Genomic DNA, 112015 nt, shown 5'->3' with positions numbered 1-112015 from the left:
CCACCTGGCACAAGGGCGCCGAGAAGTTCGGCGAACTGATCTCCGAGGCGACCGGCGGCGACATCTCGGTGCGGGTCTTCCCCAATGCCCAGCTTTCGGGCGGCGACCAGATGAAGCAGGCCGAGATGATCGGCCGCGGCGCGCTGGACCTGGTGCTGACCTCGGCGATCAACGTCACGCCGCTGGTGCCCGAAATGGCGGTGTTCTCGCTGCCCTATCTCTATTCCTCCTATGACGAGGTCGACGCGACCACGCAGGGCGCGCCCGGCCAGATGATGGCGGACATCCTTCTGGAAAAGGGCATCGTCGTGCTGGCCTGGGGCGAGAACGGCTTTCGCGAGATCACCAACAACACCCGCCCGATCACCAGCCCCGACGACATGAAGGGGCTGAACATGCGCGTCGCGGGGCCGATGTATATCGACGTGATGAACGCGCTGGGCGCCAATCCGCAGCAGATGCAGTGGTCGGAAACTCTGACCGCGCTGCAACAGGGCGTGGTCGACGGGCAGGAAAACCCGATCGGCGCGGTCATCATCCCGCAGCAGGTCTACGAGATGCAGAAATACCTGACGACCTGGCATTATTCCTATGACCCGATCTTCCTTGGCATCTCGAAGGCCAAGTGGGACAGCTATGATGCCGGGATGCAGGACAAGCTGCGGACCGCCGCCATCGAGGCGATGGAATATCAGCGCCAGATCACCCGCGACGGCACCGCCAGCGGCATCGACTTCCTGCGCGAAAAGGGGATGGAGGTCACCGAACTGACCCCCGAGCAGCTGGATGCCTTCCGCACGGCGACGCAACCTGCGTTTGACGCCTGGGCTGCCAAGGTCGGCCCCGAGATCGTCGAGGCGTTCCGCTCTGCCATCGCGGAAGCGCAGTAGGTTTCAACCCCCGGCAGGTCCGCCCGACGCGGGCCTGCCCTTCGTTCGCCATAGCGGGAAAGCCCGATGCGTTTCCTTCTCGACGAGGCGGAAAAGATCGTCTGCGCGGTCCTGTTCCTGGGCATGACCGCAATCGGCTTTGCCAATGTGGTGGTGCGCTACGGCACCAATTACTCGCTGGCCGCCACCGAGGAATTGCTGACCAACGGCTTCCTGCTGCTGACCGTGTTCGGCGCCGCCATCGCCGCGCGGCGGGGCGAGCATCTGTCGGTGACGCTGGTCCATGACCTGCTGCCGCGCGCCTTGCGCAAGCCGCTTTTCGTGCTGGCCGCCGCGCTGTCCGTGCTGCTGCTGGCGCTGTCGGCCTGGTTCTCGTGGCAGACCCTGACCAACCAGTTGTCCAGCGGCATCCGGTCCTACGCGCTGGGCCTGCCCGCGTGGTATTACCAGGCGGCGGTTCCGTTCGGCTTTGCGCTGATCCTGATCCGCTATCTGCAACACGCGCGGGATGTGCTGCGCGGCACGGGCGACGGGGGATCCGATGCCTGATCTGTTCCCCGGCCTCGGCGCGGGCACCGGGATGGTGATCCTGTTCTTCCTGCTGATGGCGCTGCGCGTGCCGGTGGCCTTTGCGCTGGGCCTGTCGGCGATCCATGCGATGTGGCAGATCGGATTCGGGCTGGAGCTTGCGGGCGACCTGATCGCGGCGGGCGTCACCAAGTTCTCGCTTCTGGCGATCCCGTTCTTCATCCTTGCGGGCACGCTGATGGGCACGACGGGGATTGCGGAACGCATGATCCGCTTCTTCCGCGTGCTGATCGGGTCCACCCCCGGCGGCATGGGGGTTGTGGGGACGGTGGTCTGCCTGTTCTGGGGCGCGGTCAGCGGATCCGGTCCGGCCTCGGTCGCGGCCATCGGGCCGATGATCGTCAAGGGGATGGAGGAGGACGGCTATTCCCGCGCCTATGCGGCGGGGCTGGTCTGCACCGGGGCGGCGCTGTCCATCGTGATCCCGCCCTCGATCGGGCTGGTGATCTATGGCGTGATCGCGGAAACCTCGATCTCGCAGCTGTTCATCGCGGCGATCATCCCCGGCCTGTTCATGGGGCTGATGATGCTGGCCACCCTGCCCTTCGCCCGGCGCGAAGGGCCTGCCGCAAGCCCCGCGCTGGACGCGCTGAGCCCGATGCCGCATGCCGCGCTGCCCTATGGCCGGCGGCTGTGGCTGTCCTTCCGCGAGGCGTTCTGGGGCCTTCTGACGCCGCTGGTGATCCTGGGCGGGATCTATTCGGGCATCTTCACCCCCACCGAGGCGGCGCTGGTCGCGACCGTCTATGCGCTGGGCGTCGGCGCGCTGGCCTATCGCACGCTGACCTTGCGCGGGCTTTACGAGGCGCTGGCCAATGCGGCCGCATCCTCTGCGGTGGTGATGCTGGTGGTGGCCTATGCGGGGCTGTTCGGCTGGGTGGTCAATGTCGAGGATCTGATCGGCAGCTATTCCGGCGCGCTGCTGGGTCTGAGCGGCAATGAATGGGTGATCCTGCTGGTCATCATGGTCGTGCTGCTGGTCGCGGGGATGTTCATGGACCCGGTGACGGTGATGTTCATCTCGCTGCCGATCTTCCTGCCGGTGATGCGGGAAATGGGCTGGGATCCGGTCTGGTTCGGGGTGGTGGTGATGGTGAACCTGGCCATCGGGCTGTTCACGCCGCCGGTGGGCATCAACCTTTACGTCGCGGCGAATGTCACGCGCCTGTCGATCGAGCGGATCGCGCGGGGCGCCCTGCCCTTCCTGATCGCAAGCCTTCTGGGGCTGGCGGCGATCGCCGCCCTGCCCGCATTGTCGCTGACGCTGGTGGGGATGCTGCGCTGATCACTCCTTGCGCGTCATCGCCGCCCTGAGCGCATCGCCCAGCGCGCCCCGGCCGGACCCTTCGGGCGCGCGCGCCGCGCGCGGCTTGCCCGTGCCCCTGGGGCGCGCGGGGCTGGCGGGGCGCGGGTCGGCGGCGGCTTCCTTGCGCATCGACAGGCCGATGCGCTTGCGGGGAATGTCGATCTCGACCACGCGCACCTTGACCACATCGCCCGCCTTGACGACCTCGTGCGGGTCACGCACGAAGCGGTCGGCCAGCTGGCTGACATGCACCAGCCCGTCCTGATGCACGCCGATATCGACGAAGGCGCCGAAGGCGGCCACGTTGGTCACGGTGCCTTCCAGCATCATGCCGGGTTTCAGATCCTTGATGTCCTCGACCCCGTCGGCAAAGGCGGCGGTGCGGAATTCGGGGCGCGGGTCGCGGCCGGGTTTTTCCAGCTCGGCGAGGATGTCGCGCACCGTGGGCAGGCCGAAACGGTCATCGACGAATTGCTCGGGTTTCAGCCCCTTCAGCGCCGCGCCGTTGCCCATGATCTCGCGCAGGTCGCGGCCGCAGGCGGCGACGATCCGGCGGGCCACACCATAGGCCTCGGGGTGGACGGAGGAGGCATCCAGCGGCTCGGCGCCGCCCTGGATGCGCAGGAAGCCCGCCGCCTGTTCGAACGCCTTCGGCCCCAGCCCGCCGACCTTGAGCAACGCCTTGCGCGAGGGGAAGGCGCCATTCGCATCGCGATGGGCGACGATGGCCTGCGCCAGCGACGGACCCAGCCCCGCGACATGGGCCAGCAGCGGCGCCGACGCGGTGTTCAGATCCACCCCCACGGCGTTCACCGCGTCCTCGACCACCGCCTCCAGCGTCTGGGCCAGGCGGCGCTGGTCCACGTCATGCTGATACTGGCCGACGCCGATGGATTTCGGCTCGATCTTGACCAGTTCGGCCAGTGGATCCTGGAGCCGCCGCGCGATGGACACGGCGCCGCGCAAGGAAACGTCCAGATCGGGGAATTCGCGCGCCGCCAGTTCCGAGGCGGAATAGACGGACGCGCCCGCCTCGGACACCACCACCTTGACCGGGCGCGGCCCGGCGTCGGGCAGAAGGCGCAGCGCCTCGGCCACGAAACGCTCGGTCTCGCGGCTGGCGGTGCCGTTGCCGATGGCGATCAGTTCGACGCCATGGCGGCGCACCAGTTCCAGCACCGTCGCCATCGCCCCGCGCAGGTCGTTCCTGGGCTGAAAGGGATAAAGCGTCGCCGTCTCGACCAGCTTGCCGGTGGCGTCCACCACCGCGGCCTTGACGCCGGTGCGGATGCCCGGGTCCAGCCCCAGCGTCGGGCGCGCACCCGCAGGCGCGGCCAGCAGCAGGTCGCGCAGGTTGCGGGAAAAGACCGCGATGGCCTCTTCATGGGCGCGGCGGCGCAGCTCGGCCAGAAGGTCCATATACATCGTCAGGCCCAGCTTGACCCGCCAGGTCCAGCCCGCCGCCTCACGCAGCCAGGCATCGCCCGGGCCGTCGCCCGCGATCCCGATCTCGGCGGCGACCATGCCGATGGCACGCGGGGCGCCGGTCTCGGGGTCGGGGGCGATCTCGATGGTCACGACCTCTTCCTTGGAGGCGCGCAGGATCGCCAGCGCCCGGTGCGCGGGGATCGTGGCCCATTTCTCGCGATGGTCGAAATAATCCGAGAACTTGGCGCCCGCGACCTCCTTGCCGGGCACGACGCGGGCGGCGATGAACGCCTCGTGCTGCATGAAGGCGCGCAGTCGGCCCAGAAGATCCGCATTCTCGGCCAGTTGCTCGGCCAGGATGTCGCGTGCGCCCGCCAGCGCGGCCTTGGTGTCGGGCACGGCGTCCGACAGATAGCCCGCGGCCAGCGTCTCGGGCGCCGCGCCGCGGTCGTCGATGATCGCGCGCAGCAGCGGCTCCAGCCCGTTCTCGCGGGCGATCATCGCCTTGGTGCGGCGCTTGGGCTTGAAGGGCAGGTAGATGTCTTCGAGCGTGGCCTTGGTCTCGGCCCCGGCGATGGCGCGGGCCAGCGCGTCGGTCAGCTTGCCCTGCTCGCGGATCGAGTTCAGGATCGTTTCGCGCCGCGCCTCCATCTCGCGCAGATAGGCCAGCCGGTCGGCCAGCAGGCGCAACTGGGTATCGTCCAGCCCGCCGGTCACCTCCTTGCGGTAGCGCGCCACGAAGGGCACGGTCGCGCCCCCGTCCAGCAACTGGACCGCGGCCTGAACCTGCGCGGGCGCGGCGGCGATCTCGGTGGCGATGGTACGGGTGATGCGGTCCTGGGCGGTCGTCACGGCAAGATCCTTGTCTGCGGTTGGACGGCCTTCCTAGCGGAGGGCGCGGGCCGCGCCAAGCGGCAGCCCGCGCTCTGCCCGCTCAGTCCGCGCCGCGGGCGATGTCGCGGGCGGAGACCTGCCGACGCTGAAGCAGCCAGACGATCAGCGCCGCGCCAAGCCCGATGCCATCGGTCAGCCAGCCGCCGTCGATCATCGCAAGCGCCGCGGCGCCAACGAACAGGCGCAATGCCGGGTTCAGCGTGCCCATGAACCAGCCTTGCACCGCCGCCGACAGCAGGAACACCCCGAAGGCGGCCGAGGCGGTGACATGCACGACCTCGGTCCAGTGCCCCTGCATCAAGAGCGCGGGCGAAGCGAAGATCATGAACGGCACGACAAAGGCCGCCAGCCCGAACTTGAACGCCTCGACGCTGGTCTTCATCGGATCGGATTGCGCGATTGCCGCCCCCGCATAGGCGGCCAGCGCCACGGGCGGCGTGATCGCCGACATCACCGCGAAGTAGAAGATGAAGAAATGCGCCAGAAGCGGCTGGATGCCCATCTGCACCAGCCCCGGCGCGATGACCGAGGCCGCCACCGCATAGGCCGCCGTTGTCGGCATCCCCATGCCGAGGATGATCGCCACGATCATCGCGAAGAACAGCGCGACAAGCTGGCTTTGCCCGGCCAGCCCCAGCAACAGCCCCGAGAACCGCGTGCCGATGCCGGTCAGCGCGATCACCCCCACGATGATGCCCGCCGCGGCGCAGACCGCGATCAGTTGCAGGCTCATCTTGGCGGCCAGCTCGAACGCGCGCAGGATCGCGACCGGCCCCATGCGATAGGGCGTCAGCCAGCTGACCACCGTGGCCGCCGCCATCGCCCAGACGCCCGCCCGGATGACCGAATAGCCCGCGAACAGCGTGGCGATCAGGATGATGATCGGCAGGAACAGGAACGCCTTGCGCGCCAGCACGTCGAAGCGCGGCAATTCCTCGCGCGGCAGGCCCTTCATGCCGTATTTGCGCGCGGCCAGATCGACATTGAACAGCACGCAGGCAAAGTAGAGCAGCGCGGGGATGATCGCCGCGATCACGATCTCGGTATAGGCGATGCCCGTGATCTCGGACATGATGAAGGCGCCCGCCCCCATGATCGGCGGCAGGATCTGCCCGCCCGAGGAGGCCGCGGCCTCGATCGCGCCGGCGGTCTGGGGCTTGTAGCCCACCTTCTTCATCAGCGGGATGGTCAACGACCCGGTGGCCACCACGTTGCCCGCCGAGGTGCCGTTGATCATGCCCATCAGGCCCGAGCCGAACACCGCCACCTTGGCGGGTCCGCCGCGCAGATGCCCGGCCGCGGCAAAGGCGAAATTGACGAAATACTCGCCCACGCGGCTGGCCTGAAGGAAGGCGGCAAAGGTCACGAACAGGATGATGTAGGTCGAGGAAATCGCCGTGGTCGGGCCGAGGATGCCCTGGTCGGTATAGACATAGGTGAAGAAGCGCGTCGCCGAATAGCCGCGATGTTCCAGGATGCCGGGCAGCCATGGCCCGACAAAGGCATAGATCACGAAGATCCCCGCGATCACCACCAGCGCCAGCCCGGCCAGCCGCCGCGTCAGTTCGAGGATCAGCAGAACGCCCGCCGCGGCGGCGAACATGTCCGCCTGCTTGGCCAGCGCGGTGCCCGCGCGCAGCCGCAGGAAGGGCGCGTGGTGGATGATGTAGAGCGCGACCGTGATCGCGGCGACGGCCAGGAAGACATCCGCAAGGTCCAGCCGCTCGCGGCTGCGGTCGGGCATGAACCAGCCCAGCCCCACCAGCCAGATCGAGCCCAGCAGCAGCGGCCAGCCGAAGGACAGCACCATCGCATCGCGCGCCGCCGCCTGATCGACCCCGCCGATGCCGAACTGAAAGCCCACCGCCTGAAGGAAGGCCGCCGTGATGGCCGCGGCCCCGGGCGCGATCAGCGCAAGGCGCAGCCGGTTCAGCCCGCGCGGCCCGGGCTCCTCGCCGAAGGTGGCGGTCGAGAACAGCAGGAAGCCGATGGCCAGCCCGCCGCCGACATGGATCAGCCGGTAAACCCAGGGCTCCAGCGGGTAAAGGTAGAGCACGCCGACATGGAAGATCGTGTAGCCCGCGCAGATCAGCGCCAGCAATCGACCGAGCAGGTATCCGGGGCGCCGCTGGTTCGACGCATAGGTTTCGGCGTCGACGCCCCTTGCGATATCGGGCCCCGCCTCGTCCGCCGCGGCGGCCGTCGGATTGGATTGCATGGCCTTCCCCCCTCGGTCGGCTGGAGCGGTTGCCGACCCGACCGGGTCAGGTGGTCCGCGCCTCTGGTGTTCTTTGCACGAGACGTCCGGCCCGCATCGCGCGCGGACCGGATCGCGGCTCCCAGGCCCGCGCCCGCCCTTGCAAGGCGGGCCCGGGACCGGGTCAGCTTACTTCAGATCGTCGGGAATCTCGATGCCCGCTTCCTCGTAGAAGCGCACGGCGCCGGGATGGAACGGCATGAAGGTGTTCTTGTCCCAGTTCTCGATCAGCGTCTCGCTGGCCGCGGCATGGATCTGCAGCATGCGGTCATGGTTTTCCATCGCCAGCTTGGTGATCTCGTAGGCCAGGCTATCGGGCATGTCCGAATGCGCGACGGCGAAGTTCCACAGCGCGACGGTGGGCTGGTCGTAGTCATGGCCCGCATAGGTGCCCGCCGGGATCGTCAGGGGCGCCATCGCCGGGAACGCCTCGAGGACCTTCGGCATCTCTTCCTCGTTGAAGCCGAACATCACCACGTCCTGGCTGGCCGCGAGTTCCGCGAAGGCCGAGATCGGCACGCCCGCGGCAAAGGCGAAGGCGTCGATCAGACCGTCCTGAAGCTGGCCCGCGGCATCCGCGGCACCGGCATTCGAGACGCGGGCATTCACGCCGAGCGCCTCCATGAACAGCGGCCAGTAGGTGCCGGGCGTGCCGCCCGCCGGGCCGACCGAAACGCGCTTGCCGTCCAGATCGGACACCGAGGTGATGCCCGACGAGCGCAGCGCGACGACCTGGAACGGCGTCTGGTACATCGGGAACAGCGCGCGGATCGAGCGGTGTTCCAGCCCCGGCGCCAGTTCCGACTTGCCCATCCAGGCGTCATAGGCCGGGCCCATGGTCACAAGGCCCATGAGGTGGTCGCCGGTTTCCACCAGCGTCACGTTCTGCACCGGGCCGCCGGTCACCTCGCCCGTGGCGTTCACGCCGAGTTGCTCGGAGATGAAGCTGGCAAAGCCGTTGCCATAGACGAAATAGGTGCCGCCCTGGCTGGCGGTGCCGATGGTCAGGCTGTTGGGCCAGTCCGCACGATCCTCGGCGGCGGCGGGCAGGGCAAGCGTGGCGGCGACCGCAAGGGCCGCGATACGGGTCATCAACATTGGGGTCCTCCCATGAACCTGGTTGGCGATTCCGGCGCGGCAGGCAGCCGCCCCGCCGGAGCACGCGGCATATCAGGGGGCGACGGGCGCCGCTGTGCAACCTTGCAGATGCGATCGGGGGAAGAAAACCGCCGCATGCTGCGCGAAATGTGTGGATTTCGTAACATCGGCCGCCGGGGCATGGGGGGAATTCCCCCCATCCGTTTACTCGTCGTCGTCCGCGGCGCCGAAGGCGGTCTTGTCGATGCCGTGCTTCTGCATCTTCTCCCACAGCGTCTTGCGCGACAGGCCCAGCGCCTCGTAGACCGGCCGGATCGCGCCCTTGTGGGCCGCCAGCGCGGCCTCGATCTCGCGCTTCTCGAAGGCCGCGACGCGGGCGGCCAGGCGCGAGGGCGACTCGGTCTCGCCCGGCATCTCGGCGATGCCCAGCCCCAGCGCATAGCGGTCGGCGGCGTTCCTGAGTTCGCGGACATTGCCCGGCCAGTCGCGCGCCGCCACCGCCGCGACCAGCGCGGGCGGCGGGGCGGGCGGCTCGACCCGGTGGCGTTGCGCGGCCTCGGCCACCAGCCGCAGGAACAGCGGCGCCACATCCTCGGGCCGCGCGGCCAGCGGCGGCACGGTCAGCGTGACCACGTTCAGCCGGTAAAGCAGATCGGCCCGGAACCGGCCCGCCGCCACCTCCTCCTCCAGCGGCATCCGGCTGGTCGCCATGAAGCGCAGATCGAGCGGCACCGCCTCGTTCGAGCCGAGCCGTGTGATCTCGCGCCGCTCGATCACATGCAACAGCGTCCCCTGCGTCTCTATCGGCATAGAGGCGATGTCGTCCAGCAGCACCGTGCCGCCGCGGGCATGTTCCAGCTTGCCCACCCGCGGCCGCAACGCCCCGGCAAAGGCGCCCGCCTCATGGCCGAACAGTTCGCTTTCGATCAGGGCGGGCGGCAGCGCGGCGCAGTCGATGGCGACAAAGGGGCGTTGCGCGCGCGGCGACAGATCGTGCAGCGCACGGGCGACCAGGTCCTTGCCGGTGCCGGTCTCGCCGATGACGAGCACATCCGCCTCGGACGGGCCGATGGTCCGGATCCGCCGCCGCAGGTCGATCATCGCGGTCGAGCGGCCGACCAGCCGGGCCTCGAGGTCGTCGGCCTGACCGGCCGCGGCGCGCAGCACGCGGTTCTCGACCACCAGCCGCCGGTAATCGGCGGCGCGGGCCACGATCTCGGCCAGTTGCGAGGCGGAAAAGGGCTTTTCCACGAAATCGTAGGCGCCGTCGCGCATGGCCCGGACGGCAAGCTGCACATCGCCATGGCCGGTCACGAGGATCACGGGAATGTCGCGGTCGATCTCGTGGATGCGGTTCATCAGCGTCAGCCCGTCCATGCCGGGCATGCGGATGTCGGTCACGACGACGCCGGGAAAGCCGAAGCTGACCAGATCCAGCACCCGGCCCGCCTCGGCCAGTTCCTGCACGGCAAAGCCTTCGAGATCCAGCGCCTGCGCGGTCGAGGTGCGCAGGTCGGGCTCGTCATCGACCAGAAGAACGCGCGCCCCGCTCACGCCGCCTGTATCCCTTCGTCCGCGGCGCGCCGCAGGTCGATCCGGAACTCGGCGCCGCCGCCCTCGGGATCGACCAGCGTCAGTTCGCCGCCGAAATCCTGGACGATGTTGTAGGAAATCGACAAGCCCAGCCCCAGCCCGCGACCGACGCCCTTGGTAGTGAAGAACGGATCGAAGATGCGTTCGCGCAGCGCGTCCGGCACGCCGGGGCCGAAATCGCGGACCCGGATGCGGGCGCCCGTTGCCGTCGGTTCGGCGGTCAGCAGGATGCGGCGGTCGGCCCGCCCGTCGACCGCATCCGCGGCATTGGTGATGACATTGACCAGCACCTGTTCCAGCCGGAGCGGGCCGCCGGCCACCGCGGGCAGGTCGGGGGCAAGCGTCACGGCCAGATCCGCGCCCGCCGCGCGCAGGCGCGGGCCCGCGATCTCGGAGGCCGCGCGGATCACCTCGGGCAGCGAGGCCCGGCCCACGCCGCGTTCGGGCGTGCGGGCGAAGTTGCGCAGGTCGCGGCCCAGCGCCGCCATCCGGTCGACCAGGGCGAGGATGCGCCCGGCATTGCGCCGCGCCTCGTCGGTGCGGCCGCGCTCCACCAGCGTCGGCAGGGTCTCGGCATAGTTGCGCACGGCGGCCAGCGGCTGGTTGAACTCGTGGCTGAGCGCCGCCGACATCTGGCCCAGCGCCGCCAGCTTGGCCGCCTGGATCAGGTCGGCCTGGGCCTGGCGCAGGTTGGCCTCGGCGGCGGCGCGTTCGGCCACCTCGGCGCCCAGCCGGGCGTTCAGGGCGGCCAGTTCGGCGGTGCGCGCGGCCACGCGGCGCTCGAGCTCGGCCCGGGCGGCGGCCTGCATGGCGAGGCGGTCGCGCAGCCGCGCCCGCCGCTGCCAGAGCGCGGCGGCAAGCGCCATCAGAAGCCCCAGCGCCAGCATGACCGCCAGCGTGAAGACGATGGCCTGGCGCCTGGCCAGAGCGGTGTCCAGAAGGACGGTCACCTTCCAGCCCGCCGTCTCCATCCGTTCGGACAGCGCCAGCATCGCGCCGCCCGTCCCGGGCCGGGCCAGCCCGTCCGGGCCCGGCAGGCCGGTGAGCAGCGGCGCGCCCGTGATCGCGAGGTCGGCATAGCGCCGGGTCGCCCGGGTGCGGGCCGCCGCATCGGCATCCGGCCGGACATAGGGGCGGAACAGCCAGTCGGGCCGCGAGGACAGGAAGATGATGTTCTCGGGATCGGTGACCAACACCTCGTCATCGCCGCCGCGCCAGGTGTCCTCGATCGCGTCGAGGTCGATCTTGACGACCATCACCCCCGCGATCCGGTCATCCACCCGCACCGGTGCGCCGAAATAATAGCCGCGCTTGCCCGAGGTCGTGCCCAGCGCGAAGAACCGCCCCTCGCCGCCCGCCAGCGCCTGCGTGAAATAGGGGCGGAAGGCGAAATTGCCGCCGATGAAGGAGGTCGGCTGGTCGAAATTCGACGCCGCGCGGGTGATCCCGCCCGGGTCCATGAAATAGATGTCCGACGCGCCCAGCGTCACCGCGATATGGCGCAGCGTCAGGTTCGCGGCGGCGATGCGGGCGGGATCATGGGGATGGGCGGCCAGCGCCCGGATCACCGGCTGTTCGGCGACCAGCCGGGGCAGCCGCTGGAACCGGTCGAGCTGCGCGGTGAGCGTCGAGACCGCCAGCCGCAGCGTGGTGTCGCCCCGCCGCGCGGTATCGTCCAGAAAGACGCGCTGGGCCTGGGCATGCACGAAGACCCCGGCCAGCAGCACGACCAGCAGCCCGAAAAGCGCAAGCGCCCCCTGCGCGGCGTGCCTGCCGCGGGCCGTCGCTGCGGCGATCCGTTCGGGCATGTCGGTCCCGGTCCCTTTCTCGCTGTCCAAGACCGCGCGACGCTAGCATGCCGGACTGACGCGGGCAAACCCGCCCGCCGGGGCGGCGGTCGGGCTTTGCCGGGGCGGGGCGGATCGCTTATGCAGGTCACGGGCCGGCAAGGGAGGAACCGATGAGGATCACGCGACGCAGTCTGACGGCATGGCTTGGGATCTCGGCGCTGGCGGCCTGTTCGGGCGGGGTCGGCAGCCCGCCGCCCGCCAGCCGCGCGACGGCGCGGCCGGTGGCGAATCCGGCCTATGACGCCTGGCTGGCCGGGTTCCGCCAGCGCGCCGCGATGCAGGGCATTGCGCCCGCCACGCTGGACCGCGCGCTGAGGACCGCGGGGTTCCTGCCCGATGTGGTCGAGCGCGACCGCAGCCAGACCGAGTTCACCCGCACGCTGGAGGACTACCTGGCGATCGCCGCCTCGGACGAGCGGATCGCCAAGGGCCGGGCCCAGCTTGCGCGGCGGCAGGCGGTGCTGCGGGCCATCGAGGCGCGCCATGGCGTGCCGCCCGAAGTGGTGACCGCGATCTGGGGGCTGGAAAGCATGTATGGCGAGAGGCGGGGGGATATCCCGGTCGTCGCCTCGACCTCGACGCTGGCCTTCGACGGGCGGCGCGGGGCGTTCTTCGAGCAGCAACTGATCGCGGCGCTGCGGATCCTTCAACGCGGCGACGTGACCCCGGAACGGATGACCGGAAGCTGGGCGGGCGCGATGGGGCATACCCAGTTCATCCCGACCTCGTATCTGGCCTATGCGGTGGATTTCGACGGCGACGGGCGGGCCGATATCTGGTCGGACGATCCCGCCGACGCGCTGGCCTCGGCGGCGGCCTATCTGGGCCGGTCGGGCTGGCAGGCGGGGCGGCCCTGGGGGATGGAGGTGCAACTGCCGCCCGGTTTCGACGCCGCGCGCGCGGGGCGGGGCAACCGGCGCGAGGCGGGCGCCTGGTCGGCGATGGGGGTGCGGGACATGAACGGCCGCCCCCTGCCCGATCATGGGCCGACGGCGATTCTGGTGCCCGCGGGGCCGGGCGGCCCGGCCTTTGCGCTGTTCCGCAACTTCGACGTGATCCTGCGCTACAACAACGCCCAGAACTACGCGATCGGGGTGGGCCACCTGTCCGACCGGCTGCTGGGGCGGCCGCCGATCCGGGGACGCTTTCCGCCGGATGCCACTGGCCTGACGCTGGACGACCGCAAGGAGTTGCAGCGCCGCCTGACCGCGGCGGGTCTTGACACCGGCGGCGCCGACGGGGTGATCGGCGCCCGCACCGAAGCCGCGATCCGCGGCTATCAGCAACGGGCGGGCCTGCCGGTCACCGGACAGCCCTCGGCAGAGTTGTTGCGGCGGCTGCGCTGATCGCGGGTTGCCAACCCTAGCGGCTTGGATAGGTTGCTCTCTGCAATACGGCTGCTATAGATCTGGGCCACTTGCCGAATTTCCCGCATCCGCGGGAACAATTAACGCCCCTGAAGGGGCTTGGGAGGAAAGACATGTCCGAACAGAAATCGCTCGACCGCCGCTCGTTCCTGAAGAAATCGGCGCTGATGGGCGGGGCCGCCGCCGGAACCGCGCTGGCAGCACCCGCCGTGCTGGCCCAGTCGCCACTGGTGGTCAAGATGCAGACATCCTGGCCCGCCTCGGACATCTGGATGGATTTCGCCAGGCAATACGTCACCCGGGTCGAGGAAATGTCGGGCGGCCGCCTGCGGGTCGACCTGCTGCCCGCGGGTGCGGTCGTCGGCGCGTTCCAGGTGATGGATGCGGTGCATGACGGCGTGATCGACGCCACGCATACGGTGCCCGTCTACTGGTATGGCAAGCACAAGGCGGCGTCGTTCTTCGGCACCGGCCCGGTCTTTGGCGGCAATGCCAACACGATGCTGGGCTGGTTCTACCAGGGTGGCGGCGCGGAACTTTACCGCGAACTGACGCAGGACGTGCTGCGGCTGAACGTCTATGGCTTCATGGGCTTCCCGATGCCCGCCCAGCCCTTTGGCTGGTTCAAGGGCGAGGTGAACGCCCCGGCCGACCTTCAGGGCTTCAAGTATCGCACCGTGGGGCTGGCGGCCGACCTGCTGCAGGCCATGGGGATGAGCGTTGCGCAGCTTCCGGGCGGCGAGATCGTCCCGGCGATGGAACGCGGCGTGATCGACGCCTTCGAGTTCAACAACCCGTCCTCGGACTTGCGCTTCGGCGCGCCGGACGTGGCCAAGAACTACTACCTGTCGTCCTATCACCAGGCGTCCGAATCCTTCGAGTTCGTGTTCAACAAGGATTTCTTCGACGATCTGGACGAGGATCTGCAGGCGATCCTGAAATACGGGGTCGAGGCGGCCTCCACCTCGAACACCGCGCTGTCGCTGCGCGAATATTCCAACGACCTGGAGCGCATCCGCGAGGAGTTCGGCGTCACCGTGCACCGCACCTCGAAGGAAATCCTGGCGGCCCAGCTGGAAGCCTGGGACCAGATCATCGCCGATCTGGAAAAGGACGACCTGAACAAGCGGATCATGGACAGCCAGCGCGCATGGGTGGAAAAGGTCGCCTATTTCGAACTGATGGCTTCCCCGGACCTGACGCTCGCCTACGAGCATTTCTTCCCGGGCCGCCTGAACCTCTGACCCATCGGCAAGAGCTGAAAGACCCCGGCGGCCGCAGCCGCCGGGGTTCGTCGCGCGACAAGGGGGAATGGTCGTGGTCGGATTCATCCGTTTCGCCGACAACCTGTCGGCCTGGTTCGGCAGGGCATTCGCCTGGCTGATCATCCTGATGGCCGTGGGCACGGGCTACGAGGTCTTCGTGCGCTACGTCATGAACAACCCGACGCCCTGGGCACTGGACGTGTCCTTCATCATGTATGGCACGCTGTTCATGATGGGCGGCGCCTACACGCTGTCGCGGGGCGGGCATGTGCGGGGCGACTTCCTGTATCGGCTGTGGCAGCCCAGAACCCAGGCCAAGGTCGATCTGGTGCTGTATATCCTGTTCTTCTTCCCCGGCATCCTGGCGCTGATCTTCGCGGGCTGGAAATATGCCTCGCGCTCCTGGAGCTATACCGAGGTTTCGATCAACAGCCCGGCGGGCATTCCGATCTACCAGTTCAAATCGGTGCTGGTGGCGGCGGGGCTGTTGCTGTTCGTGCAGGGCATCGCGCAGGTCTGCCGCTGCATCCTGGCGATCCGCACCAATGAATGGCTTCTGGCCGAAGAGGACGTGTTCGAGACCGAGGACATCCTGATACGAGAGGCCGACAAGGCCGAGAGGGATCATCACATATGACGGACCCCCAAATCGCCCTGATGATGCTGGGGCTGTTCATCGTCTTCGTCTTCCTGGGCTTTCCGATCGCCTTCACGCTGATGGCGATGGGCATCGGCTTTGGCTATTACGCCTATTTCGACGCGGGCCGGATGTGGCGAAGCTTCAACCGCCTCGGCGAGGACGCCGACATGTGGGAGCGGTGGACCACCTGGATCGAGGGGGTGTTCAACAACCGCATCTTCGACCTGTTCGTGAACCAGACCTATACGGTGATGTCGAACGAGGTGCTGACCGCGGTGCCGCTGTTCCTGTTCATGGGCTATATCGTCGAGCGCGCGAATATCGTGGACCGGCTGTTCGGCACGCTGAACATCGCCGCGCGCAACGTGCCCGGCTCGATGGGGGTTGCGGCGCTGATCACCTGCGCGCTGTTCGCCACGGCGACCGGCATCGTCGGCGCGGTGGTGACGCTGATGGGCCTGCTGGCGCTGCCCGCCATGCTCAAGGCGCGCTACAGCCCGTCCTTTGCCAGCGGCATCATCTGCGCGGGCGGCACGCTGGGCATCCTGATCCCGCCCTCGATCATGCTGATCGTCTATGCCGCGGCCTCGGGCGTGTCCATCGTCCGGCTTTATGCCGCGGCGCTGTTGCCGGGACTGACGCTGGTCGGGCTTTACCTGATCTACGTCATGGGCCGGGCGATCCTGCAACCGTCGGTCGCGCCGCGGCCCACCGAGGAGGAGGTGCCGAGGGTGCCCTTCGGCAAGCTGGCGGTGATGATCGTCACCTCGTTCCTGCCGCTGGCCTTCCTGATCGCGTCGGTTCTGGGCTCGATCCTGTTCGGTCTGGCCACCCCGACCGAGGCGGCCGCGATCGGCGCGCTGGGGGGCATGCTGCTGGCGGTGATCTACCGGGCGATGAGCTTCAAGCGGCTGCGCGAAAGCGTCTATCTGACGGTGCGCACGACGGCGATGGTGTGCTGGCTGTTCGTCGGGTCCTACACCTTCTCGGCGGTGTTCTCCTATCTGGGGGGCGAGCATCTGATCTCGGAATTCGTGCAGGGCATGAACCTGACGCCGCTGCAATTCCTGATCCTTGCGCAGCTCATCATCTTCCTGCTGGGCTGGCCGCTGGAATGGTCCGAGATCATCATCATCTTCGTGCCGATCTTCCTGCCGCTGTTGAAGTTCTTCGAGATCGACCCGCTGTTCTTCGGCGTGCTGGTGGCGCTGAACCTTCAGACCAGCTTCCTGACACCACCGATGGCGATGTCGGCCTATTACCTGAAGGGCATCGCGCCGCCATCGGTGCAGCTGACGGCGATCTTCCGCGGGGTGATGCCGTTCCTGTTCTGCGTGATCCTGGCGATGGCGCTGATGTATATCTATCCCGATATCGTCTACTACCTGCCGAGGCTGTTCTATGGATAAGGCGAACCCGCGCGCACGGTCGGCCGCGGCGGCCCTGTCGCTGGGCGCGGTCGCGATCCGCGACAGGCTGGCCGCGGGCGAGTTCCGCGCCGCCGATCTGGTCGAGGCCAGCCTTGCCCGCATCGCCGCGGCCGAACCCGAGGTGCAGGCCTGGGCCTGGCTCGACGGCGATCACGCGATGGCGCAGGCCGAGGCGCTGGACCGCCACCGCGAAACCGGCCGCGCCATCGGGCCGCTGCACGGGCTGCCGGTGGGGCTGAAGGATGTCATCGACACCGCCAAGATCCCCACCGAGAACGGCGCCGCGCTGGACCGGGGCCGGGTGCCGCAGCGCGATGCCTTTCTGGTGGAACGGCTGCGCGCGGCGGGTGCCATCGTGATGGGCAAGACGGTGACGACCGAACTGGCCTTCCTGCATCCGGGCAAGACGCGCAATCCGCACAACCCGGGGCACACGCCCGGCGGGTCCTCCTCGGGCTCGGCCGCGGCGGTGGCGGCGGGCATGGTGCCGCTGGCGGTGGGCACGCAGACCGGCGGCTCGGTGATCCGGCCCGCGTCCTTCTGCGGGGTGACGGGGTTCAAGCCCAGCTTCGGCGCGATCCCGCGGCGCGGCGTGCTGATGCAATCGCCCAGCCTGGATACGCTGGGCGTCTTTGCCGACGACCCGCTGGGCGCCGCGCTGCTGGCCGAGGCGCTGTTCGGCCATGACGCCGCCGACCCGGCCACCGCGCCCGCCCCCCATCCCCGCCTGTTCGAGGTCGCGCGCGCCGCCCCGCCGGTCAGGCCGGTCTTCGCCTTCGTCCGCCCGCCCGGCTGGGACGACGCCCATCCCGAGATGCAGGCGGGTCTTGCCGAACTGGTCGAGGCGCTTGGCGATCAGGTCTTCGAGGTCGATCTGCCGCCCGCCTTTGCGGGTGCCGAGCCCGAGCGGCGGCGCATCAATTTCGCCGAGATGGCGCGCTACTATCATCGCTACGGCCGCGACCCCGACCTGCTGGCCGAGGAAACCCGCGCCGCGCTGGACGAGGGCAACGCCATTTCCGCGCGCGACTACCTGGCCGCGCTCGACTGGAAACCGGTGCTGAATGCCGCGCTGGCCGAGATCTTCGAGCGCTGCGACGCGATCCTCTGCCCCGCCGCCCTTGGCCCCGCGCCCGAGGGGCTGGGCTCGACCGGCAGCGCGATCTTCAACGGGCTCTGGACGCTATGCGGCACGCCCGCGGTCACGGTGCCGCTGATGACCGCCGGAAACGGGTTGCCGATGGGCGTGCAGCTTGTCGGACAGATCGGCAATGACGCGCGGCTGTTACGGACCGCGCAATGGCTCTGCGACTGGGCCGATGCATAACTGACGACGGAAAGGACCGGCCATGATCGACCGCCTGCTTGCGATTTTCGCCTTCGCCGTCTTCGCGGGTTTCCTGGGGATCCTCGCGATGGGCGTGCCCCGGCTCGACCTGTGGCTGGTCATCGGCGTGACCGTGGCGCTGGTGGCCTGGGATTTCATCGCCTCGAGCGGCAAGCCGCGGGGCTGACGGGCACGGGCGACGCCTTGCGCGCGGGTCAGGCGTCGACCTCGCCGCGCAGGAAGACGGGGCGGTCCGGTTCGGACAGATCGGGGATGTGGCGATAGCCGCCCGTGTCGAACTCCAGCAGCGCCTCGGGATCGGTCAGCCGCCGCTCGACCACGAAGCGCGCCATCGCGCCGCGCGCCTTCTTGGCGAAGAAGCTGACGATCTTCGGCCCGCCCGGCCGGTCCTCGAGGAAGACGGGCGTGATGACCCGCAGGCGCAGCGCCCCGATGTCGACCGCGCCGAAATATTCCTGGCTGGCGCAGTTCACCAGAATGTCGGTGCCCGCCGCCTGCGCGGCCTCGTTCAAGGCGCGGGCCAGCCGGTCGCCCCAATAGGCATAGAGGGTTTCGCCCCTGTCGGTCCTGAGCCGGCTGCCCATTTCCAGCCGGTGCGGCCGGATCGCGTCAAGCGGGCGCAGAAGACCGTAAAGCCCCGACAGGATGCGCAGCCGGTCCTGGGCAACGCGCAGATCGTCCGCATCCAGCGAGGCGGCCTCGAACCCGGCATAGGTGTCGCCCGCGAACATCAGGATCGCGGGCTTGACCGCCTCGGGCTGCGGCGCGGCGGCGAAATCGCGGAAACGGTCGGCGTTCAGGCGCGCGAGCTTGTCGCTGATATGCATCAGTTTCGTCAGCTCCGCCGGGCTCAGCGCAGATGCAACAGCGGCCAGATGCACCGCGTCCTCCTGAAAGGCGGGCGCCGTGGGGTTGATGCCCCCGACCGGCGCAGGGTCCAGCCGTTTCGCGGGCGATATGACGACGAGCATGAGAAGCCTTTTCCGAAACCGGCAGCACAGATAGCAGACGGGCCCGTGCCGTCCAGCCTTACTCCCCGGCCAGCACCTGAAGGAAGGCGGGGCCGAAGCGGTCGGCCTTGGCCGGACCCATGCCGGGCAGGCGGGCCATGTCCTCGATGCTGGCGGGGCGGCGTTCGGCGATGTGGCGCAGCGTGGTGTGGGGGCAGGACAGGAATTTCCCGGTGCCGTCCGCGCCGCGGCTCAGATCGCGCTGCACCTCCATCAGCCGGTCGAAGATTTCGCCCGCTTCGCGCCCCGCCAGCCGCAGCCGTGCCGGATGGGGCCGTTCGGCCGCCCCGGCGATCACCTCGAGGAATGCCGCGCCGTAGCGGTCGAGCTTGGTCGCGCCCACGCCGCCGATCCGCGCCATCGCGTCCAGCGTTTCGGGGCGTTTCTCGGCCATCTCGATCAGGGTGCGGTCGGTGAAGATGATATAGGCGGGCACGCCTGCGGCCTCGGCCAGCGCGCGGCGTTTCGCCTTGAGCGCGGACAGAAGCGGCGCGTCCTCGTCGGAGACCAGCGCCTTGACCGCGGGACGCGATTTCTCGGCGGCGATGGTGTCGCGGCGCAGCTCGATCGCGGCCTCGCCCTTCAGGATCGGGCGGGCGGCGTCCATCATGCGCAGCGCGCCGTGGCGATCGGGATCGGGGCGGACCAGATCGCGGCCCATCATCTGGCGGAACACCGCCTGCCAGCCGCGGCGGTCGAATTCGCGCCCCACGCCGAAGGTGGGCAACCGGTCATGGCCGCGGGCGCGGATCTTGTCGGTTGCGGTCCCTGTCAGGATGTCGATCAGGTGCTGGGTGCCGAAGCTTTCGCCCGTGCGCAGCATCGCCGACAGCGCCTTGCGCACGGCCTCGGTGGCGTCGAACCGCTCGGGCGGGCTGTCGCAGAGGTCGCAATGGCCGCAGGGTTCCAGCGCGGCCTCGCCGAAATAGCGCAGCAGCGTCTGGCGGCGGCAGAACGGTGCCTCGGCCAGACCCAGAAGCGCGTTCAGCCGGGCGTGATCGGCGGCGCGGCGTTCGGGCGGCGCGGGGCTTTCGTCGATCTGGGTGCGGCGCAGGCGGATGTCGTCGGCGCCATACAGCGTCAGCGTCTCGGCCGGGGCACCGTCGCGGCCCGCGCGGCCGATTTCCTGGTAGTAGGATTCGATGGATTTCGGCAGGTCTGCATGGGCCACCCAGCGGATATCGGGCTTGTCGATACCCATGCCGAAGGCGACGGTGGCCACCACGATCAGCCCGTCCTCGGTCTGGAACCGCGCCTCGACATCCCGGCGCGGCCCGGCCTCCATCCCGCCGTGATAGGCGCAGGCGGCATGTCCCGCCTGCGCCAGCGCGGCGGCCAGGCTTTCGGTCTTGGCGCGGGTCGCGCAATAGACGATGCCCGACTGGCCGCGGCGGGCGGCGGCAAAGGCCAGGATCTGGCGGCGCGGCTGGTCCTTGGGGGCAAAGGCGAGGTGGATGTTCGGCCGGTCGAAGCCGCGCAGGAAGGTCTGCGGTGCAACCCCGTCGAACAGCCGCGCCACGATCTCGTCGCGGGTTTCGGCATCCGCCGTCGCGGTAAAGGCCGCCAGCGGCACGCCCAGCGCGCGGCGCAACTCGCCGATGCGCAGGTAGTCGGGGCGGAAATCATGGCCCCACTGGCTGACGCAATGCGCCTCGTCCACCGCGATCAGCCCCACGCCGATCCGCCGCAACAGGTTGACCGTGCCGGCCGAGGCCAGCCGTTCGGGCGCCATGTAGAGAAGTTTCAGCGCCCCGGCATCCAGCGCGGCAAAGACCTCGCGGGTTTCGTCCTCGGTATTGCCGGAGGTCAGCGCGCCCGCGGCCACGCCCGCCTCGGCCAGCCCGCGCACCTGGTCGCGCATCAGCGCGATCAGCGGCGAGATGACGACCGTCACGCCCTCGCGCAGCAGCGCGGGCAACTGGAAGCAGAGCGACTTGCCCCCGCCGGTCGGCATGATCGCCAGCGTGTTCCGCCCCGCCGCGACGGCGGCCACGATCTCTTGCTGGCCCGGCCGGAAGGCGTCGAATCCGAACACGGACGACAGAAGGTCGTGGGCTGAGGCCATTGTCCCCTTGGGATGCTCGGATTACCGCTCGTTTTGCCCGACCTTCCCATAGCGGGGCGGCCGGGACAAGCCCAAGGGCGCGGCGCGGCCTTAATAGAAGGCCGAGGCGAGCGTGGGCAGAAGGATGTCGCGCAGCGCGATCACGATCACGAAGACGACCAGCGGCGACAGGTCGAGCGCGCCGGTATTGGGCAGGATGCGCCGGATCGGGCCATAGACCGGTTCAAGCAGGCGCGACAGCCCGTCCCAGATCTGCATCACCACCGGCTGGCGCGTGTTGAGCACCTGAAACGAGATCAGCCAGCTGAGGATGATGTGGACGATCATGATGAAGAACACGACGTCCAGGATCAGTTTCAACAACGCAAAGATCGCCATCACCATGTCAGGGCCTTCCGGATCGGGTTTTCCGACAGGTAATCCGGGCGGGCGCCCGGCGCAACCGCCATGACGCCGCGTTTTCCCTTGACGCCCGGCGCCCGCCGCGCGAGGCAGCCCCCGCCCGACCGGAGCCTGCCGATGTATCCCTTTCTGCGTCTCGCCAAGCAATTCCACGTTCACCGCAACGCGGCGCCGCTGCCGCTGACGGGCACCCATGTCTCGCATCACATGTGCTGGCCCTGGGATCTGGACCCGTGGATGGAGCTGAACAACGGGCGCACGCTGACGCTGCTGGATCTGGGGCGGCTGCCGCTGGCGAAACGGGTGGGGTTGATCGGGGCGCTGCGCGAACAGGGCTGGGGGCTGACCATGGCGGGGGTGACGGTGCGCTACCGGCGGCGCGTCCGGATGTTCGACCGCTTCCAGATTCGCAGCCGCTGCGTCGGCTGGGATGCGCGGTTCATCTATATCGAACAGGGCATGTGGCGCGGCGAGGAATGCTGCAATCACGCGCTTTACCGCTCGGCCGTGACGGATGCGAAGGGCATCGTGGCGCCCGCGCGCGTGATGGAGGCGATGGGGCGGGTGACCGCTTCGCCGCCGCTGCCGGGCTGGGTGTCGGAGTGGATCGCCGCCGAGGCACATCGCCCCTGGCCGCCGATGGCTGACTGAGGCAACCCGCAGCAGAGTTGCGCACCCGTCATTTCCCCTGTCTTATGCGGAAAATCGCAGGACGGGGGCAGGCGTATGGATGGCGCGGCAAGGCGGCGGATCTGGGGCTGGTGGTTCTTCGACTGGGCCTCGCAGCCCTATGCGACGCTGCTGCTGACCTTCATATTCGCGCCCTATGTCAAGGAATTGCTGGGCGACGGCAGCGCGGCGCAGGCGGCCTGGGGCTATGGCGTCGGCGCGGCGGGCATCGTGATCGCGGTGCTGGCCCCGATCCTGGGCGCGATCGCCGACAAGAGCGGGCACCGGATGCCCTGGATCCTGCTGTTCTCGGCCTGTTATGTCCTGGGCGCGGGGGGGCTGTGGCTGGCCCATCCCGAGACCTTCAGCCTGCCGCTGATCCTGTTCCTGTTCGGGCTTGGCCTTGTGGGGATGGAGTTCGCGACGATCTTCACCAACGCGTTGCTGCCCGATCTGGGGCCGCGCAACCAGCTTGGCCGCATCTCGGGCACCGGCTGGGCGTTCGGCTATGTCGGCGGGCTGCTTGCGCTGGTCGCGATGCTGGCGCTGTTCGCCGAGAATGCCGAGGGCAGGACGCTGCTGGGGCAGGCGCCCATCCTGGGGCTCGATCCCGAGACGCGCGAGGGCACGCGCTTTGTCGGGCCGTTCGTGGCGCTGTGGTATGCCCTGTTCATGGTGCCGTTCTTCCTGTGGGTCCGGGTGCCGCGCACCCCGCCCGTGGCCACGCTGCGCGAATCGCTGGCCAGCTGCCTGCCCGAGTTGCGCAGGACGCTGATGCACCTGCCGCGCACGCCCAGCCTTCTGGCCTATCTGGGCTCGTCGATGTTCTACCGCGACGCGCTGAACGGCATCTATGTCTTTGGCGGCATCTATGCGGCGGGGGTGCTGGGCTGGTCGGTGGTCGATGTCGGGATATTCGGCATCCTGGCCGTGATCTCGGCAGCGGTGTTCTCATGGGTGGGGGGCGTTGCCGATCAACGCTTCGGGCCGAAACCCGTGATCGGTTTCAACGTGGTCCTGCTGACGCTGGTCGCGATCGGGGTGATCCTGATCTCGCGCGAGAGCGTTTTCGGCATTGCCGTGCCGCCCGGCTCGAACCTGCCCGACATCGCCTTCTATGTGCTGGGGGCGATCATCGGGGCGTCGGGCGGGGCCTTGCAGGCGGCCAGCCGCACGATGATGGTTCTGCAGGCGAACCCGGCGCGGATGACCGAGTCCTTCGGCCTTTACGCACTGGCGGGCAAGGCGACCGCCTTCGTTGCGCCGCTGGCCATCGGGATCACGACGGACCTGACCGGAAGCCAGCAGGCGGGCATTACACCCCTGGTTGTGCTTTTCCTGATCGGCCTCGGTCTGCTAGTCTTCGTGCGGGCAGATGGCGAACGGGAGGACAGATGGCACGCATCCTGACCGGGCTGATCCTGGGGCTGGCGCTGGCAGCCCCGGCCGCGGCCGAGCCCAATGCAAGCGCGCTGTTCGGCGCAAAGGCGCGCCCTTCGGCGCAGCAGCCCGCCGCAATCGGCAGCTATGCGCGGGGCTGTGCGGCCGGGCTGGTCGAACTGCCCGAGACGGGGCCGACATGGCAGGCGATGCGGCTGTCGCGCAACCGCAACTGGGGCCATCCCGAAACCATCGCCTTCATCCGCCGGTTCAGCGCCGAGGCCACGCGCTACGGCTGGCCGGGGCTTTACATCGGCGATATCAGCCAGCCGCGCGGCGGGCCGATGACATCGGGCCATTCCTCGCACCAGATCGGGCTGGATATCGACATCTGGATGCTGCCACCCCGGCGGCTGAACCTGAGCCGGGCCGAGCGTGAGAAGATATCCTCGATCTCGGTGCGCAGCCAGGATCAGCGCCGGGTGAACGGGAACTATACCCGCGCGCATGCGGCGATCCTGCGGGCCGCGGCGATGGATCCGGCGGTGGACCGCATCTTCGTGACGCCCCCCGTCAAGATCGAGCTGTGCAAGACCGCGACCCGGGCCGATACCCCCTGGCTTCAGAAGATCCGGCCGCTTTACGGGCATGACACCCATTTCCACGTCCGCCTGAAATGCCCCGCGGGGGATCGGCATTGCGAAACCCAGCGCCCCACGGTAGCTGACCTGTCCAGGGGCGGGAACGGCTGCGACGAGACGCTGACATGGTGGGTGACAGAATATCTCGACCCGCCCAAGGCGCGGCCCGGCACGAAACCACCCCCTGCCCCGAAAGAGCGCCACCCGCGCGAGTTCACCATGGCCGACCTGCCCGCCCAGTGCCGCAGCGTTCTGGCCGCGGACTGAGCCCGGCGCCGGGGCCATTGCTGCGCCTTGTGGGCTGGCAGGGGCGATTGTCGATGCGGGTGGCGGGCCGGTTTGCCGCTTCGTGCCGCCGCCGCGGATCGGGAGGCACGGAACTGCGGTGGACGCGCATGCGGGCAAAGGCCGGGTGCATTCCTTCAGCCTGATCGCGCGCGACCGGGTCAATCCCGTCGCGGCGGGCTTCGGACCGGGTGGCCGGTTCCACCTTCTCGAAAGGGGGGCCGCGGCACCGATCAGGTTTCGCAGCGAGGCGGTGCTGCCGGAGATATCGGCGGGTCGGCAAGAAAGCTCTTTCGGCCTGGGCGCGCGGGTGGTGCGGCCCGGCTGGCGCTGGTGGCCGACGCACCGGCCTTGCCCTTCGGCGCAACGAGATCTTCGAATACCGGATTGTCAGAGCGCCGGAAGAGGGCTAGGAAACCGCGTCCGCCGCAGACCGGCGGGCCAAGTCTCCGCGACCTTGCCAAAACGGAACACATGCCCATGACCCGCCTGCTTCCCGGCATCCTTGCCATGGCCGCCATCGTGGTGGCCTCGAACATCCTCGTGCAATTCCTGTTCGGCCAATGGCTGACCTGGGGTGCGTTCACCTACCCGCTGGCCTTCCTTGTCACCGACGTGATGAACCGCGTCTACGGGGTGGCGGCGGCGCGGCGCGTGGTGTTCACGGGGTTCGTCGTGGGGGTGGCCTGTTCGTTTGTCGGCACCCAGATCACCGGCGAGTTCGGCCCGCTGGTGACGCTGCGCATCGCGCTGGGCTCGGGCCTGGCCTTCCTGACCGCGCAGCTTCTGGACGTGGCGGTGTTCGACCGGCTGCGCGAGGGGCGCTGGTGGCGTGCGCCGCTGGCCTCGACGCTGATCGGCTCGACCGTGGACACGGCGCTGTTCTTCACCATCGCCTTCTCGGCCTGGCTGAGCGTGATCGAGCCCGCGAACGATGTCGGCTGGGCGAACGAGGCGCTGCCGCTGCTGGGGCTTGGGCCGGTCGTTCCGCTCTGGATGTCGCTTGCGGTGGCGGATTGGGCTGTCAAACTTGCCCTCGCCTTGATCGCATTGGTCCCGTTCCGCCTTATTGTTGGGCGGCTGACGGCACAGGTTGCGTGAATTAACTGGACATACACCAAATCTGTGGCAGGCTGGTCTCAACGGCAACAGCAGAAAGGAGGTGGTCCAGTGTCTAGAGTGAGATTGGAGAGAGGTGTTGGAACAGTCGGGAGGGCCGTGGCCTGAGGGCAGCCCCGAAGGCTGGACGCTTCCGATTGGGCCTGTCGCTCTAACCGGCCCATCTCCTTGGCTCTCGGGGCCGCCTGCAAGGGCGGCCCTTTCCAATTCCGGGGATCTGCCCCACTCTTGCCGCATGCTGCGCATCACCGACGACATCGCGATCGAGGATTGGGAACTGACCGAGGTCTTCTCGCGCGCGTCGGGGCCGGGCGGGCAGAACGTGAACAAGGTCTCGACCGCGGTCGATCTGCGCTTCGAGGCGGCGCGCTCGCCGAACCTGCCCGATCCGGTCAAGGCGCGGCTGAAACGGCTGGCCGGGCGGCGCTGGACGCTGGAGGGGGCTGTGCTGATCCGGGTGGAAGAGACCCGCAGCCAGGCGCGCAACCGCGAGATTGCCCGCGAACGGCTGGCCGAGCTGATCCGCACGGCACTGGACCCGCCGAAACGCCGGGTGCCGACGCGGCCCAGCCTGGGGTCGAAGCGCCGCCGCGTGAAGGCCAAGAAGGAGCGCGGCGAGGTCAAGACGCTGCGCGGGCGGGTATCGCCGGAGGATTAAGCGCGGGGTGCGGGAGGGGTTTCGCCCTGGCTGGCGCCAGGGCGACCCGGGGGGGGCGCTGCCCCCGGACCCCCGGGATATTTGACGCCAGAAGAAGGCAGGGGCGGCTTGGCTTGGCGCCTTTCCGGCCGGTCAGGCGGCGAAATCGTCCTTTGCATAGCCCTGGATATGGAGCAGCGCGGTCAGGTCGCCATGGTTGATGCGGATGTCGCATTGCGCGGCGACCGCGGGCTTGGCGTGCAGCGCCACGCCTGCCCCGGCGATCCCCAGCATGCCGAGATCGTTCGCGCCGTCGCCGACGGCCATCACCTGGTCGGGTCCGATCCCGAGCCGGGCGGAGATCCCGGTGAGCGCCGAGACCTTGGCCGCGCGGCCGAGGATCGGCTCGGCGACCTTGCCGGTGAGCTTTCCGTCCTCGACCAGAAGCGTGTTGGCCCGGTATTCGTCGAAGCCCAGATCGGCGGCGACGCGCGCGGCGAAGCTGGTGAAGCCGCCCGAGACCAGCACGCAATGCGCGCCATTCGCCTTCATCGTGGCGACAAGCTCGCGGCCGCCGGGCGTGTGGGTGATGCGGGTGGACAGAACCTTGTCGATCACATCGGAAGGCAGGCCCGCGAGCAGGGCCACGCGCTCGCGCAGCGCCCCTTCGAAATCGAGCTCGCCATTCATCGCGCGGGCGGTGATCTCGGCCACATGCGGGCCGACTCCCGCCTCGTCGGCGAGTTCGTCGATGCATTCCTGCCCGATCATGGTGGAATCCATGTCGGCGATCAGCATGCGTTTCCGGCGCCCCTCGGCGGGCTGGGCCACGAGATCGACGCCCAGCGCCTGGAACTCGGCCCAGATGTCGCGGAAATTGCCGGGGAGCGTCTCGACCGGGAATTCGGCGGCCACACCGGGCGCCAGCCAGAGCACCGCCCCCCCGCCCCAAACATTGCGCAGCGCCTCGAGTGCCGCAGGGTCGAGCGCCGGACGGGCGGGCGCGGTCAGCAGGGTGATGACATGCATGGGTGGGGTCCGTTCGGCTGCGCGCGTGTCGCGATTGGGCGTTGAAGCGGCGCAATAGCGCAGCTTTGCCCCTTGCGCCAGAGGGGGAAGGGGCGTAATGGCGGCGGTGGGACACCCCTCCCCAACGAGGGGCGCTTATCTGGAAGGATAGCATCGATGGTCATCGAGACTCCGGCTGCGCGGCCGGCAAACCCGCGTTTTTCCTCTGGCCCCTGCGCCAAACTCCCCGGTTTTTCCCTCGACATGCTGGCAGACGCGCCCCTGGGGCGCTCGCACCGTGCCGCCATCGGCAAGGCCAGGCTGAAGGCCGCGATCGAGGAGACCCGCGCGATCCTCGGGATCCCCGCCGAGTACCGCATCGGGATCGTGCCCGGCTCGGACACCGGCGCCGTTGAAATGGCGATGTGGTCGCTGCTGGGTGCGCGCGGTGTCGAGATGCTGGCCTGGGAAAGCTTCGGTGCGGGCTGGGTCACGGATGTCGTCAAGCAGCTGAAGCTGGATGCCGTGGTGCGCGAGGCGCCCTATGGCGAGATCGTGGATTTCGCGCAGGTCGATTTCGACAAGGACGTCGTCTTTACCTGGAACGGCACCACCTCGGGCGTGCGCGTGCCGAATGGCGACGCGATCCCGGCGGACCGTCAGGGCCTGACGATCTGCGACGCGACCAGCGCCGCCTTTGCGATGGACCTGCCCTGGGACAAGCTGGATGTGACGACCTTCAGCTGGCAGAAGGTGATGGGCGGCGAGGGTGCGCATGGCATGCTGATCCTGTCGCCGCGCGCGGTCGAGCGGCTGGAAAGCTACAAGCCCGCCTGGCCGCTGCCGAAGATCTTTCGCATGACCAAGGGCGGCAAGCTGATCGAGGGGATCTTCGAGGGCGAGACGATCAACACGCCCTCGATGCTGGCGGTCGAGGATTACCTTGTGGCGCTGGCCTGGGGCAAATCCATCGGCGGGCTGCCCGCGCTGATCGCGCGGTCGAACGCGAATTTCGCCGCCGTGCAGTCCTTTGTCGACAGCAAGCCCTGGATCGAGAACCTGGCGGTGGACCCGGCCACGCGCTCGAACACCAGCGTCTGCCTGAAATTCACCGACCCGCGCATCGCGGACGGCGCGGCCTTTGCCAAGGCCATCGCCAAGCGGCTGGAGAAGGAAGGCGTGGCGCTGGATATCGGGGCCTATCGGGATGCGCCTGCGGGCCTGCGGATCTGGTGCGGCGCCACCGTGGAAACGGCGGATGTCGCGGCCCTGATGCCCTGGATCGAATGGGCCTTCGAGGCCGAGATCGCCGCGCAGGCCGCCGCCGCCTGAGCCGGGACGGTGGGTTTCACCCACCCTACAGACCGCATTGAAGGGTGGGGGCACCCCCACCCTCTTTCCCCAGACATTCTGCAAAGGACCACGAAAATGGCTCCCAAGGTTCTCGTTTCCGACGCGCTGTCCGAAACCGCTGTCCAGATCTTCCGTGACCACGGGATCGAGGTCGATTTCCGCCCCGAACTGGGCAAGGACAAGGATGCGCTGATCGCGGCCATCGGCCAGTATGACGGGCTGGCCATCCGCTCGGCCACCAAGGTCACCGAAAAGGTGCTGGAGGCCGCCACCAACCTCAAGGTCATCGGGCGCGCCGGGATCGGGGTGGACAATGTGGACATCCACGCCGCGTCCAAGAAGGGCGTGATCGTGATGAACACGCCTTTCGGCAACTCGATCACCACAGCGGAACACGCGATTTCCATGATGATGGCGGTCGCCCGCCAGATCCCCGAGGCCAACGCCTCGACCCATGCGGGCAAGTGGGAAAAGTCCCGCTTCATGGGCGTCGAACTGACCGCCAAGACGCTGGGCCTGATCGGCTGCGGCAATATCGGCTCGATCGTGGCCGACCGGGCCATCGGGCTGAAGATGAAGGTGCTGGCCTATGACCCGTTCCTGTCCGAGGAACGCGCCGACAAGCTGGGCGTGCACAAGGTCGAGCTGGACGAGCTGCTGCACCGGGCGGATTTCATCACCCTGCACGTTCCGATGACCGAGAAGACGGCGAACATCCTGTCGCGCGAGAACCTGGCCAAGACCAGGAAGGGCGTGCGCATCGTCAACTGCGCCCGCGGCGGGCTGGTCGACGAGGCGGCGCTGGCCGAGATGCTGAAATCGGGCCATGTCGCGGGCGCGGCCTTCGACGTCTTCGCCGAGGAGCCGGCCAAGGAGAACGTGCTGTTCAACCTGCCCAACGTGGTCTGCACGCCGCATCTGGGCGCGTCCACCACCGAGGCGCAGGAAAACGTGGCGCTTCAGGTGGCCGAGCAGATGGCGGACTATCTGCTGACGGGTGCGGTGACCAACGCGATCAACATGCCGTCCATCACCGCCGAGGAAGCCAAGGTGATGGGGCCGTGGATCGCACTGGCGGGCCATCTGGGCAGCTTTGCCGGTCAGATGACCGACGAGCCGATCAAGGCGATCAACATCCTGCATGACGGTCTTGCCGCCGGGATGAACATCGAGGCCCTGAACTGCGCCGCCATCGCCGGTGTGCTGAAGGAGGCGAACCCGTCGATCAACATGGTCTCGGCCCCCATCGTCGCCAAGGAACGCGGCATCGCCGTGTCCACCACGACTCAGGGCAAGTCGGGCGTGTTCGACGGCTACATCAAGTTGACCGTGGTGACCGAGAAGCGCGAACGCTCGATCGCGGGCACCGTGTTCTCGGATGGCAAGCCGCGCTTCATCCAGATCAAGGGCATCAATATCGACGCCGAGATCGGCGAGCACATGCTTTACACCACCAACAAGGACGTGCCCGGCATCATCGGCGCGCTGGGCGCCACGATGGGCGCCCATGGCGTGAACATCGCGAACTTCACGCTGGGCCGCACCGGGCCGGGCGAGAACGCCATCGCGATCCTTTACCTCGACGACCCGATCCCGCAGGTGGTGGTGGACGAGTTGAAGGCCACGGGCCTGTTCCAGCAGGTCCGCCCGCTGGAATTCGAGGTCGGCTGAAAGCGGCCGGTTTGACAAAGGGGGCCCGTCGCGGGATATGCGACGGGCCCCTTTTCCCTTTCCGGAAGGCCCCGACATGCTGCGCAGCTATGCCATCGGCGACATTCACGGCCAGCTTGTCCGGCTTGAGGCGGCCCATGCGCTGATCGCGGCCGACCGGGCGCGGGTGGGCGACGATGCGGCACCGGTGGTGCATCTGGGCGATTATGTCGACCGCGGCCCCAATTGCCGCGGCGTGCTGGAGCATCTGGTGCAGGGGCTTGCGGCGGGCGAGCCGTGGATCCTGTTGCGCGGCAATCACGACCGCTTCATGCAGTATTTCCTGCGCCCTGGCTGTCCGCCCGAACCGGCGCGGCCCGATCTGGACTGGCTTTTGCCCAGCGTCGGCGGGCGCGAGACGCTGACCTCCTACGGGGTCGAGACGGGGATGCATCCCGACCGCGCCGCCCTGCACGCCGCGGCGGTGCGCGCGGTGCCCGACAGTCACAAGGCGTTGCTGGACTCGCTCTTGCCCTTCCATCGGCGGGGCGAGGTGTTCTTCTGCCATGCGGGCATCCGTCCCGGCGTGCCGCTTGAGGATCAGGTCGAGGACGATCTGATCTGGATCCGGGGCGAGTTCCTGGACGACCCGCGCGACCATGGCGTGCTGGTCGTGCATGGCCATACCCCCGTCGACCGCGTCACGCATTTCGGCAACCGCGTCGATCTGGATACCGGCGCGGGCTATGGCGGGCCGGTCTCGGCAGTGGTGATCGAGGGGCGCGAGGTCTTCCTGCTGACCCCCGAAGGCCGCCTGCCAGTCACGCCACGGGCCGGCCGGTGATAACCCGCACCCACCAGAAGGGCGATGCCGCGTCCGAGGCGGTCTATTCCCCCTGCGAAACCTATCGCTACCTCTTGACCCGCATCTGGGATCCGGCCGGGCCGAAGGCGCTGTTCGTGATGCTGAACCCCTCGACCGCGACCGAGCTGCAGAACGACCCGACCGTGGAACGCTGCGAGCGGCGCGCCCGCGCGCTGGGCTTCGGCGCGTTCCGGGTGACCAACATCTTTGCCTTCCGGGCCACCGACCCCAGGGTGATGCGCGCCGCCGCCGACCCCATCGGCCCGGCAAACGATGCCGCGATCCGCGACAGCGCGCCCTGGGCCGACCGGATCGTTTGCGCCTGGGGCAGCCATGGCGCGCATCTGGACCGCGGCCGGGCGGTCGAGCGGTTGTTGCGCGCGACCGGGCGGCCGCTGTTCCATCTGGGGCTGACAAGGGACGGCCAGCCGAAACACCCGCTTTACATCGGTTATGCGCAGCAACCGGAGTTGTGGACGTGACGGCGGCCCGGTCCTAGGCTGCGCCCGGGAGGGCGCGCCATGACATCGGACCTGCCGGGTTTCACATGCGAACGGATCGCCACCAACGGCATCACGCTGTCGGTGCATCGGGCGGGGCGGGGCGCGCCGCTGATCCTGCTGCATGGCTATCCGCAGAACCACATGTGCTGGCTGAACGTGGCGCCCGCGCTGGCCGAGCGGTTCCATGTGATCGTGCCCGACCTGCGCGGCTATGGCGACAGCGACGCGCCGCCTGATGACGTGGCCCACAATGTCTATTCCAAGCGCGAGATGGCGCGCGACATCACCGGGCTGATGGATGCGCTGGGGATCGGCCGGGCGCATCTGCTGGGCCATGACCGGGGCGCGCGGGTGGCCTATCGGCTGGCGCTGGACGCGCCGGAGCGGGTGGACCGGCTGGGGATCATCGAGATCGTGCCGACGGGCGATTTCTGGGCTGCGTGGAATGCCGATCTGGCGCTCAGGGCCTATCACTGGACCTTCCTTGCCCAGCCCGCGCCCTGGCCCGAGCGGATGATCGGCGCCGATCCCGTGGGCTATGTCGAGCACACGCTGGCAAGCTGGACGCTGGCGAAATCTCTGGACGTGTTCCCGCCCGCCGCACTGGCGGCCTATCGCAGGCAGGCCGCCGACCCCGCCCGGATCGCCGCGATGTGCGCCGATTACCGCGCGGGGGCCACGACCGACCGTCGCATCGACGAGGCCGACCGCGCGGCGGGCGCGCGCATCGCGGCGCCGGTGATGTTCCTATGGGCCGAGACGGGCTTTCCCGCGCGCACCGGGCGGCCCGCCGAGATCTGGCGCGCCTGGGCGGGCGATGTGCGCGACGCCGCATGCCGGTCGGGGCATTTCGCGATGGAAGAGAACCCCGGCGCGGTTCTGGACAGCTTTCTGCCCTTCTTCGAGGGGCGGGGCCGAGACGGGTGAGCCCAAGCAGCCGCATTAACCATGACACGCGAAAGTTGAACGCCTGAAAAACCCGCCGTTTCAGTGCCTTGCGCCCCCTGTCGGACGCGGCGATGCGCGGCGATGGCCGCATGGGGCGGGAAATGCCGCGGATCCGTTTACCAGTTAACCGCGCCGCCTTACTGCCGCCGCCTTGCCAGGAGTATGGTCGAAACGGGTGGCGTCCATGATGGGCGGCGAGTAGGAAATTGCGAAGGATCGGACGATGATTACTTTTGCAACTCTGCTGGGCCTGATGATGGTCAGTTCCACCGTCGATTTCGGCGGTGTCCTCGACTCGGAGGACGACGCGCCCGATGACGAAGCCGGTGAGCCTGACGGCGAGACGCCGGCCTTCGGCTTCGGGTTCGAGGATCTGCTGCGTCACGCGGTCTCGACGGATGAACTCGCGGAATCCGAGGCCGATCTTGCACATTATCTGGCGGATGAGGCCGCCTGCGACGCGGTGGCCGAAGGCGCGCATGACGCCGCCGCATCCGCCGGGTCGAGCCTTGACGACTGGCTGGCCATGACCAGCGGCGCGCCCACCCTGATCGACACCTATGACGAGGCGGAGGACGCGCTGTTCGTCGTCTACGACGCCGAGGCGCATCCCGATCCGGTGCTGTCGGTCGGCCCCTCGGATACCGGGGCGGAAGACGCGACGATCCTGCTGGACGGGATGCCGCTTGCCGTGGTCAGCGGCGGGGCCGGTCTGGACCTGTCGATGGTCAGCCTTGTGCCGGCGGCGCAATTCCCTGCCGCGCTGGCCGCCGGAGCCTGACGGCGCCGGGCTTGGCGCTGGCCGCCGCCTTGGCTAGGCTGACCCCACCCGCCGAAGCCGCCAGCGAGCCCCGATGCCTGACCCGACCCCAGCGCCCCGCCCGGATACCGACCTTGCCAGCGAGGTGGCCGCCCTGCGGCGCGAGGTGCAGGCCCTTAACGGCCAACGCTTCTTCGTGATCCACGGCTCGGTGCGCCGGATCCTGGCGGTGCAGTTCCTGCGCGGGCTTGCGATGGGCTTTGGCACGGTCGTCGGTGCGACCGCGCTGGTCTCGATCATCGCCTATTCGCTCAGCCAGATCGACTTCATCCCGGTCATCGGCGAATGGGCGGGCCAGGTCGCCCGGGAGATCCAGGAAAGCGCCGCCCCCTGACACCCGGCCCTTTACAAGGCGAGGGGGAATCCCCTATACGCCCGCATCCGTTCCGCCCGCCGGACGGATTTCTCCAAGGGCCCTGCTGGACGACATCCCGGCTTGTGCCGTCAATCCCTTGCATAGGAGGCCCCGATGTCGATCACCGCCGAAGAAAAGACCCGTCTGGTCAAGGAATTCGCCACCAAGGAAGGCGATACCGGTTCGCCCGAAGTGCAGGTCGCGATCCTGACCAGCCGCATTGCCACGCTCACCGAGCATTTCAAGACCCACAAGAAGGACAACCACTCGCGTCGTGGCCTTCTGATGATGGTCGCCCAGCGCCGCAAGCTGCTGGACTATGTCAAGGGCAAGGACGAGGCCCGTTATCAGAACCTGATCCAGCGCCTCGGCATCCGCCGCTGATCCGGCCCGGACCGCATCGACCGAAACGCCCGCCCAATCGGCGGGCGTTTTTCGTTCCGACGGCGCGACTGCGGCAGGGCCATGCCACGGGCGGGACCAGGCGAGCGAATCGTTAAGCTTTGAAAGCTTTCCAACAGGGTCAAAAACCTGTATGGCCCGCGCTATCTGAGACGTTGCGCCCGGACCCCGGCGCTCGGGATGGTGGAAGGGGTCGGCGGCAATGGGGCCGCCATTTCAACGGGAGACCCGGGATACGCCCGGGAGCGCTCCCACACAGGATACGATGATGTTCAACGTAACGACGAAAAGCATGCAGTGGGGGCAAGAGACCCTCACCCTCGAAACGGGCAAGGTTGCCCGTCAGGCCGACGGCTCGGTCATTGCCACGCTGGGCGAGACGAGCGTCATGGCCAACGTGACCTTCGCCAAGGTGGCGAAGCCCGGTCAGGATTTCTTTCCGCTGACCGTCCATTACCAGGAAAAATACTATGCGGCGGGCAAGGTGCCCGGCGGCTTCTTCAAGCGCGAGGCGCGTCCTTCGGAAAAGGAAACGCTGACCGCGCGGCTGATCGACCGGCCGATCCGGCCGCTGTTCGCGCCGGGCTTCAAGAACGAAGTGCTGGTGATGTGCACGGTGCTGTCTCACGATCTGGTCAACGATCCCGACATCGTGGCGATGATCGCGACCTCGGCCGCGCTGACGATTTCGGGTGTGCCCTTCATGGGGCCGATCGCGGGCTGCCGGGTGGGTTTCGTGGATGGCGAATACATCCTGAACCCCGAAGTCGAGGACATGCAGGATCTGCGCAACAATCCCGACCAGCGGCTGGACCTCGTGGTGGCCGGCACCCGCGACGCGGTGATGATGGTCGAATCCGAAGCCTACGAACTGACCGAGGCCGAAATGCTGGGCGCGGTGACCTTCGCGCATGAGCAGATCAAGCCGGTGATCGACCTGATCGTGAGCCTTGCCGAGGATGCCGCGAAGGAGCCCTTCGACTTCCAGCCGCCGGATTACTCGGCGCTTTACGAGATCGTGAAGGGTCTGGGCGAAGACAAGATGCGTGCCGCCTATGCGATCACCGACAAGCAGGAGCGTGTCACCGCCCTTGCCGCCGCCAAGGCGGATATCAAGGCAGGCCTGAGCGAAGAGCAGCTTGAGGATCCCAATCTCGACGCGGCGATCAAGAAGCTGGAATCGGCGGTGCTGCGCGGCGACGTGGTGAAACACGGCCGCCGGATCGACGGCCGCGCGCTGGACAAGGTGCGCCCGATCGAATGCGAGGTGGGCCTTCTGCCCCGGACCCATGGCTCGGCGCTGTTCACCCGCGGCGAGACGCAGGGCCTGGTCGTGACCACGCTGGGCACGGGCGACGATGAACAGATCATCGACGCGCTGCACGGCAATTCGCGCTCGAACTTCCTGCTGCATTACAACTTCCCGCCCTATTCGGTGGGCGAGGCCGGGCGCGTCGGTCCCCCCGGACGGCGCGAGATCGGCCATGGCAAGCTGGCCTGGCGCGCGCTGCAGGCGGTTCTGCCGGCGCCGACCGACTTTCCCTACACGATCCGCGTTGTCTCCGAGATCACGGAATCGAACGGCTCGTCCTCGATGGCGTCTGTCTGCGGCGGGTCGCTGTCGATGATGGATGCGGGCGTGCCGCTCAAGGCGCCGGTGGCGGGCGTCGCGATGGGCCTGGTGCTGGAGGAGGACGGATCCTTCGCGGTGCTGACCGATATCCTGGGCGACGAGGATCACCTGGGCGACATGGACTTCAAGGTCGCGGGCACCGAGAAGGGTATCACCTCGCTGCAGATGGACATCAAGGTCGCGGGCATCACGCCCGAGATCATGGAAAAGGCGCTGGCCCAGGCGAAAGAGGGCCGGTTGCACATCCTGGGCGAGATGTCCAAGGCGCTGACCTCGGCTGGCGAATTCTCGGTGCATGCGCCGCGGATCGAGACCATGCAGATCCCGACCGACAAGATCCGCGAAGTGATCGGCTCGGGCGGCAAGGTGATCCGCGAGATCGTCGAGATGTCGGGCGCCAAGGTCGACATCAACGACGACGGCACCATCAAGATCGCCTCGCCCAATGGTGAGGCGATCCAGAAGGCCTATGACATGATCTATTCGATCGTGGCCGAGCCGGAAGAGGGCAAGATCTACAAGGGCAAGGTCGTCAAGCTGGTCGATTTCGGCGCCTTCGTGAACTTCTTCGGCAAGCGCGACGGGCTGGTCCATGTCAGCCAGATCTGCGGCAAGCGGCTGAACCATCCGTCCGATGAGCTGAAGGAAGGCCAGGAGGTCTGGGTCAAGCTGCTGGGCTTTGACGACCGCGGCAAGGTGCGGCTGTCGATGAAGATGGTCGACCAGGAGACCGGCGAGGAACTCAAGCGCGAGAAGGAAGAAGTCGAGGAGTAATCGACCCTTTCCGCTGTCGAAACGGAAGGCCCCGGATGTCCGGGGCCTTTTTCGTGCGCCCATGGACAAAGGGGAAATGCCCTTGCCTTCCGGCGGATGGCCGGAGAAGGTCCGGAAGGAGGCGCCGGAGGGGAAGACATGATCGAACGCAGGAATTTCTATATCGACGGGGCCTGGGTGGCGCCGCGGGCGGGCCAGCCATGCGAGGTGATCGACCCCTCGACCGAGGAGCCGTTCGCGGTGATCTCGCTGGGCGGGCAGGCCGATACCGACGCCGCCGTGGCCGCCGCCCGCGCCGCGCAGCCGGGCTGGGCCGCAACGTCCAAGGCCGAGCGTTGCGATCTGCTGGCGCGCATCCTCAGGCTCTACAAGGCGCGCGCCGAGGATCTGGCGCAGGCGATGAGCCGCGAGATGGGCGCCCCCATCGACTTTGCCCGCACCAGCCAGGTCGGGGCGGGGGCCTGGCATATCAAGGGCTTCATCCACGCGCTGGACATGTTCGAGTTCGACCGCCCGCTGGGATCGCACGCGCCCGGCGACCGCATCCTGATGGATCCGGTGGGGGTCGTGGGCATGATCACGCCCTGGAACTGGCCGATGAACCAGATCACGCTCAAGGTGATCCCGGCGCTGGCCACGGGCTGCACGATGGTTCTGAAACCGTCGGAAATCGCGCCGCTCTCGGCGGTAATCTTTGCCGAGATCCTGAATGAGGCGGGCGTGCCGCCGGGTGTCTTCAACCTGGTGAACGGCGACGGGCCGGGGGTGGGCACGCAGCTGTCGGACCATCCCGATATCGACATGATCTCGTTCACCGGCTCGACCCGGGCGGGCATCGCGATCTCGAAGAACGCCGCCGACACGCTGAAGCGGGTGCATCTGGAACTGGGCGGCAAGGGCGCGAACCTGATCTTTGCCGATGCCGACGACACGGCGGTAAAGCGCGGCGTGCTGCATTGCTTCCAGAATACCGGGCAGTCCTGCAACGCGCCGACGCGGATGCTGGTCGAGCGGGCGGTCTATGACGCGGCCGTGGAAACCGCCCGCGCCGTCGCCGAAACGATGGAGGTCGGCCCGGCCGACCGCGAGGGCCGCCATATCGGCCCGCTGGTCAGCGCGGCGCAGTTCGACAAGGTGCAGGCGCTGATCCAGACCGGCATCGACGAGGGCGCGCGGCTGGTCGCGGGCGGGCCGGGACGGCCCGAGGGCGTCAACCGGGGGTATTTCGTGCGGCCCACGGTCTTTGCCGATGTGACCGACGCCATGACCATCGCGCGCGAGGAGATCTTCGGCCCCGTCCTGTCGATCATCCCCTTCGACACCGAGGAGGAGGCGGTCGCGATCGCCAATGACACCGAATACGGGCTGACCAACTATGTGCAGTCCCAGGACGGCGCGCGCTGCAACCGGCTGGCCCGGCACCTGCGCGCGGGCATGGTCGAGATGAACGGCGCCTCGCGCGGCGTGGGCAGTCCGTTCGGCGGCGTGAAACGGTCGGGCAACGGACGCGAGGGCGGCATCTGGGGGCTGGAGGAATTCTGCGAGGTCAAGGCCGTCAGCGGCTGGCACGAGGAAGCCGCTTGCCATACCCACGGGCATGGCGGCTGCGACTGCTGCTGAATCGAGCGCCTGCGGCGCACGCCTTTTTTGTTGGCGCCCTTGCGGGCGCGGTTCGGGTATTTGGACCAAGAAGAAGCCCATGGGTTTTCTTCCTGGCAGGAATACCCGCCCGCCGCAGGAGCACCGGCCCGCGGGGCCGGCCCGGTCAGAACGGGCAGTCGGCGCGGAACGCCATGCCCTGTCCGCCCTCGGGATGGCGCAGGCGCAGTTCCTCGGCATGCAGCATCATCCTTGGCGCCTCGCGCGCCGGACCGTCGGCATAGAAGGGATCGCCGAGGATCGGGTGGCCGATCTCGCGCATGTGGACGCGAAGCTGGTGGCTGCGCCCGGTCCTGGGGAACAGGCGCACGCGGGTCGTTCCGCCCTCGTGGCGCAGCACGCGCCAGTCGGTGATCGCCTGCTTGCCATTCGCGTGGTCGACCATCTGCAGCGGGCGGTTCGGCCAGTCGACGATCAGCGGCAGATCGACTGTTCCGGTCTTGGGTTCGAGCAGGCCCCAGAGCCGCGCGACATAGGTCTTCTTGGTCTGCCGCTTCTCGAATTGCAGGCCGAGATGGCGCTGGGCCTGGGGCGTCAGGGCAAAGATCACCACGCCCGAAGTGTCGCGGTCCAGCCGGTGGACCAGGAGCGCGTCGGGAAAGGCGGCCTGAACGCGCGAGAGCAGGCAATCGGCCAGATGCGCGCCCTTGCCCGGCACCGACAACAGGCCATGCGGCTTGTTCACGACAAGAAGCGCGTGATCGAGGTGGATCACCTCGAGCGGGGTATCGGGGGGGGCGTAATCTTCGCTCATATGCCCGGGCGGTAGCGGGTTCAGGCCCGCCGTGCAACCGGGCTTAGCGGGCGAAGGTCCGGGCCAGCAGCGCCGCAAGGCCCGTGGCGTCGTCCTGATCGAAGGCGGCGGGCCGGTTGCTGTCGATGTCGAGCACGCCCAGAAGATCGCCACGCGCGTTCCAGACGGGCAGCACGATTTCCGACCGCGTCGTCGCCGCGCAGGCGATATGGCCGGGAAAGGCGTCGACATCGGGCACCAGCTGCACCTGGCCGGTGCGGGCCGCGGCCCCGCAGACGCCGCGCGAGAAGGGGATCGTCAGGCAGCCATGGCCGCCCTGGTAGGGGCCGATCTTCAGCGTTTCGTTCCCGACATGGCGGTAGAAGCCGGTCCAGTCGAATCGGTCATCGGCATGGTGCAATTCGCAGGCCATGGTGGCCATCAGCGCCACGATATCGGTTTCGCCCTCGGTGAGTGCGGCAAGCCGAGCGGCCATTTCGGCGTAGTCGATCCGCATCCGCCCTGCCCCGTTTGTTAGCGTTCAGGCGGGCGCCGTCACGCCCCGGCCATCTGCGCGGCATCCGGGTTGCGCCGCCAGATCGAGAAATTCAGCGCGAAGGCGACGCTTGTCCAGACCAGATAGGGCGCGACCAGAAGCCCGGCGAAGAGGTCGATCCGCCAGAAGGCGACGACCATTGCCAGGACCGAGGCCCACATTCCGAAGAGCACGATCAGCGCCGGGAACAGGCGGTGCAAGCCGAAGAAGATCGGCGACCAGAGCGTGTTGAACACGATCTGCAGGCCCCAGATCGCCAGTGCGAAGGCCATTTCCGGATGGCCCGACAGCGCGATCCGCATCGCGGCATAGGCCATGGAGATGTAGAGGACGAACCAGGCCAGCGGGAACAGCCAGTTGGGCGGCGTCCAAGGGGGTTTGGACAGCGCCTCGTACCAGCGGCCCGGCGAAAAGAATGCGCCCGTCGATCCCGCCGCGAAGGCGGTTGCGAGGAACACGGCGAAGAGCGGCCAGTCGATCATCATGCGTGTCAGATAGCGCGCTTTCGGTCCTCGGCCAATGCGGCACGGTGCCTTGCTGCCTCGCGCGCCTTGAGTTGGGCGAGCACCGCGATGACCTCGCCCGCGCGGCCCTCGCCCCAAGGGTTGCCGGAGGGCAGGCGGTCGGCTGCGGCCTCGACGAGATAGGCGCATTCGGGAAGCGGCTTGCCATACAGAACCGCCGAGCGCGGCATGGCCGAGGCGGCCACCGCCTGCATCGAGGAGAGGATCAGCCAGCCGATCTTCTGCCCCTTGGAGGTAAAGGCGCGGCGGGTGATGCTGTCGTAATCCGCCCGCGCGATCTCGCGCCCGATGCCGCAATAGATGTGGCGCGCGGCATAGATGCCGGGCCGACAGGCGAAGGGCAATTCGGCCACGCCGGGTTCGGACCGGAAATAAAGCCGGGTGGCGTCGGACAGCAGGTGCTTGACCATGCGGCGGATCGGCTTGATGGGCTGCGGATCGGCGAGGAAGGCATCCAGATCGACGCCGAACTCGTCCATCCAGTCGGTCGGCAGGTAGAAGCGCCCCTCGCGCGCATCCTCGCCCACATCGCGCGAGATGTTCGACAACTGCATCGCGACGCCCAGATCGCAGGCGCGCGCCAGCGCATGCGGGCAGCGCACGCGCATCAGCACCGTCATCATCACGCCGACCGCCGCCGCCACCCGCGCGGAATAGGCATAGACATCCGACAGCGTGGCATAGCGCTTGCCCATCGCGTCCCAGGCCATGCCTTCCAGCAGCGCCTCGGGCAGGGTGCGCGGCATCTGGAATTCCTCGACCACGGCGGCAAAGGCGCGGTCGGCGGGCGCGTTGCGCGGCGTGCCGCGATAGATCAGCTCCAGCCGTTCGCCCAGGGTCAGCACCGCGGCGGCCTTGTCCTGCGTCAGGTCCACCGAATCGTCGGTCATCCGGCAAAAGGCATAGAGCGCGAGCGCAGGGTTGCGCACGCGGTCGGGCAAGAGCCGGGACGCGGCGTGGAAGGAATACGAACCCGTCCGGATCGAGGCTTCGCAATGCGCAAGATCCGCGGGGTCGATCATCTCAGCCTGCCGTCACGGGGGCGGCGTCCGGCACCAGCCCGGCCATCACCTCGGCCGAGGTGATCACGCTGGGCAGGCCCGCGCCGGGATGGGTGCCGGCACCGACCATGTAAAGGCCGTCGACCTCCTCCGAGATGTTGTGGGGGCGGAAATTCGCGCTCTGGAAGATGCGCGGCTCCAGCGAGAAGCCCGCGCCATAGGGCGAGAGGTAGCGGTCGCGGAAATCCTCGGGCGTGAAGAACAGGCTGGTGGAGACATGCTTGCCCAGTCCCGGCATCAGCTTGTCTTCCATGAAATCCTGCACCGCCTGGCGATAGCGTTCGCCATTGGCCTTCCAGTCGACGGGGCTGTCGGTATGCAGGTTGGGCACCGGCGAGAGCGCATAGAAGGTGTCGTCGCCCTCGGGCGCGGCGCTGGGGTCGGTGACGCTGGGCCGGTGGATGTAAAGGCTCATGTCATCGCACAGCTTTTCCTGGTGGAAGAAGATGTCCTTGACGAGGCCCTTGTAGCGCGGGCCGTTCAGAACCGTGTGATGGCCCACGTCCTTCCACATCCCCCGCGTTCCCTTCGTCCCGAAATACCAGACGAACAGGCCCATCGACCAGCGTTTCTTCGCCAGCGATTCGTCGGTCCAGCGCCAGCGGCGGTGGTTTCTGAGAAGCGTGTTGTAGGTGAACCCCGAATCGGCGTTCGAGACCACGATATCGGCCTTGACCACCTCGCCCGAGGCGAGGCGCACGCCCGTGACCTTGTGCGCGTAAGGCTGCCGTTCGACAAGGATCTCGTCCACCTCGGTGCCAAGGCGCATGAGTCCGCCCTGCCCCTCGATCACATCGGCCATGGCCTTGGCAATCGCGGCAACGCCACCCATCGCGTAATGCACCCCGAATTCCTTCTCGAGGTAGCTGACGAGGATATACATCGAGGTCACGTTGAACGGATCGCCGCCGATGAACAGCGGATGGAAGGACAGCGCCATGCGCAGGCGTTCGTCCTTTACCCGGCTGGCGGCATGGGCATAGACCGACTTGTCGGCGCGCAGCATCCCGAAGATATGCAACACCTTCACCAGGTCCATCCACTTGTGCATCGGTTTGCGGCCGAGATTCTCGAAGCCGAACCAGTAGCGTTTCTCGCTGTCCTTCAGGAACTGGTCATAGCCCGCCAGGTCCGAGGGCGACAGGCGGGCCACCTCGGCGCGCATGCCGTCGGTATCCTGCTGCGCGCGGAATCGTTCGCCGTCGGGGAAGACGATCTCGTAGAACGGATCCATCGGGACCAGCTTGACGTCCTTGTCGAAATCGCGCCCGCAAACCTCCCAGAGCGAGCGGAAGATCTGCGGGACCGTCACGATGGTCGGGCCAAGGTCGAAGCGATGGCCGTCCTGCCAGACCGCCGAGCCGCGCCCGCCGGGCACGTCGAGCTTGTCGATCACTGTGACGCGATAGCCCTTGGCGCCAAGGCGCATGGCCGCGGCGAGACCGCCAAGCCCCGCCCCGATCACGACCGCATGCGGACCAGCGGCCCGGACTGCTTCCTCCGCCAGGGCGGGATCAACTCGTGTCATCATGTCGCTAGGTTAAACCTGTCTAGTTTAGTTTACAATGCTTCTACCGGATGCGCGCCGGGTGCGTCATGTCCCTTTCGGTCGCACCTCGAACTGACATAGACGAACGACAGCTGCGAAGGAGAATCGCCAATGCAAGTCGTCACCATCAGCTTCTTCCGTTACAACAACTGGGCGTCCCGACTCGAGGCGCTCAGCCAGATGGCGCGCGGCCGCTTCGCGCTGAAGAATGTGCCGGGGCTGGAATTTTTCAAGATGCTCGGCACGGGTTCGGACGCGGGTTTCAACCCCAAGCCCAATGTCGACGTGAACGCGATCCTGTGCGTCTGGCCGGACATGGCGACCGCGAAGAAGGGGCTGAAGGAAAGCATCACCCATCGCATGCTGCGCAGCCATTCCTGCGAGACCTACACGATCTACCTGACGCCGATCTCGGCCAAGGGGTTGTGGTCCGGCGTCGAGCCGCTGCGGGTCACCGAAAAGCCCGACGCAAACGGCAAGATGGCGGTGCTGACGCGCGCCACCGTCAAGCTGCCCATCGCGCTGAAATTCTGGGCCGAGGTGCCGCAGATCCAGTCGCTGGTGGCCGAACACCCGAACTGCGCCTTCCATATCGGCATGGCCGAGGTGCCCTGGGTGCAGCAGGTGACCTTCTCGCTGTGGAACGACAAGCGCGAGATGACATCCTTTGCCCATGGCGATTGTCCGCATGGCCGCGCGGTGCAGCATGTCCGTGAAGGCAACTGGTTCAAGGAAGAGCTGTATGCGCGCTTCAACATCCTCGAAGAAGAGGGTAGTTGGGAAGGCGGGAGCCCGCTGAAGCGGCTGGATGCACCGAAGCCGGCGCCCGAGACCAAGGCCCAACCCAAGGCCGAGACATCGACGGACAAGGCGGCGCCGGGCAAGTCCAAGGCGCCCAGGAAATCGAAAGAGACTGCATGAGACAACCCTTTCCCTTCTCCGCCATCGTCGGGCAGGAGGAGATGAAGCAGGCGATGATCCTCACGGCAATCGACCCGGGGATCGGCGGCGTTCTTGTGTTCGGCGACCGCGGCACCGGCAAATCGACCGCCGTCCGCGCGCTGGCAGCCCTTCTGCCGCCGATCCAGGCGGTGGAAAGCTGTCCGGTGAATTCGCCCTCGCGCGATCAGTGCCCGGAATGGGCGCATCTGACCTCGGCCGCGATCGTGACGCGGCCCACGCCGGTGGTGGACCTGCCGCTGGGCGTGACCGAGGACCGGGTCGTGGGCGCGCTGGACATCGAGAAGGCGCTGTCCTCGGGCATCAAGGCGTTCGAGCCGGGCCTTCTGGCGCGGGCCAACAGGGGCTACCTCTATATCGACGAGGTGAACCTGCTGGAGGATCATATCGTCGACCTGCTTCTTGACGTCGCCCAGTCGGGCGAGAACGTGGTGGAACGGGAAGGGCTGTCGATCCGGCACCCGGCGCGCTTCGTGCTCGTCGGGTCCGGCAACCCCGAGGAGGGCGAGTTGCGCCCGCAATTGCTGGACCGCTTCGGCCTGTCGGTCGAGGTGGTCTCGCCCAAGGATGTCGACACGCGGATCGAGGTGATCCGTCGGCGCGACACCTACGAGACCGATTTCGAGACGTTCATGGAGAAATGGCGCCCGGCCGACGCGGAGCTGCGCGACCGGATCCTTGCCGCGCGGGCGCATCTGAAGACCATGGAAAGCTCGGACGACGTGCTGCGCGACTGTGCGGAACTCTGCCTTGCGCTGGGCTCGGACGGGCTGAGGGGCGAACTCACGCTGCTCAAGGCCGCGCGCGCGCTGGCTGCCTTCGAGGGGGCCGACAAGGTCAACCGCGAGCATGTGCGCAAGGTCGCGCCATCGGCGCTGCGCCACCGGTTGCGGCGCGATCCGCTGGACGAGGCGGGGTCCACCACGCGCGTTGCCCGGGTCGTCGACGAGGTGCTGGGTGAGCCTGCCTGACAATTCCGTCTGGACCCGGGTCGAGGTCGGCCTGAACGCGCTGGCCGTCGATCCGGTGGGGCTGGGGGGGCTGTGGCTGCGCGCGCGGTCCGGCCCCGTCCGCGACCGCGTGACCGAGGCGCTGGGGGGGCTTCCCCTGCCGCTGAAACGGCTTCATCCGTCCATCGGCGACGATCAGCTGTTCGGCAGCATCGACCTGACCGCGACGCTCTCTTCGGGCAAGCTGGTGGAACGGGCGGGCCTGCTGGCCCAGCCGGCCGTGCTGGTCCTGCCGATGGCCGAACGCACCCAGCCGGGCCTGGCCGCACGGCTGGCGGGCGCGCTGGACCAGGGGACCGGGCATTGCCTGATCGCGCTGGACGAGGGCGCCGAGCCCGGCGAGACGCTGCCCGAGGCGCTGACCGACCGGCTGGCGCTGCATGTCGATCTGGACGCCCTGCCCTGGGGCGAGACCGACCGGATCGTGCTGGACCAGGCGGCGCTGGCCGAGGCGCGCGCCCGGCTACCGCGGATCCGCGTGTCGGCGAGTGTGCTGGAGGATCTGACGCTGCTGGCCGTGCGGCTGGGTGTTCACAGCCTGCGCGCGCCCATGCTGGCGCTGCGCACCGCACGCGCCCTGGCCGCCATCGCGGGCAATGACGAGGTGGGCGTGGACGACCTGAAAGCGGCGGTGGAACTGGTGCTGGCGCCCCGCGCGACCCAGTTTCCCGAGGCCGAAGACGACCAGCCCCCCGAACAACCGCCCGACCAGCCCCCGCCCGAGCCGGAACCCGAAAAGGGCGAGCAGGACGAGGGCGAGGGCCAGTCGCTGGACGATCTGCCCTTGCAGGACATCCTGCTGGAGGCCGCCAAGGCCACCCTGCCCGCCGACCTTCTGGCGATGCTGGCGGCGAAACGGGCCAACCGGGGCGGCGGCGGCAATTCCGGCGCGGGTGCCAAGCGCAAGGGCAACCGGCGCGGACGGCCGATCCCCTCGCGGCGCGGGCGGCTGGAAACCGGCGCGCGGCTGGACGTGATCTCGACCCTGCGCGCGGCCGCACCGTGGCAGACGATCCGCAAGCAGGAAAGCCGGTTCGAGCGGTCGCTGCACATCCGGTCCGACGATTTCCGCATCAAGCGGTTCGAGGAGAAATCCGACCGGCTGCTGATCTTCGTGGTGGACGCCTCGGGCTCGGCCGCGATGACCCGGCTGGCCGAGGCCAAGGGCGCGGTCGAACTGCTACTGGCCGAAGCCTATGCGCGGCGCGACCATGTCGCGCTGGTGGCCTTTCGTAACGAAGGGGCGGAACTGCTGCTGCCGCCCACGCGGTCGCTGGTGCAGACTAAGCGGCGGCTGGCGGCCCTGCCCGGCGGCGGTGGCACGCCGCTGGCCGCGGGGCTGAAGGTGGCGCTGGAGGTCGCGATCCAGTCCAAGGGGCGCGGCATGACGCCCACCGTGGCGCTGCTGACCGACGGGCGGGCCAATATCGCGCTGGACGGGTCGGCCAACCGGACGCTGGCGGGCGAGGATGCCGAGCGCATGGCCACTGCGATCCGGTTGCAGGGCTTCCCCTCGATGGTGATCGACATGGGCCAGCGGCCCGAACGGTCGCTCAAGGCGCTGGCCGATACGCTGGGCGCCCCCTACATTCCGTTGCCAAGGGCCGATGCGAACCGGCTGTCCTCTGCCGTGTCGGCCGCCCTCGACGCCTAGAGGTGCCCTATGGACTGGACCCGGGACGGAAGCGACTGGCCGAACCGGGAGCATTCCCGCTTCGTCCGCCACCGCCCGCATTACTGGCATATCCAGGAGGCGGGCGTGGGGCCGGTCGTGCTGCTGCTGCATGGCACGGGCGGCGCCACCCATAGCTGGCGCGACGTCTTCCCGATCCTCGCGCGGCATTACCATGTCGTCGCGCTGGACCTGCCCGGGCAGGGCTTTACCCGGATGGGCGCACGGCAGCGCTGCGGGCTCGATTCCATGAGCCAGGACATCGCGGCGCTTCTGGATGGCGAGGGGCTGTTGCCCGACGCGATCGTGGGCCATTCGGCGGGGGCGGCGCTGGCGCTGCGGCTGGTGCGCGACCTGAAGCGCCCGCCCAAGGCCATCGTCGGGATCAATGCCGCGGTGGAGAATTTCAAGGGCATGGCCGGATGGCTGTTCCCGATGATGGCGCGGATGATGGCGCTCAACCCGTTCTCGGCCTCGGAGATCTCGCGCTGGCTGGGGAACGCCACGGGTGTCGAATACATGATCGCGGGGATCGGCAGCCGGATCTCGCCCGAGGGGCTGGCGCTTTACCGGCGGCTGGTGGCGGACCGGAACCACACCGACGCGACGCTGGCCATGGTGGCGCAGTGGACGCTGGACGGTCTTTGGCACGATCTGCCGGGGATCGAGGTTCCGACGCTGCTACTGGTTGGCGAGACCGACCGCGCCGTACCGCCCGCATCCTCGGCCCGGGCCGCCGCGCGGCTGCCGCGGGCCGAGATCGTCCGGATGCCGGGGCTGGGCCACCTCGCCCATGAGGAATCACCCGAAGACGTCACCGCGCTGATTTCGGCCTTTCTGACCGCGCATCTCGGATGAACGGGCGGGTGAAAAGGAAAGGGCCGCCCGGCTTGCCCTGGCGGCCCTTTCACCCTGCCCTGTGCTTCAGGCTCAGTCGTGCACGCCCAGGCTGACGAGATAGGCGTAGATATCCACCGCCTCGTCTTCCTTGCGGACCTTGTGAGTCATCGCACCGCGCGCGCTGCTGTCGCCAAGAAATTCGCGCAGGTAGCCGGTGGGGTCCAAGGTGTACTTGACGAATTCCTCTTCGGTCCAGACAAGGCCCTTCTCGCCGGCCGCTGTCATCGACGCGGAATACTTGAAGTCCTCGACCTCGCCGGCGTGACGGCCGGGCACCTTGTAGAGGTTGGGGCCAACCTTGGCGACGCGACCGGCAAGGGTTTCGCCTGCTTCGTTCACGACGACATGGCAGGTGATGCACTGGCGGAACGCCTTCTCGCCGGCCTCGGCATTACCGGAAGCCTCCTGGGCGAACACCGGCCCCGCGACGAGGGCTGCGGCCGCGGCAAGAGCGAACTGGTTCTTCATTAGTCTCTCCCTGACTCGAATGGTCGCTGCATACCATGGGGTGCGGTTTTTTCAAGGTCAAAGCAAATACCTGTCAACCCGCAATGATGTCCCGCAGCGGCGGAACAGGCCACCAAATCGCCGCGATGGGCGCAAGAAGGTCGCGGTTTGATCTTAGAGCGGTTCTAATGGTCGCGTCGCGGCGCCATTGCCGGTCCGGCGCGCCGCATTGACGCGGAATCTGCTGCCCCGGCGACATGTTGTCGCAGTCCGCCCTGCCGGATGATCCGAGGCGGACCGCCCTAAATCCCGCGCAGATCCTTTCGCCGAATCTCGGGCTTTTCGGGCGCGTCCTTGCGCGCAGGCAGCATCCAGCGCCAGAGCTTTTCGTCGGGCAGCGGCAGGACCATCAGCCAATGCTCCAGCAGCGCAAGCGCCGTGATCGCGGACAACAACGCGAAGCCCACGACCTCATGCGGGGCGGATACGGAGACCATCCGTTCGAGCCAGCAATAGACGGCGAAGGTCAGGAACGAGACGGAGAACGGGAACAGCCAGTTCAGGCGCGAGATGCGGAAATGGCTGGGCAGATGCGCAAGCGGTGTGGGCAGGAATTCGACATTGATCTTGGGCACGCCGAGAAACAGGTTCAGCTTGGCCGAGATGCGCGCGAAGAACAGCACGATGAAGGTCCACAGGCCCACCGTGTTCGGCGAATCGTATGTCGTCACGAGCATCACGAACAGGATCACCACCAGCAGCGTCTCGTGATACGCGATCGTGCCATAGGCCCGCATGAAGCGTTCCCAGCCGCGCGCCTCTTCGTGGCAATGGGTGGTGTTCGGGCCCGTGATCACCCCGGTCAGGAAGGCCAGCTCGACCCAGCCCCAGATCGCGAGGGCCGCGAGGAACGCCAGATAGGAGGCGCCCGCCGTTTCCATGTACCGGGTCAACTCGTAGAGCAGGACCCCGCCCCCAAGAAGGGGCAGGGCCACGATCGTGGCGCGCAGATGCGCCAGGCGCCCGCGATGCTCGGCCCGGCGCACGACCACGAGGATCGCTCCGGTGGAGAACCACCAGATGAAAAGCGCCGCGAGCGCCGCGAACCAGGCCGACTCGATCAATAGACGGGCTCCAGTCTGGTCTTCACGGGGACCTGATGTTTCTTCGCCGGGATCGTGAAGAGCATGGCAAAGGCCCATGCCGCCCGGGCGCTGCCGGCCCATTGCGAGAGCTTGCCGCCCACGCCGCCCGCCTTTTTCGCCCGGTCGACCTGGACCGAGGCCAACTGAAGGGCCTTGAGCCCCTTCATCCAGCGCGGGTGGTCGATGTCGAGGGTGATCGGGAAGACCTGTTTCGACAGTTCCGACGTCTTGCGGAACACCTCCTGCCCATACCAGTCGGTATCGACGTCCAGCGCCTTGTGAAAGGCCGGGCGTTGGTGGTCGCGGACATACATCGTGGCATAGACCGCGGTCAGGAAGAACTTGATCCACCAGACATTGATGCCCGAGGTCAGTTTCGGATCGGTCTTCATCAGCAGGGCGAAGGCCTCGCCATGGCGGAACTCGTCATTGCACCACTCGCGGAACCACTTGAAGATCGGGTGGAACCGCTTGTCGGGATGCGCCTCGAGATGGCGGTAGATCGTGATGTAGCGGGCGTAGCCGATCTTTTCGCTCAGGTAGGTGGCGTAGTAGATGAACTTGGGGCGGAAATGGGTGTATTTCTTCTTCTGCGTGAGAAAGCCCAGGTTCACCGCGATCCCCGCCTCGCGCAGCGCGTCGTTGATGAAGCCCGCATGCCGCGCCTCGTCGCGCGCCATCAGCTGGAACAGCTCGGTGATGTCCTGGTTCTTGCCGCGCCGCTTCATCTCCTTGTAAAGCACGCAGCCCGAGAACTCGGCCGTGCAGGAGGAGATCAGGAAGTCGATGAATTCCTTGCGTAATTCGGGGTCCATGCCGTCCCAGTCGACATGGTCCCAGTTCTCGTCCTTCTTGAAGTGGCCCTTGTTCGGGTCGGCCTTCATTTCCTCGATGAGCTGGTCCCAGTCCTTGCGGACGGGGGTGACGTCGATCGCGTCAAGCTCGTCGAAATCGGTGGTGTAGAAGCGCGGGGTCAGCAGGGTGTCCTGCATGGCGACCGCGGTTGCGCTTTCGCTGTCGAGGACGGCCTGGGCCTCCTGGATGGCAAGGCCCTCTTCGACGGTGGCGGCATCGGCGGTATGGACGTTCACAGCGTGGCCTCCTCGGAAAAGGAGAACTCGCAGAGCTCCATGACTTCCAGATCGCCGGTCAGCCGCGTCCACAGACGCTCGACGGCCGAGGCGCGAGTGATGGTGGCCACGCGATCCTCTGTCACGACCTCGCCATAGGGGGCCATGATCTCGGGGCCGTGCACGAGAACCTCGTCGCCCGGGTGGACGACGGCCCCGTTGTTGAACCGCACATGAGCGTGGAGGCTCTCGAACTTGTGGGAAACCTCAACCGTGCAGGGTGCGGTCTCCTTCTCTCGTGTAAAAAGTCCCATTTCCTGGTTCCCTGTTTTTTGTGGGAGGACCCATGTTCCCAATCCTCCCGGTCAATCCAGCAGCCGCGCGAAAGCTGCCGCGTTATCGGCACCGAAGCCGATCAGTTCCGCACGCCAACCGGTCAGGTCGTCGTACAGGGAGAGCCGCCCGCTTTCGTAGCGGACGAGCCTGACAGGCGCGTCGAGAGGCGCGTCGATCTTGCCGCGCTCATGCCGCAGCACCCGCCAGATGCCGGAGATGAACCCCCCTTCGAGGGGTCCGAATTCGCGAATGATGTTGCCATCGATATCGTAGACCGTGGCCCGGCCCGAATTGCTGCCCTCGATCACGATCTGACGTTCGATGGCAATCGGCGCGTTCTGGTCGGGAAGGGCCGACAGCGGCTTGTCCGTCAGACGCGCCCAGGTCACCATCACAAGCGCAAGCAGAACCATGCCGAACATGGCCTTGATCATGATCGGCGGGATCTTTTCCATCCCGTCGGTCTTCCGCGGGCGCTTCTGGGGGTCGGTGGCGGCCATTGGCTACTCCGCTGCCAGCGCGTCTTCGTCCGGGACGCGCGCGATCTTGGGTTCGGAAACCCGCGTTTCCGCGGCTTCGGCGATCAGCCTTGCGACCTTCGCCGCGTCAGGGATGCAGCGGAACGCGGGTTCCGTGCGGGCAATCCGCCAGGGACGGACATGAGGCCAGCACAGAAGGTAGGAAAACCGGGTCGTTCCCATCAGTTCGAAGGCGATCGTCCCGGTTCCGGATTTCCGGAGGTCGAGATTGGCGTTCCCGATCCAGGTATAGGGCAGATTCAGCGTCATCGTGAGCGCCGCGCCAATCCGCAGGGCGACCCTGCGATTGGTGACCGTGTAGACCGCCGCCTTTGCCTGGACGAGGGACGTGACCGCGAGCAAGGCGCAGACCACGGCCCCCAGGACCAGGAAGAACGAGGAAGCGACCGCCGCCTGGGGCAGAGACATCGTCTCGGTGGCGACGATCACACGCCAGAGGTAGAGCACGACGAAATAGCCGCCGACCCAGTAAAGCGCGAGGCTCTCGCGGGCCAGAACCCACCAGTCGGGCGAACCCTGCCAGAGGATGTGTTCCCCCTCCGGCAGATGCTCGGGCAGGCCCTTGATGGGCTCGACGTCGAAATCGTCGTGGGACATGCGTCCGTTCGCTCCTCGGGTTTAGAGTTGCGGTTCCTGCCGCGCCGGGTCGGCGTAAAGCGTGCCACCGGCATAGTAGGCGCAAATCTTCTCTTCCTCCAGCTTGGTCACCTTGTTGGCCGACTTGATGGTCGGCACGCCGGCGAAGTGCTTGCCATAGATCAGGCGCACACCCACCTGGGGCTTGAACCAGCTGATGACGGCGACCTGCATCGGGATCAGACGGCGTCCGCCACCATGGGCCTCGTCCAGTTCGACCTCGAGATAGCGCACCAGTTGCTCGGGCTCGTCGATCCACATGTCGACGATCTTGCCCACCGCCTCGCCGTCACCGGCGATCACGGTCATGCCGCGCGGGTCGCGCCCGGCCGACACCTTGAAGCCACCAAGCGCCGCCATCGGCTGGATCTTGGGATGGCCGCGGCCGTCCAGTTCCGGCTCGTCCTTGCGGGCGCACCACGAGGCCGGGCCGACGCCGTCCACCATCGGATCGCCGGTGGGCTCAAGCGGATAACCGTTGTTCTTGGTCATCTTCTTCAGCGGCAGATCCTTGTTGCGCGGATCGGTCAGCAGGTTGGGAACCGTCAGGTCGCCCTGGCCATGCGGCAGCTTGAAGGTCTTCTTCTCGGGGACCCAGAACAGGCCCTGGTTCGGGGCGGGCTTGCCCATCTCGTCTTCGAGCGGATAGCCCTCATGCATGTTCGCGCGCTGGAGGTAGAACACCAGCCCCGCGAAGAACAGCCAGAATGACCAGATGGACAGACTGGCAAGATCGAAGTTTCCGAAAAATGCGTTGACCATGGGTTCGGTCCTCCGGGTCAGGTTGGGAAGTCGGCCAGCCCGATCTTGGCCGAGGAATCCCTGTTGGGATGGTTGCCGTCCTGTGGCCGCACCAGCGGCCCCAGAACCATGAGTGTCACGAACAGCAGGACGATCTCAATGTGGTAGACCGCCGCGTATCCGGTGGCCGGGGTTTCGAGCCCCGCGCCAAACGCGCCCGAAAGCGCAAAGTGATTCACGACATCGCGCAGCGTGCCGCCCGCCGCCACGGCAAGCCCCGCGGCCGTGGCCTGCGCCGCGCCCCAGGCGCCCAGCGCAAGCCCGCGCCCCGCCTTGGCATCGGCCGGCAGAGACATCGCGGCCGTCAGCGTCGCCACCGCGAAAAGACCGCCGCCGAAACCGATCGCGCCCGCGCCCAGGAAGAACAGAGGCACCGAGCCGAGCGGCCCCGACAGGATCACCAGCGTGAAGGCGCCGATCCCCGACAGGATCCCGGTCGCGCCCATGCGATAGAGGTTCATGCCCTGGCTGAGCCAGCGCGCGGCCAGCCCGAAGCCCAGAAGCGCCCCCGCCGCCCAGGTGCCGGTCAGAAGCGTGGTCGTGCCGACCGGCAGGCCGAGAACCTGACCGCCATAGGGTTCAAGCAGCACGTCCTGCATGTTGAAGGCCAGCGTGCCCAAGGCCACCACCGCCAGCAACCGGCCGGCCCGTCCACCGCGCAGGAAATCCGCCCAGGCATCGCCGAAGCTGGGCGGGCGGGTGGACCGCTCTTCCTTGCTCATGGGGTTCATCGGCTCCTGTTTCCAGAGCGCGACGAGGTTCAGCACGACGGTTGCAACGGCGGCACCCTGCACGACCCGGATCAGGGTCAACTGGCTGAAATCCCGAAGCAACCAGCCGATCACCACGGCCGACACGCCCATGCCCACGAGGAACATGACGTAGAGCAGCGCCACCACCCGCGGGCGGGTCTCGTCGGTGGCCCGGTCGGACGCGAGCGCAAGGCCCACGGTCTGGGTCATGTGGATACCAAGCCCGGTCATCAGGAAGGCGATGCCGGCCAGAACCTCGCCCGCCCAGGCCGGTCCCAGCGTCTGGTCCCCCGACAGCACGATCAGCGCGAAGGGCATGATCGCCAGCCCGCCCATCTGCCAGAGCGTGCCGAACCACATGTAGGGAATGCGCTTCCAGCCGATGGCCGAGCGGTAATTGTCGGACTTGAAGCCCAGCAGCGCCCGGAACGGCGCCGTCATCACCGGCAGCGCGATCATGATCGCGACCATCGTGGCCGGGATCGACAGCTCGACGATCATCACCCGGTTCAGCGTGCCCAGCAGCATGACCGTGGCCATGCCGACCGAGACCTGGAACAGCGACAGCCGCAGGATCTGGCGCAGCGGGAAGTCGTCGGACACCGCGTCCGCGAAGGGCAGGTAGCGCAGGCTCAGTTGAGCCATTCTGCGGGCGCCGATGATCAAGGGTCCAGCTCCATCGCCTGGCTGATATAAAAGCCCCGCGCGACCCGATGCACCGGCCGCAGATGGCCCTTGACGCCCGCCTTGCGCAGCGCGCTCGCGATCCGGGCCTCGGAATGGGGAATGATCCGCGGCGAGCGGTCGGAGCGCGGGAACAGCTTGCCGGTCACATGCATGACCGACAGAAGCGGGGTCTTGGGCGCGACGGTGAAGACGATCTTGCCGCGGGTCCGGGGCGCAAGGCGGCCCAGCGCCGCCGCGATATCGGCCGCCTTGTAGTGGATCAGGCTGTCCATCGCCATGACGTAGTCGAAACTGCCCAGCCGGTCGGACAGCATGTCGCCGGCGACAAAGGTGATCTGCCGGTGGTATTTGTCCGGGATGCGGCTTTTCGCAACATCAAGAAGGCTTTGCGAGATGTCGCAGGCGACGACCTCGGCTCCCTTCTTGACCAGTTCCAGCGTCATCGGACCGGCGCCGCAACCGGCATCGAGCACGCGCCTGCCGCTCAGGTCATCGGGCAGGCGCGCGAGCATCGCCGCGCGCATCTGGTCGCGTCCCTCGCGCACCGTCTGGCGGATGCGTGAAACGGGCGCGTCCGAGGTCAGCCTTTCCCAGGTCTTCGACGCCGTGCGATCGAAGTAGTGTTCCAGCCGTTCTCGGGTCTTGGCGTAGCTGTCCATCTGCGGCCGTTCCTCAATCGAACCCGAGCAATTCGAAAATCTCGCGGTCCGGCAGCGGCGCGGGCGCAAGCGGTTCGGTGCCGTTCCACAGCGTCTCGGCCACCCGGATATACTCGGCGCGGCACATCACGATGTCCTCGTCATCGGGCATCTCGAACAGCGTCTTCTTCATCAGGCGCGAGCGCCGGATCGCGTCGACCAGCGGCATATGCGCGATCCGCTTGAAGCCGACGCGGCTGCAATACTTGTCGACCTGGTCGGTATCCTCGGACCGGTTCGCGATGCAGCCCGCGAGCCGCACGTTGTAATTCTTGGACTTGGCCTGAACGGCGGCGATGATGCGGTTCATCGCATAGATCGAGTCAAAATCGTTCGCCGTCACGATCACCGCGCGGTCGGCATGCTGCAACGGCGCCGCGAAGCCCCCGCAGACCACGTCTCCCAGCACGTCGAAGATCACTACGTCGGTATCTTCGAGCATGTGGTGCTGTTTGAGGAGTTTCACCGTCTGGCCCACGACATAGCCGCCGCAGCCGGTGCCAGCGGGCGGGCCGCCGGCCTCGACGCACATCACGCCGTTGAAGCCCACGGTCACGAAATCCTCGGGGCGCAGTTCCTCGGGGTGGAAATCGACCTCTTTCAGGACGTCGATCACCGTGGGTTGCAGGTGGCCCGTCAGGGTGAAGGTCGAATCATGCTTGGGGTCGCAGCCGATCTGAAGCACGCGCTTGCCCAGCATGGAAAAGGCCGCGGACAGGTTCGACGATGTCGTCGACTTGCCGATGCCGCCCTTGCCGTAGACCGAGAAGACCTTGGCCCCCTCGATCTTCATCGTCTCGTCCTGATGGACCTGGACGGAGCCTTCGCCGTCCTCGCCTCTCAGCAGCGGAATTTCGTCTCTGGGGCTCATTGGTTCCCTCCGTTCGCGGCTCTATTCGGCCGCCACTATGCCTTCGAGCCGGTCTTCCAGCTCGTCGGCGGCCGCCTGAAGCGCGGCCAGGGTTTCGGCGTCGGGTTGCCAGTAGTTGCGGTCATGCGCTTCCAGCAGCCGGTTCGCCAGCTTGGCCGAAGCCGCCGGGTTCAGGCTGGACAGCCGTTTGCGCATCTCTTCGTCCAGGACGAAGGTTTCCGACAGCCTTTGATACACCCAGGGCTCCACTTGGCCAGTCGTTGCCGACCATCCCAGGGTGTTGGTGACCTGCGCCTCGATCTGGCGCACGCCTTCGTGCCCGTGTTTCAGCATGCCCTCGAACCATTTCGGGTTCAGGCTGCGGGACCGGGTTTCCAGGGCGACCTGCTCCTTGAGCGTGCGCACCTTGCCTTCGCCGCGGGTCGTGTCGCCGATATAGACGGCGGCCTCTTCGCCCTTGGCCCGTTTCACCGCGCGGGAGATCCCGCCCAGCGTGTCGAAATAGTGGTCGACCGTGGTCACGCCCAGTTCCACGCTTTCGAGGTTCTGATAGGCGATGTCCACGTCCTTGAGCGTCTGCTGCAACAGCGCCGCATTGGCCCTGGACTTGCCGTCGCGGCCATAGGCAAAGCTCTTGCGCGCCTCGTAGGCGTCGGCCAGTTCGTCCTCTTCGCCCCAGGCGCCCGAGTCGATCAGGCCGTTGACGTTCGCGCCATAGGCGCCCTCGGCATTCGAGAAGACCCGCAAGCTGGCGGTGTCCATGTCGACGCCCATCTTCTGGGCGTGCGCCAGCGAATGGGCGCGGATGAAGTTCATCTCCAGCGGCTCGTCCTCGGCCATCGCGGCCTTCCAGGCGGCTTCGGCCAGCATCTTGGTCTGCAGGGGCAGCAGATCGCGGAAGATGCCGGACAGCGTCATCACCACGTCGATCCGCGGGCGTCCCAGTTCGGCAAGCGGCACCAGATCGGCCCCGCAGAGCCGGCCATAGCTGTCGAACCGCGGCTTCGCCCCCATCAGGGCCATGGCCTGCGCGATCGGGCCGCCGTCCGACTTGATGTTGTCCGACCCCCATAGGACCATCGCGACGGACCGGGGCAGGGTCGGGTGCGCTTCCAGCAGCTTCTGCGCCTGTTTCGCGCCTTCCTGCATGGCGAACATCGTCGGCATGCGGAACGGGTCGAAGGCGTGGATGTTGCGTCCCGTCGGCAGCACCTCGGCCGACCGGATCAGGTCGCCGCCGGGCACCGGCTGGATGTAGCGCCCGCCCAGCGCGCGCAGCAGAGCTGGGATTTCCACGTCCTGTTGCAGCCAGTGATCGACGCGCGCCCGGGTGTCGTCATCGACCTCGCACATCACGCGCAGGTGTTCGGCGCGCTCGGCATCGGTGACGGTTCGGCCCAGCACATGGAGCCCGTCGGGGATCAGCGCATCCTCGGTTTCCAGCAGCTTCAGCCACAGCTTTTCGGGCGGCGTGCCGCCCATGTCGACCGCTTCGGCCTGCATGCGGATCAGCTCTTCCAGATCGGCCTGCTCTGGCGAGCCGGGTTCCATCTGGCGCCAGCGGGTCAGGCTGTCCTTGAGTTCCTGCAACCCCTTGTAAAGCCCCGATGCCGCCAGCGGGGGCGTCAGGTGGGTGATCGTCACCGCGTTCGACCGCCGCTTGGCCAGCGTCGCCTCGGAAGGGTTGTTGGAGGCGTAGAGATAGACGTTCGGCATGTCGCCGATCAGACGGTCCGGCCAGTCGCGCGCGCCCATGCCGGCCTGCTTGCCCGGCATGAATTCCAGCGCGCCATGCATCCCGAAATGCAGCAGGACATCGGCGCGGAAGGCGTTCTTGAGCCAGAGGTAGAAGGCGCTGAAGGCATGCGTCGGGGCGAAGCCCTTTTCGAACAGCAACCGCATCGGGTCGCCCTCGTAGCCGAAGGTCGGCTGCACGCCCACGAATACATTGCCGAAATGGCGGCCCAGCACGAAGACTCCGCGCCCGTCCGAGCGGATCTTGCCCGGCGCAGGCCCCCAGACCGCCTCGATTTCGGAAAGCCAAGGCGTGCCCCGCACGATGTCGTCGGCGGGAACATGGGCGGCGACATTCGCCTCCTGCCCGTATTGCTTAGCATTGCCTTCAAGGATCGACAGGCGCAATTCGTCCACGCTGGCGGGCAGTTCGCCCAACTCGTAGCCCTCGGATTTCATCCGGTGCAGCGTGTTGAATAGGCTCTCGAAGACAGACAGATAGGCGGCGGTGCCCACCGCGCCCGCATTCGGCGGGAAGCCGAACAGGATCACGCCGACCTTGCGTTCGGCGACCTCGGACCGGCGCAGGCGTGCCAGTTTCTCGACGCGGGCGGCCAGGATCGCCACCCGTTCCGAACAGGCGGCCATTTCCTTGGTTTCGGCGATGCAGGCGCAGCCCTTGGGACAGCCCTGGCAACCCTCGGGGCCGTGGCGGCCGCCGAAGACGGTGGGCGAAATGGCCCCGTCAAGTTCGGGCAGCGCGATCAGCATGGTGGTTTCCACCGGGCCGAGACCGCCCGAGGATGCCCCCCACTGGCCCAGCGTCTGGAATTCCAGCGGGTGCGCGGCGACGTAAGGGACGTCGAGTTCGCTCAGCACCTCGACCGCGGCATCGCTGTCGTTATAGGCGGGGCCGCCGATCAGGCTGAACCCGGTCAGCGAAACCAGCGTGTCGACATGCACCCCATGCTCGCCCTTGAAATAGGCGTGGATCGCGGGGCGCGCGTCCAGACCGCCGGCGAAGGCCGCGATCACCCGGATGCCCCGCTCTTCCAGCGCGCGGATCACCGCGTCGTAATGCGCGGTGTCGGATGCGAGGATATAGGAGCGCATCAGCAGGATGCCGACGGTGGCCACGGGCTGCGCAGGGCGCGGCAGGTCGGCGGGATCGGTGGTGATGCCATGCGGCAGGTCGGGGTGGTAAAGGCCCACCTCGGGGTACTCGACCGGCGCCTCGGAATGGGCGCCGCGCCACGCCTTTTCATGGGCATAGCGCGAGATCAGGAAGCGGATCATCTGCTCGACATTGTCGTCCGAGCCGCCCAGCCAGTATTGCATGGTCAGGAACCAAGCGCGCAGGTCCTGCGCCTTGCCGGGGACGTATTTCAGCATCTTCGGCAGGCGGCGCAGCATGGCCATCTGCTTTTCGCCGCCGCCCTTGGGGGCGCCGCCCTCCTTGGAGCCGCGCAGCTTCTTCAGAAGCTTCATCGGCCCCGAGGCGGGTTTCATCATGTCCAGATCGCCCATCCGGGTCAGCTGGACGACCTGCTTGTCGGCGATCACGCCGATCATCGCGTCGCAGGCGTCGCGCCGGGCCTGAAGCTCGGGCAGGATCGCGGTGATATGTTCCTCGATGAACAGCAGGTTGGCGATGATGATGTCGCCATGAGCCACGTCGTCCTTGGCGCGGGCCAGCGCCTCGGGATTCTCGGCCCAGGTCGCGGCGGCGTGGACGGAAACGGTCAGCCCCGGAAAGTCGTCGCGCAGCCGCTCGGTGACGCGGGCGGCGGGGCCGGCCGAATGCGAATCCAGCGTGACGATGACGACTCGGTAACCGGGGATGTGACGATCATCGCGCATAATGTGCCTTAGCCTCATACAAGGTTTCGACGCTGATCTGGGTCACGCCCTTTTCGAGCGCGAATTTCTCGGTGTTCCGCTTGGCCTTGCCGCGCACGAAGAAGGGGATCTTCCTCAACTCGCGCTCGGCGTCGGACAGCCAGACGATGTTGCCCTCGGCGGGCGCTGCCGCAGCCATTGCAGGCTCGGGCTCGGCCACGGGCGCCTCGTCCAGCGACCGCAGCTTGGCCGCGGCGCCGTGATGCGAGGCACCGGCCTCGTCATGGAACTCGAAATCCTCGCGGAACATGTGCAGAAGGTGTTCCTCGAGTCCCATCACCAGCGGATGGACCAGCGTGTCGAAGATGACATTCGCCCCCTCCCAGCCCATGACGGGGGAGTAGCGGGCGGGGAAGTCCTGAACGTGGACCGGCGCCGAGATCACCGCGCAGGGGATGCCCAGCCGCTTGCCGATATGGCGCTCCATCTGGGTCCCGAGGATCATCTCGGGCGCCAGCTCCTCGATCGCCTTCTCGACTTCGAGATAGTCGTCGGTGATCAGCGCCTCGACGCCGTAATCCTTGGCGAGCGCACGGATGTCGCGGGCGAATTCGCGGTTGTAGCAGCCCAGCCCCACGACCTCGAAGCCCATCTCGTCGCGGGCCATGCGGGCCATGCATTTGACATGCGTCGCGTCGCCGAACAGGAAGACGCGCTTGCCGGTCAGGTAGGTCGAGTCGACCGATTGCGAATACCAGGGCATCCGCAGGCGGCTGTCGTCGTATTTCGGCGGAACGCCCGCCAGCGCCGCGACCTCCGCGATGAAATCGCGGGTCGCGCCGACGCCGATGGGCACCACCTTGGTATAGGGCTGGCCCAGGGTCTTTTCGGCCCAGCGCGCCGCGGCCTCGGCATGTTCGGGATACATCAGCACATTGAAATGGGCCGCGCCCATCCGGGCGATGTCGGCGGGTGTCGCGCCCATCGGGGCGACCACGTTCACCCCGATCCCCATCTCCTCCAGCATCGCGGTGACTTCCACGATGTCGTCGCGGTGGCGGAAGCCGAGGCCGGTGGGCCCGATCAGGTTGGCCGAGACATGCGCGGTGCGCTCCATCGGGCGGGCCAGCGCCTTGACGATCTGGAAGAACGTCTCGTCGGTGCCGAAGTTTTCCTTGCGCTGGTAGCTGGGCAGTTCCAGCGGGATCACCGGCACGGGCAGGCCCATGGTTTCCGCCATGCCGCCCGGATCGTCCTGGATCAGTTCCGCCGTGCAGGACGACCCCACGATCAGCGCCTGGGGCTTGAACCGGTCATAGGCATCCTGCAGCGCGGTCTTGAACAGGTTCGCGGTATCCGCGCCCAGATCGCGGGCCTGGAAGGTCGTATAGCTGACCGGCGGGCGATGGTTGCGCCGCTCGATCATGGTGAACAGCAGGTCGGCATAGGTGTCGCCCTGGGGCGCATGCAGGACGTAGTGCAGGCCCTTCATGCCCGTGGCGACGCGCATGGCGCCCACATGGGGCGGGCCCTCGTAGGTCCAGACCGTCAGCTTCATGCCGCGCCCTCCAGACCGCTCAGCAGCGCGCGGCGGCGCAGCGGGCGGGCGAACAGGCCGGCAAGGTCGCCCGCCTGTTCATAAAGATGAACGGGGGTGAAAACGAGCTCAATGGCCCATTTCGTCGCCATGCCCTCGGCCTCCAGCGGGTTGGCAAGGCCCAGCCCGCAGACCGTCAAATCGGGCCGCGCGGCGCGGCAGCGCTCAAGCTGCAGGTCGACATCCTGCCCCTCGGCGATGACCGGCCCTTCGGCCAAGAGGTCAAGATCGGGGCCCACGATCTGCTTGTTGATGAAGGGCGCGCCCACCTCGACGGCCGTCATGCCACATTCGCGGGTCAGGAACCGGGCCAGCGGGATTTCCAGCTGGCTGTCGGGGAAGAAGAAGATCGACTTGCCGCGCAGCGTCTCGGCCGCCGCGGCGATGGCCTTGCGGGCGCGGGCGCGGGGGGCGTCGGTGACGCGGGCAAACGTGTCGGCATCGACGCCGAATTCCCGCGCGATGGTCCAGAGCCAGGCGGTGCTGCCCTCTTCGCCGAAGGGGAAGGGTGCGGACAGGAGGCGCGCGCCGCGGCGTTCGAGGAAGGCGGCGGTCTCGTTCAGGAAGGGCTGGGTCAGCGCGACGACGGTGTTGGCGCCGATGCCCGGCGTTTCGGCCGCGCGGTGGGCGGGCAGGCAGCGGACCGGCGCCACGCCCATGTCGCGCAAGAGGCCCAGCGCCTGATCCTCGACCACATCGGGCAAGGCACCCACCAGCAGAAGCTGGCGCTCGTCGGTATCGGGCAGGGTCGGAACCATGGCGGCAAGACAGGCATCCTCGCCCTCGGTAAAGGTCGTCTCGATGCCCGAGCCGGAATAGTTCAGCACCCGCACATGCGGCGCGTGCCGCTGGGTCAGCCGCTCGGCCGCGCGGTGCAGGTCGAGCTTGATGACCTCGGACGGGCAGGAGCCGACAAGGAAGAGCTGGCGGATGTCGGGACGGCGCGCAAGCAGCCGGTCGACCTCGCGATCCAGTTCCTCGTTCGCGCAGGCAAGCCCGGCCAGATCCTTCTCTTCCAGGATGGCGGTGCCGAAGCGCGGCTCGGCGAAGATCATCACGCCGGCGGCCGATTGCAGCAGATGCGCGCAGGTGCGCGAACCCACGACCAGGAAGAACGCGTCCTGCATCTTGCGGTGCAGCCAGATGATGCCGGTCAGACCGCAGAACACCTCGCGCTGGCCGCGCTCCTTCAGGACGGGGGTGTTGCGGCATCCCGCGGCGGGCAATTGGGGCGCGAAGTCCTTCATGCCATCGCCTCCGACCGGTCGGACTGGCCCTGCAGGCGCGCCATGCGCAGTTTCCACAGGAATTGCGCGGCATTGATGACATAGGCCGCATAGGCCGCCAGCGCGACATACATCTGCCCTTCGGGGCCGAAATTGCCGGTGAACAGCGCCCACAGGTAAAGCGTGTGCAGGAAGATCACCAGCATCGAGAAGACGTCTTCCCAGAAGAATGCCTTGGCGAACAGATACTTGCCGAACACGACCTTTTCCCAGATCGCGCCGGTGACCATGATGGTGTAAAGCACCAAGGTCTTGACCACGATCGAGATCGTCGCCGCCTCGTAGCCCGCCCCGGTCCAGAGATAGCGGACCACCAGGGCCAGCGAGACGAGAAACACCAGGAACTGCACCGGCGCGAGTACGCCCTGAACGACCGTCCAGACGGTTTCATCTCGTCTCTGGCGCTCTTCCGGCGTATAGAGTTGGACCACCTTGCCGGCGGCTCCGCGTGTCTTCGACATCCTCCGACTCCCTGACAGACGGTGGCGGGACCAAGGTAGACCCCGGGAGCGGAAAGTGTCAATTGTAATTTACACTCTTTCCGTCTACACTCTCCCTGTGAGGAGAGGTTTCCCCCTTCGGGGGTCAGCGGCCAAAGCCACTTAAAATCATAAGGCTAGACCGTTTTGACTTGATTCCTCTCCACAGGGCGGCGAGGAAGTGTCAATTGGCTTTGACAATGCTGGACAGGGGCAGGACGGGGGCCGCAGCCGGGTGGCGGCGAATCCGCTCCGAAGACGATCGGGAGGGTCCGCAGGATGCATGACACGCGCAAGAACCCGGCATCCGGGGACCATGACCGGCATGGCGATGTCGAGTCCCTTGCCGCGCAGGTGCTTTCGGCCCTGGCCCAGCGCTCCGGGCAGTCCGCGCATATGCTGGACGAGGCGGTGCTGGCGCGGTTCTGCAGCGACGTCCTGAAGGCCGGCAAGTCGATCCAGACGGATTCGGTGACCGAGTTGCAGCGCCATGGGGCCGATGTCGCAACGATCCTCGACGGCTATATCCCCGCGGCGGCGCGCGAACTGGGCGAACGCTGGTGTCGCGACGAACTGAGCTTTGCGGACGTCACCATCGGCGCGGCACGGTTGCAGGCCATCCTGCGCGAACTCAGCGCGCCCTGGGTCACCGACGCGATGACGCCCGCGGACGCGCCCAACGTCATGCTGATCGTACCGCTTGAGGAATTCCATACGCTTGGCGGCATGAGCGCGACAAGCCAGTTGCGCCGCATGGGCATCTCGGTTTGCCTCTGTCTCGGCCAGTCCGAGGAAGAGATCCTGCAGAAGGTCGCGGCGCGGCGCTTCGACATGATCGCGATTTCCGTCTCCTGCCGCCAGAAGCTTGACGCGGCGCGCCGCCTGATCGGCGAGATCCGCGCGGCGGCAAGCGGTGCGGTGCCGATCGTGATCGGTGGGCGGGTGGTCGAGACGTCGGACGATGTCTGCGCGCTGACCGGGGCGGATCACGCCACGGCCGACCCGCGCGAAGCCTTGAGCCTGTGCGGGGTCCGGGCGCCGGTTCCGGCGCCGCATGATCGCCTGGCGAGGATCTGAACATGTGGGGGCGGCCGGAATGGCCGTGTGGGTCAGGGTGACGTCACGGGGCACGAAATACTGGAGCAGTGGCGCCGTGCCGCTGATCGCCCCCGAGATGCTGGGCGAGATCATCGCCACGGCGTCAGACCTTGCGATCGTGATCTCGCTGGAGGGCCGGATCCTGTCGGTGCTGGTGAATGCCGGGCATCGCGCCCATGGCCAGCTGGACCATTGGGAAGGCTGTGACATCCGCGACGTGCTGACCGAGGACAGCCAGCCCAAGCTGGAGGCCAAGCTGAGGCTGTTCGCCGAGGGTGGCGACAGCGTCCGCGCGGTGGAGTTGAACCACACCGACGGCAAGAGCTGGGATTTCCCGGTGCGCTACTCCTTCCACCGGATCGGCCCGAACGGCAGCGTCCTGCTGATGATGGGTCGCGACCTGCGCCCCATCGCCGAGATGCAGATGCAGCTGATCGAGGCGCAGATGGCGCTGGAGCGGGATTACGAGACCCAGCGCGAATACGACACCCGTTATCGCGTGCTCAGCGAGGCGACGCGGGACGCCTTCGTCTTCGTGGGCACAAGGTCGGGCCGGGTGATCGACGCCAACCCGCCCGCCTGCGCAATTCTAGGTGTGACGCGCAACGACCTGATCGGCAGCGCGTTCGCCCAGGAGTTCGATGGCCGCCGGCGGGCCGAGTTCGTCGAGACCCTGAACCTGCGCGCGATGGACAATGCCGCCGAACCTTTGCCGGCCGAGGCGCGGCGCACCCGCATCCCGCTGCGGATCGTGCCCACCGCGTTCCGCGCGGCGGGCGAGCCGTTGATCCTGTGCCGGCTCGATCCCGCCGATATGGCGGGCAGCGCTGCGACCGAGATGGCCGAGACCCTGCGCGCCTTTTTCGAGGAGGGGGTGGACGCGATCGTCTTCACCGATCCCGACGGCACGATCCTGACCGCGAACGAAAGCTTCCTGGGGCTGGCGGACGCGCCGCAGGTCGCCTCGGTCAAGGGGCGTTCGCTTGGCGATTACCTGGTGCGCGGCAGCGTCGATCTGCGCGTTCTGGTCGAGAACGCGGTCCGCTCGGGCCAGATGCGGATGTTCGCGACCAAGCTGGCCGGGGAATATGGCGCGCAGATCTCGGTCGAGATCTCGGCCACCTACCTGTCGGATCAGTCCCATCCCTGCATCGTCTTCGTGATCCGCGACGCAAGCCGACTGGAAGGTGTCCGCAAGCCCGGCGTCGCCGTGTCGGACGACGCGATGCGCAGCGTGATGGAACTGGTCGGCTCGGCCACGCTGAAGGATATCGTCGCCGAGACAACCGATGTGGTCGAGAAGATGTGCATCGAGACCGCGGTGGAACTGACCCGCAACAACCGGGTGGCCGCGGCCGAGATGCTGGGGCTGTCGCGCCAGAGCCTTTATGTGAAGCTCCGCAAATACGGGCTTCTGAGCCGAGACGGGGGCCACGACTGAGCCCCGACATGAGGATTTTCAGCCCCGAGCGGGTCAGGGAGAGCATGCGCAAGACATGACCGACATATCCAACGCCCAGCCCCGGCGCCTGCCGGAGCCCGCCGCCATGGTGACGCTGATCAAGCCGATCACCTGGTTCCCGCCGATGTGGGCCTATCTCTGCGGCACCGTCTCGTCGGGGGTCTCGCCGCTGTCCAGCCCCGGCCTTGTGCTTCTGGGCATGTTCCTTGCGGGTCCCGTGGTCTGCGGCATGAGTCAGGCGGCGAATGACTGGTGCGACCGGCATGTGGACGCGATCAACGAACCCTATCGCCCGATCCCTTCGGGGCGCATCCCGGGCCGCTGGGGGCTGTGGATCGCGCTGGCGATGTCGGCGCTGTCGCTGGTGATCGGCTGGCAGCTTGGCCCCTGGGGCTTTGGCGCGACCGTGCTGGGCGTGGCCGCGGCCTGGGCCTATTCGGCGGAACCCGTGCGGCTGAAGAAATCGGGCTGGTGGGGGCCGGGTCTGGTCGGCCTGTCCTACGAATCCCTGCCCTGGTTCACCGGGGCCGCGGTGCTCGCAGCGGGGGCGCCGTCGATCTATGTCGTGGTGATCGCGCTGCTTTACGGGATCGGTGCGCATGGGATCATGACGCTGAACGATTTCAAGGCGCTGGAAGGCGACCGCAAGATGGGCGTCAACTCGCTGCCCGTCACGCTCGGCCCAGAAAAGGCGGCTTGGGTGGCCAGTATCGTGATGGCGGTGCCGCAGGTTGTGGTGATCGCGCTGCTCTGGCTCTGGGATCGGCCGTTCCATGCCGCGGGCGTCGGCGCCGTTCTGCTGGTGCAGTTCTGGGCGATGTCGGTGATGATGAAGGATCCCAAGGGCAAGGCGCCCTGGTATAACGGCGTCGGCGTCGTGCTTTATGTCTCGGGCATGATGATCTCGGCCTTCGCGATCCGCACGCTGGGGGCCGGTGCATGACGCTTTCCTGGCTCCAGATCGTCCGGCTGGGCCTGGTGCAGATGTGCATCGGGGCGGTCGTGGTGCTGACCACCACGACCTTCAACCGGCTGATGGTGGTCGAGCTGGCACTGCCGGCGATGCTGCCGGGCTTTCTGGTGGGCCTGCATTACGCGATCCAGATCACGCGGCCGAACTGGGGTTTCCTGTCCGACACCAAGGGCCAGCGCACGCGGTTCATCATCGGCGGCATGGCGGTTCTGGCGCTGGGCGGGTTCGGGGCGGCGGCGGGCGTCGTCGTTCTGGAACAGGACTATGTCTGGGGCCTTGTGGTTTCGCTGCTGGCCTATGTGCTGATCGGCATCGGGGTGGCGGCGTCCGGCACCTGCCTGCTGGCGCTGCTGGCGACCGCCACCGCGCCCGAGCGGCGGGCGGCGGCGGCGACGATCACCTGGCTGATGATGATCGGCGGCATCGCGATAACGGCGGGCGTGGTCGGCCAGTTCCTCGACCCCTACAGCCCCGAGCGGCTGCTGCGCGTGGTGGGCACCGTGGTGATTGCGGCGTTGATGGTCACGACGCTGGCGATCTGGGGCGTCGAACGGGGCGTCGTCACCCGGCGCGAGCCCGAATCCACCCCCTTCCTGCAAGGCTTCCGCGAGATCTGGGCAGAGCGGCGCGCGCGCATCTTCACCTTCTTCGTGTTCCTGTCGATGACCGCCTTCTTCATGCAGGAACTCATCATCGAGCCCTATGCCGGTCTTGTCTTCGGCTATACGCCGGGGCAGTCCACCTCGCTTTCGGGACTGCAACATGCGGGCGCCTTTGTCGGCATGGTGGTCGTGGGCATCGCCTGCTCGGCGCTTCGGATCGGCCCCTTGCGCAACTGGGTGGTGCTGGGCTGCATCGGCTCGGCGCTGGGGCTGTCCTCGGTCGCGGCGCTGGGCAATTACGCGCCGCATCTGCCGCTGGCGCCTGCGGTGATCGCAACGGGCTTCTTCAACGGCGTGTTCACCGTGGCCGCGATCAGCGCGATGATGGCCATGGCGGGCGAAGGCCGCAATGCGCGCGAGGGCACCCGCATGGGAATGTGGGGCGCGGCGCAGGCGATTGCGGCGGGCTTCGGCGGGTTTCTCGGCACCGCTGCGGCGGACCTGATGCGAAACTTCATGGATGACGCACCGGCCTTCGGCACGGTGTTCATGATCCAGGCGGTGCTGTTCCTGCTCGCGGCCTGGATGGCAGCGAGAATCATCGACTCGAACCGACCCACAACAGAAAACGCGGGCCTTGTCCCGGGGGAGTGAAACACATGATCTTTGACGTTGTCGTTGTTGGTGGCGGCCCTGCCGGGGCCACGGCCGCAGAGGATCTTGCCCGGTCGGGCAAGAAGGTCGCCCTGCTCGACCGCGAGGGGCGGATCAAGCCCTGCGGCGGCGCGATCCCGCCCCGCCTGATGAAGGATTTCGACATCTCCGACGAGCAGCTCGTGGCCAAGATCGACACCGCGCGAATGGTCTCGCCCTCGGGCCGCTTTGTCGACATCCCCATCGAGAACGGTTTCGTCGGCATGGTCGACCGCAAGGATTTCGACCCCTTCCTGCGGGCGCGTGCCGAACGCGCCGGGGCCACGCGGTTCACGGGCACCTTCCTGCGCGTCGAGCGCGAGGAGGAAAAGACCTTCCTCGTCTTCCGCGACAAGGAAAGCCGCGAGGAGATCCGGCTTCAGACGAAATACGTCATCGGTGCGGACGGGGCGCGCTCGGACGTGGCCCGCGCCGAGGTGCCGGGCGGCGACAAGATCCCCTATGTCATCGCCTATCACGAGATCATCGACGCGCCGATGGCGGTGGGCAACTACCAGCCCAACCGCTGCGACGTGATCTATGACGGGCGCATCAGCCCCGATTTCTACGGCTGGGTCTTCCCGCACGGGCATACCTGTTCCGTGGGCATGGGCACGGGCGTCGACGGGTTCGACCTGAAGCAGGCCACCGCCGACCTGCGCCGGATGGCCGGGCTGGAGCAGGCCGAGACGCTGCGGAAAGAGGGCGCGCCGATCCCGCTGCGCCCGATGGATCGCTGGGACAATGGCCGCGACGTGGTCGTGGTGGGCGATGCCGCGGGCACCGTGGCGCCCAGCTCGGGCGAGGGCATCTACTACGCGATGTATGGCGGGCGGATCGGCGCGATGGCGGTGTCCGCGGCGCTGGCCTCGGGACGGGCGTCGGATCTGAAACTGGCGCGCCAGATGTTCATGAAGGATCACAAGATGACCTTCCGCGCCCTGCAAAGCATGCAGGATGCCTATTACCACAGCGACGAAAGGCGCGAGCGGTTTGTCTCGCTCTGCCATGACGTGGACGTGCAAAGGCTGACCTTCGAAAGCTACATGAACAAGAAGCTGACGAAGAAGCGCCCGCTGGCCCATATCAAGATCGGCATCAAGAACGTCGCCCACCTGACCGGCCTCGTCTCGCCGCAATACACATGAGCGAGATGATCCCGGCCTGGGTGAATGGCGAACTGACCCCCGTCGAGAAGCTGGAGGCCCACAGACAGGGCCTTCGGCACAAGGCGATCTCGGTCTTCGTGATGGATGGCGACCGGGTGCTGTTGCAGCGCCGGGCGCTGGGCAAGTATCACACGCCCGGTTTCTGGACGAATACCTGCTGCACCCATCCCGCATGGGACGAAAGCGCCGAGGATTGTGCAAGACGTCGGCTGCGCGAGGAATTGGGGATCACCGGCCTGCCGCTCGATTTCCGCCAGCGGGTGGAGTACCGCGCCGATGTGGGCAACGGGCTGATCGAGCATGAGGTGGTCGATATCTTCGTCGCGCCCGCCGGGCCAGATCTGCGGATCGAGATGAACCCCGACGAGGTGATGGATGTCAGGTGGATCGACCTGCGCGACCTCGACCGTGCGGTAAGGGACGAGCCCGACGCCTACACGCCCTGGCTGAGGATCTATCTCGACCAGCACCGCGAGAGCATCTTCGGTTCCCTGTCGCCCGCCTAGGGCGGCCTGCCCGCCGGTCGGCCGGATCATCATCCGGTCGGCCAACGGGGCCTGTCAGTCGAACAAGGAAAACAGGCTGCCAAGCGCGGTGCGCTGCGGCGGCTTGCAGGAGAGCTTGCGCAAGAACTCGGCAAGTTCGGCCTGCTCGACATGACCTGCGGCCACGGCCACCTCGAACCAGCGCCGCCGCCGGGTCCGGCGATATTTCCAGTCGCGGCGCAATCGTTCGACCAGCATCGGAAACATCTCGACCTCGCAGGAGATCGCCGCGCCATCCGGCATGATCCTGTCGTAACGGTAACGGCCGATCGGGTTGATGCCGACATGGCCAACGGCACCGGCGCGATCAAGGGCCTGGATTTCGGCGAATTTCCAGGGAATCGCACCGTTGATGCGCCATCCCTTGGGCATGACCCAGCGCCCCGAACCGCGCGCAGCGACCATCAGCACGAAAAGCGTTCCGTCCGAGCTCCAGCGCATCGGGATTGCGGCGATTTCGGTTCCGTTTCGGGATCTGTCGCGATGGGCCATCATGTCCTGAGCACCTCTCGCCGGCTTGAACCCTCACATCTTTCGCGGATGGACCGGCGACGGACCGAAAACCGCAGGAAAACAACAACAGTCCACACTGTAGTCGGTGAAGGACAAGGGAACGTTGCCGGGGCGCGCGCTGGTCTCAGACGTTGCGCGAGAACAGCCCCAGAATCGGCATGACCGCGAATTTCACCAGCGGGATCATCAGCGCGCCCAGCAAAAGGCCGATCATTCCGTCAAGCCCGGCGGTCACCGCCCATTCGGTAGCTGGGCCGAACTGATCGGGAATGGCCTCGGCCGCAGCGGCCGCAATATGGTGGATGCCGAGATAGGGCGCCTTTACCCCCAGTTCGTAAAGGCCGTGGACGATGATCGAACCTCCGACCCAGATCATGGCCGCGGTGCCGACGACGACCAGAAGCCGCATGAAATGCGGCATGCCGCGCACGATGCCGCCGCCCAGCGCCCGGGTTGCCGCCAGCCGCCCCCTGGCGGCCATGGCAAGCCCCGCGTCATCGGCCTTGACGATCAGCCCGACAACGCCATAAACCGCAACCGTGATGATCAGGCCCGCCACCGCCAGGGCACCGGCCACCTGCCACAGCGCCATCCCGTCGGGCAGTGCGGCCAGGGTGATCGTCATGATCTCGGCCGACAGGATGAAATCGGTCTTGATCGCCCCTTTCACCTTTTTCGCTTCGAGGTGGGGATCGGCCTCTTTCCGGTGGACCAGCGCCTGCCCGTCATGGCCGGGGTGCAGCGCGTGCCAGATCTTTTCTGCCCCCTCGAAGCACAGATAGGCGCCCCCCAGCATCAGCAGCGGCGCAATCGCCCATGGCGCAAAGACCGACAGCAGCAGCGCCAGCGGCAGAAGGATCACCAGCTTGTTGAAGGCCGACCCCCTGGCGATGCTCCAGACGATCGGCAATTCGCGGTCGGCGGAAAAGCCATGGACGTATTTCGGCGTTACGGCGGCATCGTCGATCACCGCGCCTGCGGCCTTGGAGGATGCCTTGAAGGCCTGCCCCACGACATCGTCCACCGAGGCCGCCGCCACCTTGGCGATGGCCGCCACGTCGTCGAGAAGCGCCAGAAGCCCGCTCATCCACCCTGCCCCGCGGCAGCAACAACGATCGCGAGCATAGCCGCCGTCAGTCGGCAAACAAGCCCGTTCAGACAGGCTGCGCTCCGGCGTGCGAGGCGTTGCGCATCGCCGCAAGGACCGCCCAAAGAACGCAGATCGGCAGGGTCAGCAGCACCCCGAAACCCAGCGTCGGCAGCGCGACAAGAACGGTCAGCACGATCATCACGATGGCGCCGACCCTCGTGGCATAAAACATGCCGAAGGGGCCGAGCAGCAGCGCCGCGAGTGCGGCGACGGCGATATTGTCGCCGCAGCAAGGGCAGGTGTCGTCGTCGAACGGGCGGGCGTCACCGAAGCTTCGGGCCATGTCTGTCCTCGCATGTTGCCTGAAGGCCCGGCGCCGTGCTGCGCCGGGCGTCCATGCGACAAGCCTGGCTGCGGAATGGGGCCGAAATGGCACGGCCGCGGGGGAATTGCGTGAAACTTCACGTCAATTCAAGCGGCTGCGACCGGATCAGAAATCCAGATTGGCCACGCTCAGCGCGTTCTGCTGGATGAACTCGCGCCGGGGTTCCACGACATCGCCCATCAGCTTGGTAAATATGTCGTCCGCCTCGGCCAGATCCTCGATGCGCACCTGAAGCAATGTGCGCGCCTCGGGATCCAGCGTGGTTTCCCACAACTGGTCGGGGTTCATTTCGCCCAACCCCTTGTAGCGCTGCAATGTCAGGCCCTTTTCGCCCTCGGCCAGAATCGCGTCCAGCAGCCCGCTGGGCGCGTGAATCGGCTGGTCGCGGTCCTTGCGCACCAGCGCCGCGGTTGCCCCGTAGACCTCCTGCAGCTTTTCGGTGAACCCGCCAAGCCGCCGCGCCTCGGCCGAGCGCAGCACCTGCCCGTCCAGCACGCGGACCTCCTCGACACCGCGCACCACCCGGACAAAACGCAGACCGTGGTCCTGGGTCGGCCGCCCCTGCCAGCCGCGCTCGTATTCCAAAGCGATCAGGTCCAGCCGTTGCGCCACGCGGTCGGCCACCCCCTGAAGGTCCATGTCGATCTGGCCCGCCAGAAAGGCACCGGCGATCGCGGCCTGTTCCAGGATATGCGACGGGTAATGCGTCGGGAACGCCTGAAGGATGCGCCGCACCTGCCGCGCCTCCTCGACCACGCGGGCGAGGTCCTGCCCCACGATTTCTTCACCAGAGCCCAGCCGCAGAACCGCGCCCTCGATGCCCATGGCGATCAGGTAATCCTCAAGCGCGGCCTGATCCTTCAGATAGACCTCGGACTTGCCGCGGCTGACCTTGAACAGCGGCGGCTGCGCGATGTAGAGGAAGCCGCCCTCGATCACCTGCGGCATCTGCCGGAAGAAGAACGTCAAGAGAAGCGTGCGGATATGCGCGCCGTCCACATCGGCGTCGGTCATGATGACGATCTTGTGGTAGCGCAGCTTGGAAATGTCGAACTCGTCGCGCCCGATGCCAGTGCCGAGTGCGGTGATCAGCGTGCCGATCTCCTGGCTGGACAGCATCCGGTCGAACCGCGCGCGTTCGACGTTCAGGATCTTGCCGCGCAGCGGCAGAACCGCCTGGTTGGCCCGTGACCGCCCCTGCTTCGCCGACCCGCCCGCGCTGTCGCCCTCGACGAGGAAGATCTCGGACTTGGCCGGATCGCGTTCCTGGCAATCGGCCAGCTTGCCGGGCAGGCTGGCCACATCCATCGCCGTCTTGCGCCGGGTCAGTTCGCGCGCCTTGCGCGCCGCCTCGCGGGCCAGGGCCGCCTCGATGATCTTGCCGACGATCTGGCGGGCCTGCTGCGGGTTCTCCTCGAACCACTCGGCCAGCTTTTCGTTCACCAGGCTCTCGACCGCGGGCCGCACCTCGGAACTGACCAGCTTGTCCTTGGTCTGGGAACTGAATTTCGGGTCAGGCACCTTGACCGACAGCACGCAGGTCAGCCCCTCGCGCGCGTCGTCGCCGGTGAAGTTCACCTTCTCGCGCTTGGCGATCCCGCTCGACATCGCGTAATTGTTGATCGTCCGGGTCAGCGCCCCGCGAAAGCCCGCAAGGTGGGTGCCGCCGTCGCGCTGGGGGATGTTGTTGGTAAAGGGCAGCACCGTCTCGTGGTAGCTGTCGTTCCACCACATCGCGATTTCCACGCCGATCCCGTCGCGTTCCCCCACGATAAAGATCGGGTCGGCCATTACCGGCGTCTTGTGCCGGTCGAGATAGCGCACGAATTCGCGCACGCCGCCTTCGTAGAACAGCTCGGCCCGCAGCGGCTCGGCCGGGCGCTCGTCCTCCAGAACGATGCGCACGCCCGAATTCAGGAAGGCCAGTTCCCGCAGCCGGTTTTCCAGCGTCTTGAAGACGTAGTCGAGGTTCGAGAACGTGTCGAGCGAGGCGAGGAACCGCACCTCGGTCCCCTTGCGCCCCTCGGACGGCCCGACCACGCGCAGATGCTCGACCGTGTCGCCGCGCTCGAACCGGGCGTAATGCTCCTTGCCGTCGCGCCAGATCCGCAGATCAAGCCAGTCCGACAGCGCGTTCACGACCGACACGCCCACGCCATGCAGACCGCCCGAGACCTTGTAGGAATTCTGGTCGAACTTGCCGCCCGCATGCAGCTGGGTCATGATGACCTCGGCAGCCGAGACGCCCTCTTCCTCGTGGATGCCCACGGGGATACCGCGGCCGTTATCGCTGACCGAGACACTGGAATCGGCGTGGATCCTGACGCTGACATGATCGGCATGACCCGCCAGCGCCTCGTCGATGCCGTTATCCACCACCTCGTAGACCATGTGGTGCAGGCCCGACCCGTCATCGGTATCGCCGATATACATGCCGGGGCGCTTGCGCACCGCCTCCAGGCCCTTGAGAACCTTGATGGAATCGGCGCCGTATTCCTCGGCCTGCCGCGCGTTTTCCGCCATGTCAGCGTTCCTTTTTCTTCTGCGCGATTTATACGGTCTCGTGGTGGGAATGTCACGCGCCGCCCACAATATTTGGTGTCAGGTGAACGGGATCACCAGCCCCACCAGGATCAGCAGCCCGCCCGCAATGCGGTTCGTCCGCCTCAGCGCCGTGGGCGAGGTCAGCGTCCGCCGCGCCCGGTCGACGAACAGCGCGAAGACCAGGTTCCCGGCGAACGGCACCGCCATCGAGATCGCAACGATCACCGCGATATCCGGCGCGCCCACCCGGCTGAGATCGAAGAAGCCCGGCAGCACCCCCATGTAGAACAGGATCGCCTTGGGATTGCCCAGGATCGCCAGCAGCCCCGCCAGGAACCCCGGCCAGAGCCCCGGGCGCGTGAGCCGGCTGTCGGTCGAGATCGCGGCCCCGGCATGGCGGATCAGAAGGACGCCCATGACCAGGAACACAAGGCTTGCCACATAGCGCAGCACGACGAGGATCTCGCCATAGGACGAGACCACCCAGCTGACCCCAAGGATCGCCAGAAGCGGCCAGAGCGCATCGCCGATCACCACGCCCAGCGCCAGCGGCCAGGCCGCCCGGAACCCGCCCGACAGCGCCCGCGCGGCCAGTGCCACCCAGACCGGACCGGGCGTCAGGAACAGAACGAACATCGTTCCCGCATAAAGCAACAGTTCCGAACCCGTCACATTCACCGCATTTCCCATTCCGCCACATGGCTTGTGCCATCGGTTTCCATGACTTCCAGATATTGCGCCCGGCCGCCCAGCGTTTCGAACAACTCCGCCCCGGTCCCCGTCATCCAGGCCTGCGCCCCCAGCGCACAGATCTCGTCGTAAAGCGCCGCCCGTCGCCCCGCATCCAGATGCGCCGCCACCTCGTCCAGCAACAGCAGCGGCGGCGCCCCGAAATCGGCGGCCAGCGCGCGCGCATTGGCCAGGATCAGCGCGATCAACAGCGCCTTCTGCTCGCCGGTCGAACAGTGCCGCGCCGGAACGCCCTTGGCGGCGAACACGGCCTCAAGATCGGCGCGGTGCGGCCCGGTCAGCGTCCGCCCCGCCGCCATGTCGCGCCCCCGCCCCGCCGCCAGCGCGCCCGAGAGCGCCTCGGCCGTTTCGGGATCGGCCCCGTCAGGTCCGGACAGCGCCAGATCCGCCGCCGGAAAGGCCGTCTCGGCCCCGGCCTGCGCCGCCGCCAGACGCGCCAGAGCCGCGCGCCGATTCATCCCGATCGCCGCGCCCGCCTCGGCCATCTGCCCTTCGAGCGCGGCGAACCAATGGGCATCCCGCACCTCGTCCCGCAGCAGCCGGTTGCGCTCGCGCATGGCCTTGTCATAGGCCAGCACGGCCTCGGCATGGGCGGGCTCGAAACTCAGCGCGATCCGGTCCAGGAACCGCCGCCGCCCCTCGGCCCCCTCGATCCACAGCCGGTCCATCGCGGGCACCAGCCACAGCACCCGCGCGATCCGCCCAAGCGCCACCTGCGCCGCCGCCTTGCCGTCGATCCGCACCTGCCGCGTTCCGCCGGGCTCGGCCCAGGTCTCGACCTCATGGACCTGACCGGGCACGTCCAGAACCGCGCCGACCTTCCAGCCCAGCGCCCCCGGCGCCCGCGCCAGATCCTCGGCCGCCGCCCGGCGCAGGCCGCGGCCCGGCGACAGCAGCGACACCGCTTCCAGAAGATTGGTCTTGCCCGCGCCGTTCGGTCCGAAGATCGCCACCGGCCGCCCGTCCAGCACCAGCCGCGCCCGCGAATGCGAGCGGAACTGGGCCAGCGTCAAGCCTGTCACCGCGAGCCTGAGCACGCCCTGTCCTTCTTCTGGCCGGAAATATCCCCGCCGGAGGCAATCCGGCGAAGAAGGGCTAGACCCGCATCGGCATCACGACATAGACCGCAGAGCTGTCATTGCCCTCGCGCATCAAGGTCGGATCGCCCGCCGAGTTGAACAGGAACACCGCGTTCTCGCGGTCCACCTGGCTGGCGATTTCCAGCAGGTATTTCGCGTTGAACCCGATCTCCAGCCGCTCGTCGCCATAGGCCACGGCCAGTTCCTCCTCGGCGGCGCCGCTGTCGGGGGCATTGACCGACAACGTCAACCGGTCCTCCTCGAGCGCCAGCTTGACCGCGCGCGAGCGTTCCGAACTGACCGTCGCCACGCGGTCCACCGCCTGGGCGAATTCGGCGGCATCCACCTCCAGCCGGCGGGTGTTCCCGGTCGGGATGACCCGGCTGTAATCGGGGAAGGTGCCGTCGATCACCTTGGATATCAGCGTGATCTCGGGCGTCGCGAACCGCACCTTGGTCTCGGACACCGAGACCGCGATCTGCGCCTCGTCATCGTCCAGCAACTTGCGCAGCTCGCCCACCGTCTTGCGCGGGACGATCACGCCCGGCATCGTCTCGGCGCCTTCGGGCAGGGCTGCGTCGATCCGCGCCAGCCGGTGGCCGTCGGTCGCAACGCAGCGCAGCACCCGGCCACCATCGCCATCGGCGACATGCATGTAGACGCCGTTCAGGTAATAGCGGGTCTCCTCGGTCGAGATCGCGAATTTCGACTTGTCGAACAACCGCCGAAGGACCGGGGCGGCGGCCGCGAAATTCGACGAATATTCGGCCGTGGCCATCACAGGGAAATCCTCGCGCGGCAGCGTGGCCAGCGTGAAATGCGATCGCCCGGCCCGCACCGTCATCCGCCCCGCGGCCCCGTCATCGGCCAGTTCGACCAGCGCGCCGTCGGGCAGCTTGCGCACGATCTCGTGCAGGGTCACCGCGGGCACCGTGGTCGCGCCCGCCCGCTCGACCTGGGCGGAGACCTTGTCGACCACCTCGATATCCAGGTCGGTGGCGCGAAAGCTGACCTTGTCCCCCTCGGCCTCGATCAGCACATTGGCAAGGATCGGGATCGTGTTGCGCCGCTCGACCACCGATTGCGCCTGACCGACCGCCCGAAGCAGCGTGCCGCGTTCTATGCTGAATTTCATGCCCTCGCTCCTCATGCCGACGGGAGGCGAACCGTAGCGGTTCCGCCCCCCGGCTCAAGCGTTTTCTGGACTGTCCGAGACTTTCGCAGGGGCGTCAAGGTCATCGCCGTGCGCCGGTCATCCTTCCAGCGTGCGGCGCAGCATTTCCAGATCCTCGGCAATCTGCGAGTCCTGGCTGCGCAACTCCTCGATGCGCTTGACCGCGTGCATGACCGTGGTGTGGTCGCGCCCGCCGAAACGCCGCCCGATCTCGGGCAGACTGCGCTGGGTCAGTTGCTTGGACAGCCACATCGCGATCTGGCGCGGACGGGCGATGGTGCGGTGGCGTTTCGGACCCACCATGTCGGCCAGCCGCATGTTGTAATGTTCGCTGACCTTGCGCTGGATCTCTTCGACCGTGACCTTGCGCTCGGAGGCCCGCAGGATGTCGGCCAGGCAATCCTGCGCCAGGTCCAGCGTGATTTCCTTGCCCACCAGAGAGGCAAAGGCGAAGAGCCGCGTCAGGGCGCCTTCCAGGACACGGACATTCGTGGTGATCCGGTGCGCAAGGAATTCCAGCACCCCGTCAGAGATCAACAGGCCGGGATATTGCTGGCGATACATGTCCACCTTCTGCTGCAGGATCCCGAGGCGCAGCTCGTAATCGGTGGGGTGCAGGTCCACCACCAGCCCGCATTGCAGGCGGCTCTTGATCCGGTCCTCGAGATCCTTGATCTCGCCCGGCGCGCGGTCGGCCGAGATGACGATCTGCTTGCCCTGATCGACCAACGCGTTGAAGGTGTGGAAGAATTCCTCCTGCGTGCTGTCCTTGCCGGCGATGAACTGGACGTCGTCCACCATCAGCACGTCGACCGAGCGGAACAACGACTTGAAGCCCATCATGTCGCGTTCGCGCAGCGCCTGCACGAAGCGGTACATGAACTGTTCCGCCGACAGATAGACGACTTTCGCCTCTGGCACACGCTCGCGCAGCTCCCAGGCGATGGCATGCATCAGATGGGTCTTGCCGAGTCCGACACCGCCATAGAGGAACAGCGGGTTGAAGGTCACCGTCCCACCCTCGGACACGCGGCGCGCTGCGGCATGGGCCAGTTCGTTCGGCTTGCCGGTGACGAAAGTCTCGAAGGTGAACCGGGCATCGAGCGGGGCGCCGGGCAGGTCACTCTCGGCGCGCGGCTCGGACTGCGGTGCGGGTCGCGGCGCCGCGGCAGCGGACGTTTTCGCATCGGACACGGCGAATTCCAGCCGGTCGACCGCGATGCCGTTGCGGGCCAGATGCTCGACGATCCGGTCCCCGAAATTCCGTTTCACCCATTCCCCGACGAAATTCGTCGGCACGCCGAACCGTGCGACCCCGTTCTCGAGTGCCCGGAACTCAAGGGGTGCGATCCAGGTCACATAGTTGTTCTTTCCGATCGTCTTCTCGAGGTCCTTGCACACACGTCCCCAGGTGTCTTCTGTCATTTTCGCCCGCTTTCGCTCCGTCCCACATCATCCGGCCGACGAACGCCCCGTGCCATTCAGGCCACAGGCATCCGCCTCCCGCGCCCACGCGACGAGAGTGGTCAAAGACCCCACCCACGGCAGCCGGAAAGAAGAGCATACGATAACGTGGCCGGTCACACCCGATTCCCGGGCACCGGCATTTGTTTCGTCCTGCTCCGCTTCCGCGCGGGCACAAATGGACATGAGGCCCAAGCGGTTCCGGTCATTGTCTGACGGAAACGCCTGTATCGCGTCCGATCTTCGCGGATCCCCTTATCGCGAATTCCGGAATGCACCCCGTAGACGCCCCGGCCATGCACCCTCGGCCTTCGGAACGTCTGCGGGAACCGCGTGAGCCATGTCCCCCCAAGTCGAATGAATCGCTGGAAAGACGGTAGACCGCCCCCCGCGAGGGGCGCAACAGAACTTCGGCCTTGACGGAAGCTTTGCCGGAAACGAATCCGGACCCCGTGTCCGGACCGCCACGCGGGCGCAGTGATCGGCCCGAAAGCAAAGGGGCGCGGCCTGCGCCACGCCCCTGAAATGCCTTGTTTTTATGGCCGATCAGGCCCCCAGAGCCTTCACCCGGGCCGACAGCCGCGAGATCTTGCGGGCGGCGGTGTTCTTGTGGACGACGCCTTTTGTCACGCCGCGCATCAGTTCGGGTTGGGCGAGGCGGAGGGCGGCGGTGGCGGCGGCCTGGTCGCCGGTCGCGATGGCCTCCTCGACCTTGCGAAGGAAGGTGCGGATGCGCGAGCGGCGGGCCTTGTTCACCGCGGTGCGGCGTTCGATCTGGCGGGCGCGTTTCTTGGCCTGGGGCGAATTTGCCATGGTTTTCAGATACCTCTGTGTCCGGGTCGTCGTTCAAAATCCTCGCGCGACGAGTTCCCGGCCGGGTGTCCAGATCACCGGCTGATTCCGGCCAGAGCGGGCCTCACGCGCATGTCAGGCGGGGCGTATAGGCCAAATCGGGCCGAAAGGAAACCCGAAAAGCGGGATCGGATTTCCATCGGATTTCCATCGGACTTTCGTCGGACCGGGCCCTACTTGTCGCGGAACTGCGGTTCGCGCTTTTCGACGAAAGCCTGCATGCCCTCGGTCTGGTCCTCGGTGGCGAACATCATGTGGAACATCCGCCGCTCGAACAGCAGCCCCTCGCGCAGCGTCGTCTCGTAGCTGCGGTTGACGCATTCCTTGACCGCCATCGCGGTCAGCGCCGATTTCTCGGCGATCTTCTGGGCGGCGGCCATCGCCTCTTCCATCAGCTTCTTGGCGGGCACCACGCGGCTGACCAGCCCCGAGCGTTCCGCCTCTTCGGCATCCATGAAGCGGCCGGTCAGGTGCATGTCCATCGCCTTGGACTTGCCGATGATGCGCGTCAGCCGCTGGGTGCCGCCGATGCCCGCGACCACGCCCAGATTGATCTCGGGCTGGCCGAATTTCGCGGTGTCTGCGGCGATGATGAAATCGCACATCAGGGCCAATTCGCAGCCCCCGCCGAGGCAATAGCCCGACACGGCCGCGATGATCGGCTTGCGGCAGGCGAGAAAGCGTTCGGTCTCGGGAGTGAAGAGGTCGCCCGCGAATACGTCGACAAAGCTTTTCTGGCTCATCTCGCGAATGTCGGCCCCGGCGGCGAACGCCTTTTCCGAGCCGGTCAGCACGATGCAGCGCACCTTGTCATTGGCGTTGGCCTGGGCCACCGCGTCGGCCAGTTCGGCCATCAGTTCGCTGTTGAGCGCGTTCAGCGCGTCGGGCCGGTTCAGCCGGATCAGCGCGACATGGTCTTCGATCTCGACGATCAGCGTCTTGTAAGCCATCTGGGGCTCGCCTCCGTTCCGTTCGGAGCCGAACCCTTAACCTTCTGGCCCGGGCTTTCAAGCTATCTTTGGCATCGCGGACAGTAGAAGGTCGAGCGCCCGGACTGGACGAGTCGACCGATGGTGCCGGGGCAACCGGGTGTCGGGCAGGGCGCACCCGCGCGGCCATAGGCGCGGAACGCATGCTGGAAATAGCCCAGTTCCCCGTCGGTTCGGCGGTAATCGCGCAAGGACGATCCGCCCGCCTCGATCGCCTCGGCCAGAACGTCGCGGATCACGGGCACGAGGCGGGCCGCGCGGGGTGCGGCAATCCGGCCCGCCTGCCGTTTCGGCGAGATGCCCGCGCGGTGCAGCGCCTCGCAGACATAGATATTGCCCAGCCCCGCCACGACATGCTGATCCAGCAGCGCGGCCTTGATCGGGGTCATCCGGCCGCGCAGGCGGGCCACCAGATAGGGTTCGTCGAAGGCGTTGCCCAGGGGTTCCGGGCCAAGCCCCGCCAGCAGGCGGTGGGTTTCAAGGCGGTCGGTCGCGATCAGGTCCATCGCGCCGAAGCGGCGCGGGTCGTTGAAGGTGATGCGCGCGCCGCCCTCGATATCCAGCACGACATGGTCGTGTTTCTCGGGCGCGGGATGGGCGTGGACGAACTCGCCCAGAATCTGCCCCGAGACCAGCACCCGGCCCGACATGCCCAGATGCCAGATCAGCGTCTCGCCGGTGTCGAGATCGGCCAGCAGGTATTTCGACCGCCGCCCCAGCCGGATCACCCGCGCGCCGGTCAGCCGGTCGGCCATCCCTTCGGGAAAGGGCCAGCGCAGGTCGGGGCGGTTGACCTGTGCGCGGGCGATCACCCGGCCTTCCAGCACCGGGGACAGGCCGCGACGCACTGTCTCTACCTCTGGCAATTCGGGCATCGGGGCCTTCCTTGTGGTCCGCTTCGCATTGTAGTCCCCGCAGGGCGCCCTATAAGAAGGGCGCGGCAGATCAACGGCAAGGCCCATGACAGAGCAAGCCCAGAACACCACGCATTTCGGTTTCCAGACGGTGCCCGAAGAGGAAAAGGCGGGGATGGTGCACGGGGTCTTTACCCGCGTCGCCTCGCGCTATGACCTGATGAACGACCTGATGTCGGCGGGCATCCACCGTGTCTGGAAGGACGCGATGATGGACTGGCTGGCGCCGCAGCCCTGGCAACGGCTGCTGGATGTGGCGGGCGGCACGGGCGATATCGCGTTCCGGTTCCTCAAGCGCGCGCCGGGGGCGCAGGCGGTGGTCTGCGACCTGACCGAGTCGATGCTGGTCGAAGGCCAGAAGCGCGCCGAGGCCGAGCGGCTGGCGGACGATCTGGACTGGGTGGTGGGCGACGCGATGGCCCTGCCCTTCGAGACCGGCAGTTACGATGTGGTCACGAACGCCTTCGGCACCCGCAATGTCACCCGCATCCAGGACTGGCTGAACGAAGCCTATCGCGTGCTGAAACCCGGCGGGCGGCTGATGGTGCTGGAATTCAGCCAGATGCCCAACCCGATGATGCAATGGGCCTATGACCGCTATTCCTTCAACGTGATCCCGGTGATGGGGCAGATCGTGGCGAATGATCGCGGCAGCTATCAATATCTGGTGGAATCGATCCGCAAGTTCCCCGATCAGGAGACCTTTGCCTCGATGATCCGGCGGGCCGGGTTCGAGCAGGTGAAATACCGCAACATGTCGATGGGCATCGCGGCGCTGCATTCGGGCTGGAAGATCTAGGTGCGCGGTCCCCACAATATCGTCCGGCTGGTGCAGACGCTGGCCACCTTCGAGCGCACGGGCGCGAACCGCTTCGTCCTTGAGGCGATGGAGGCGCCCGCAAGCGTGCGGGTGGCGGCGCGCATCCTGGGCTGGCCGTTCAAGGTGCTGGGCAAGAAGGGTGATCCCGACCAGCCCCCGGTGACGCGGGCGCTGACCGCGCTGGGGCCGGCCTATATCAAGTTCGGCCAGATCCTGTCGACGCGCCCCGATGTGGTGGGCGACGAGCTGGCGGTGCAGCTGCGCGTGCTGCAGGACAAGCTGCCGCCCTTCCCGATCGAGGTGGCGAAGGAAACCGTGGGGCTGGAGCTGGGCCGCCCGGCGGACGAGCTGTTCTCGGAGTTTTCCGAACCGATCGCCGCGGCCTCGATCGCGCAGGTGCACAAGGCGCGGGTGCGCGCGACCGGGGAAGAGGTCGCGGTCAAGGTGCTGCGGCCGAATATCGAGCGCGATTTCCGCAAGGATGTGGATGCGTTCTACCTGGCGGCCTCGACCATCGAGATCCTGGCGCCGTTCTCGCGGCGGCTGCGGCCGACCGGCGTGATCGCGCATTTCGACAGCGTGGTGGCGGGCGAGTTGGACCTGCGCATCGAGACCGCGGCGGCGGGCGAGTTCGCGGCGAATACCGAGGGCGATGGGGGCTTCGTCGTGCCGCGGGTGATCTGGCCGCTGTCGGGCAAGCGGGTGATGACGCTGGGCTGGTGCGAGGGCGAGCCGATCGGCGACAACGCGGCGCTGGACGCGGCGGGGCATGACCGGCGGGTGCTGGGCGAGCGGGTGCTGTCGATGTTCCTGCGGCATGCGCTGCGCGACGGGTTCTTTCACGCCGACATGCACCAGGGCAACATGAAGGTCGCGCCGAACGGCGATATCCTGGTGTTCGATTTCGGCATCATGGGGCGGATCGACGAATATACCCGCCGGGTCTATGCCGAGATCCTGTTCGGATTCATCCGGCGCGATTACCGCCGGGTGGCCGAGGTGCATTTCGAGGCCGGATACGTTCCCTATGACCGCGATATCGACGAGTTCGCGCAGGCGTTGCGCTCGGTCGGCGAGCCGATCTTCGGGATGGATGCGAGCCATATCTCGATGGCCCGGCTTCTGGCCTATCTGTTCGAGGTGACGGAACGCTTCGGCATGGCGACGCGGACCGAGCTGATCCTGCTGCAGCGCACGATGGTCGTGGTCGAGGGGGTGTCGCGTTCGCTGAACCCGTCGATCAATATCTGGGAAGTCGCCCGGCCCATCGTCGAGGACTACATCAAGCAGAATATCGGACCCAAGGCGCTGATCCGGGATCTGAGGCGCACCGCGCTGGTGCTGGCGCGGTTCGGCCCGCGGCTGCCGGAAATGGCCGAGGCCGCGCTGATCCGCCAGTCGAACCCGCCGCCCGAGCCGACGCGATCCACGGCGCTGAAGCCCGCGTTGTGGGCGGGACTGGGCGCGGTGGCGGGCGGTGCGGCGGTGGCGCTGGCGCTGCTGGTCTGAGCGGCCTCAGCCCGGCTGGCGCAGCGCGGTCACGTTGCTGGCCGATGTCTCGCCGCCGCCCTGGAAGACCAGCTTGACGCCGCTGGCATCGCTGCGCACCTCGACGATGGGGGCGTAAATCTCGGCCATGCTTTCGCCGATGCGTGCGCCTTCCGAAAAGCTCTCGACGACGAAACTGTAGTTTCCAGGGGCAAGCATCTTGCCGTCCTGTCCCATGCCGGTCCATTGCAGCGCCATGCCATCCGGGGCGATGGGCAGGCGCTGCACCTCGCGTCCGTCGGCATTGCGCACGACAAGCTGGGCGCTGTCGGCCGCAAGGTCGGGCCGGGGCAGGACCGTTACCGGCGCGCCCGTGAACTGTGCGGGCACCGCGGCGCGCCCCTCCATCCCGACCCAGGTGCCGTATTGCGCGAGCCCGGCGCCGCCCATGTTCTCGGTCAACTGCTTGAGCAGGTCGTTGGTGCGCACCTGCTGCTCGACCCCGGAAAAGGTCGCAAGCTGCACCGCGTAATCGGTCGACTCGATCGGGTTCATCGGATCCTGGTTCTGCATCTGGACCGTCAGCATGCGCAGGAAGGTCTCGAAATCGCTGCTGATATTGGCGGCCTTGGCGCTGGGCGAGGCGGCGGTGGGGGTCGAGGTCGCGGCGCTGGCGGCGGCCGGGTAGGTCACGCTGGTCATCTGGGTCACTCCGTTCAAAGGCGCAGGTCGAGCCCGCCCGCGGCCATGCTCCGGCCTGCGGGTGCGGGTGGGGCGGGCGGGGCGCTGTCCTCGCCCGTCATGCCGGGGGTGGGGGTGCTGTCGGGGGCCGGGCCGTGGCGCGCGCCCTTGCCGCGGAAATCGAGCACGACCTCGCCATAGCCAAGCTCGCGCATCGCGTTGCCCAGAAGATCGGCATGGCGGCGCATCAGCTCGAGCGTGTCGCCCCGTTCGGCATTGATCGTGACGGTGATGCCGTTCTCGCCCGGCGCCAGCGTCAGGCGCACGCGGCCGAGTTCCTCGGGGCTGAGGGTCAGTTCGACCGCGCCATCGGCGGCGCGGTGCAGCGCCTCGGCCATGGCGCGCATGGCCGGACGGGGCGCATCGGCAAGCTGCGGCATCGGGGCGGGGCGGGGCATGTCGGCCGTGGGCCGGTCGGGGGCGGGCGCATCGGCGCGCGCGGTGATCTCGGCCATCGGGCCATCGCCCGGCGCGGCGGGTGCGCGCGCGGGATCGGTCGCCGCGGTCTCGGCCAGGGGCGGGGCGACCGGCAGGGCGTCGGGTCTCGGGCCGGGGGCGGGCGAGGGCGGCGCATCGGCGGTCCGCTCGGCCGGGGCCGCGCGCGCGCTGCGCCTTGCGGGTGCGGACTCGGGCTGGCCGGGCGGCGGGTGCAGCGCGGCCGCGGCAAGGTCGGCGGCCGGGGCGGATGGACGGGGGCCGCGCGGGTCCGTGCCCGGGGACATGGCCGTCGGCTGGGGCAGGGGCGCATCGTCTGCCGGGCGGGGCTGCGGCGTTGCGGATTGCGGCGTGGCCGTCTGTGGTGGGGCTGGCTGCGGCGTGGCTGGCGTGGCGGGGGTCGCCGCAGGGGCCGCGGAAGGGGTGGCGGCGGGGATCGGTCGCGCGTCTGCGGCCGGTGTCGAGGCAGGTGTCGCGGCAGGTATTGCGGCAGGTATTGCGGCGGGGGGCGCGGCAGGTATTGCGGCGGGGGGCGCGGCCGGTATCGCGGCGGGGGGGGTCGGGGCAGGCGCCGCGCCCGGATCGGGTCGCGCGGCCGGTGCCGCGGCGGCAGGGGGCAGGGCGGGGCTTGCGGGCAAGGCGGCGGGGCCGGGGCGGGGGCGCTGTTCTGCATTGTCCGGGGCGGCCGCCTTGTCGTGGCCGGCCGCGACGGGGGGCGTCGGGTCCGCAGCGGGCGCGGCGTCCGGCCGGGACGGCAGGGCGGCAGTCCCGGGCGCAACGGGTTGGGGCGGCCCCGGCGACCGGGCCGCCCGGTCGACGGGCGGCGGCGGGTCGGATTGCGGCGTCGTGATCGGGGCTGCCGCGATGGCCTGCGGCGGGGGCGCAACCGCGGCTTGCGGCGGCAGGGCGGCGGGGGCGACAGGGCCGGGGGCGGCGTCGTCGTCTTCCGCCGCGGTCTGGGGGGGCGCGTCGGGGATGGCGGGATCCGGCGGGACGGGCTGCGCCGCGGTGGGGTCCGCGACCGGCAGCAGGGCAAAGCCGTGCAGCGTCATCCCGGCCGCGATCCGCGTGCCGGGCGGCTCGCTCTCGGGGCCGGTCGGGATCGGGACAGGTGCCAGGGCCGCCCACGGCACGGCCGGGGCGGCGTCGGGATTCCGGGCAAAGGCGGTCAGAAAGGCGCCCGGCTCTGCCGCGGGCGTGGTCGTGCCGGGCCGGGCCGACGCGGTCTGCGCGCCCGGGGCAAGGTCGAATAGGGGAAAGGAGTGCATGCGCATTGCCGGACTTCTGCCACTGGTCCCGGGCAGGATGGGGGGCAACCGGTTACCGGTTCTTTACCGCTTGCCCCGCATAAGCGGAAAAACGAGTCGCAATTTAGGGATCCCGCCATGCTGCCCCCGCTCAGTTCGCCCATCGGTGGCCAGGGCCACACCGTTCAGGAAACGCGCCTGCGCGAGGCCGCGCAGAAGCTGGAGGCGCAGTTCCTGGCCGAGATGCTGAAACATGCGGGCCTGGGCGAGAGCCAGGGTGCGTTCACCGGCGGGACGGGCGAGGCGCAGTTCGCCTCGTTCCTGCGCGAGGCGCAGGCCGGGGAGATGGTGCGCGCGGGCGGGATCGGGCTGGCGGAACAATTGTTCGAATCGCTGAAGGAGCGGGCCGATGGGACGTGAGGATCTGGAAGAGCTGCTGGAGCGCGAGGCCGAGGCGCTGCGCCTTGCCGATTTCGCGGCGCTGGCCGGGATCGCCGACGAGAAGGAGCGGCTGGCGGCGGATCTGGCGGCCGAGCCCGAGACGGATGCCGACAGTCTGGCACGACTCAGGGCGCTGGCCGAACGCAATGCCGACTTGCTGGAGGCCGTGCGCCGCGGCGTCGACAGCGCGGCCGAAACCCTGCGCCGCGCCCGCGAACCGGCCGCGCCGCTGAGCACCTATGACAAGAGCGGCCAGTGCAGCCCGATCGGCGCCACGCAAGGGTCGCTGACCCGCCGCGCCTAGGCCCAATTTTCGCCCAGACGCCCCGGTAAGACCTTATTGCATTAGCCGTCGTTTAACCCGCAGCTGAAATGCTCGGGACCGCGTCCGGAAGATGGATGGCACGGCACGGGACCTCTCCACAGCCGTAAGGGTGAGAACACCTCGGATCGTCGTTACAGGCGGCTTCAACCCGTGGCGCAAAGCGCCATACGAAAAGGAAGGACCGAATTCATGTCCAGCATCAATACCAATACCGGCGCAATGGTCGCGCTGCAGACCCTGAAAAGCATCAACTCGAACCTGTCCAAGGTTCAGTCGGAGATCTCGACCGGCAAGTCGATCGACTCCGCGAAGGACAACGCCGCGGTCTGGGCCATCGCCAAGACGATGGAAGCGGACGTGTCGGGCTTCAAGAAGATCTCGGACGGCCTGTCGAGCGCCGAATCGACCGTCTCGGTGGCGCGCAACGCGGCAGAATCGATCACGGACCTGCTCAAGCAGGTGAAGGATCAGGTGGTTCAGGCCAAGGGCGCCTCGAACGCCGACGAGCGGCAGAAGATCCAGAACAACATCACCGCGCTGACGGATCAGGTCAAATCGGTGGTCGAGGCCGCCCAGTTCAACGGCGTCAACCTCATCAACAGCGGCGACGACATGGACGTGCTGTCCTCGCTGAACCGCGATTCGTCGGGGAACGTTGCGACGGCCTCGATCAACGTCAAGGCGCAGGATCTGTCGATCGGTGAATATACGAGCGCCACGGCCCTGGCCGGGTCCGACGGCGTCGGTACTGCGGAGGATCGCGCGGCCTTCACCCTGGATAGCGGCGGCGGCACCACCACGAACGGCATCGTGGTCGACACCACGGTGATGGACGTGGGCGACTCGATCAGCATCAGCATCGGCGACAGTCAGCTTTCGGTGACCTTCAGCCAGGCCGATCTGGATGCGGGCGGCGGGACCGCCGGCGACGAGACCAACGCCGCCTTCGCCAACCGGATCAAGGCCGCGATCGACTCGCTGGGCATCCAGGATGACCCGGCCGACGCCACCACGCGTCTGGGCGTGGCCTTTGACCCGGGCTCTCCGAACACGCTGACGCTGACCAACGGGACGGCCAATGACCTGTCGGTGTCGCTTCAGTATGTCAACAAGGGCGCAGGCGCGCTTGGCGAACTGAGCGCGATCGACGTCTCCGGCACCGACGACAGCGGCGCCACCGCGGCACTGGCCTCGATCGACGGACTGATCAAGACCGCGATCGACGCCGCCGCCGCCTTCGGCACCTCGCAGAACCAGCTCGAGACCCAGAACGATTTCGTCAGCAAGCTGATGGACTCGATGAAGACGGGGATCGGCGCGATGGTCGATGCCGACATGGAGGCCACCTCGGCCCGCCTGCAGGCGTTGCAGGTGCAGCAGCAGCTGGCCACCCAGTCGCTGTCCATCGCCAACCAGGCGCCGCAGAACCTGCTGTCGCTCTTCCGCTAAGGCAAGGCAGGGCCGGGGCAAAAGCCCCGGCCCTTTCCTGACGGACCTCGCCCCCTCTCAGAACGGAAGGACACAGCATGAACGCCCTGCACATGGCCCGGACGGCCTATTCGGCCCCCACCCAGGCCCAGACCCGCACCCCCCGCGCCACCGAATACGCCGCCTTCGCCCGCATCACCGCCCGGCTCAAGGCCGCCGATGCCGCCGGTCGGCGCAACTTTCCCGCGCTGGTCGCGGCGATCCACGACAACCGCAAGCTCTGGACGATGCTGGCCGCCGATGTCGCCGATGGCGAGAACGGTCTGCCACCGGCGCTGCGCGCGCGCATCTTCTACCTGTTCGAATTCACCACCCATCACAGCCGCGAGGTGCTGAACGGCAGGGCCGATACCGGCCCGCTGGTCGAGATCAACACCGCCGTGATGCGCGGCCTCGAGAAATCGGAGACGGTGTCATGAGCGGTCTTGTCCTGAAGCTGGGCCCCAAGGAACGGGTTCTGGTCAATGGCGCGGTGATCGAGAATGGCGACCGCCGCACCCGGCTGTCGATCAAGACGCCCAATGCCAACATCCTGCGGCTGCGCGACGCGATCCACCCCGAAGAGGTGAACACGCCCGTGCGCCGGGTCTGCTACATGGCGCAACTGGTCCTGTCGGGCGATTCGGTGCCCGAGGACATCCGCCCGCAACTGCTGCGCGGGATCGAGCAGCTGAGCCAGGTGCTGACCGACCATGACAGCCGCACCCAGCTGACGCTGGCCACCCAGGCGGTGCTGACGGCGGATTACTACCAGGTTCTGAAGGCGTTGCGCAGCCTGTTGCCGCGCGAGGAACGCCTGCTGGCGGGTGCGAGGCCGTCGTGAGCTTTCAGCCGATCCTGCCCGTTGGCGGCTATGCCGGCTGGCGCTTCCTCGAACGCACGATGGAGCGCCAGCAGGAGGCCTTTGACAAATCCGCCACGGTGCAGCGCGACATCGACTATTTCGCGGAGAAGATCGGCAAGGTCACGAATGCGGACGAGATCGTCTCGGACTACCGGCTGCTGAAGGTGGCGCTGGGCGCGTTCGGGCTGCAGGACGATATCGGCTCGAAATTCTTCATCCGCAAGATCCTGTCCGAGGGCACCAGCGCCCCGGACGCGCTGGCCAACAAGCTGGCCGACAAGAGCTATTTCAAGCTTGCCGAGGCCTTCGGCTTCGGCGGGTCCGGCCCCCCGCGCACGCAGGAGCCGGGCTTTGCCGATCGGATCGCCAAGGCCTATCGCGAGCGCAGCTTCGAAGTGGCGGTCGGCGAGCAGAACAACGACATGCGGCTGGCGCTGAATATCGGCCGCGAGCTGGGCGGCATCGCCGGGGGCGAGCAGAGCGACCGCGCCAAGTGGTTCAGCGTGCTGGGCTCGGGGCCGATGCGGCAGGTCTTCGACAAGGCGTTCGGCCTGCCCACCGCATTTGCCGCGATCGACCTTGATCGGCAGGTCGAGGTCTATCGCGAAAAGGCCAAGGCGATGTTCGGCAGTTCCGAGGCCGCGCAGTTCACCGACCCGGACAAGCGCGACAAGCTGATCAAGATGTTCCTGATCCGCAGCGAGATCGCGGCCGGTTTCGGGGGCACCAGCCCGGGGCAGACCGCGCTGACGCTCTTGCGCGGCGGTGGCTGAGACAGATCGGGCCGGTTCAGGCCTGCGGGGCGGCGCGGCTGGACTGGCCGTCCGGATCGGCCGCGGCCAGGACCTGCGAGAGGCGGGCGAAGCTGGCCTCGACCCCGCCCGGGGCGTCTTCGGACAGGAAGGCGTCGAGCCCGGACCAGACCCGGATCGCGGCGTCTATCTCGGGGTCGGACCCGGCGGCGTACAGCCCGGCCTGGATCATCATCTCGGCCCGGTCATAGGCGCCGAGCAACCGGCGTGCCCGGGATATCTGCGCGTTCTCCGGCCCGCTGGCCGCCCGCGGCAGGCTGCGCGAGACCGAGCGCAGCAGGTCGACCGCCGGGAAGCGGCCGCGTTCGGCGATGCGCCGGTCGAGCACCACATGGCCGTCGAGCACGCCGCGCAGGATGTCGGCCACCGGCTCGTCCATGTCGGACCCCGCGACCAGCACCGAGAAGACGGCGGTGATGTCGCCCGCGCCCTCGATACCCGGGCCGGCGCGTTCGGCCAGCGCCATGATCGCCTGCGCGGTCGAGGGCGGGTAGCCGCGCAGCGCCGCGGGTTCGGCCGCGGCAAGGGCAAGCTCGCGATGCGCCTCGGCGAAGCGGGTGACCGAATCGGCGAGGAACAGGACATGGTGGCCCTCGTCCCGGAAATGCTCGGCCACGGCCATCGCCGCCCAGGCCGCGCGGCGGCGCACCATCGGCGACTGGTCGGAGGTGGCGGCGACGATCACCGAGCGCGCCATGCCCTCGGGCCCCAGCACATGCGAGACGAACTCGCCGACCTCGCGGCCGCGTTCGCCGACCATGGCGATCACGGCCATGTCGGCCTGAACGCCGCGGGCGAGCTTGGCCAACAGCGTCGACTTGCCGACGCCCGAACCCGCGAACAGGCCGATGCGCTGGCCGCGCACGATCGGCAGAAGCGTGTCGAAGGCGGCCATCCCGGTCCCCAGCCGCGGGCCGAGGCCCCGGCGCGCGGTGGCCGGCGGCGGCGCGGCGCGCAGCGCCCGGAACGCGGGCCCGGGCATCAGCGGGCGGCCGTCGAGCGGTGCGCCGAAGGGATCGACCACCCGGCCCAGCCAGCCGCGATGCGGCGCGATCTGGCCCGGCCCCAGCAGAACGACGCGGTCGCCCACCGACAACCCCTCGGGCGTGCCGTCGGGCAGCACGGTCACGGTGCCCTGGGCCAGGGCCAGCACCTCGCCCCGCCGGCGCACGCCGCGGCCATGCCGGATCTCGACCAGATCGCCCAGACCGGCCTCGGCCGAGAGCCCGGCGACGGTCACCGTGCCGCTGCCCGCGGCCGTGACGCGGCCGACCGCGCGGATCGGGGCCAGCGCGTCGATGCGGGTCTGAAGGGCGGCGAAGGGGCTTTCGGGCATTCGGCGTCTCCGGTCCGGGCCAACACTTACCGTTTCTAAAGGAATCATCCTTAAGCCTTGATTGAAACCGTGGGAGAATCCCCGATGTTCGAAAAGCTGGAAATCTTCCGCATGGCGCATGGGCTGGCGACGCATGCCGGCACGCGCCAGGCCGTCGTGGCCCGCAACGTGGCCAATGCCGACACGCCCGGATACCGGGCGCAGGACATTGCGGCATTCGCCGATACCTATCGCAAGTCCGGGGACGAGATGCACCTGCGCAAGACGCGCGAAGGGCACATGCCGGCGCGCGATCCCCTGCCCTTCCGCACCGATCTGCAGGCCGTGGACGGCCCCGGAGAACCGAACGGCAACAGCGTTTCCCTGGAAGAGGAAATGCTGAAGGCCGCCGATACCAAGAGCAAGCACGACCTGGCGCTGGCGGTCTACCGCTCGTCGCTGGGCATCATCCGGACCTCGCTGGGCCGGTCGTGACAGGAGGCGTGAATGACCGATCTCAGTGACAGTCGCGGCCTCTCGGCCAGCGGGTTGCGCGCCCAGGCGGAGCGGCTGCGCCACCTGTCCGAGAACATCGCCAATGTCGACACGCCCGGATACCGGCGCAAGCTGACGAGTTTCGAGGCCGAGCTGTCGTCCAGGGGCCCCGAAGGCGCGGTCAGGACCGGGCCGGTGCGGCTGGACCGGACCGAACTGCCCAAGGTCTATGACCCCTCGCATCCGATGGCCGATGCGACCGGGTATCACGACGGCTCGAACGTCAACCTGATCATCGAGATCGCCGACGCGCGCGAGGCCCAGCGCAGCTACGAGGCGAACCTGAAACTGTTCGACCAGGCCCGGCAGATGTCGCGCGGGCTGCTCGACCTGCTGCGCCGTTAGGAGACCGATCCATGGATATCCGTTCCAGCATCGCCGCAAATGCCTATGCCGCATCCCGGCCCGCGACCCAGCCGCAGAAGCCCGAACAGGGCGGCGCCTTTGCCGATGCCGCCCAGAAATTCGCCCAGACGCTGCGCAATGGCGAGCAGACGGCGATGGCGGCGATGTCGGGGGGCGCCGATCCGCATGCGCTGGTGCAGGCGCTGGCCCAGACCGAGCTGGCCATCGAGACCGCGGTCACCGTGCGCGACAAGGTGGTCGAGGCCTATCAGGAAATCCTCAGGATGCCGGTGTAGGCCATGACCGAATTCGTCTTCTACGACACGTTGCGTCAGGGGCTGTGGATCGCGGTGATCATCTCGATCCCGATCCTGACCGCGGCGCTGGTGATCGGGGTCGCGATCGGCCTGTTCCAGGCGCTGACCTCGGTGCAGGAAATGACGCTGACCTTCGTGCCGAAGCTGGCCGGGATCCTGATCGTGTTCTGGATGTCGATGGCCTTCATGACCGAGACGCTGACGGGTTTCTTCACCGGCCGGATCGTGCCGATGATCGCGGGGATTTGAGATGGACAGCACCGGATACACCACGCTGACCCGCCAGGTCGGGCTGATGCGCGAGATGCAGAGCGTGGCCAACAACATCGCCAATGCCTCGACCGCCGGGTTCCGGCGCGAGGGCGTGATCTTTTCGGAACATATCGCCGCGCTCGACGGGCCGGGCGGGTCGCTGTCGATGGCGAACGCGCATGTGCGCCATATCGACCTGAGCCAGGCGCCGCTGACCCAGACCAATGGCCAGTTCGACTTCGCCATCGAGGGCGAGGGGTTCTTCCTGCTGGAAACGCCGCAGGGCGAGCGGCTGACCCGGGCGGGCAGTTTCACGCCCAATGCCGAGGGCGAGCTGGTCTCGCCCGATGGTCACCGGCTGCTGGATGGCGGCGGAGCACCGATCTTCGTGCCGCCCGATGCCGCCTCGGTCGCGCTGGCGGCGGACGGGACGCTGAGCGCGGATGGCCAGCTTCTGGGCCAGATCGGGCTGTTCCTGCCCGCCGACCGCAACGCGATGACGCATGTGGCGGGCACGCTGTTCGACCCCGGCGGGCCGCCCGAGCCCTATCTGGACGGCACCATGCTGCAGGGTTTCGTCGAACAGTCGAATGTCAGCGCCGTGGCCGAGATCACGCGGATGATCGAGGTGCAGCGCGCCTACGAGCTTGGCCAGAACTTCCTCAACCAGGAGGACGAACGCATCCGCAGCGCCGTCCGCACCCTGAGCGGCACCAGCTAGACCGGAAAGGACTGACAGATGCGCGCCCTCTCGATCGCCGCAACCGGCATGTCGGCCCAGCAGATGCGGGTCGAGACGATCTCCAACAACCTCGCGAACATGAGCACGACGGGCTACAACCCGCGGCGGGCCGAGTTCGCGGATCTGCATTACCAGCAGGTGACGCGGCCGGGCACGATCAACGCCTCGGACGGCACGGTGCTGCCGACCGGGGTGCAGCTGGGCCTGGGCGTGCGGCCGGCCTCGGTCACGGTGAACATCTCGCAGGGGGCGCTGTCGGGGACGGGGGGCGATCTGGATGTCGCGATCGAGGGGCGCGGCTATCTGGAGGTCACGCTGCCGAACGGCAACCCCGCCTATACCCGCGACGGCGCGCTGAAGCGCACGGGCGACGGGCTGATCGTCACCTCGGACGGGTTCGAGGTCGCGCCGGGCATCGTCATTCCGGACGACGCGCGCAGCCTGTCGATCAATGCCGATGGCGAGATCTATGCCTATTTCCAGGACCAGGTGCAGCCGCAGTTGCTGGGCCAGTTCACGCTGACGATGTTCACCAACGAGAAGGGGCTGGAGGCCATCGGCTCGAACCTGTTTGTCGAGACCGAGGCCTCGGGCGCGGCGCTTGCGGGCGTTCCGGGCGATCCGGGCTATGGCACGCTGCGCCAGGGCTATCTGGAGGAAAGCTCGGTCGATCCGGTGCGCGAGATCACCGAACTGATCCAGGCCCAGCGCGGCTACGAGCTGAATTCCAAGGTCATCACCGCCGCCGACCAGATGCTGGCGGCCACGACACAGGTGCGATGATGCGGGTTCTGCTGCTTCTCGGCGCGTTTGCCGCCGCCGCCCCGGCCCCGGTTTCGGCCGAGATGCTGGTGGCCGCGCGCACGATCCGCGGCCAGACGATCCTGGGCCCCGGGGATGTCGCGCTGGCCGAGGGCACGATGGCGGGCGCGCTGACCGATCCCTACGAGGCGATCGGACAGGAGGCACGCGTCAACCTCTATGCCGGCCGTCCGATCATGGCCGGCGATCTCGGCCCGCCCGCGATCGTCGATCGCAACCAGATCGTGACCGTGTTCTATCGCAACGGCCCCGTGAACATCGCCGCCGACGGACGGGCGCTGGAACGCGCGGGCGTCGGCGATCCGGTGCGGGTGATGAACCTTGCCTCGCGCACCACCGTGACCGGATTTGTCGCGGCCGACGGAACCGTCACCGTCGGCGCCTCTGCCAGACCCTAGGAGTCCCAGACCCATGAAACGCCATGTCCTTCTCGCCTGCGCCGTCGCGCTTGTCCTGCCGACGGCCTGTTCCAAACTTGAAGATGTCGGCAAGGCGCCGTCGTTCAAGCCGGTCGAGGGCACCAACGAATATTACGCGATGACCACGCCTGCCGGTCTGCCCGAGACCGCCGAGCGGCGCACGGCGACGGACGGCTCGTCGCTGTGGGCGGGCGGGCGCAGGTCGCTTCTGGGCGACCGCCGCGCCGGGCGGCGGGGCGACATCATGACCGTGGTGATCGAGATCGACGACAAGGCCGAGATCTCGAACACGACCGCGCGCAGCCGCAGCGGCTCGACCTCGATGGCCATCCCGCAGATGCTGGGCCTGCCCCAGATCATCGACCAGGCGCTGCCCGACGGTGCGTCGATGGCCAATGCCGCCAATGCCAATTCGAACACGAACCACAATGGCAACGGCTCGGTCCGCCGCAACGAGAAGCTGACGCTGCGCGTCGCCGCCACGATCACCGAGGTCCAGCCCAACGGCGTGCTGCGGATCGAGGGCACGCAGGAAGTGCGGGTCAATTTCGAGATGCGCGAACTGATCGTCACCGGCTATGTCCGGCCGGAGGACATCTCGCGCCAGAACGAGATCACCTATGACAAGATCGCCTCGGCGCGCATTTCCTATGGCGGGCGCGGGCAGATCACCGACATGCAGCAACCGCGCTATGGCCAGCAGGTCGCGGACATCCTGCTGCCGTTCTGAGCATCGCCATGGGCAAGCTTCTTCCCGTCATCATCGCGATCGTCGGCCTTCTGGCGGGGGCCGGCGCGGGCTATTTCCTGCGGCCCGCGCCCGAGCCCGAGGTCCTGGCCGAAGGCGAGGCCGGTGCCGAGGACGCGCCGGAGGCGGACAAGAAGGCGGCGTCGAAGGCATCCGGCGACAAGGCGGATGCGGAGCGGGATTACGTCAAGCTGAACAACCAGTTCGTCATCCCGGTGGTGCGCAGCGGCCGGGTCGCGTCGCTGGTGGTGATGTCGCTGAGCATCGAGGTCACGACCGGCAGCACCGAACTGGTCTTCAAGAACGAGCCCAAGCTGCGCGACGTCTTTCTTCAGGTCATGTTCGACCATGCCAATGCCGGCGGGTTCGACGGCGCCTTTACCGAGACCGGCACCATGACCATGCTGCGGCGCGCCCTGCTGGAAGCGGCCAGCCAGGTCATCGGCTCGCGGGCGCGCGACATCCTTATCACCGATATCGTCCGCCAGGACGCCTGAAGCCGGGGGTCAGTCGCCCGCCGCGCGCCGGATCAGCCGGTGCAGCGCGTCGTCCCGCCCGAAGGCCCTGGCGGCCTCCTGCATCCGCATCGCCTCCTCGGCGCGCGCGCGCGCCAGCGCGCCGTTCAGGGCGGCGCGGCGGAGCAGATACCGCCGCTCGCGGCCGGGTCCCATAACGGCGCGCGCCGCCGGGTCGGTTTCGCCCTCGCATTCCCGCCATTCGGCATCGAGCGCGGCGAGCTCGGCCTCGACCTTGCGGCAGGTTTCGGCGGCGGCCTTCAGCCGGGCGAGCGCGGCCTCGCGCAGCATCCCGCCCACCTCGCCCAGCCGCCGCAGCCTGTCATCGGCGCCCGCCATCAGCGGGCCCGCGCGCGGGTGCGCATCTCTTCGGCAAAGCGGATCGCGGCGGCGACGGCACGGTAGTGCTCGGGCTGGATCTCGGCGCCGATCTCGACGGTGGCGTAAAGCGCGCGCGCGGTCGGCGGATCGCGCCGCATCGGCACGCCCGAGGCGGCGGCGACCTCGCGGATGCGGGCGGCGACCTCGTCCACGCCCTTGGCCACGCAGACCGGCGCGCCGGGCGTCGCGCGATCCCATTTCAGCGCGACGGCGTAATGGGTCGGGTTGACGATCACCACATCGGCCTTGGGCACATCGGTCAGCATCCGGTTGGTCGCGATGTCCATCCCGCGCTGGCGGCGCTGCTGTTTCATGTGCGGATCGCCCTCGGACTGCTTGATCTCGTCCTTCAGTTCCTGGTGCGACATGCGGTTCTTGCGGCGATGCTCGGCCAGTTGCCACAGGTAGTCGACGGCCGCGATGCCGCCGGCGATGGCGACGGCGACGGCCATGAACTCGACCGCCATCCGGCCGAGCGTCGCGGCCGCCATGCCGGGGGACAGATACATGGTGCCGATCAGGTCCTGGATCCGGGCCGAGAGATAGACGCCGAGCAGGACGATATAGAGCGTCAGCTTGGCCGCGCTCTTGGCGAATTCGAACAGGCCGCCGCGGCCGAACTTGTTCTTGGCGTTCTGGATCAGCGAGACCTTGGACAGCTTGGGCTTGATCTTCTCGGGCGCGAACACGAGGCTGCGCTGGGCGAGGATCGAGGCCAGCGCGGCCAGACCCGGCAGCGTCAGCCAGGGCAGCGCGGACAGCAACGCGCTGGCCATCAGCCCGCCGACCGGCGCGCTGCCATGCCCACCCAGCATCATCGGCGCGATCCGGTCGGCCTGGCCGATCAGCCCGGCGCCGATCCCGCCCAGCGCGGTCAGGCTGGCCGCGCCCAGGCCCAGCGCGGTGAGGGTCAGGCCCAGATAGGCGGCGGCGGTGTGCAGGTCGGTGGATTTCGCGAATTCGCCCTTCTTGCGGGCGTCGTCCAGTTTCTTCTGTGTCGGCTCGAACTGCTTGTCGCCGGGGCTCTCGTCGCTCATCGCCCGGCTCCGAACGGGGCGGCGTAAAGCTCGATCAGCCCGGTCTGCCACAGGCCCAGCATCGGCGGCAGGGCCAGCATCAGCAGGATCAGCCCGCCCGCGGTGATCGCGGGCGCACCGACGAAGGCGACCATGAGCTGCGGCATCGCCTTGTTGATGACGCCAAGCGCGAGGTTGTAGATCAGCGCCGCGATGACGAAGGGCATGGCCAGCGTGGCGGCCAGCGCAAAGCCCTGCGCGATCCGCAGCACGCCCCAATCGGCCAGTTCGGCGGCATCGGGAAAGCGGCCGGCGGGCAGCAGGTCGTAGGACAGGATCATCGCCTCGGCGGCGCGCACATGCAGCCCCGACATCACCGCCAGCGCCAGCCCCGCCATCACCATCAGCCGCCCCATGGCGGGTTGCGGATCCATCGCGGTCGCGCCCAGCATCTGCGCAAGGGACGTGGCCTGGGCGGCGATCTCGCCGGCCATCTGCAGCGCGAGGATCATCAGCCGCAGCACCAGCCCCAGCGCGAGGCCGATCACCGTTTCGGTGGCGACGGCGAGCCCCAGCGGGCCGGGCGCGATGTCGATCCCGGGCGCGACGGCGGGCGCCACGACCGCGGTGAAGGCCAGCGCCAGGCCCAGCCGGATCCGCGCCGGAACCGCCCGCTCGCCGAAGGCGGGCAGCATCGCCAGCACCGCGCCGACCCGCAGGAACACCAGCCAGGAGGCCCAGAGCAGGGGCTGCCACAGCTCGGCCAGTTCCGCGAGGTCATAGGTCATGCCGCCACCATGCCGACCAGGGACGGGCGGGAATTGGTGCCGATTTCCTCGAAGGACAGGACCGCCACCGAGATGCCCTTGGCCGAGAGCGCGGTCTGCAGGAAGCGCCTGCGCCGCCCCGAGGTGGCGATCACCGGGAAGACCCCGGCCTCGCCCGCGCGCGCGAGCCGTTCGGAGACCGCACCCGCCAGGCGGTTGAACTCCTCGGGCGGCAGGGCGACATCGGGCGGGCCGTAATCGTTGGCGATCTGGTAGGTGGTGAAGCGGTCTTCCCATTCCGGGGCGAGTTGCAGCAGGGGCAGCGTGCCATCCTCGCGCCGGTGTTCGGCCACGAGCTGAAAGCCCAGGCGGCGGCGGACATGTTCGCAGATCGCCTCGGCGCTGGCATGCGAGGGGCGGGCCTCGGCGATGGCTTCGAGGATCAGCGGCAGGTTGCGGATCGAGACCCGCTCCTCGAGCAGCAGGCGCAGAACGGCGAGCAACAGGTCGGTCGGCACCTTGTCGGGCACAAGCTCGTCGATCATGCGCCGGTTGGCGGCGGCGCGGTCGGTGTCGGAAAGGTTGGTCAGTTCGTCGAGCAGCCGGCGCAGCGCCTTGTTGGTCATCAGCCGGGCGAAGTTGCGCTTGACCACTTCCAGCAGATGGGTGGCCAGCACCTCGGAGGCGTTGACGACGGTGACGCCCATCAGCGCCAGATCCTCGCGCTGGTCGGCGGCGACCCAGCGGGCGGGCGCGCCATAGACCGGCTCGCGCACATCCTCGCCCGGCGGCAGCGGCGTCGCGGCGTCGGGCTGCAGCGCCAGCACCTGTTCGGGACGCAGCCGGTCGCGCGCCTGCTCGACCCCCTGGATGCGCACGACATAGGTTCCGGGAACCAGCGCGCCGTTATCGGTCAGCCGGATCTCGGGCAGGATCAGGCCGAATGTCTCGGCCACATGGCGGCGCATCGAGGTGATCCGGGCCTCGATCCCCGTGGCCGGGTCGAGCACCATGCCGACCAGATCGGGCGCGAATTCCAGGTGGATGTCGTCGAGATCGAGCAGATCGCCCATGCGGCTGACGGGCCTGGCCTCCTCCGTCCCGGCGGTGGCGGGCCTGGCCGCGGCCTCGGCCTCGCGCTGGACGCGCCGGTTCATCGCAAACGCCGCGTAGCCCAGCGCCGCGGCACCCGCGATGAAGGGCAGGAAGGGCAGGCCGGGAACCAGCGCGAAGAGCCCGAGCAGCACCGCGACGGTGCCGAGTGCGGCGGGGTGGCGGCCAAGCTGGCTGAACAGCGCGAAATCGGCCGTGCCGGTGGCACCCCCGCGCGAGAGCAGGAGTGCCGCGGCAATCGAGATGACGACCGCCGGGATCTGGGTGACCAGCCCGTCGCCCACGGTCAGGATCGCATAGGTCTCGAACGCGCGGCCGATCGGCATGCCATGCACGATCACGCCCATCGCCAGCCCCATGATGAGGTTCAGCAGCGTGATGAGAAGCCCCGCGACCGCGTCGCCCTTGACGAATTTCGACGCCCCGTCGAGCGAGCCGAAGAACGTGGTCTCGGCCTGTTCGCGCTCGCGCCGGGCCTTGGCCTCGGCATGGTCGATGGCGCCCGCAGCCATGTCGCTGTCGATGGCGAGCTGCTTGCCGGGCATGCCGTCGAGGGCGAAACGCGCGCCGACCTCGGCCATGCGGCCCGCGCCCTTGGTGATGACGATGAAGTTGACGATCATCAGCACGGCGAAGACCACGAGCCCGAGGAACACGCTGCCGCCCATGACGAACATCGCGAATCCCTCGATCACGTCGCCCGCAGCGCCGGTGCCGGTATGGCCCTGGCCGATGATCAGCTTGGTCGAGGAGACGTTGAGCGAGAGCCGCAGCATCACGGCGGCCAGAAGCACCGTGGGAAAGGCCGAGAAATCGAGCGGCCGCTCGATGAAGAGCGTGACCGTGAAGATCAGGATCGCGATCGCGAAGGAGGCCGCGAGGCCGATATCCAGCACCCAGGCCGGCATCGGCAGGATCATCATCACGATCACCGCCATCAGCGCGAGCGCGAGCAGGATCGTCGGGCGGAAGAGTTCCCTGAGCGTCAGGTTCGGCATGGACGCACCCCGCCGTTTGCGCAAGCCGCGTCGCGGCAAGGGGATGCGCCCGCGTCAGGGGCGGGCGGCGCGGGCGCGCGACGGGATCTGGGATATGCCATTCTGGCCTGTCCGGGTCCTTGGGGGGTCTGTTCGGTCCGTCCGAAGCCTAGGGCGGTGCGGTTGACAAAAGCTGAATCCCCGCGCTCTCAGCGTGTCCCTGTCCCGGCGAGCAGATCCTTGAGCCGGTCGCGCATGACCCCGCTGCCCTCCAGCAGATCGCGCGCGCCCGCGAGGCTGGGCGCCTGCGCGGGATCGAACGCGGCGGCCGGGGTGGTCTGGCGGATGGCGGCATAGCCGCTCTGGCCGTCGGGGCCCGCGGTCTCGACCGTGGTCCAGTCCCGCTCGCGCCAGGCCAGCGCGGCCTGGCGGGCGGTATCGCCGGCGGCCCCGTAATAGCGCGCCGCCTCGACCAGATCGCCCCGGGCGCGGGCGGCCTCGGCGCGCAGGAGGTCAGCCTCGGGCGTGTCGAGCCCCGAGAGATATTGCGCCGCTTCGCCGGGCCGACCCGCGGCCAGCGCGAGGCGGGCCCACACAAGCCGTTCCTCGTCGGTGCCGAGCGGCGGAAGGTCCGCGACGATCTCGCCCGCGCGGGGCGCGAAGCCGAGATCGAGCAGCCGGTCGGCCGCGGCCAGGCGCGCCCGGGGCGTCAGGGCCGCATCCGGCGTGGTCAGCACGCCCGAGAACGCCTCGCGCAGCATGTCGGCATCGGAGCCGTCGCGGGCGAGCGCGCGCACGAGGTCGGAGGACAGCTCCTCGACGGAGTCGAGCCCGTGATGGCGCAACATGCCGAAGGCCGTCCCGAAATTGCCCTGGGCGGCATGGCCGCGGATCGCAAGCTGCACGAGGCGCCCGCCCAGCGGGGTGTCGCGCCGTTCATAGGCAAGCGCCTCGGCCAGGCGCAGGGTGTCGGGATCGGGGACAAGGCCGGCGTTCAGCTGGTTCTCGATCCTGAGGGCCACGGCCTCGGGCGAGGCGGGTCCGCCTTCGGACAGGACGTCGTCGATCCGGGCCTCGGCGGCCTCGGTCTCGCCGCGGGTGATGTCGATCCGGGCCTCGACGATCGTCAGTTCGCCCGTGCGCGTCTTGTCGCCCGCCCGCGCCACGGCATTTCGGACCCGCGTCGCGGACTCGGTCGCGCCGGAATCGAGGAATCGCTCGGCCAGGATGGGGCCGAGATGGCGGCGCAGATGCAGCGGAAGTTCCGAGAAAGCGCGGATCACCGCGGCCTCGTCGACCTCGGAGGTGGAGGGAATCCGCGGCCAGGCGAGGGACGCCCAGAGGGCCGCGCGGGTGGGGCAGGAAAGCTGGCCGTCGAAGACCGAAGGCGTTTCGGCGACGCCTTCGTCGATGATCGCGGCAAGCTCGCGCCAGACCGCGGCCGGCGGGGTGTCGAGCCGGACCGTGTCGATCACCGCCCGCGCCTCGGCCCCGAAGCCCAGCGCCAGGTAGGCGCGGACCAGTTGCTCGGCGCCCGCCGGATCGGTCGCATCGCGCATGTTCAGAAGCGCGCCGCGCCCCTCGGCGATCAGCGCCGCCGGATTCCTGTCCTCGCCCCAGGCGGCAAGGTCGAAATAGGCGTCTGGATAGCAGGGATCGCCCAGCGCAGAACGCCCCTGCCCGCTGGCCTGGGGGCCGTAGCCGCGGTCGATGCTGGTCTCGACATGGATGTTCGGCCGTGCCTCCAGCCCGGCCAGCAGGGCGCCGGCATCGGCCGCGTCCGGCGCCGGGGCGGGATCCTGTGCGGGCGGCGGCGGCCTGTCGGGGGTGATGTCGGCGGGTTCGAGCAGGCCCTGGGAGGCGGCCCGGCCGATCTGCTTCATCAGTTCCGACCGGGCGCTTTCGACCCTGGGATCGGGCGGGGCGGCGACGGGCCGCGGATCGGGCGGAAGGAACCGTCCGACCACCGGGGAGGGCGTCATGCGCCCGATATCGAGCGGCAGGCGCACCTGCGGACGGGGGGGGACGACCCGCGGCGGAGCGGGCGGCGCATCCAGCGGCGCCTCGAAGGGCGAGTTGGCGGGCGCGGGACCGTTGCGCAGGTCGAGCACGAGGATGCCCGGACGCAGCAGGAACGCCTCGGCATGGACATTGTCGGGAACGGCAAGCGCCACGACCCCGGGTTCGGCCCGGCCGATCGCGGTCAGGCGGGTGCGGGGGATCAGGTTGAACACGTTGCCGAAGGCGAAATCGAGCCCCGCATTGCCGAAACGCAGCAGGTAGCCGTCGGCGCCGCGCCCCAGCGTCCAGGTCTCGTCGGCCGGGATCTCGAAGACGAGCCGCGAGAAATCCGCGTGCTCGCCCGAGCGGATCGCGACGGTCTGGGCCAGGGAAGGCGCCCAGAACAGCGCGAGAAGAATGGCCAGAAGGCCCCGGCGGATCATGCGGCCTCCTGCTTGGTGGCCTTCAGCGCCTCTTCGAGTTCGGAGAAGCTGGGCCGCATCGCGCCGGGCGTGTTCTGGCGGCCGACCTCGATGCAGATCGTGGGCGGGTGGTTGTGCAGGTTGGCGACCAGCACCTCGCGGATGAGGTGGTAGAAATGGGCGTCTTCCTCGGTGACGGCGCGCACCCGCACGGCGAAGGGGCCCACGAAACCATAGGCGAGGAACACGCCGAGGAAGGTGCCGACCAGTGCACCGCCGATCATCTTGCCGAGGATCTCGGGCGGCTGGTCGATCGAGCCCATGGTCTTGATCACGCCGAGAACGGCCGCGACGATCCCCAGCGCGGGCAGGCCGTCGGCAACGGTCTGCAGCGCGTGGCTGGAATGCATGGCGTGGTGCATATGCGCCTCGAGCCGTTTTTCGAGCACCTCCTCGACCTGATGGGGGTCGTCATAGTTCATGCTGGCCGCGCGCAGGGTGTCGCAGATCAGCTCGACCGCGGTGGAATCGGCCGTGATCTTGGGATAGCGGCCGAAGATCGCGGAATCGGCAGGCGCCTCGATATGGGATTCCAGCTCCAGCGGGTTCTGCCGGGCGACGCGGATCATCTCGAACAACAGGCACAGAAGGTCACGGTAATCCGCGGGTTTCCACTTGGGTCCCTTGAAGATCTTTCCGACATCCTTGAGCGTGTGCTTGATCGACGCCATGTCGTTGCCGATGGCAAAGGCCCCGACCGCGGCGCCGCAGATCATCATCATCTCGAACGGCAACGCCTTGATGATGATCCCGAGCTTGCCGCCTGCCAGCAGGTAGCCCCCGAAGACCATCGCGAAGATGATGACGATGCCGACGATGCCGATCATGGCAGCTCCGATCCGATCCGTTCCGGACGCACTCTCGCAGGCGCGCGTTAAGAAAGACTGATTATTCCCTTGGCGCCCGCGCGTTGCGGCCCGCCAGAATCACGCTGATCGAATAGGCAAGCGGCGGATCGAGCCCCGCCAGGACCGCCGCGGCCGCATCCGGCCGCATCCGGCCGAGGAACCCCGCCGCGAATTCGGGGGCCATCTCGGCAAAGAGCGCGGCGGCCTCGTCGGGCTTCATGTTCTCGTAGACCGCGGTCAGGCGGGCGACATCGGTTTCGGCCGCGTCATCCGCGATGGTCAGGGTGGACTGAAGCGCGGCCTGCGCAGCCTCGAGCGCGGCGATCTGGCGCGCGACCTCCTCTCCGGCGATGTCGAGCGTGGCGGCGCGCTCGTCCAGCAGGGCCTCGCGCGCGGCGACCTCGGCTTCGCGCGCCTGAAGGGCGGCCAGGACGGCGGCGATGTCGGGGGGCGGCGGGCAGGGCTCGGCGATGGCCTGGGTTTCGGACGGCTTCTGGGCCATTCCGCGGATCTCGTCGGTCAGCGCCTGCGCGGTGCCGCCGCCGAAACGGATCAGGCCCGAGGCGAGGAAAAGTCCCGCGATCACCGGCAGCACGGCGCCGCCGCTGCGAAAGGGCGAAGGTTTACGGGTCATTCGGCGGCCTCCGGGACGCGGCGGCGGAAGAGGACAGCCGGGGCCTCTGCCGGGGCCGTTTCTTGCTGGGCCGCTGCGGACGGCGCGGGCGGCGCAGGGGTGGCCGGGGCTGGCGCCTGCGGCGCCTCGGCGGGCAGGTCATGCATCGCCGCGACCAGCAGTTCGAGGCGCCGCGCCACATCCTCGGCCCGCCCGGTCAGGCTTTGCAGCCCGTCGGTCGAGTGGCGCGCGGTGCTTTGTGCGCCTTGCAGGACCTTGGTCATGTCGTCGACCTGCGCCGAGAGCACGGCGATCGCGCCGCCCATGCCCTTTTCCAGGTCGTTGAAGCGCCGCAAGCGGCGCGCCAGGACATGACAGTAGAGCGTGGCGCCCAGCGCCCCGGCGATCAGCAGGATGTCGGCGATCAAGGCCATTCTCGCCTCCTCAGTTCAGCACGAATTCGGTGATCAGAAGGTCGCGCACCCGGTCCGGCCCGGTGACGAGCTGGACCCGGCGCAGCATCTGCGCGCGGAGCGTGATCAGGGCGGTCGGCCGCTCGAACTCCGCGGCCTCGACGGCACGCAGGTAGCTGTTCAGCACATCCAGAACGCGCGGCATCAGCAGCGCCACTTCCGGCTGGTAGGCGGGCGTCACCTCGAGCTGGGCCTGAAAGCGCAGATGGCGGCGCTGCGACTCGGGGCCGAGCGAGATGATCATCGGCTCGACCGGCACGAAGGCCACGCTGCCCAGCATCGAATCGGTCACCTTGCCCGAGCTGTCATGGGCCGCGGCCTGCTTGTCCGACCCGCCGAGGATCATGCCGGAATAAATAGCGAAAAAGGCCCCGCCACCCAGCACGAGCGCCCCGACAACGCCGAAGATCAACGGCTTCTTGGACCGTTTGGGGGGAGCTTCTGCCCCGTCGATTTCCGTACCGGCCATTTCACGGCCTCCTTGACTGTCCCGACCTCTATAGCCGCGGGAGGGCTAACCGATTGTTAAGCCCGTCCTGCGATGGATATGCGGCAGAAACGGGGCAGAAGCCCCCAGGATCGGGAGACCCGACTTGCAGCAGCTGATGGCCATTTGGACCGGGCTGACCCCGCGCCGCCGGGTGATCGTGATTCTGGCGACCGTCGCGATGTTCGCCGCGGTCCTGTTGCTGTCCCGCGTGGCCACGGCCCCGCGCATGGCATTGCTGTATTCCGGTCTCGACACCGCGGCGGCCGGCGAGGTGATCCGCGCCCTCGACCAGGCCGGCGTCGCCTACGAGGTGCGCGGCCCCGCGATCTATGCCGATGCCCGCCACCGCGATTCGCTGCGCATGACGCTGGCCAGCGAAGGGCTGCCCGCGAATGGCGCGGCGGGCTATGAGCTGCTCGACGGGCTGTCGGGATTCGGCACCACCTCGCAGATGTTCGACGCCGCCTATTGGCGCGCCAAGGAGGGCGAGCTGGCGCGCACGATCCTGGCCAATCCGCAGTTCCGCAGCGCGCGGGTGCATATCGCGACGCCCAGCGCGCGGCCCTTCGCGCGCAATGTCAAGCCGGCGGCGGCGGTCACCGTGGGCGCGGCCGGTGGCCCGCTGGCGCCCGCCCAGGCCAAGGCGCTGCGCTATCTGGTGGCCGCGAGCGTCGCGGGAATGATGCCCGCGGACGTGTCGGTAATCGACGCCAATACCGGCACCGTGGTCTCGGAGGACGGCGCAGCCAGCCTGGGCGGCGATGCCGAAGACCGCGCCGAGGCGCTGAAGGCGCGGCTGGAACGGCTGCTGGCGGCCCGTCTGGGTCCGGGACGCGCCGTGGTCGAGGTCAGCATCGAGACGGAAACGCAAAGCGAATCGATCCGCGAGCGGCGGATCGACCCCGAGAGCCGGATCGCGATCAGCTCGGAGAACGAGCAACGCTCGACCAGCGCGAGCGAGACCGGCGGCGGCGCCGTGACCGTGGCAAGCAACCTGCCCGAGGGCGCGGGCGCATCCGACCGGCAGTCGCAGCGCAAGGAAAACCAGACGCAGGAGCGCGTGAACTACGAGGTCTCGCAGACCGAACGCGAGATCCTGCGGGCCCCGGGCGCGCTCAAGCGGCTGAGCGTCGCGGTCCTGGTCGACGGTGTGGCCGGGCGCGACGAGGCAGGCAAGCCGACCTGGGAACCGCTGCCCGAAGCCGAGATCGAGGCGCTGCGCGAACTGGTCGCCTCGGCGGCCGGGTTCGACGACTCGCGTGGCGATGTCATCACGCTGAAATCCATGCCGTTCGAGCCGGTCGAGGCGCTGGGCTCTGGTCCCGGGGGCAGCCTGTTCTCCGAGGTCTTGCTTGACCCGCTGACGCTGATCCAGCTTGCGGTTCTGGCGGTGGTCGCGCTGATCCTGGGGCTGTTCGTGGTCCGCCCGATCCTGGCCGGTGGCGCCAGCGGCGCGTCCGCAAGCCTGCCGCCGCCGCAAGGTGCGGGGGCGGGGCAGACCTGGCTTGACGGCGAGATCGACCCCGATGACGGCTTCGCGCCGGGCCTGCCGATGGGCACGATGGCGATGAACACGCTCGATCCGGCGGAGTTCACCGATAGCGGCTTTGGCGGCGGCGGCTTTGCCGATGGCGGCTTCGGCGCATCCGCGACCGACCCGGTCGGGCGACTGCGCGACCTGATCGAGGAGCGGCGCGAGGAATCGGTCGCGATCCTGCGCGGCTGGATGGAGGAACGGCAGGAGACGCCGTCATGAGCCGACTGAACCTCGAGGATTTCTCGGCCCCGCGGGTCGAGGAGCCGGTGGCCCGGCCCGAGCCGTTCGATGCCCAGGACGTGCGGCTGAAGGCCTTCGAGGAGGGCTACAAGGCCGGTTGGGACGACGCGGCCGCCGCCGAAGCGGAGTCGCATGCGCGCATCGCGGCGGATTTTGCCAAGACCCTGCAGGAAATGTCTTTCAGCTATCACGAGGCCCGCGCCCACATGATGGGCGCGCTGGGGCCGCTGCTGAGCGCGATGGTCGAGCGGGTCATGCCGCAGCTCGCGGCGGCCGGGTTCACCCGGACCGTGGTCGAGACGGCGATGCGCATCGCCGAGACCGAAGCCGACCGGCCCGTGCGGATCCGGGTCTGCGCCGAGAACCGGGCGGCGCTGGAAGACCTGATCTCGGCCGATCCCGGCCTGCCGCTCGCCGTGGTCGAGGACGACACGCTGGGCCCGGGCCAGGCGCTGGTCTCGGCCGGAACTGCCGAAAGCGAAATCGACATCGACGGGATGCTGTCCGCGATCCGGACGGCGCTCGACGAATTCCTGACCACCCAAGAGGAGAGCCGCCGCCATGTCTGACCCCATGTCCGAGGATCCGGCCGCGGCGCCGGGCGCAAGACTGCTCGACCAGGTGCCGATCGAGATCACGGTTTCGGTCGGCAAGGCCCGCCCGCTGCTGCGCGACCTGCTGCGAATCGAACGCGGCGGCGTGCTGCCGCTGGACCGGCGGATCGACGATCCGGTCGAGCTTTACATCGGCGACCGGCTGATCGCGCGCGGCGAATTGCAGGAGGTCGAGGGATCGCAGCCCGGCCAGATCGCGGTGCGGCTGACCGAGGTCATCGACACCGTGACGGGCGGCTGAGCGATGCGCGCGCCCCTGGTCCTTGCCGCGATCGCGCTGGCCGCGCTGGCCCTGCCGGCGGGCGCGCAGGAGATCTCGATCTCGCTCGGCGGCGAGGGCGGTTCGCTGGCGGGACGGGGCGTGCAGCTGATCCTGCTGATCACCGTGCTGAGCCTGGCACCCGGGCTGGCGATCATGGTGACCTGCTTTCCCTTCATCGTAACCGTGCTGGCGATCCTGCGCCAGGCGATCGGGTTGCAGCAATCGCCGCCCAACATGCTGCTGGTCAGCCTGGCGCTGTTCCTGACCTATTTCGTGATGGAACCGACCTTCACGCTGGCCTGGCAGGAGGGCGTGACCCCCCTGATCGAGGAGACGCTGCCGGTCGAAGAGGCGATCCCGCGCATCATCGACCCGTTCCGCGCCTTCATGGCGGCCCGGGCCGAGGTCGACACCTTCGACGCGCTGGCCGCATTGCGGCCGCAGACCGATCCGGAGGTGCCGATGGCCGAGGCGCCGCTGTCGGTCCTGGTGCCCTCGTTCATGCTGAGCGAGATCGGCCGGGCCTTCGAGATCGGTTTCCTGATCTTCCTGCCCTTCCTGATCATCGACCTCGTGGTCGCGGCGATCCTGATGTCGATGGGCATGATGATGGTCCCGCCGGTGATGGTCTCGATGCCGTTCAAGCTGGCCTTCTTCGTTGTGGCCGATGGCTGGACGCTGATTTCCGAGGCGCTGGTGCGCGGTTATTTCCCGGGCGGATAGACCGCCGGGCCGAAGGCCGGGACCGGGCAGGCCCGCACGGGCCATGATCGACTTCTGACCGCGAGGGCTGCAATGCGCGCCCGGTCGCGCCGACCCGCAGACCCCGGCGCCCTCTCGGCATCGCGCATGGCCCCTCGGGCAAGCGCCGTTTCTTGCAGGGGTTGTCCCCGACTCCCGACGGGAGCTGCTGTCATGGGGCGCGCCTGCACGAAGGATCCGAAGGACAGGGGCGGGATGGCGCGGCGCTTGCAAGGCGATCACACCCGGCGCAAGGCATCGGCCGGGGGTGCAGGGTGACGGCAACGGGCTGGACGATGCCACCCCGCGGCCCTGGAACAACCCCGGCATCCGGCGGATATCGAGGCGGGCTGTGTGGTTTCGCAGGGCCATGCCACCAAGGGCGCGCCGGAGCAGGTGCATCCGCATGGGGCGCGAGGGGTTGGGGCGTGATGTTCCGCCAGAGGACAGGCCCGCGGCGGGCGATCCGGCCCGGTTCGCCCGGGCCGAGGGTCAGCCGCACCGCGAAACCCGCGCGCTCGACGCAGGACGAACTCCCCGCGCTCAAAGCACGACGAATCCCGCGCGCTCAACGCACGACGAATTCCGCGTGCAGCGCACCGGCGGCCTTGATGCTCTTGAGAATGTCGATCATGTCGCGCGGCGACACGCCCAGCGCGTTCAGCCCGGCCACAACCTCGGAGAGCGAGGCGCCGCCAGGCACCTCCGCAAGGCCGATGCCCGGCTCTTCCCGGATATCGGCCCGGGTCCGCGGCACGACCACGGTCTGCCCTGGCGCGAAGGGGTTGGGCTGGACGACCATCGGCTCTTCCTCGATCCGGAGCGTGAGGTTGCCCTGCGAGACGGCCACGCGCGAGATGCGCACGTCCTCGCCCATCACGATCGTGCCGGATCTCTGGTCGACGACGACGCGGGCCTTGCGCTGCGGCTCGACGGTGATGCCCTCGATGCGTTGCAGCGCATGGGCGGGCGACGGGGCCTGGGTTGCGCGGATGTCGAGCACGACCGTGCCCGAGTCGATCATGCGCGCCACGCCGCGCCCGTAATTGTTGTTGATCGCCGCCTCGATCCGGCCGGCGGTGGTGAAATCGGGACTGCGCAGCGCAAGCCGCAGCGAGGTCAGCGTGCTGAAGTCGAAATCGATCTCGCGCTCGACCCGGGCGCCGGAGGGAATGACGCCCGAGGTCGGAACCCCCTGGATCACGGTGGCGCCCTCGCCTTCGGCCGCGGCGCCGCCGGCGATCACGGTGCCCTGGGCGACGGCATAGATCTGGCCGTCCGCGGCGTTCAGCGGGGTCATCACCAGCGTTCCGCCCAACAGGCTCTTGGCATCGCCGATCGCCGAGACCGTCACGTCGATCTGCGAGCCCGCGCGCGAAAACGGTGGCAACTCGGCGGTGACGAAAACCGCGGCGACGTTCTTGGGGCGGAACTGTTCGCCGGTAACGTTAACGCCGAGCCGCTCGAGGATGCTGGACATGATCTCTTCGGTGAAGGGGGCGTTGCGGATGCCGTCGCCCGAACCGTTCAGGCCGACCACGAGGCCGTAGCCCACCAGATCGTTGCCGCGCACGCCGTCGAACTCGACCAGATCCTTGATGCGGATCGGAGAGGCGAAGGCCGGAATGGCCAGGGAGACGGCAAGAAGAACGGTCAGGATCCCGCGCATCATCTGAGGAAGTCCACCAGTTTGAGGCGCGAAAGGCGCGCGGTGATGGTATAGATCGTCTCGAGCTGGGTCTCGGCGGCCTTGAGTTCGCTTGCCGCGTCGTAGGGGTCGACGGCAAGCATGTCGAGCCGGGCAAGCTCCAGCATCTGGCGGCTGGAGGCGTTCTCGGTCTTGATGGTCTCGACCTGCGCCTGGGCGGTGCCGACCTCGCCACGCAGGGTGGTCATGTCGGTGGCATTCGTCAACAGCCCGCCGCCAACGGCCACGGCCAGGGCCTTGCGCTGCGCCAGATCGCCGCCGAGGACGGTATTGTCGGACAGGAGCGCACCGGCGACCAGAAGCTTGAGCGTGGTCCGGATGGTCGGGTCCGCCGCGGTCACGTCGAGGGCCAGGCTGTTGCGGTCGTTCAGGCGCGCAGGCCCGACGGGGGTGTCCGATCCCAGATAGCCCAGGGTGTCGAACCCGCCGCCCGGCGTCTCGAACCAGAGGTCGACCGCATCAAGCACATCCTGGACCGAGGTCAGCCCGGCGACGGCCGCCTTGACCTCGTCGAGTATTTCGGGGGCGGAGGCCAGCGCCGGGCCGTTGGTTGCGGCGCCGGCGAACAGCGTCCGGCCGCCGGCCTGGGCATTCAGCGCGGCGACGGAGAGATCAAGCATGCCCTTCGCCTCGATCCCCAGCAGGTCGATCGTGCCCGCGTCGAACATGGTCGTGGCGGTCAGCAGGCCGGACCCCACCTTCTGCGCGGCATCATGCACCTGCCCGAGCGCATTCTGCATCACCTCGGTCGCAAAGGCGGCCTCCCTGGTGGCGATGTCGTAGGAATCCATGACCTTGAGCCCGCGCTCGATCGAGCCGAGCGCGCGGAAATCGCCCCGCAGACGGGCGGCCGGATCGGCGGTGAGCCCGGTCGAGACCTCCTGCCCGAGGCGGGTGAGACGCGCCTTGATCTCGGTGTTCTGGGCGCGCAGGGCGAAGCCGCGGGACAGGTCGCCCAGGGAAATGAAGGACATGGCTCAAAGCTCCATCAGGCGGCGCATCATCTCGTCGACGGTCTGAATGACGCGCGCATTCGCGGCATAGGCCTGTTCGTACATCAGCAGGCGCTGCAACTCGGCATCGGTGTCCACGCCGCCTTGCAGCTCGGCCTCTTTCAGGGCGTTGGTGCGGGCCATCGCGAAACCTTCGTTCTCGATCGCGCGCTGGGCCTTGACCGAGACAAGGGACACGGTTTCGGAAGCGAGGCCGGAGGCCGAGAAGAACTGCCCGGCCAACGGTCCGGACGCGATCGTCCGGCCCGCGCCCAGCGCCCCGGAAAACGCGTCGATCAGGCGGGAATCGCCGACATCGCCGGGCGCCGCGGCGCCGAGACCGGCGCGCAGCCGCCAGAGCGCGCCGCCCTTGTCCGGATCGACCAGCGTGTTGATGGCGATCCGCTCGGACAGGCCGGGTTCCTGCGGCGGAACGGCCGCGGGATCGAAAGGCGCGTTCGCGCCGATGGTGAAGAGCCCGGCCGCCCCGGCCGGAAGCGTCGCATCCAGCGCGGGATCCTGAAACCGCTCGACGAGGTCGCGGGCAACGGCGTCGAGACTGTCCTGCGCCTGGGGCGCGACGATATCGCGCTGCTCGAACAGGGCTCCCAGGCGGCCACCGCCCATAGGTGCGAAACTTCCCGTGGCGGCAACAGGTTCGCCGTTCAGGGTAAGACCGGACAGCGCCCCGCCGTCGAAGGTCATGCCGGAGACGATGAGGCCCGCGGGGGTGAACCCGAATTCCGAGGCCTGCCCGTCGACGAGGGCGGCCCCGGTGCTGCTGTAGAGCGCGATCGTGCCGTTGTCGCGGGGGATCTGACGCAGCGGGACGATCTCGGCGATGCGGTCGACCAGGACCTGGCGCTGGTCGAAAAGCCCGCTGAAATCGGCCCTGCTGCCGGCATGGCTGCGGATCTCGACATTGAGCTCCGCGATGCGGGCAAGCGAATCGTTCAGGGTCTGGACATCGTTGGCGATGGCCGTCTCGGCGTCCATGCGGACCGCCTGGATGTCGTTCGCGGCCGCGCGGATGGTCCCGGCGACGGCCTGCGCGGAGGACAGGACATCCGCCAGCCGGGTGTTGCTGTCAGGGCGGCTGGCCGCCGAGACCAGCGCGGTTTCCATCGCGGCGATGCGCGCCGCGATGGAATCTGGATCGTCGGGCGTGCCCAGCGCGGCCTCGATCCGCGAGAGCGCGTTGGCGCGCACCCCGGCCCCGCCGGTATCGGCCTGGGAAAGTTGCCGATCCGAGATCAGCGCCTGGTTGACGTCGCGGCGCACGCCGTCGACGCGGACGCCACCCGTCGTGACCGTCGAGGTTTCGAGGGAACGGCGGCCATAGCCGTCGGTCAGCGCGTTCGAGATGTTCGTGGATACGACCTGAGCCCCCCTTGACGCGGCGTTCAGGCCGGACAGGGCATTGGACAGGCTTGCACTCAGGCTCATCTTTCACCTCGCTTCCACGCTGACCGGGGGCGACCGGACTAGCGTTTGATGTTTGTCGTTTCCTGCAGCATCTCGTCCACGGTCTGGATCACCTTGGCATTCGACGAATAGGCGCGCTGGGTCTGGATCAGGTCGGTCAGTTCGCCGGCGATGTCGGTCGTCGAGCCTTCGAGCGCGTAGCCGATGACATCGCCCGTGGGCCCGTCACCGGCATCCCACAGGAAGAACGAGCCGCTGGTGCTGGACAGGGTGTAGATCTGGTTGTCCAGCGTGATCAGGCCGTTCGGATTGGGCAGGTCGACGATCGGCACCTGGTAGAGCGTCCGGGTGATG

The 112015-nt window shown here is 68.0% G+C and carries 109 protein-coding genes and 1 pseudogene (2 of these 110 only partly in view); 55 read left to right on the top strand and 55 right to left on the bottom strand.

Going from position 1 to position 112015, the window contains the following annotated elements:
- The 3 genes from NHN26_RS01525 to NHN26_RS01515 form a co-directional block, all read left to right on the top strand.
- Positions 1-890 carry the 3' portion of a DctP family TRAP transporter solute-binding subunit gene (locus NHN26_RS01525; protein ID WP_253087755.1) on the top strand. Its footprint begins 115 nt before the window's first position, so only the last 890 of its 1005 coding nucleotides appear in the window; the start codon falls outside the window, past its left edge; its stop codon occupies positions 888-890.
- Between the two features lie 66 nt (positions 891-956).
- Entirely contained in the window at positions 957-1439 is a 483-nt protein-coding gene (locus NHN26_RS01520; protein ID WP_253087754.1) for a TRAP transporter small permease, read from the top strand.
- Entirely contained in the window at positions 1432-2763 is a 1332-nt protein-coding gene (locus tag NHN26_RS01515) for a TRAP transporter large permease (protein ID WP_253087753.1), read from the top strand. Before NHN26_RS01520 ends, NHN26_RS01515 begins: the two co-directional genes overlap by 8 nt.
- Here the strand turns inward: NHN26_RS01515 and NHN26_RS01510 are convergent, their stop codons facing one another.
- The 5 genes from NHN26_RS01510 to NHN26_RS01490 form a co-directional block, all read right to left on the bottom strand.
- The gene (locus NHN26_RS01510) at positions 2764-5064 is read right to left on the bottom strand and encodes a Tex family protein (protein ID WP_253087752.1); all 2301 of its coding nucleotides are present in this window, start codon (positions 5062-5064) and stop codon (positions 2764-2766) included.
- Positions 5065-5146: 82 nt separating this feature from the next.
- Positions 5147-7324 (bottom strand): TRAP transporter permease, encoded by a 2178-nt coding sequence (locus tag NHN26_RS01505; RefSeq protein ID WP_253087751.1) that lies wholly within the window; start codon positions 7322-7324, stop codon positions 5147-5149.
- A 168-nt stretch (positions 7325-7492) separates the two neighbouring features.
- Positions 7493-8455, bottom strand: coding sequence for a TAXI family TRAP transporter solute-binding subunit (locus NHN26_RS01500; RefSeq protein ID WP_354595913.1), 963 nt, complete (start codon positions 8453-8455; stop codon positions 7493-7495).
- 210 nt (positions 8456-8665) lie between these two features.
- Positions 8666-10015 carry a sigma-54-dependent transcriptional regulator gene (locus NHN26_RS01495; protein ID WP_253087749.1) on the bottom strand — a complete coding sequence of 450 codons (1350 nt, stop codon included), beginning with the start codon at positions 10013-10015 and terminating at the stop codon, positions 8666-8668.
- Positions 10012-11892 carry a sensor histidine kinase gene (locus NHN26_RS01490; protein WP_253087748.1) on the bottom strand — a complete coding sequence of 627 codons (1881 nt, stop codon included), beginning with the start codon at positions 11890-11892 and terminating at the stop codon, positions 10012-10014. The genes NHN26_RS01495 and NHN26_RS01490 overlap by 4 nt, the downstream gene beginning before the upstream one ends.
- Before the next feature lie 122 nt (positions 11893-12014).
- Here NHN26_RS01490 and NHN26_RS01485 point away from each other — a divergent pair, with 122 nt between their 5' ends.
- The 6 genes from NHN26_RS01485 to NHN26_RS01460 all read left to right on the top strand — a co-directional run bounded on the left by NHN26_RS01485 (position 12015) and on the right by NHN26_RS01460 (position 18120).
- A complete protein-coding gene (locus NHN26_RS01485) occupies positions 12015-13250 on the top strand; it encodes a lytic murein transglycosylase (RefSeq protein WP_253087747.1) in 1236 nt (411 codons plus the stop codon).
- Positions 13251-13384: 134 nt separating this feature from the next.
- Positions 13385-14515 (top strand): TRAP transporter substrate-binding protein, encoded by a 1131-nt coding sequence (locus NHN26_RS01480; RefSeq protein ID WP_253087746.1) that lies wholly within the window; start codon positions 13385-13387, stop codon positions 14513-14515.
- 73 nt (positions 14516-14588) lie between these two features.
- Positions 14589-15173, top strand: a complete 585-nt coding sequence (locus NHN26_RS01475; protein WP_253087745.1) for a TRAP transporter small permease subunit — start codon at positions 14589-14591, stop codon at positions 15171-15173.
- Positions 15170-16585, top strand: coding sequence for a TRAP transporter large permease (locus tag NHN26_RS01470; RefSeq protein ID WP_253087744.1), 1416 nt, complete (start codon positions 15170-15172; stop codon positions 16583-16585). The genes NHN26_RS01475 and NHN26_RS01470 overlap by 4 nt, the downstream gene beginning before the upstream one ends.
- Entirely contained in the window at positions 16578-17933 is a 1356-nt protein-coding gene (locus tag NHN26_RS01465) for an amidase (RefSeq protein ID WP_253087743.1), read from the top strand. Before NHN26_RS01470 ends, NHN26_RS01465 begins: the two co-directional genes overlap by 8 nt.
- A 22-nt stretch (positions 17934-17955) precedes the next feature.
- A complete protein-coding gene (locus tag NHN26_RS01460; RefSeq protein ID WP_253087742.1) occupies positions 17956-18120 on the top strand; it encodes a hypothetical protein in 165 nt (54 codons plus the stop codon).
- A gap of 28 nt (positions 18121-18148) precedes the next feature.
- On the opposite strand, the gene yaaA is transcribed toward NHN26_RS01460, so the two are convergent.
- The 3 genes from yaaA to NHN26_RS01445 form a co-directional block, all read right to left on the bottom strand.
- On the bottom strand, positions 18149-18925 hold the full coding sequence (yaaA, locus tag NHN26_RS01455) for a peroxide stress protein YaaA (protein ID WP_253087741.1): 777 nt from the start codon (positions 18923-18925) through the stop codon (positions 18149-18151).
- 58 nt (positions 18926-18983) lie between these two features.
- A complete protein-coding gene (gene recQ / locus NHN26_RS01450) occupies positions 18984-21029 on the bottom strand; it encodes a DNA helicase RecQ (RefSeq protein ID WP_253087740.1) in 2046 nt (681 codons plus the stop codon).
- A gap of 90 nt (positions 21030-21119) precedes the next feature.
- Positions 21120-21410 carry a YggT family protein gene (locus tag NHN26_RS01445; protein ID WP_132693433.1) on the bottom strand — a complete coding sequence of 97 codons (291 nt, stop codon included), beginning with the start codon at positions 21408-21410 and terminating at the stop codon, positions 21120-21122.
- Between the two features lie 138 nt (positions 21411-21548).
- Between NHN26_RS01445 and NHN26_RS01440 the strand changes: the two genes are divergently transcribed.
- The 5 genes from NHN26_RS01440 to arfB all read left to right on the top strand — a co-directional run bounded on the left by NHN26_RS01440 (position 21549) and on the right by arfB (position 26183).
- The gene (locus tag NHN26_RS01440) at positions 21549-22082 is read left to right on the top strand and encodes an acyl-CoA thioesterase (protein WP_253087739.1); all 534 of its coding nucleotides are present in this window, start codon (positions 21549-21551) and stop codon (positions 22080-22082) included.
- A 75-nt stretch (positions 22083-22157) separates the two neighbouring features.
- A complete protein-coding gene (locus NHN26_RS01435) occupies positions 22158-23510 on the top strand; it encodes an MFS transporter (RefSeq protein WP_253087738.1) in 1353 nt (450 codons plus the stop codon).
- Entirely contained in the window at positions 23495-24388 is an 894-nt protein-coding gene (gene mepA, locus NHN26_RS01430; protein WP_253087737.1) for a penicillin-insensitive murein endopeptidase, read from the top strand. Before NHN26_RS01435 ends, mepA begins: the two co-directional genes overlap by 16 nt.
- A 498-nt stretch (positions 24389-24886) precedes the next feature.
- Positions 24887-25507 carry a queuosine precursor transporter gene (locus tag NHN26_RS01425; protein WP_132693380.1) on the top strand — a complete coding sequence of 207 codons (621 nt, stop codon included), beginning with the start codon at positions 24887-24889 and terminating at the stop codon, positions 25505-25507.
- Positions 25508-25760: 253 nt separating this feature from the next.
- Positions 25761-26183, top strand: a complete 423-nt coding sequence (gene arfB / locus NHN26_RS01420) for an alternative ribosome rescue aminoacyl-tRNA hydrolase ArfB (protein WP_253087736.1) — start codon at positions 25761-25763, stop codon at positions 26181-26183.
- Positions 26184-26315: 132 nt separating this feature from the next.
- On the opposite strand, the gene serB is transcribed toward arfB, so the two are convergent.
- A complete protein-coding gene (gene serB, locus NHN26_RS01415; RefSeq protein WP_253087735.1) occupies positions 26316-27191 on the bottom strand; it encodes a phosphoserine phosphatase SerB in 876 nt (291 codons plus the stop codon).
- Positions 27192-27347: 156 nt separating this feature from the next.
- Here serB and NHN26_RS01410 point away from each other — a divergent pair, with 156 nt between their 5' ends.
- From NHN26_RS01410 to NHN26_RS01365, 10 genes are all read left to right on the top strand, one after another.
- Positions 27348-28502 carry a phosphoserine transaminase gene (locus NHN26_RS01410; RefSeq protein ID WP_253087734.1) on the top strand — a complete coding sequence of 385 codons (1155 nt, stop codon included), beginning with the start codon at positions 27348-27350 and terminating at the stop codon, positions 28500-28502.
- A gap of 96 nt (positions 28503-28598) precedes the next feature.
- The gene (serA, locus tag NHN26_RS01405; RefSeq protein WP_253087733.1) at positions 28599-30194 is read left to right on the top strand and encodes a phosphoglycerate dehydrogenase; all 1596 of its coding nucleotides are present in this window, start codon (positions 28599-28601) and stop codon (positions 30192-30194) included.
- Positions 30195-30273: 79 nt separating this feature from the next.
- Positions 30274-31017 carry a metallophosphoesterase gene (locus tag NHN26_RS01400; protein ID WP_253087956.1) on the top strand — a complete coding sequence of 248 codons (744 nt, stop codon included), beginning with the start codon at positions 30274-30276 and terminating at the stop codon, positions 31015-31017.
- Positions 31014-31520, top strand: coding sequence for a DUF1643 domain-containing protein (locus NHN26_RS01395; RefSeq protein ID WP_253087732.1), 507 nt, complete (start codon positions 31014-31016; stop codon positions 31518-31520). The genes NHN26_RS01400 and NHN26_RS01395 overlap by 4 nt, the downstream gene beginning before the upstream one ends.
- A 39-nt stretch (positions 31521-31559) precedes the next feature.
- Positions 31560-32468 (top strand): alpha/beta fold hydrolase, encoded by a 909-nt coding sequence (locus NHN26_RS01390; RefSeq protein ID WP_253087731.1) that lies wholly within the window; start codon positions 31560-31562, stop codon positions 32466-32468.
- 244 nt (positions 32469-32712) lie between these two features.
- Complete coding sequence (locus tag NHN26_RS01385) at positions 32713-33270, top strand: hypothetical protein (RefSeq protein WP_253087730.1); 558 nt, start codon at positions 32713-32715, stop codon at positions 33268-33270.
- 73 nt (positions 33271-33343) lie between these two features.
- Positions 33344-33643 carry a DUF5665 domain-containing protein gene (locus tag NHN26_RS01380; RefSeq protein WP_253087729.1) on the top strand — a complete coding sequence of 100 codons (300 nt, stop codon included), beginning with the start codon at positions 33344-33346 and terminating at the stop codon, positions 33641-33643.
- Positions 33644-33778: 135 nt separating this feature from the next.
- Positions 33779-34048, top strand: a complete 270-nt coding sequence (gene rpsO / locus NHN26_RS01375; protein ID WP_132693510.1) for a 30S ribosomal protein S15 — start codon at positions 33779-33781, stop codon at positions 34046-34048.
- Between the two features lie 286 nt (positions 34049-34334).
- Positions 34335-36473 (top strand): polyribonucleotide nucleotidyltransferase, encoded by a 2139-nt coding sequence (pnp, locus tag NHN26_RS01370; protein WP_253087728.1) that lies wholly within the window; start codon positions 34335-34337, stop codon positions 36471-36473.
- Positions 36474-36611: 138 nt separating this feature from the next.
- Complete coding sequence (locus tag NHN26_RS01365) at positions 36612-38093, top strand: aldehyde dehydrogenase family protein (protein WP_253087727.1); 1482 nt, start codon at positions 36612-36614, stop codon at positions 38091-38093.
- A gap of 145 nt (positions 38094-38238) precedes the next feature.
- Here the strand turns inward: NHN26_RS01365 and NHN26_RS01360 are convergent, their stop codons facing one another.
- From NHN26_RS01360 to NHN26_RS01340, 5 genes are read right to left on the bottom strand one after another with little or no spacing between them, the layout of a single operon-like run.
- The gene (locus NHN26_RS01360; protein ID WP_253087726.1) at positions 38239-38886 is read right to left on the bottom strand and encodes a pseudouridine synthase; all 648 of its coding nucleotides are present in this window, start codon (positions 38884-38886) and stop codon (positions 38239-38241) included.
- Positions 38887-38929: 43 nt separating this feature from the next.
- A complete protein-coding gene (locus NHN26_RS01355; RefSeq protein WP_253087725.1) occupies positions 38930-39382 on the bottom strand; it encodes a GAF domain-containing protein in 453 nt (150 codons plus the stop codon).
- A 38-nt stretch (positions 39383-39420) separates the two neighbouring features.
- The gene (gene tspO / locus NHN26_RS01350; protein ID WP_243641943.1) at positions 39421-39906 is read right to left on the bottom strand and encodes a tryptophan-rich sensory protein TspO; all 486 of its coding nucleotides are present in this window, start codon (positions 39904-39906) and stop codon (positions 39421-39423) included.
- 5 nt (positions 39907-39911) lie between these two features.
- Complete coding sequence (crtB, locus tag NHN26_RS01345; protein ID WP_253087724.1) at positions 39912-40967, bottom strand: 15-cis-phytoene synthase; 1056 nt, start codon at positions 40965-40967, stop codon at positions 39912-39914.
- A gap of 1 nt (position 40968) precedes the next feature.
- The gene (locus NHN26_RS01340; protein WP_253087723.1) at positions 40969-42537 is read right to left on the bottom strand and encodes a phytoene desaturase; all 1569 of its coding nucleotides are present in this window, start codon (positions 42535-42537) and stop codon (positions 40969-40971) included.
- 129 nt (positions 42538-42666) lie between these two features.
- Between NHN26_RS01340 and NHN26_RS01335 the strand changes: the two genes are divergently transcribed.
- The 4 genes from NHN26_RS01335 to bchO are packed head-to-tail and all read left to right on the top strand — an operon-like array spanning position 42667 to position 47055.
- The gene (locus tag NHN26_RS01335) at positions 42667-43476 is read left to right on the top strand and encodes a spheroidene monooxygenase (RefSeq protein WP_253087722.1); all 810 of its coding nucleotides are present in this window, start codon (positions 42667-42669) and stop codon (positions 43474-43476) included.
- On the top strand, positions 43473-44486 hold the full coding sequence (gene bchI, locus NHN26_RS01330) for a magnesium chelatase ATPase subunit I (RefSeq protein WP_253087721.1): 1014 nt from the start codon (positions 43473-43475) through the stop codon (positions 44484-44486). The genes NHN26_RS01335 and bchI overlap by 4 nt, the downstream gene beginning before the upstream one ends.
- Complete coding sequence (locus tag NHN26_RS01325; RefSeq protein WP_253087720.1) at positions 44473-46179, top strand: magnesium chelatase subunit D; 1707 nt, start codon at positions 44473-44475, stop codon at positions 46177-46179. Before bchI ends, NHN26_RS01325 begins: the two co-directional genes overlap by 14 nt.
- Positions 46180-46188: 9 nt before the next feature.
- On the top strand, positions 46189-47055 hold the full coding sequence (gene bchO / locus NHN26_RS01320; RefSeq protein WP_253087719.1) for an alpha/beta fold hydrolase BchO: 867 nt from the start codon (positions 46189-46191) through the stop codon (positions 47053-47055).
- A 72-nt stretch (positions 47056-47127) separates the two neighbouring features.
- On the opposite strand, the gene NHN26_RS01315 is transcribed toward bchO, so the two are convergent.
- From NHN26_RS01315 to bchF, 14 genes are all read right to left on the bottom strand, one after another.
- Positions 47128-47565 (bottom strand): c-type cytochrome, encoded by a 438-nt coding sequence (locus NHN26_RS01315; RefSeq protein ID WP_253087718.1) that lies wholly within the window; start codon positions 47563-47565, stop codon positions 47128-47130.
- Between the two features lie 281 nt (positions 47566-47846).
- A complete protein-coding gene (puhE, locus tag NHN26_RS01310) occupies positions 47847-48668 on the bottom strand; it encodes a putative photosynthetic complex assembly protein PuhE (protein WP_290442747.1) in 822 nt (273 codons plus the stop codon).
- Positions 48665-49780: a magnesium-protoporphyrin IX monomethyl ester (oxidative) cyclase gene (gene acsF / locus NHN26_RS01305; protein ID WP_253087717.1), complete on the bottom strand. Its 1116-nt coding sequence runs from the start codon at positions 49778-49780 to the stop codon at positions 48665-48667. The genes puhE and acsF overlap by 4 nt, the downstream gene beginning before the upstream one ends.
- Positions 49777-50073 (bottom strand): hypothetical protein, encoded by a 297-nt coding sequence (locus NHN26_RS01300; protein WP_132693524.1) that lies wholly within the window; start codon positions 50071-50073, stop codon positions 49777-49779. The genes acsF and NHN26_RS01300 overlap by 4 nt, the downstream gene beginning before the upstream one ends.
- Positions 50074-50124: 51 nt before the next feature.
- On the bottom strand, positions 50125-50595 hold the full coding sequence (gene puhC / locus NHN26_RS01295) for a photosynthetic complex assembly protein PuhC (RefSeq protein WP_253087716.1): 471 nt from the start codon (positions 50593-50595) through the stop codon (positions 50125-50127).
- A gap of 3 nt (positions 50596-50598) precedes the next feature.
- Positions 50599-51231 carry a photosynthetic complex putative assembly protein PuhB gene (puhB, locus tag NHN26_RS01290; protein ID WP_253087715.1) on the bottom strand — a complete coding sequence of 211 codons (633 nt, stop codon included), beginning with the start codon at positions 51229-51231 and terminating at the stop codon, positions 50599-50601.
- Positions 51232-51252: 21 nt separating this feature from the next.
- Positions 51253-52032: a photosynthetic reaction center subunit H gene (gene puhA, locus NHN26_RS01285; protein WP_253087714.1), complete on the bottom strand. Its 780-nt coding sequence runs from the start codon at positions 52030-52032 to the stop codon at positions 51253-51255.
- A 17-nt stretch (positions 52033-52049) separates the two neighbouring features.
- The gene (locus tag NHN26_RS01280; protein WP_435594158.1) at positions 52050-53489 is read right to left on the bottom strand and encodes a PucC family protein; all 1440 of its coding nucleotides are present in this window, start codon (positions 53487-53489) and stop codon (positions 52050-52052) included.
- On the bottom strand, positions 53486-54169 hold the full coding sequence (gene bchM / locus NHN26_RS01275) for a magnesium protoporphyrin IX methyltransferase (protein WP_253087712.1): 684 nt from the start codon (positions 54167-54169) through the stop codon (positions 53486-53488). Before bchM ends, NHN26_RS01280 begins: the two co-directional genes overlap by 4 nt.
- 13 nt (positions 54170-54182) lie before the next feature.
- Entirely contained in the window at positions 54183-55079 is an 897-nt protein-coding gene (gene bchL, locus NHN26_RS01270) for a ferredoxin:protochlorophyllide reductase (ATP-dependent) iron-sulfur ATP-binding protein (protein ID WP_132693530.1), read from the bottom strand.
- Between the two features lie 21 nt (positions 55080-55100).
- Entirely contained in the window at positions 55101-58673 is a 3573-nt protein-coding gene (locus tag NHN26_RS01265) for a magnesium chelatase subunit H (RefSeq protein WP_253087711.1), read from the bottom strand.
- The gene (gene bchB, locus NHN26_RS01260) at positions 58663-60210 is read right to left on the bottom strand and encodes a ferredoxin:protochlorophyllide reductase (ATP-dependent) subunit B (protein ID WP_253087710.1); all 1548 of its coding nucleotides are present in this window, start codon (positions 60208-60210) and stop codon (positions 58663-58665) included. The genes NHN26_RS01265 and bchB overlap by 11 nt, the downstream gene beginning before the upstream one ends.
- Positions 60207-61496, bottom strand: a complete 1290-nt coding sequence (locus NHN26_RS01255) for a ferredoxin:protochlorophyllide reductase (ATP-dependent) subunit N (RefSeq protein WP_253087709.1) — start codon at positions 61494-61496, stop codon at positions 60207-60209. Before NHN26_RS01255 ends, bchB begins: the two co-directional genes overlap by 4 nt.
- A complete protein-coding gene (gene bchF / locus NHN26_RS01250; RefSeq protein WP_253087708.1) occupies positions 61493-61996 on the bottom strand; it encodes a 2-vinyl bacteriochlorophyllide hydratase in 504 nt (167 codons plus the stop codon). The genes NHN26_RS01255 and bchF overlap by 4 nt, the downstream gene beginning before the upstream one ends.
- 297 nt (positions 61997-62293) lie before the next feature.
- On the opposite strand from bchF, the gene NHN26_RS01245 reads away from it, so the two are divergent.
- From NHN26_RS01245 to idi, 6 genes and pseudogenes are all read left to right on the top strand, one after another.
- The gene (locus NHN26_RS01245) at positions 62294-63091 is read left to right on the top strand and encodes a cobalamin B12-binding domain-containing protein (protein WP_253087707.1); all 798 of its coding nucleotides are present in this window, start codon (positions 62294-62296) and stop codon (positions 63089-63091) included.
- A gap of 19 nt (positions 63092-63110) precedes the next feature.
- The gene (ppsR, locus tag NHN26_RS01240) at positions 63111-64553 is read left to right on the top strand and encodes a transcriptional regulator PpsR (RefSeq protein WP_253087706.1); all 1443 of its coding nucleotides are present in this window, start codon (positions 63111-63113) and stop codon (positions 64551-64553) included.
- A 52-nt stretch (positions 64554-64605) separates the two neighbouring features.
- A pseudogene (gene chlG, locus NHN26_RS01235) lies at positions 64606-65517 on the top strand (chlorophyll synthase ChlG); the annotation flags it as partial.
- A complete protein-coding gene (locus tag NHN26_RS01230) occupies positions 65514-66803 on the top strand; it encodes a BCD family MFS transporter (protein WP_253087705.1) in 1290 nt (429 codons plus the stop codon). The pseudogene chlG and the gene NHN26_RS01230, both read left to right, overlap by 4 nt.
- 5 nt (positions 66804-66808) lie before the next feature.
- Entirely contained in the window at positions 66809-67990 is a 1182-nt protein-coding gene (locus NHN26_RS01225; protein WP_132693539.1) for a geranylgeranyl diphosphate reductase, read from the top strand.
- Positions 67987-68517 carry an isopentenyl-diphosphate Delta-isomerase gene (gene idi, locus NHN26_RS01220; protein ID WP_132693540.1) on the top strand — a complete coding sequence of 177 codons (531 nt, stop codon included), beginning with the start codon at positions 67987-67989 and terminating at the stop codon, positions 68515-68517. Before NHN26_RS01225 ends, idi begins: the two co-directional genes overlap by 4 nt.
- Before the next feature lie 54 nt (positions 68518-68571).
- Here idi and NHN26_RS01215 read toward each other — a convergent pair whose 3' ends face one another.
- The 11 genes from NHN26_RS01215 to mutM all read right to left on the bottom strand — a co-directional run bounded on the left by NHN26_RS01215 (position 68572) and on the right by mutM (position 80271).
- Positions 68572-69051 carry an NUDIX hydrolase gene (locus tag NHN26_RS01215; RefSeq protein WP_253087704.1) on the bottom strand — a complete coding sequence of 160 codons (480 nt, stop codon included), beginning with the start codon at positions 69049-69051 and terminating at the stop codon, positions 68572-68574.
- A 142-nt stretch (positions 69052-69193) separates the two neighbouring features.
- Entirely contained in the window at positions 69194-70156 is a 963-nt protein-coding gene (locus tag NHN26_RS01210) for a DUF808 domain-containing protein (protein WP_253087703.1), read from the bottom strand.
- Positions 70157-70223: 67 nt separating this feature from the next.
- Positions 70224-70502, bottom strand: coding sequence for a hypothetical protein (locus NHN26_RS01205; RefSeq protein ID WP_253087702.1), 279 nt, complete (start codon positions 70500-70502; stop codon positions 70224-70226).
- A gap of 147 nt (positions 70503-70649) precedes the next feature.
- Positions 70650-73067 (bottom strand): DNA topoisomerase (ATP-hydrolyzing) subunit B, encoded by a 2418-nt coding sequence (gyrB, locus tag NHN26_RS01200; protein WP_253087701.1) that lies wholly within the window; start codon positions 73065-73067, stop codon positions 70650-70652.
- Between the two features lie 78 nt (positions 73068-73145).
- Positions 73146-73724 carry a LysE family translocator gene (locus NHN26_RS01195; RefSeq protein WP_290442744.1) on the bottom strand — a complete coding sequence of 193 codons (579 nt, stop codon included), beginning with the start codon at positions 73722-73724 and terminating at the stop codon, positions 73146-73148.
- A 38-nt stretch (positions 73725-73762) separates the two neighbouring features.
- Positions 73763-74875 carry a DNA replication/repair protein RecF gene (gene recF, locus NHN26_RS01190; protein WP_253087700.1) on the bottom strand — a complete coding sequence of 371 codons (1113 nt, stop codon included), beginning with the start codon at positions 74873-74875 and terminating at the stop codon, positions 73763-73765.
- Positions 74876-74933: 58 nt separating this feature from the next.
- The gene (gene dnaN, locus NHN26_RS01185; protein WP_253087699.1) at positions 74934-76052 is read right to left on the bottom strand and encodes a DNA polymerase III subunit beta; all 1119 of its coding nucleotides are present in this window, start codon (positions 76050-76052) and stop codon (positions 74934-74936) included.
- Between the two features lie 117 nt (positions 76053-76169).
- Positions 76170-77516, bottom strand: coding sequence for a chromosomal replication initiator protein DnaA (dnaA, locus tag NHN26_RS01180; protein ID WP_253087698.1), 1347 nt, complete (start codon positions 77514-77516; stop codon positions 76170-76172).
- A 585-nt stretch (positions 77517-78101) separates the two neighbouring features.
- The gene (gene rpsT, locus NHN26_RS01175) at positions 78102-78368 is read right to left on the bottom strand and encodes a 30S ribosomal protein S20 (protein WP_132693548.1); all 267 of its coding nucleotides are present in this window, start codon (positions 78366-78368) and stop codon (positions 78102-78104) included.
- Positions 78369-78580: 212 nt separating this feature from the next.
- Positions 78581-79357 carry an enoyl-CoA hydratase gene (locus NHN26_RS01170; protein ID WP_253087697.1) on the bottom strand — a complete coding sequence of 259 codons (777 nt, stop codon included), beginning with the start codon at positions 79355-79357 and terminating at the stop codon, positions 78581-78583.
- Between the two features lie 62 nt (positions 79358-79419).
- On the bottom strand, positions 79420-80271 hold the full coding sequence (gene mutM / locus NHN26_RS01165) for a bifunctional DNA-formamidopyrimidine glycosylase/DNA-(apurinic or apyrimidinic site) lyase (RefSeq protein ID WP_253087696.1): 852 nt from the start codon (positions 80269-80271) through the stop codon (positions 79420-79422).
- 85 nt (positions 80272-80356) lie between these two features.
- Between mutM and ubiE the strand changes: the two genes are divergently transcribed.
- Together ubiE and ubiB are read left to right on the top strand one after the other, a co-directional pair.
- Positions 80357-81109 (top strand): bifunctional demethylmenaquinone methyltransferase/2-methoxy-6-polyprenyl-1,4-benzoquinol methylase UbiE, encoded by a 753-nt coding sequence (ubiE, locus tag NHN26_RS01160; protein WP_253087695.1) that lies wholly within the window; start codon positions 80357-80359, stop codon positions 81107-81109.
- Positions 81110-82639 carry a 2-polyprenylphenol 6-hydroxylase gene (gene ubiB, locus NHN26_RS01155; protein WP_253087694.1) on the top strand — a complete coding sequence of 510 codons (1530 nt, stop codon included), beginning with the start codon at positions 81110-81112 and terminating at the stop codon, positions 82637-82639.
- Positions 82640-82645: 6 nt separating this feature from the next.
- Here the strand turns inward: ubiB and NHN26_RS01150 are convergent, their stop codons facing one another.
- The gene (locus NHN26_RS01150; RefSeq protein WP_253087693.1) at positions 82646-83320 is read right to left on the bottom strand and encodes a flagellar hook capping FlgD N-terminal domain-containing protein; all 675 of its coding nucleotides are present in this window, start codon (positions 83318-83320) and stop codon (positions 82646-82648) included.
- A 14-nt stretch (positions 83321-83334) separates the two neighbouring features.
- Positions 83335-85062, bottom strand: a complete 1728-nt coding sequence (locus NHN26_RS17460; protein ID WP_290442743.1) for a flagellar hook-length control protein FliK — start codon at positions 85060-85062, stop codon at positions 83335-83337.
- A gap of 117 nt (positions 85063-85179) precedes the next feature.
- Between NHN26_RS17460 and NHN26_RS01140 the strand changes: the two genes are divergently transcribed.
- The 6 genes from NHN26_RS01140 (at position 85180) to NHN26_RS01115 (ending at position 88912) form a co-directional block, all read left to right on the top strand.
- Positions 85180-85461, top strand: a complete 282-nt coding sequence (locus NHN26_RS01140; protein WP_253087692.1) for a rod-binding protein — start codon at positions 85180-85182, stop codon at positions 85459-85461.
- Positions 85451-85786 (top strand): hypothetical protein, encoded by a 336-nt coding sequence (locus NHN26_RS01135; protein WP_253087691.1) that lies wholly within the window; start codon positions 85451-85453, stop codon positions 85784-85786. Before NHN26_RS01140 ends, NHN26_RS01135 begins: the two co-directional genes overlap by 11 nt.
- Positions 85787-85996: 210 nt before the next feature.
- A complete protein-coding gene (locus NHN26_RS01130) occupies positions 85997-87256 on the top strand; it encodes a flagellin N-terminal helical domain-containing protein (protein ID WP_253087690.1) in 1260 nt (419 codons plus the stop codon).
- A gap of 77 nt (positions 87257-87333) precedes the next feature.
- On the top strand, positions 87334-87714 hold the full coding sequence (gene flaF / locus NHN26_RS01125) for a flagellar biosynthesis regulator FlaF (RefSeq protein WP_253087689.1): 381 nt from the start codon (positions 87334-87336) through the stop codon (positions 87712-87714).
- Positions 87711-88118 (top strand): flagellar biosynthesis repressor FlbT, encoded by a 408-nt coding sequence (gene flbT, locus NHN26_RS01120; RefSeq protein ID WP_253087688.1) that lies wholly within the window; start codon positions 87711-87713, stop codon positions 88116-88118. The genes flaF and flbT overlap by 4 nt, the downstream gene beginning before the upstream one ends.
- Positions 88115-88912, top strand: a complete 798-nt coding sequence (locus NHN26_RS01115; RefSeq protein WP_253087687.1) for a DUF1217 domain-containing protein — start codon at positions 88115-88117, stop codon at positions 88910-88912. The genes flbT and NHN26_RS01115 overlap by 4 nt, the downstream gene beginning before the upstream one ends.
- 16 nt (positions 88913-88928) lie before the next feature.
- On the opposite strand, the gene NHN26_RS01110 is transcribed toward NHN26_RS01115, so the two are convergent.
- Positions 88929-90287, bottom strand: a complete 1359-nt coding sequence (locus tag NHN26_RS01110; RefSeq protein ID WP_253087686.1) for a FliI/YscN family ATPase — start codon at positions 90285-90287, stop codon at positions 88929-88931.
- A gap of 84 nt (positions 90288-90371) precedes the next feature.
- Here NHN26_RS01110 and NHN26_RS01105 point away from each other — a divergent pair, with 84 nt between their 5' ends.
- The 9 genes from NHN26_RS01105 to NHN26_RS01065 are packed head-to-tail and all read left to right on the top strand — an operon-like array spanning position 90372 to position 94963.
- Positions 90372-90761 carry a FlgB family protein gene (locus tag NHN26_RS01105; protein WP_253087685.1) on the top strand — a complete coding sequence of 130 codons (390 nt, stop codon included), beginning with the start codon at positions 90372-90374 and terminating at the stop codon, positions 90759-90761.
- 12 nt (positions 90762-90773) lie between these two features.
- The gene (gene flgC / locus NHN26_RS01100) at positions 90774-91166 is read left to right on the top strand and encodes a flagellar basal body rod protein FlgC (protein WP_253087684.1); all 393 of its coding nucleotides are present in this window, start codon (positions 90774-90776) and stop codon (positions 91164-91166) included.
- Positions 91167-91177: 11 nt separating this feature from the next.
- Positions 91178-91462, top strand: a complete 285-nt coding sequence (gene fliE, locus NHN26_RS01095; RefSeq protein ID WP_253087683.1) for a flagellar hook-basal body complex protein FliE — start codon at positions 91178-91180, stop codon at positions 91460-91462.
- Between the two features lie 3 nt (positions 91463-91465).
- Entirely contained in the window at positions 91466-91732 is a 267-nt protein-coding gene (locus tag NHN26_RS01090; protein WP_253087682.1) for a flagellar biosynthetic protein FliQ, read from the top strand.
- Between the two features lies 1 nt (position 91733).
- On the top strand, positions 91734-92456 hold the full coding sequence (locus NHN26_RS01085; RefSeq protein ID WP_253087681.1) for a flagellar hook-basal body complex protein: 723 nt from the start codon (positions 91734-91736) through the stop codon (positions 92454-92456).
- A gap of 18 nt (positions 92457-92474) precedes the next feature.
- Positions 92475-93260, top strand: coding sequence for a flagellar basal-body rod protein FlgG (gene flgG / locus NHN26_RS01080; RefSeq protein ID WP_253087680.1), 786 nt, complete (start codon positions 92475-92477; stop codon positions 93258-93260).
- On the top strand, positions 93257-93697 hold the full coding sequence (gene flgA, locus NHN26_RS01075) for a flagellar basal body P-ring formation chaperone FlgA (protein WP_435594157.1): 441 nt from the start codon (positions 93257-93259) through the stop codon (positions 93695-93697). Before flgG ends, flgA begins: the two co-directional genes overlap by 4 nt.
- A gap of 13 nt (positions 93698-93710) precedes the next feature.
- On the top strand, positions 93711-94448 hold the full coding sequence (gene flgH / locus NHN26_RS01070; RefSeq protein WP_253087678.1) for a flagellar basal body L-ring protein FlgH: 738 nt from the start codon (positions 93711-93713) through the stop codon (positions 94446-94448).
- Positions 94449-94456: 8 nt separating this feature from the next.
- Positions 94457-94963, top strand: coding sequence for a flagellar basal body-associated FliL family protein (locus tag NHN26_RS01065; protein WP_253087677.1), 507 nt, complete (start codon positions 94457-94459; stop codon positions 94961-94963).
- A 9-nt stretch (positions 94964-94972) separates the two neighbouring features.
- Here the strand turns inward: NHN26_RS01065 and NHN26_RS01060 are convergent, their stop codons facing one another.
- The 9 genes from NHN26_RS01060 to NHN26_RS01020 all read right to left on the bottom strand — a co-directional run bounded on the left by NHN26_RS01060 (position 94973) and on the right by NHN26_RS01020 (position 104121).
- On the bottom strand, positions 94973-95320 hold the full coding sequence (locus NHN26_RS01060) for a hypothetical protein (RefSeq protein ID WP_253087676.1): 348 nt from the start codon (positions 95318-95320) through the stop codon (positions 94973-94975).
- Complete coding sequence (locus tag NHN26_RS01055) at positions 95320-96399, bottom strand: EscU/YscU/HrcU family type III secretion system export apparatus switch protein (protein ID WP_253087675.1); 1080 nt, start codon at positions 96397-96399, stop codon at positions 95320-95322. Before NHN26_RS01055 ends, NHN26_RS01060 begins: the two co-directional genes overlap by 1 nt.
- Positions 96396-97166, bottom strand: coding sequence for a flagellar biosynthetic protein FliR (locus NHN26_RS01050; RefSeq protein ID WP_253087674.1), 771 nt, complete (start codon positions 97164-97166; stop codon positions 96396-96398). The genes NHN26_RS01055 and NHN26_RS01050 overlap by 4 nt, the downstream gene beginning before the upstream one ends.
- Positions 97163-99256 carry a flagellar biosynthesis protein FlhA gene (flhA, locus tag NHN26_RS01045; RefSeq protein WP_253087673.1) on the bottom strand — a complete coding sequence of 698 codons (2094 nt, stop codon included), beginning with the start codon at positions 99254-99256 and terminating at the stop codon, positions 97163-97165. Before flhA ends, NHN26_RS01050 begins: the two co-directional genes overlap by 4 nt.
- 188 nt (positions 99257-99444) lie before the next feature.
- The gene (locus tag NHN26_RS01040; protein WP_253087672.1) at positions 99445-101679 is read right to left on the bottom strand and encodes a hypothetical protein; all 2235 of its coding nucleotides are present in this window, start codon (positions 101677-101679) and stop codon (positions 99445-99447) included.
- Positions 101676-102545 carry a flagellar motor stator protein MotA gene (gene motA, locus NHN26_RS01035; RefSeq protein WP_253087671.1) on the bottom strand — a complete coding sequence of 290 codons (870 nt, stop codon included), beginning with the start codon at positions 102543-102545 and terminating at the stop codon, positions 101676-101678. Before motA ends, NHN26_RS01040 begins: the two co-directional genes overlap by 4 nt.
- A 61-nt stretch (positions 102546-102606) precedes the next feature.
- Positions 102607-103200 (bottom strand): MotE family protein, encoded by a 594-nt coding sequence (locus NHN26_RS01030; RefSeq protein WP_253087670.1) that lies wholly within the window; start codon positions 103198-103200, stop codon positions 102607-102609.
- Positions 103197-103613 (bottom strand): hypothetical protein, encoded by a 417-nt coding sequence (locus NHN26_RS01025; RefSeq protein WP_253087669.1) that lies wholly within the window; start codon positions 103611-103613, stop codon positions 103197-103199. The genes NHN26_RS01030 and NHN26_RS01025 overlap by 4 nt, the downstream gene beginning before the upstream one ends.
- A 10-nt stretch (positions 103614-103623) precedes the next feature.
- The gene (locus NHN26_RS01020) at positions 103624-104121 is read right to left on the bottom strand and encodes a flagellar basal body-associated FliL family protein (RefSeq protein WP_253087668.1); all 498 of its coding nucleotides are present in this window, start codon (positions 104119-104121) and stop codon (positions 103624-103626) included.
- Positions 104122-104257: 136 nt separating this feature from the next.
- Here NHN26_RS01020 and fliF point away from each other — a divergent pair, with 136 nt between their 5' ends.
- The 4 genes from fliF to fliP are packed head-to-tail and all read left to right on the top strand — an operon-like array spanning position 104258 to position 107518.
- Positions 104258-105898, top strand: a complete 1641-nt coding sequence (gene fliF, locus NHN26_RS01015; protein WP_253087667.1) for a flagellar basal-body MS-ring/collar protein FliF — start codon at positions 104258-104260, stop codon at positions 105896-105898.
- The gene (locus NHN26_RS01010; protein WP_253087666.1) at positions 105895-106488 is read left to right on the top strand and encodes a FliH/SctL family protein; all 594 of its coding nucleotides are present in this window, start codon (positions 105895-105897) and stop codon (positions 106486-106488) included. The genes fliF and NHN26_RS01010 overlap by 4 nt, the downstream gene beginning before the upstream one ends.
- Positions 106481-106774: a FliM/FliN family flagellar motor switch protein gene (locus NHN26_RS01005; RefSeq protein WP_253087665.1), complete on the top strand. Its 294-nt coding sequence runs from the start codon at positions 106481-106483 to the stop codon at positions 106772-106774. The genes NHN26_RS01010 and NHN26_RS01005 overlap by 8 nt, the downstream gene beginning before the upstream one ends.
- A gap of 3 nt (positions 106775-106777) precedes the next feature.
- Positions 106778-107518 (top strand): flagellar type III secretion system pore protein FliP, encoded by a 741-nt coding sequence (fliP, locus tag NHN26_RS01000; RefSeq protein ID WP_253087664.1) that lies wholly within the window; start codon positions 106778-106780, stop codon positions 107516-107518.
- Between the two features lie 586 nt (positions 107519-108104).
- Here the strand turns inward: fliP and NHN26_RS00995 are convergent.
- The 4 genes in view from NHN26_RS00995 to NHN26_RS00980 are tightly spaced (at most 38 nt apart) and all read right to left on the bottom strand, a layout consistent with a single transcriptional unit that may run on beyond the window.
- Positions 108105-109208, bottom strand: coding sequence for a flagellar basal body P-ring protein FlgI (locus NHN26_RS00995; protein WP_253087663.1), 1104 nt, complete (start codon positions 109206-109208; stop codon positions 108105-108107).
- Positions 109205-110218: a flagellin gene (locus tag NHN26_RS00990; protein WP_253087662.1), complete on the bottom strand. Its 1014-nt coding sequence runs from the start codon at positions 110216-110218 to the stop codon at positions 109205-109207. The genes NHN26_RS00995 and NHN26_RS00990 overlap by 4 nt, the downstream gene beginning before the upstream one ends.
- Positions 110219-110221: 3 nt before the next feature.
- Entirely contained in the window at positions 110222-111682 is a 1461-nt protein-coding gene (gene flgK, locus NHN26_RS00985) for a flagellar hook-associated protein FlgK (RefSeq protein ID WP_253087661.1), read from the bottom strand.
- 38 nt (positions 111683-111720) lie between these two features.
- Positions 111721-112015: the 3' portion of a flagellar hook protein FlgE gene (locus NHN26_RS00980; protein ID WP_253087660.1), read on the bottom strand. The gene runs 1034 nt beyond the window's last position; only the last 295 of its 1329 coding nucleotides appear in the window; its start codon lies beyond the right edge, outside the window; the stop codon is at positions 111721-111723.

This window comes from Rhodovulum tesquicola (genome assembly GCF_024128855.1).
In the GTDB taxonomy this organism is placed as follows: domain Bacteria; phylum Pseudomonadota; class Alphaproteobacteria; order Rhodobacterales; family Rhodobacteraceae; genus Rhodovulum; species Rhodovulum tesquicola.
Note: the sequence above shows the minus strand (reverse complement) of the source record. Positions and strands in the feature narration are given on the sequence as shown.

What these genes read in the sequence shown, in the direction of transcription:
- NHN26_RS01520 (WP_253087754.1), top strand. Translation starts at nt 957, where the DNA reads ATGCGTTTCCTTCTCGACGAGGCGGAAAAGATCGTCTGCGCGGTCCTG.
- NHN26_RS01515 (WP_253087753.1), top strand. Translation starts at nt 1,432, where the DNA reads ATGCCTGATCTGTTCCCCGGCCTCGGCGCGGGCACCGGGATGGTGATC.
- NHN26_RS01505 (WP_253087751.1), bottom strand. Translation starts at nt 7,324, where the DNA reads ATGCAATCCAATCCGACGGCCGCCGCGGCGGACGAGGCGGGGCCCGAT.
- NHN26_RS01500 (WP_354595913.1), bottom strand. Translation starts at nt 8,455, where the DNA reads ATGACCCGTATCGCGGCCCTTGCGGTCGCCGCCACGCTTGCCCTGCCC.
- NHN26_RS01485 (WP_253087747.1), top strand. Translation starts at nt 12,015, where the DNA reads ATGAGGATCACGCGACGCAGTCTGACGGCATGGCTTGGGATCTCGGCG.
- NHN26_RS01480 (WP_253087746.1), top strand. Translation starts at nt 13,385, where the DNA reads ATGTCCGAACAGAAATCGCTCGACCGCCGCTCGTTCCTGAAGAAATCG.
- NHN26_RS01470 (WP_253087744.1), top strand. Translation starts at nt 15,170, where the DNA reads ATGACGGACCCCCAAATCGCCCTGATGATGCTGGGGCTGTTCATCGTC.
- NHN26_RS01465 (WP_253087743.1), top strand. Translation starts at nt 16,578, where the DNA reads ATGGATAAGGCGAACCCGCGCGCACGGTCGGCCGCGGCGGCCCTGTCG.
- NHN26_RS01460 (WP_253087742.1), top strand. Translation starts at nt 17,956, where the DNA reads ATGATCGACCGCCTGCTTGCGATTTTCGCCTTCGCCGTCTTCGCGGGT.
- yaaA (WP_253087741.1), bottom strand. Translation starts at nt 18,925, where the DNA reads ATGCTCGTCGTCATATCGCCCGCGAAACGGCTGGACCCTGCGCCGGTC.
- recQ (WP_253087740.1), bottom strand. Translation starts at nt 21,029, where the DNA reads ATGGCCTCAGCCCACGACCTTCTGTCGTCCGTGTTCGGATTCGACGCC.
- NHN26_RS01440 (WP_253087739.1), top strand. Translation starts at nt 21,549, where the DNA reads ATGTATCCCTTTCTGCGTCTCGCCAAGCAATTCCACGTTCACCGCAAC.
- NHN26_RS01435 (WP_253087738.1), top strand. Translation starts at nt 22,158, where the DNA reads ATGGATGGCGCGGCAAGGCGGCGGATCTGGGGCTGGTGGTTCTTCGAC.
- mepA (WP_253087737.1), top strand. Translation starts at nt 23,495, where the DNA reads ATGGCACGCATCCTGACCGGGCTGATCCTGGGGCTGGCGCTGGCAGCC.
- NHN26_RS01425 (WP_132693380.1), top strand. Translation starts at nt 24,887, where the DNA reads ATGACCCGCCTGCTTCCCGGCATCCTTGCCATGGCCGCCATCGTGGTG.
- arfB (WP_253087736.1), top strand. Translation starts at nt 25,761, where the DNA reads ATGCTGCGCATCACCGACGACATCGCGATCGAGGATTGGGAACTGACC.
- serB (WP_253087735.1), bottom strand. Translation starts at nt 27,191, where the DNA reads ATGCATGTCATCACCCTGCTGACCGCGCCCGCCCGTCCGGCGCTCGAC.
- NHN26_RS01410 (WP_253087734.1), top strand. Translation starts at nt 27,348, where the DNA reads ATGGTCATCGAGACTCCGGCTGCGCGGCCGGCAAACCCGCGTTTTTCC.
- serA (WP_253087733.1), top strand. Translation starts at nt 28,599, where the DNA reads ATGGCTCCCAAGGTTCTCGTTTCCGACGCGCTGTCCGAAACCGCTGTC.
- NHN26_RS01390 (WP_253087731.1), top strand. Translation starts at nt 31,560, where the DNA reads ATGACATCGGACCTGCCGGGTTTCACATGCGAACGGATCGCCACCAAC.
- NHN26_RS01385 (WP_253087730.1), top strand. Translation starts at nt 32,713, where the DNA reads ATGATTACTTTTGCAACTCTGCTGGGCCTGATGATGGTCAGTTCCACC.
- NHN26_RS01380 (WP_253087729.1), top strand. Translation starts at nt 33,344, where the DNA reads ATGCCTGACCCGACCCCAGCGCCCCGCCCGGATACCGACCTTGCCAGC.
- rpsO (WP_132693510.1), top strand. Translation starts at nt 33,779, where the DNA reads ATGTCGATCACCGCCGAAGAAAAGACCCGTCTGGTCAAGGAATTCGCC.
- pnp (WP_253087728.1), top strand. Translation starts at nt 34,335, where the DNA reads ATGTTCAACGTAACGACGAAAAGCATGCAGTGGGGGCAAGAGACCCTC.
- NHN26_RS01365 (WP_253087727.1), top strand. Translation starts at nt 36,612, where the DNA reads ATGATCGAACGCAGGAATTTCTATATCGACGGGGCCTGGGTGGCGCCG.
- NHN26_RS01360 (WP_253087726.1), bottom strand. Translation starts at nt 38,886, where the DNA reads ATGAGCGAAGATTACGCCCCCCCCGATACCCCGCTCGAGGTGATCCAC.
- NHN26_RS01355 (WP_253087725.1), bottom strand. Translation starts at nt 39,382, where the DNA reads ATGCGGATCGACTACGCCGAAATGGCCGCTCGGCTTGCCGCACTCACC.
- tspO (WP_243641943.1), bottom strand. Translation starts at nt 39,906, where the DNA reads ATGATGATCGACTGGCCGCTCTTCGCCGTGTTCCTCGCAACCGCCTTC.
- crtB (WP_253087724.1), bottom strand. Translation starts at nt 40,967, where the DNA reads ATGATCGACCCCGCGGATCTTGCGCATTGCGAAGCCTCGATCCGGACG.
- NHN26_RS01340 (WP_253087723.1), bottom strand. Translation starts at nt 42,537, where the DNA reads ATGATGACACGAGTTGATCCCGCCCTGGCGGAGGAAGCAGTCCGGGCC.
- NHN26_RS01335 (WP_253087722.1), top strand. Translation starts at nt 42,667, where the DNA reads ATGCAAGTCGTCACCATCAGCTTCTTCCGTTACAACAACTGGGCGTCC.
- bchI (WP_253087721.1), top strand. Translation starts at nt 43,473, where the DNA reads ATGAGACAACCCTTTCCCTTCTCCGCCATCGTCGGGCAGGAGGAGATG.
- bchO (WP_253087719.1), top strand. Translation starts at nt 46,189, where the DNA reads ATGGACTGGACCCGGGACGGAAGCGACTGGCCGAACCGGGAGCATTCC.
- NHN26_RS01315 (WP_253087718.1), bottom strand. Translation starts at nt 47,565, where the DNA reads ATGAAGAACCAGTTCGCTCTTGCCGCGGCCGCAGCCCTCGTCGCGGGG.
- NHN26_RS01300 (WP_132693524.1), bottom strand. Translation starts at nt 50,073, where the DNA reads ATGGGACTTTTTACACGAGAGAAGGAGACCGCACCCTGCACGGTTGAG.
- puhC (WP_253087716.1), bottom strand. Translation starts at nt 50,595, where the DNA reads ATGGCCGCCACCGACCCCCAGAAGCGCCCGCGGAAGACCGACGGGATG.
- puhB (WP_253087715.1), bottom strand. Translation starts at nt 51,231, where the DNA reads ATGTCCCACGACGATTTCGACGTCGAGCCCATCAAGGGCCTGCCCGAG.
- puhA (WP_253087714.1), bottom strand. Translation starts at nt 52,032, where the DNA reads ATGGTCAACGCATTTTTCGGAAACTTCGATCTTGCCAGTCTGTCCATC.
- bchM (WP_253087712.1), bottom strand. Translation starts at nt 54,169, where the DNA reads ATGGACAGCTACGCCAAGACCCGAGAACGGCTGGAACACTACTTCGAT.
- bchL (WP_132693530.1), bottom strand. Translation starts at nt 55,079, where the DNA reads ATGAGCCCCAGAGACGAAATTCCGCTGCTGAGAGGCGAGGACGGCGAA.
- NHN26_RS01265 (WP_253087711.1), bottom strand. Translation starts at nt 58,673, where the DNA reads ATGCGCGATGATCGTCACATCCCCGGTTACCGAGTCGTCATCGTCACG.
- bchB (WP_253087710.1), bottom strand. Translation starts at nt 60,210, where the DNA reads ATGAAGCTGACGGTCTGGACCTACGAGGGCCCGCCCCATGTGGGCGCC.
- NHN26_RS01255 (WP_253087709.1), bottom strand. Translation starts at nt 61,496, where the DNA reads ATGAAGGACTTCGCGCCCCAATTGCCCGCCGCGGGATGCCGCAACACC.
- bchF (WP_253087708.1), bottom strand. Translation starts at nt 61,996, where the DNA reads ATGTCGAAGACACGCGGAGCCGCCGGCAAGGTGGTCCAACTCTATACG.
- NHN26_RS01245 (WP_253087707.1), top strand. Translation starts at nt 62,294, where the DNA reads ATGCATGACACGCGCAAGAACCCGGCATCCGGGGACCATGACCGGCAT.
- ppsR (WP_253087706.1), top strand. Translation starts at nt 63,111, where the DNA reads ATGGCCGTGTGGGTCAGGGTGACGTCACGGGGCACGAAATACTGGAGC.
- NHN26_RS01230 (WP_253087705.1), top strand. Translation starts at nt 65,514, where the DNA reads ATGACGCTTTCCTGGCTCCAGATCGTCCGGCTGGGCCTGGTGCAGATG.
- NHN26_RS01225 (WP_132693539.1), top strand. Translation starts at nt 66,809, where the DNA reads ATGATCTTTGACGTTGTCGTTGTTGGTGGCGGCCCTGCCGGGGCCACG.
- idi (WP_132693540.1), top strand. Translation starts at nt 67,987, where the DNA reads ATGAGCGAGATGATCCCGGCCTGGGTGAATGGCGAACTGACCCCCGTC.
- NHN26_RS01215 (WP_253087704.1), bottom strand. Translation starts at nt 69,051, where the DNA reads ATGATGGCCCATCGCGACAGATCCCGAAACGGAACCGAAATCGCCGCA.
- NHN26_RS01210 (WP_253087703.1), bottom strand. Translation starts at nt 70,156, where the DNA reads ATGAGCGGGCTTCTGGCGCTTCTCGACGACGTGGCGGCCATCGCCAAG.
- NHN26_RS01205 (WP_253087702.1), bottom strand. Translation starts at nt 70,502, where the DNA reads ATGGCCCGAAGCTTCGGTGACGCCCGCCCGTTCGACGACGACACCTGC.
- gyrB (WP_253087701.1), bottom strand. Translation starts at nt 73,067, where the DNA reads ATGGCGGAAAACGCGCGGCAGGCCGAGGAATACGGCGCCGATTCCATC.
- NHN26_RS01195 (WP_290442744.1), bottom strand. Translation starts at nt 73,724, where the DNA reads ATGTTCGTTCTGTTCCTGACGCCCGGTCCGGTCTGGGTGGCACTGGCC.
- dnaN (WP_253087699.1), bottom strand. Translation starts at nt 76,052, where the DNA reads ATGAAATTCAGCATAGAACGCGGCACGCTGCTTCGGGCGGTCGGTCAG.
- dnaA (WP_253087698.1), bottom strand. Translation starts at nt 77,516, where the DNA reads ATGACAGAAGACACCTGGGGACGTGTGTGCAAGGACCTCGAGAAGACG.
- rpsT (WP_132693548.1), bottom strand. Translation starts at nt 78,368, where the DNA reads ATGGCAAATTCGCCCCAGGCCAAGAAACGCGCCCGCCAGATCGAACGC.
- NHN26_RS01170 (WP_253087697.1), bottom strand. Translation starts at nt 79,357, where the DNA reads ATGGCTTACAAGACGCTGATCGTCGAGATCGAAGACCATGTCGCGCTG.
- mutM (WP_253087696.1), bottom strand. Translation starts at nt 80,271, where the DNA reads ATGCCCGAATTGCCAGAGGTAGAGACAGTGCGTCGCGGCCTGTCCCCG.
- ubiE (WP_253087695.1), top strand. Translation starts at nt 80,357, where the DNA reads ATGACAGAGCAAGCCCAGAACACCACGCATTTCGGTTTCCAGACGGTG.
- NHN26_RS01150 (WP_253087693.1), bottom strand. Translation starts at nt 83,320, where the DNA reads ATGACCAGCGTGACCTACCCGGCCGCCGCCAGCGCCGCGACCTCGACC.
- NHN26_RS17460 (WP_290442743.1), bottom strand. Translation starts at nt 85,062, where the DNA reads ATGCACTCCTTTCCCCTATTCGACCTTGCCCCGGGCGCGCAGACCGCG.
- NHN26_RS01140 (WP_253087692.1), top strand. Translation starts at nt 85,180, where the DNA reads ATGCTGCCCCCGCTCAGTTCGCCCATCGGTGGCCAGGGCCACACCGTT.
- NHN26_RS01135 (WP_253087691.1), top strand. Translation starts at nt 85,451, where the DNA reads ATGGGACGTGAGGATCTGGAAGAGCTGCTGGAGCGCGAGGCCGAGGCG.
- NHN26_RS01130 (WP_253087690.1), top strand. Translation starts at nt 85,997, where the DNA reads ATGTCCAGCATCAATACCAATACCGGCGCAATGGTCGCGCTGCAGACC.
- flaF (WP_253087689.1), top strand. Translation starts at nt 87,334, where the DNA reads ATGAACGCCCTGCACATGGCCCGGACGGCCTATTCGGCCCCCACCCAG.
- flbT (WP_253087688.1), top strand. Translation starts at nt 87,711, where the DNA reads ATGAGCGGTCTTGTCCTGAAGCTGGGCCCCAAGGAACGGGTTCTGGTC.
- NHN26_RS01110 (WP_253087686.1), bottom strand. Translation starts at nt 90,287, where the DNA reads ATGCCCGAAAGCCCCTTCGCCGCCCTTCAGACCCGCATCGACGCGCTG.
- NHN26_RS01105 (WP_253087685.1), top strand. Translation starts at nt 90,372, where the DNA reads ATGTTCGAAAAGCTGGAAATCTTCCGCATGGCGCATGGGCTGGCGACG.
- flgC (WP_253087684.1), top strand. Translation starts at nt 90,774, where the DNA reads ATGACCGATCTCAGTGACAGTCGCGGCCTCTCGGCCAGCGGGTTGCGC.
- fliE (WP_253087683.1), top strand. Translation starts at nt 91,178, where the DNA reads ATGGATATCCGTTCCAGCATCGCCGCAAATGCCTATGCCGCATCCCGG.
- NHN26_RS01090 (WP_253087682.1), top strand. Translation starts at nt 91,466, where the DNA reads ATGACCGAATTCGTCTTCTACGACACGTTGCGTCAGGGGCTGTGGATC.
- NHN26_RS01085 (WP_253087681.1), top strand. Translation starts at nt 91,734, where the DNA reads ATGGACAGCACCGGATACACCACGCTGACCCGCCAGGTCGGGCTGATG.
- flgG (WP_253087680.1), top strand. Translation starts at nt 92,475, where the DNA reads ATGCGCGCCCTCTCGATCGCCGCAACCGGCATGTCGGCCCAGCAGATG.
- flgA (WP_435594157.1), top strand. Translation starts at nt 93,257, where the DNA reads ATGATGCGGGTTCTGCTGCTTCTCGGCGCGTTTGCCGCCGCCGCCCCG.
- flgH (WP_253087678.1), top strand. Translation starts at nt 93,711, where the DNA reads ATGAAACGCCATGTCCTTCTCGCCTGCGCCGTCGCGCTTGTCCTGCCG.
- NHN26_RS01065 (WP_253087677.1), top strand. Translation starts at nt 94,457, where the DNA reads ATGGGCAAGCTTCTTCCCGTCATCATCGCGATCGTCGGCCTTCTGGCG.
- NHN26_RS01060 (WP_253087676.1), bottom strand. Translation starts at nt 95,320, where the DNA reads ATGGCGGGCGCCGATGACAGGCTGCGGCGGCTGGGCGAGGTGGGCGGG.
- NHN26_RS01055 (WP_253087675.1), bottom strand. Translation starts at nt 96,399, where the DNA reads ATGAGCGACGAGAGCCCCGGCGACAAGCAGTTCGAGCCGACACAGAAG.
- NHN26_RS01050 (WP_253087674.1), bottom strand. Translation starts at nt 97,166, where the DNA reads ATGACCTATGACCTCGCGGAACTGGCCGAGCTGTGGCAGCCCCTGCTC.
- flhA (WP_253087673.1), bottom strand. Translation starts at nt 99,256, where the DNA reads ATGCCGAACCTGACGCTCAGGGAACTCTTCCGCCCGACGATCCTGCTC.
- NHN26_RS01040 (WP_253087672.1), bottom strand. Translation starts at nt 101,679, where the DNA reads ATGATCCGCCGGGGCCTTCTGGCCATTCTTCTCGCGCTGTTCTGGGCG.
- motA (WP_253087671.1), bottom strand. Translation starts at nt 102,545, where the DNA reads ATGATCGGCATCGTCGGCATCGTCATCATCTTCGCGATGGTCTTCGGG.
- NHN26_RS01030 (WP_253087670.1), bottom strand. Translation starts at nt 103,200, where the DNA reads ATGACCCGTAAACCTTCGCCCTTTCGCAGCGGCGGCGCCGTGCTGCCG.
- NHN26_RS01025 (WP_253087669.1), bottom strand. Translation starts at nt 103,613, where the DNA reads ATGGCCTTGATCGCCGACATCCTGCTGATCGCCGGGGCGCTGGGCGCC.
- NHN26_RS01020 (WP_253087668.1), bottom strand. Translation starts at nt 104,121, where the DNA reads ATGGCCGGTACGGAAATCGACGGGGCAGAAGCTCCCCCCAAACGGTCC.
- fliF (WP_253087667.1), top strand. Translation starts at nt 104,258, where the DNA reads ATGGCCATTTGGACCGGGCTGACCCCGCGCCGCCGGGTGATCGTGATT.
- NHN26_RS01010 (WP_253087666.1), top strand. Translation starts at nt 105,895, where the DNA reads ATGAGCCGACTGAACCTCGAGGATTTCTCGGCCCCGCGGGTCGAGGAG.
- NHN26_RS01005 (WP_253087665.1), top strand. Translation starts at nt 106,481, where the DNA reads ATGTCTGACCCCATGTCCGAGGATCCGGCCGCGGCGCCGGGCGCAAGA.
- fliP (WP_253087664.1), top strand. Translation starts at nt 106,778, where the DNA reads ATGCGCGCGCCCCTGGTCCTTGCCGCGATCGCGCTGGCCGCGCTGGCC.
- NHN26_RS00995 (WP_253087663.1), bottom strand. Translation starts at nt 109,208, where the DNA reads ATGATGCGCGGGATCCTGACCGTTCTTCTTGCCGTCTCCCTGGCCATT.
- NHN26_RS00990 (WP_253087662.1), bottom strand. Translation starts at nt 110,218, where the DNA reads ATGTCCTTCATTTCCCTGGGCGACCTGTCCCGCGGCTTCGCCCTGCGC.
- flgK (WP_253087661.1), bottom strand. Translation starts at nt 111,682, where the DNA reads ATGAGCCTGAGTGCAAGCCTGTCCAATGCCCTGTCCGGCCTGAACGCC.